The sequence below is a fragment of the Streptomyces sp. NPDC047982 genome (assembly GCF_043204165.1).
Lineage (GTDB): Bacteria > Actinomycetota > Actinomycetes > Streptomycetales > Streptomycetaceae > Streptomyces.
The window spans coordinates 56,348-146,108 of sequence record NZ_JBIDBS010000015.1; the positions used below are offsets into that span (position 1 = coordinate 56,348).

An 89,761-nucleotide genomic window follows, 5' to 3' on the forward strand; every position below is an offset into this window, starting at 1 on the left:
GGTCGTCGTCGCCCTCGGCATCAACGACGTGCAGAAGCACCCGCAGGAGACCGACCCGCGCCGCATCGCGGACGCGCTGCGGTCGCTGACGCTACGCGCCCACGCACGCGGACTGCGGGTCGTCGGGGCCACGCTGATGCCGTACGAGGGGTACCGCACATGGTCTCCCGCGCGGGACGCCGTACGGGAACGTGTCAACGAGCTGATCCGGGCGGGTGGGGTCTTCGACTCGGTCATCGACTTCGATGCGGTGACCCGCGACCCGCACCGCCCGGCCCGTCTGCTGCCCGCCTACGACTCCGGCGACCACCTCCACCTGAACGACGCGGGCTACCGGCGACTGGGCTCATCGGTGGACCTGGCGGCCCTGACAGACCTGACAGACCTGACAGATCCGACGGGCCTGACAGATCTGACGGGCCTGGCAGATCCCAAGGGAGGGGCAGATCCGACGGGAGGCGTCAGATCCGAAGGGGGCAGATCCGACGGGAGGCGCAGATCCGAAGGGAGGGGTGCTAGGTGCCGTGACCGGCAAGGTTTGCCCGGAAGGAGCGGCATCCGGTGCGTGCGATCGCAAGGCGGCCGAATGCCCTCGTAGCGGGCTACGTGGGCTTTCGGCCAACGCCGCGAGCGTGCGTGCCGGGCGGTGCGACGGGGCAAACGTTGCCTGATGCGGCACTAGAAGCCGTCCCGTCCCTCGTCCTTCTCCAGCCGTCCTCGCTCACGCCCCAGCTCCCGTGACCGCGCCCGCTCCGCCTCCTTGAGCCGCTGCCTCTCCGCCTTGCTCCGCTTGCGTTCCACACCGACGCCGCCCATCAGCGCGAACCCGGTGATCCGCACGCGGGGCGAGTCCGGCGACGGGACGCCTTCGTCCTTCGAGGTCTCCCCGAAGCCGCCCATGATGCCGATGCCTCTGACCTCGACGTTCAGCTCCGGCGGGACCGTGACATGGATACCTCCCATGATGGTGAAACAGCGGATCACCACTTCACGGTCCTCGAAGTTGGCCTCGCGCAGATCGATGTCACCGCCGCCCCACATCGCGAAGCCGGTGAACTTCCGGCCCACCGTCCAGTTCCCCCGGCGGCCGAACCCGCCCCAGAGCGCGAACCCGCCACTCGATGTGGCCGGTTTACCGATCCGGTCCGCCCAGCGCAGCTCCGAACCCGTCGCCACGGGGTCCTGACCCGCCGGGTGCGCATGGGCGCCGGACGCCGGAAGATCACGGACGAGCGGTTCCAACTCCCCATGCGTACGCGCCTTGTAAGCCGCGTCGAGCCGCTGCTCGAACTCCTCCATGTCCAGCCGACCCTCGGCCACCGCCTCGCGCAGGGTTTCGGCGATGCGCTCGCGTTCGGCATCGGAGGCACGCATGTCAGGAAGCTCACTCGTCATACCGCGCAGCCTATTGAACCCACACGATTCCGTCATTGATCCGCATGCGCCCGCACGCCGTCGGCCGACGCGTACATCTTCGCGATCACCGCCTCGATGTCGGGCTCCCGCACCGAGAGGTCGACCAGCGGATGGTCGGCGGCGATCCGGGCGACCAGCGGCGCGGCCGACTCCGAGGCCGGGAAGGACAGCCACTGACGCGGCCCCTCCACCTTCACCGTACGGACGAAGGGCGCGGACTCCAGCCGGATGGGCGGGAGTTCACGCTCCAGATCGACCACCAGCATCCGCTCGCTCCGCCCCATCTCATGCAGCCCGGCCAGCGCGCCGTCATACATCAGCCGACCGTGGTCGATCACCATCACGCGCTTGCAGAGCTGCTCGATGTCGGTCAGATCGTGCGTGGTGAGCAGCACCGTCGTTCCGCGTTCCGCGTTCAGGTCCCGCAGAAAGCCACGGACCTTGGCTTTGGAGACGACATCGAGGCCGATCGTCGGCTCGTCCAGGTACAGCACCTCGGGATCGTGCAGCAGAGCCGCCGCGATGTCGCCACGCATCCGCTGCCCCAATGACAACTGCCGTACGGGAACGTCCAACAGCTCGCCCAAATCGAGGAGTTCGACGCATCGGTCCAGGTTCTCGCGATAGCGCGCGTCGGGAATGCGGTACATCCGGTGCATCAGCCGGTACGAGTCACGCAGCGGCAGGTCCCACCACAGCGTGGTGCGCTGACCGAACACCACACCGATCCGGTGCGCCAGCCTCGTACGCTCGCGGGACGGGTCGATGCCCGCCACCCGCAGCCGGCCGCCGCTCGGGGTGAGGATTCCCGTCAGCATCTTGATCGTGGTCGACTTGCCGGCACCGTTCGGGCCGATGTACCCGACCATCTCGCCGCGCGGAACACGGAAACTGATCGAATCGACCGCCCGCACCTGACGGCGCTCACGCCGCAGGAAACCGGTCCTGCGACGCACGTCGAAGACCTTCTCGACGTTGTCGAGCACGATGAAGTCGGCCTCTCCCCCGCGCTCGGCACCAACCTCTCCACCGGCATCGCTGCTTTCCCTCGAACGGATGCCGGTCCCCGTCCCCGTCCCCGTCTCCGTCTCCGCTTCCGCCTCTGCGTCCATCTCCGATCCCCCTGCTTCCTGTCCGGTCCCTTGTCCGGTCACTGTTCTGTCCGGCCCCTTGTCCGGTCACTGCGCTGTCCGGCCCCTTGTCCGGTCACTGCGCTGTCCGGTCACGGTCCCGTCCGGTCCACAGGTCCTGTCCGGTCACAGTCCTGTGCCTGTCCTGGCCCTTGCGGCTGTGCCTGCGCCTGTACCTGCGTCCGCGTCCGCCCTGTACCGCTCCTGCCTCACATGTCTCGCCCCTCGCCCCTCGTCCTCGCCCTCGTGCGTCGGCCCGCCCCTCGCCCTTCGTTCCGCCCCGCCCTGCGTCTCGGTCAACTGCCCGTGCTGCGGTACGCGCGCAGGCCCTTGCACCAGGCCAGGCCCGCGCCCACCCAGCACAGCGCCGCCACCGCCGGAGGCAGGAACGCCACCCACTCCGGCAGCCCCAGCGGGTACTCCCTGCCCAGCACGTACAGCGCGGGAAGCCAGTTCACGAAAGCCAGCGGCACCACGAACGTCACCCCGCGCACCAGGTCCTTCGCGAAGATCGACGGCGGGTACTGGAGCAGTGTGTTCCCGCCGTACGTGAAGGAGTTCTGCACCTCGGAGGCGTCCTGCGCGACGAACTGGAACGCCGCCCCGGCCACTAACACCGCCGAGAAGATCGCCGCCCCGCTCAGCAGCATCAACGGGATCATCGCCGCCTTCAGCGGCGTCCACCCGATGTCCAGCACCACCAGCGCGTACCCGAGCACCAGCGCACCCTGTGTGATGCGCCCCAGCCTGCGCAGCGCGAACCGGTCCGCCGCGACCTGGGCCAGCACCGGCACCGGCCGCACCAGCAGTGTGTCCAGCGTGCCGTCACGCACCCGCCGCCCCAGCCGGCCCATCGAGCCCATCACGAGGTCGGCGAGACCGAACGCGGTGCCCGCGGCCCCGTACAGCAGGGCGATCTCCGGCAGCGAGTAACCGCCCAGCGCGTCGACGTGCGAGAACATCAGCATGATCGCGACGAAGTCGAAGGCCGTCACGGCGAAGTTCCCGAACGCCGTCATCGCGAACGAGGCCCGGTACGCCATGGTCGAGCGCAGCCACATCATCGCGATCAGCCCGTACGCCCGCACCCCCTCGACAAACCGCGACCGCTCGACGAACACCACCGCTGTCCGGTCCGCCTCGGCCCTTCCCACCGTCTCAGCCACCCTGGACCACCACCCTCCGCGTCGCCACCGACTGCACCAAACGCCCCACCAGCAGCAGCGCCAGCGCCCAGCCGCCCTGGAACGCGTACGCCTCCACCAGCCCCCACCCCGTGTGCTTGCCGAGGAGCACATCGGCCGGCACCTGGAGCAGCGACGACCACGGCAGCACCCGCGCCACCTCGCCCAGCGCCCCGGGGAACAGCGTCAGCGGCAGCAGCATCCCGGAGAAGAACAACCCGGCCAGGGACGTCATCTGCGATACCCCTGCCCCGTCCAGCAGCCAGAACGCGGAGAGCGCCACCAGATAGCGGATCGCGAAACTGACGACGACACCGAGCGCCACCGAGACGAGAAAGGCCACCCAGACCCCCGGCGCGGTCGGCAGGGCGAGTTCGAAGGCGAGCGAACCCAGCAGCATCGGCGCCACGCCGCGGCCCAGCAGGTGGAATGCCGCACGACCCAAGTCACTCGCCATCCACCACAGTTGGAGATCCGCGGGCCGGTAGAGGTCGACCGCCACGTCACCGGTCCGGATACGCTCGATCAGCTCGTCCTCGAAGCCGCCGCCCATCATGGCGCAGGTCATCAGCAATGCCTGCCCCAGCCACACGTAGGTGAGTGCCTGGGGCAGGTCGTAGCCGCCGAGCTGCGGACGCTCGTCCCACAGGGCCACAAAGGTGTAGGCCATGATGAAACCGAAGACGGTGTTGGTGAACACTCCCGCCGCCGTGGCGGTCCGATAAGTGGCGTAGCGCCGGAACCCGCCCGCCGCGACCACCGCGTACAACCGCACAGCATCGCTCCCGTCACCCGGGTGCCGAGCCACCGTCAGGCACCAAAGCGCATGACATTAGCCCCATGCGGGCGGTCACCGCGAGCGCTTTTCGGCGGTCGATCCGATGCGTATTGCCCAGAAAAGTGCACTATGGGGGAAGTGACCGCGGCCGAGGAGTCTGCATCGACATGAGCGACGAGCCACAGCAGCCGAGCGGGAGACACGAACCCGGCAACCGGCCCTCCGGGGCCCCGTCCGCCCGCACCGAGAGCAGCACCAGCATCTCGAGCACCACCGGCATCACCGAGACTGCTGAATCCGCGCACACCACTGACACCGCTGGCACCGCTGTCACTGCTGGCAGGAACGACACCACCGGCAACGCCGGCCCCGGACTGCACGACCCCGAACAGCACAACAGCGGACAGCACAACAGCGGAGAGCACAACGGCGGCACCGACGAGCCGAACGAGGACGGACGCCCCGAGCCGACTGGCCGACGCCGGCTCGTCGGCGCCCTGCGCACCGCCCTCGGCGCCCTGCTGCTCGCGGCCCTGCTCCTGATCGGCGGCCTCATCGCCGGGTACCAACTCGTCGACATCCCGGCCGCCAATGCCAACGCCACCGCGCAGTCCAACGTCTACCTCTACCGGGACGGCAGCGTCATCGCCCGCTCCGGCAAGGTCAACCGGGAGAACGTCAAGCTCTCCCAGGTCCCGGTCACCGTCCAGCGCGCCGTCCTCGCCGCGGAGGACCGCGACTTCTACTCCGAACGGGCCATCGACTTCAAGGCCATGACCCGCGCGGCCTGGAACACCCTCACCGGCAAGGGCACCCAGGGCGGATCGACCATCACCCAGCAGTACGTCAAGAACTACTACCTGGGCCAGGAACGGACCGTCCTCCGTAAGGCCAAGGAGCTCTTCATCGCGGTCAAACTCAACCGCGAACAGTCCAAGAGCGAAATCCTGGAGGGCTACCTCAACACCAGCTACTTCGGCCGCAACGCCTACGGCATCCAGGCCGCCGCCCTGGCCTACTACGGCAAGGACATCGGGCAGATCACCACCGCCCAGGGCGCCTACCTCGCCTCCCTGCTCAACGCCCCCAGCGCGTACGACGTCGTCGTCCACCCCGAGAACAGGGCCGCGGTCCTCGCACGCTGGAACTACGTCCTCGACGGCATGGCCAAGGAGAAGTGGATCAGCCCCGCCGAACGGGCCGCCATGAAGTTCCCCGCACCCGGCAAGGTCAAGCCGCCCACCGGGCTCTCCGGACAGCGCGGCTACATCGTCCAGGCCATCGACGACTACCTCACCGCCCACGGCGTCATCGACGAGAACACCCTGGCCTCCGGCGGCTACCGGATCACCACCACCCTGGAGAAGAAGAAGCAGAACGCCCTCGTCAAGGCCGTCGACGACAACGTCACCTCCCAGACCAGCACCCAGCGCGACATCGACCGCTACGTCCGCGTCGGCGGTGCGTCCATCGACCCCGCCACCGGCCGGGTCGTCGCCATGTACGGCGGCGTCGACTACACCAAGCAGTACGTGAACAACGCGACCCGCCGCGACTACCAGGTCGGCTCCACCTTCAAACCGTTCGTCTTCGCCTCCGCCGTCGCCAACGACTCCACCACCCGGGGCGGCCACCGCATCACCCCCGCCACCATCTACGACGGCACCACCGAACGCATGGTCCAGGGCCCCAACGGCCCCACCGGCTACGCCCCCGCCAACGAGGACGACCGCAGCTACGGCCGCATCACCGTGAGCTCCGCCACCGACCGGTCCGTCAACGCCGTCTACGCCCAGATGGCCCAGGACGTCGGCCCCGCAAAGGTCGGCCGGACCGCTGTCGCCCTCGGCATCCCCAAGAACACGCCCGACCTCACCGCCTCACCGTCCATCGCCCTCGGCGTCGCCACCGCCAGCGTCCTCGACATGACCGAGGCGTACGCCACCCTCGCCAACCACGGCGTGCACCATGCGCACCTCCTCGTCGACAAGGTCAGCAAGGACGGCGAGGACCTGACCCTGCCCGGCAGGAGCACCGGGCAGGCCGTGCCCCGCGAAGCCGCCGACACCACCACCTGGATGCTCCGGAGCGTCGTCGAGGACGGCACCGGCACCGCCGCCCAGTCCGCCGGCCGCCCAGCAGCGGGCAAGACCGGCACCGCCGAGGAGGACCGGGCCGCCTGGTTCGCCGGCTACACCCCCGACCTCGCCACTGTCATCGCGGTCATGGGCCAGGATCCCAAGACCGGTACGCAGAAGTCGCTTTACGGGGCACTCGGACTCTCCCGCATGAGCGGCGGCGGCCCGCCCGCCCAGATCTGGGGCCAGTACACCGGCGCGGCACTGCTCAACAGCACGGCCAAGAATTTCGACCTCCACCTCGAAAGCGGCTTCGACGAAGAAGACCTCGAGTACGCCGAGTGGGAGACCGATTCGTACGAGAACGAGAGGTACGGCACCAGAAGGCCGTACGACGACGAGAGGTACGGCACCAGAAGGCCGTACGACAACCTCTACGGCCCACCGGCGCACCGCGGCCCCACCCCGCCCGCCACACCGCAGAAGCCCGGAAGCAGCACACCACCCGCCAACGGCGGAACGGAGAAGGGCTCCGCAGCCGGCACCGGGGCCGGGCACGGGACCGGAAACGGGAGCGGCGCCGACAACGGTCCTGGCGGCAAGGGCGACGACGGCGGAAACCACGCCCCCCGCCCGGGCACCGGGGCCACGCCCGCGCCCCCGGCCCCGCACACCCCCCGGGCCACGCCCGCGCCAACGAACCCGCCACCACCCCATGGCACCACCGCAGCGCGTCAGTGACCGGAAGTCGCCTTCAGCCCCACGACGGCCACCAGCAGCAGACAGACGAAGAAGATCCGGGCGGCGGTCACCGGCTCGTCCAGCACCACCATGCCGAGCACCGCCGCCCCGGCCGCCCCGATGCCGACCCACACCCCGTACGCCGTACCGATCGGCAGCGTCTTCGCCGCATGGGACAGCAACACCATGCTCGCCACGATTCCGAATCCGGTGAACACACTCGGCCACAGCTTCGTGAAGCCCTCGGTGTACTTCATTCCGATCGACCAGGCCACTTCCAGAAGACCGGCGAGTATCAGCAAAACCCACGCCACGACGACACCTCCGACGGGACAGAACACGTGAACAACAGGGGGTGCGTCGTCTTTGCGAATCCCGGTACGGCGCGTCTCGTCGGGTAGGCCCACCGTAGCAAAGTACATACAAAGGGCCCGGTGACCTCGGTCACCGGGCCCACTCGACACTCGCCCCCGCGCGCGCCGCACCCCACGGACCAAGGACAGCACGGCTCAAGAACAGCACAGGCCAAGGACAGCACGGACCGCAGACCCTACGGCTCAGGGACCGTACGGATCACGAACAGCGCGGGCGCAACAACGCGGACCGGACAGCACGGGCCGGACACCACGGGCCCGACACCACGGGCTACAGGTCGCCCGCTACAGATACAGCCCGGTCGAATCCTCGGTTCCCTCGAACCGGTCCGCCGCCACCGCGTGCAGGTCCCGCTCACGCATCAGCACATACGCCACACCACGCACCTCGACCTCCGCACGGTCCTCGGGGTCGAACAGCACCCGGTCCCCCGGCTCCACCGTCCGCACGTTCTGGCCCACGGCGACCACCACGGCCCAGGCCAGCCGACGGCCGACCGCGGCCGTCGCCGGAATCAGGATCCCGCCGCCCGAACGCCGCTCTCCCTCCGGCGCATCGGACCGGACCAGCACACGGTCGTGCAACATGCGGATGGGCAGTTTGTCGTCGGTGTTCTTCTCACTCACGACCCGCAACCTACCTGTCCGACGCCGCACCGCACGCCTCCGGGGTGCACAGACCGCCGCATCAGTTCTTCCGGCGCTTCCTCGACGTCGCGATCAGCCCCACGACGCCGACCGCGAGCAGCGCCACCGGCACGACACGTTCCAGTCGCGGCGCCCCGTCCTCGGCCACGAACTGAGCCTTCACGTCCGAGACCGCCCGGTTCACCGCGACGTAAGCCCGACCCGCCGTCCGGTCCACCGCCTCGGCGGCCTTGGCCTTCGCGTCGTCCATGATCGTCTTCGGGTGCACCCGCACCCCGATCTCATCGAGCACCACCGCAAGCTGTTCACGCCTGCTGATGATGTCCGCCTCGATCTGCGCAGGGGTCCTGGCATCCGACACCGCGCCGCCTCCGTGGTCCTCGTCCGTCAATCTTCATCGACAGTCTGTCAGCTCGCCCGCCCACGCACCCGGCGGCACCCCTATTACGCTCGGTCCCGTACACCGCACGCGCCACCCGAGGAGAACCATGAGCGAGCGACTCCAGCCCGGCGACACCGCCCCCGCCTTCGCCCTCCCCGACGCCGACGGCAACGAGATCTCGCTCGCCGACCACAAGGGCCGCAAGGTCATCGTCTACTTCTACCCGGCCGCCCTGACCCCCGGCTGCACCAAGCAGGCATGCGACTTCACCGACAACCTGGAGCTGCTCGCCGACGCCGGGTACGACGTCATCGGCGTCTCCCCCGACAAGCCCGAAAAGCTCGCCAAGTTCCGCGAGAAGGAAAACCTCAAGGTCACCCTGGTCGGCGACCCCTCGAAGGAGACCCTCACGGCGTACGGCGCCTTCGGAGAGAAGAAGCTCTACGGAAAAACGGTGACGGGAGTCATCCGTTCCACGATCGTCGTGGACGAGGAGGGCAAGGTCGAACGGGCCCTCTACAACGTCAAGGCCACCGGCCACGTAGCCAAGATCATCAAGGACCTCGGCATCTGACCTTCACATCCGATCCCGGGACCGGACGCCGTGGAACCGATCCCGGGACCGGATCCACGGCGTCCGGCCCCGGCGACCGATGCCCCGCTGCCCGATGACCCCACCGCGACCGAATCCTTCTCGAAGCGGCACGGGCGCGCACAGTAGAGTGGGGCGCGCGGGTCCGTACCCCAGCTGGCCAAGAGGGCGCCGGTTTAGGTCCGGTGTGTCGTGGGTTCGAGTCCCACCGGGCCCACAGCCGAAAAGGGGCCGTCACCTTCCTTCCCATGGTGACGGCCCCTGTCGTCACCCCACCAGCTCCCGCACCACAGGCACCAGGTCCCGGAACGCCCTGCCGCGGTGGCTGATCGCGTTCTTCTCCGCCGGGGTCAGTTCCGCGCAGGTGCGGGTCTCGCCGTCGGGCTGGAGGATCGGGTCGTAGCCGAAGCCGTTGGTGCCGGACGGGGTGTGGCGCAGGGTGCCGGTGAGGCGGCCCTCGACCACGCGTTCCGTGCCGTCGGGGAGGGCCAGGGCCGCCGCGCAGGCGAAGTGGGCGCCGCGGTGGCGGGCGTCGATGTCGGAGAGCTGGGCCAGGAGCAGTTCCAGGTTGGCCCGGTCGTCGCCGTGGGTGCCGGCCCAGCGGGCGGAGAAGATACCGGGGGCGCCGCCCAGGACGTCGACGCAGAGGCCGGAGTCGTCGGCGATGGCCGGGTGGCCGGTGGCCTTCGCCAGGGCGTGGGCCTTCAGAAGGGCGTTCTCCGCGAAGGTGACGCCGGTCTCCTTGACGTCCGGGACGTGGGGATACGCGTCCGCGCCGACGAGTTCGTGGTCGAGACCGGCGTCGGCGAGGATCGCGTGGAGTTCGTTGATCTTCCCGGTGTTGCGGGTGGCAAGGATGAGACGGGTCATGTCCCCCAGTATCGGGGGTGGCGCGTGGAGGCCGTTCAGCGCGTCACGACCGGTCAGGGCGTGCAGATCTTGCCGATCTCCGTGGCGGCGTCGACGACGGGGCTGACGTCGGGGGCGGCATCGCCCTTCTTGAGGGCGTCGCGGACGTTGCCGACGGCGGTTTCGAGGTGGTCGACGGCCTTGCCGAGGTCGGCGTCGCCGGTCGTGTCGCCGAGCCGGCCCAGCTCCTTCTCGATCCGGTCGAGGGCTTCGGACGCCTGGGTGGGGTCGTTCGAGGCGTTGGAGGCGGCCTGTTGGAGGTTGTCGACGCTGGTGGCGATGGCATCGGCGGTGCGTACGCAGTCGAGCGCCTTGTCGACGGCGCCGCAGCCGGTCGCCGCGGCGAGAGTGAGGGCGAGGGTGGTCAGGGTCAGCGCGACGGTGGTGCGGCGGTGGCGAGCGGCCATGGTGCGATTCCTCCCCGGGTGCGGATACGCGGACGGGCGCACGGTTCGACCCGTGCGCCCGTGCTCGTAACGACGCGTTGTGGTGCGTGTGTGGTTGCTTCCTCACTCGCCCGACGTGCGGGCGAGGGCCTCGACCTGGAGGGCGGTGAGCTCGGTGCAGCCCGCGGTGGCGAGGTCGAGGAGGGTGCCCAGTTCCTTGCGGTCGAAGGGGGTGGCCTCGGCGGTGCCCTGGACCTCGACGAAGCGGCCGTCGCCGGTGCAGACGACGTTCATGTCGGTCTCGGCGCGGACGTCCTCCTCGTAGCAGAGGTCGAGGAGGGGGGTTCCGTCCACGATGCCGACACTGACGGCGGAGACGGTGCCGGTCAGGGGCTTGCGGCCGTGCTTGACGAGCTTCTTGCGCTGGGCCCAGGTGACGGCGTCGGCGAGGGCGACGTAGGCGCCGGTGATGGCGGCGGTGCGGGTGCCGCCGTCGGCCTGGAGGACGTCGCAGTCGAGGACGATGGTGTTCTCGCCCAGGGCTTTGAAATCGATGACGGCGCGCAGGGAGCGGCCGATGAGCCGGCTGATCTCGTGGGTGCGGCCGCCGATCCTGCCGCGTACGGACTCGCGGTCGCCGCGGGTGTTGGTGGAGCGGGGCAGCATGGAGTATTCGGCGGTGACCCAGCCTTCGCCGCTGCCCTTGCGCCAGCGGGGGACGCCCTCGGTGACGGAGGCGGTGCAGAAGACCTTGGTGTCGCCGAAGGAGATGAGTACGGAGCCTTCGGCGTGCTTGCTCCATCCGCGTTCGATGGTGACGGGACGGAGCTGTTCGGGGGTGCGGCCGTCGATACGAGACATGGTGTCGACCCTATCGGGTGTGGGGGTGGCGCCCGTTCGGGTGCGCTGCGGGGCCGGGTCGGGCGTGGTACGGGACCGGTCGGGCGCGCTCGTCCGGACGGGCCCGTCCGGGTGCGGCACAGGCACAGGCCCCGTCCGGCGAATCCCAGGGGGCGGGGCGGGGCCTGTGATGACGCCTGGCAGTCGGGCTCAGCCGACGGGCAGGACGCGGGCTCGGCGGGAGGTCTCGCGGGAGGTCCTGGTCACGGTTCTGCGAACAGTGGTGCGGGAGGTCCTGGTCACGGTTCTGCGAGCGGTCGCGCGGGAGGTCCTGCGTACGGTCCGGCCGGTCACATCATGTCTTCGATGTCGGCGGCGATGGGGTCGGCGTCGGTGCCGATGACGACCTGGATCGCGGTGCCCATCTTGACGACGCCATGGGCCCCGGCGGCCTTGAGCGCGGCCTCGTCGACCTTGCCGGGATCGTGGACCTCGGTGCGCAGGCGCGTGATGCAGCCCTCGATCTCGTCGATGTTGTCGATACCGCCGAGCCCGGCGACGATCTTCTCGGCCTTGCTGGCCATGGCGTTCTCCCTGCTTGTTCACGTGCGTGCGACGGCCCACCCTGGGTCCGTTTCGTCACCGTAACGCACGTTTGGCCCAGCTTCGCGGGCAAGTGACCCGTTCATCCTCAATGATGACGATCATCGGCGGCCTGTCCGCCGGGGGGGTTACGCACCGCGCCTCAAGCGGTCTGCACCAGGTGCACCGACGGGCGAACGCACCGTGTTCCGGGGAGGACACCGATGAGCTCCAGCAGTGCCGCGGCACCGCGGAAGACATGGTGGAACAGCTTTTTCCAGGGCCTCCAGAAGATGGGGCGCAGTCTCCAGCTGCCGATCGCCGTCCTGCCCGCGGCGGGCATTCTCAACCGGCTGGGCCAGCCGGACGTGTTCGGTGACGAGGGTCTGGGCTGGGGCGACGTGGCCAAGGTGTTCGCGGCCGCGGGCGGTGCGCTGCTCGATTCGGGGCTCGGTCTGCCGTTGTTGTTCTGTATCGGCGTGGCGATCGGCATGGCGAAGAAGTCAGACGGGTCGACGGCGCTCGCCGCGGTGGCCGGCTTCCTCGTCTACTACGCGGTGCTGCACGCCTTCCCGGTGGACTGCGCGCCGGGTTCGACGTTCACATCGGGCGGCACCTGGTCCGGTACCTGTGTCACGAAGGACGCCCGGGTCACGCCGGCCGAGTACCAGAATCCGGGGGTGTTCGGCGGGATTGTGATGGGACTGCTGTCCGCCTGGTTCTGGCAGCGCTATCACCGGGTCAAGCTGGTGGACTGGCTGGGCTTCTTCAACGGTCGCCGGCTCGTACCGATCATCATGGCGTTCGTCGGACTGCTCTTCGCGGCGCTGTGCGCCTGGCTCTGGCAGCCGGTCGGGGACGGTCTGACCAGCTTCTCCAAGTGGCTGGTGGATCTGGACTGGGCGGGCTCCGGCCTCTTCGGCATCGCCAACCGCGCACTGCTGGTCATCGGCCTCCATCAGTTCCTGAACACGTTCACCTGGTTCCAGTTCGGCGACTTCACCAAGCCCGACGGGACGGTGGTGCACGGTGACATCAACCGGTTCCTGGCCGGCGACCCGACGGCCGGGCAGTTCACCTCGGGCTTCTTCCCGATCATGATGTTCGCCCTTCCGGCGGCGGCGCTGGCGATCTACCACTGCGCCAAGCCGCATCGCCGCAAGGCGGTCGGCGGCATGATGCTCTCGGTCGGCCTGACGTCGTTCGTGACGGGCATCACCGAGCCGATCGAGTACTCGTTCCTCTTCGTCGCACCGCTGCTGTACGGGATCCACGCCGTGCTCACCGGTGTCTCGATGGCGGTGACCTGGGCGCTCGGGGTCAAGGACGGCTTCAGCTTCTCGGCGGGTCTGATCGACTACGTCATCAACTGGAGCCTGGCGACCAAACCGTGGCTGATCATTCCGATCGGCCTGGCGTTCGCCGCCGTCTACTACGCGATCTTCCGGTTCGCGATCACGCGGTTCAATCTCCAGACCCCGGGGCGGGAGCCCGAGGAGGTGGAGGAGGAGATCGAGAGGGACCTCACGAATTGACTTCCGCTCTCCGGCCTAAAGGCCGGGGATTCCTACCACGGTCGGCTGACCGTCTCGGTGGGTTCCTGTTTCACCGCGCTGCGCCGGGACGAGTCCCGGTCTTACCCGCGCTCCGCAGGCTGACACGGCCAGTCCGGCCGCCTTGGCGACGTTGACCGCCGCGTTGATGTCCCGGTCGAGGACGGCCCCGCAGGCCCCGCACTCCCACACGCGGATGTGGAGGGGCTTGGGGCCGTCCTTGACGCCGCACTGCGAGCACACCTGGGAGGTGGGCTCGAAGCGTCCGATGCGGTGGAAGGTGCGCCCGTACCGGGCGGCCTTGTACTCCAGGATCGCGACGAACGCCGACCATCCGGCGTCGTGGACGGACTTGGCCGTGCGTGTACGGGCGAGCCCCTTGACCGCCAGGTCTTCCACTGCAACCGCTTGGTTCTCACGGATGATCTCGGTGGAGAGCTGGTGGTGGAACTCCCGCCGTGCGTCGGCCACCCGTGCGTGAGCGCGGGCAACCCTGAGCCGGGCCTTCGCCCTGTTGTTGCTGCCCTTGGCCTTCCGGCTCAGGGCTTGCTGTGCACGCTTGAGTTTCTTCTCTGCCCGCCGCAGGAAGCGCGGGGAGTCGGTCTTCGTTCCGTCCGAGAGGATCGCGAAGTGCGACAGTCCCAGGTCGATGCCGACCTGACCGGTCGCCTCGGGCAGCGCCTCGTCCGGGCCGGTCTCGACCACGAACGAGCAGAAGTACCGACCGGCCGCGTCCTTGATCACAGTCACGGTCGACGGAGTGGAGGGCAGGGCGCGGGACCACTTCACCCTTACGTCGCCGATCTTCGGCAATGACAGATCCCCACCAGGGGTGATCTTCCAGCGGGCGTTGGCGGTGAACCGTACGGCCTGCCGGCTGTCCTTGCGGGACTTGAACCGGGGCGGCCCCATCTTCGGACGCTTTCCCTCAAGGCCGTCGAAGAAGTTCTTGCAGGCGGTGTCCAAGTCCCGAAGGGACTGCTGGAGAACTACGGCGGAGACCTCGCCGAGCCAGGCACGTTCCTCGGTCTTCTTCGCGGCCGTGACCTGCTTCGACAACTCGGCCGAGGTCACGAAGGGCAGCCCGGCGGCGCGGGCGGCCTCACGAGCCCGGAGGGCATCGTTGTAGACCACCCGCGAGCACCCGAACGCTCTGGACAGCGCGGAGCGCTGAGGACCGTTCGGGTACATCCGGAAGGAGTACCGAAGCTGCACGTCGATCACCGTAATACAGTTGGTTCATGGCTGACATGCAGAACATCCGCACAGGCAGGCACTGCACCTTCGCCCTCCATGCCCACTTGGTTTTCGTGACGAAGTACCGGCACGAGGTCTTCAACGACACCCACCTCAAGCGCATGGAGGAGATCATGCGCGCCGTCTGCACCGACTTCGAGTGCGAGCTGATCGAGTTCAACGGTGAGAACAACCATGTCCACCTGCTGGTGAACTTCCCCCCGAAGGTGGCCCTGTCCAAGCTGGTCAACAGCCTCAAGGGCGTCAGCTCCCGCAGGCTCCGCCAGGAGTACCCGGAACTGCTCCGGCACTACTGGCGAGCCCAGCGGCTGTGGTCCGGCTCATACTTCGCCGGGTCGGCGGGCGGGGCTCCGCTGTCGACAGTCCATCAGTACATCGAGCAGCAGAACCGTCCGCTGTGACCAGCGGGTCGGAGCAGGTCTGAGAATCGCTTCACCACCAGGCTGAAGCCCGGTGCACTGCGATGAGACCCGGTAGCACGTCGGACGGCGTTTGGGCCCGATCGGCGCAGACCTTCGGAAACTGCCGTCCGGTCCAGGCGGAGGCGGGACGAAGGAGCTTGGAGAGGAGGCAGGACGGCGGGGGCGAAGCAGGCGCGGCGCGGCAGGCCGCGGGGCGCGGTCCTCGGAGTACGTTTCAGATGGCGTAGACGGCGCCCGCCGCCGCCACTTCCGCCGGACCGTCGAAGACCGCGCGGGCGTCCGCCAGGTTGCGGTCGGCGTCGGTCCACGGCGGGATGTGCGTGAGGACAAGCCGTCCGACTCCGGCGCGGGCGGCGATCTCGCCCGCCTCGCGGCCGTTGAGGTGGAGGTTTGGGATGTCCTCCTTGCCATGGGCGAAGGATGCTTCGCAGAGGAAGAGGTCGGCTCCTTCGGCGAGTTCGTCCAGCGCTTCGCAGGTCCCCGTGTCGCCGGAGTAGGTGAGCGAACGGCCGCCGTGCTCGATCCGGATGGCGTAGGAGTCGACGGGGTGGCAGACCTTCTCGACGCGGACGGAGAAGGGGCCGATCGCGAACGAGCCCGGCTTCAGCGTGTGGAAGTCGAAGACCTCGCCCATCGCCCGCTCGGACGGGGTGTCGCCGTGGGCCGTGGTCAGCCGCTGCTCGGTGCCGTCGGGGCCGTACACCGGGAGCGGGGCGGCGCGGCCGCCGAATCGGTAGTAGCGGACGACGAAGTACGCGCACATGTCGATGCAGTGATCGACATGGAGATGGCTCAGGAAGACGGCGTCGAGGTCGTAGAGACCGATGTGGCGCTGCAGCTCTCCGAGGGCGCCGTTGCCCATGTCGAGGAGCAGCCTGAAGCCATCGGCCTCGACGAGGTAGCTCGAACACGGTGATACCGCGGACGGGAACGAGCCGGAGCAGCCGACGACGGTGAGCTTCATGGAGCGTGAACCTCCGGGACGCGGGGGCCGGGACGCGGGAAGGGGGAGGGTTCGTGCGATCTGTTGAGCGGTCCGTCGAGCGTAAGGTGCGAAACCGCCGGTCGCTCCTCCGCGGCCGTCCGTTGTGGGGGAACTCACCTGTGCTGTCACCGGTTCGACGGAAGGGCCGGGGGCGCCGGTACCGTCGGGGCATGAACATGTCCTGGTGGTGGATCGCGTTCGGCGTGGTCGTGCTGCTCGCGCTCGTGGTGGCCGTGGCCGACGGGCGTGGCCGGGGCGGGCGGCGGCCCGGTCGTTCCGATGGTGCGGCGCGGGCGCGCTCGGGCAGCCGTCCGGGCGGGCGGACACGTCCTGCGGCGGGGCCGGGGCGTGTGCCGGAGAAGGGGCGTGGGCCGCGGCCGGGTGAGATCTGGTGGGCCGAGGTGCCGTACGAGGACGGGCCCGGGGCGAAGGACCGGCCCTGTCTGGTGCTGCGGGTACGGGGTGGCTCGGCGCTCGTCGCGAAGATCACCAGCAAGAACCACGGGGGTCGGCCGGGCGTGGTCGCGCTGCCGGCCGGGGCGGTGGGGGACGCGCGGGGGCGGGCGAGTTTCCTGGAGACGGACGAGTTGCGGGAAGTCGCCGTGCGGGTGTTCCGACGGCGGGTGGGGGTCGTGGACCCGGAGGTGTGGGAGCGGGTCCGGAAGCTGGGGTGATGCTTCGCCCCGGCTTCACGAGACGGGCGAAGCGTTGGTAGGCGTACGGACGGAAGGTCGGCGGCGGGCCCCGACCGACGACGGGCTGCCACGACCGATGGCGGGCCCGTGCGGGACCGGGCCGACGACCGGTTCGTACGGGGACGGCCCGACAACCGGTCCCGTACGGGTCCGGTCCCTACGCCCAGAGCTGGCCGTGCAGTGTTTCGATGGCGGCCTCGGTCGTGGGGGCCGTGTAGACACCCGTGGACAGATACTTCCAGCCGCCGTCGGCGACGACGAAGACGATGTCGGCGCTCTCCCCCGCCTTGACCGCCTTCTGTCCGACTCCGATGGCAGCGTGGAGCGCGGCACCGGTGGAGACGCCCGCGAAGATGCCCTCCTGCTGGAGCAGTTCGCGGGTGCGGGTGACCGCGTCCGCCGAGCCGACGGAGAAGCGGGTGGTGAGGACCGAGGCGTCGTAGAGCTCGGGGACGAAGCCCTCGTCGAGGTTGCGGAGCCCGTAGACCAGGTCGTCGTAGCGCGGTTCGGCGGCGACGATACTGACGTCGGGCTTGTGCTCGCGCAGGTAGCGGCCGACGCCCATGAGGGTGCCGGTAGTGCCGAGACCGGCCACGAAATGGGTGACGGACGGGAGGTCGGCGAGGATCTCCGGGCCGGTGGTGGCGTAGTGGGCGCCCGCGTTGTCGGGGTTGCCGTACTGGTAGAGCATGACCCAGTCGGGGTGCTCGGCGGCCAGTTCCTTGGCGACGCGTACGGCGGTGTTGGAGCCGCCCGCCGCCGGGGAGGAGATGATCTCGGCGCCCCACATGGCGAGCAGGTCGCGCCGTTCCTGGGAGGTGTTCTCCGGCATGACGCACACGATGCGGTAGCCCTTGAGCTTGGCCGCCATGGCGAGCGAGATGCCGGTGTTGCCGCTGGTGGGCTCCAGGATGGTGCAGCCCGGGGTCAACCTGCCGTCCTTCTCCGCCTGTTCGACCATGTGGAGCGCCGGGCGGTCCTTGATCGAGCCAGTGGGGTTGCGGTCCTCCAGCTTGGCCCAGATCCGGACGTCCTCGGACGGTGACAGCCGCGGCAGGCGGACGAGCGGGGTGTTGCCCACCGCGGCGAGCGGGCTGTCGTACCGCATCAGCGCATTCCTGCCTGCCGCCCGACCACCGCTTCGACCGGGCGCGGCTTCGCCCCGGCGGCCCCTCCGGCGACGGCAGGGAGGATGGTGATGCTGTCGCCGTCGCTGAGTTCGGTGGAGATGCCGTCGAGGAAGCGGACGTCCTCGTCGTTGAGGTACACGTTCACGAAGCGGCGGAGCTCGTCGCCGTCGACGATGCGCTCACGGATGCCGTTGTGGCGGCTGTCGAGGTCCGTGAGGAGGTCGGCGAGGGTCGCTCCGTTGCCCTGGACGGCCTTGGCGCCGTCGGTGTAGGTGCGGAGGATGGTCGGGATGCGGACCTCGATGGCCATGGCGTGGGCTCCTGTCGGAAGCTCGGAAGCGGAGAACGGAGAAAGGGAGCGGAGAACGGAGAAAGGGGAGGAGCGGGGGTGTGGCGGTGGTGCGGGGGGGCGGCTCGGCCCGCGCGCGGGGGCATCGGGTCGTGACCGGGTCCTCGGGCGGAGAGCCCCCGGTTCAGGCCCTGCGGCCGTCGGGCCGGCGGTTCGTACAGATCGCGCTGGAGAGCCTGCACAGGTCGACGTGCAGCCGCGCGACGAGCAGCATGCCCGGCGTCTTGTCGCTCACGTCAGGGGGAACCATGCGGTCATCGTATCGATTCCCGGTCGACGAATAAGAGTGTGATCTCACCTGCTGGATGGATGGTGCTCGACAGATGGACGGGGCCGGGCGCGACCGGCCTCGTCCACCCCGCCGGGTGCCGGATCAGGCGGGTTCGTACGCCTCGACGACCTGGACGTCCTCCTCGGCGATCTCGCCGTCCACGATGCGGTAGGAGCGGAACTGGAAGGGGCCCGCGTCGTCGGTGTCGGCGGTGGAGACGAGGACGTAGTGGGCGCCGGGCTCGTTGGCGTACGTGATGTCGGTGCGCGAGGGGTACGCCTCGGTCGCGGTGTGGGAGTGGTAGATGATCACCGGCTCCTCGTCCCGGTCGTCCATCTCCCGGTAGAGCTTGAGGAGGTCGCCCGAGTCGAACTCGTAGAAGGTGGGCGAGCGGGCGGCGTTGAGCATGGGGATGAACCGCTCGGCGCGGCCGGTTCCGACGGGGCCCGCGACCACGCCGCACGCCTCGTCGGGATGGTCGGCGCGGGCGTGCGCGACGATCTGGTCGTAGAGCGCCTGGGTGATGGTCAGCATGGCGCCAGGATAGGCATGCCCGCCGCACCGTATCGAGAAGTGGTACGACGGGGCCCGCATCGTGGACATTGTGAACAGTGGCGGCCGGTCGGACCGGCGGGCGGGGCGCCCCGAGGCCGACTGCGACCGGTCCGAACCGGCAGCCGATGGGCGTCCCGCGTCCGGGCTGCGACCGGTCCGGAACGCCGTCGTCCCGTGGCCGTGCCCACTCGCCCGCGGTGACGCCGACTGATCCTCATCTGCGCCGGCATCGGGCGGGGACGCCCGGTGACACGGAGGCGGCCGTTCAGGTGACGAAGGGCACGGCAAGTAGGTGACGGGGACGTGCGGCGAGCGGCCGACAGGGCGCGGGGAGGGCGCCGTGCCCGTTACGGCGTCATCGTCTCCACGAGGGTCTCCTGGAGGGCGCCGAGCCAGAGGTAGGCCATGACCATCGGCTTGCGCGGATCGCTGTCGGGGAGCCGGTAGAGCGAATCGGCCCCGCCCTCGTCCTCGTCCGAGACCTCCAGGCGGGTGCCGATGGTGAGCCGGAGGTCGTTGAGAGCGCCGAGCCAGTTGCGGCACTCGTCGCCGGTGAGTGTGAGCACGGCGCCGCCGTCCCCGCCGACGGACAGGGCGTCGAGGGTGCGGACGACGGTGAGCGCGTCGTCCCGCTTGCGGGCGCGCAGGTCGTTCTCCGTGAAGCGGCGGAACTCGGCGGAGGCGGAGCGCAGTTCGCTGTCGTCGTCGCCGTACGCGTCGGGGAAGAGGCGGGCCAGGGCGGGGTCGTCGGGCCGTTCGCTGGGACCCTCGGCGAAGAGGGCGGCGAGCGGGTCCGCGCCCTCGGCGGGTTCGTCGCCGGGACCGACGAGTTCCAGCAGTTGGACGGCGAGGGAGCGCAGGATCGCGATCTCCACCTCGTCGAGTGCGACGGCCGCGCCGCCGTCGGGGGTGGCCTCGAAGTGGCCGGCCATGGGTTTACTCCGATGATGGTTCGGGCGGGGCGGGGCTCGGGCTTGCCGGATGGACGCTACGGGAGGGCAGGGGCCGCAAGGGACGCACCAGCCGCGGAAAGGACGCTGTCCCTGCGGAGGGCGCCGCCCGCGCGCAAGGCACCGGCTGCACGGGAGGCACCGCCCGCGCGTAAGGCGCTGTCCGCGGGGAGGGCACTATCCGCGGTCCTGGGTGAGGGTGGCCCACAGCCCGTATCCGTGCATGGCCTGGACATCGCGTTCCATCTCCTCGCGGCTGCCGCTGGAGACGACGGCACGGCCCTTGTGGTGGACGTCCAGCATCAGCTTGTGCGCCTTGTCCTTGGGGTACCCGAAGTACGCCTGGAAGACATAGGTCACATAGCTCATGAGATTGACCGGGTCGTTGTGGACCAGCGTCACCCAGGGGACATCGGGCTCGGGGACGACAACGCTCTCCTCGGCCGACTCGGGACGCTCGATCTCTGTAGGGGCGACGCTCACCTCTCCCATGCTGCCACCCGGGAGGGGACGGCGCACAAACGACCCCGACATCTCGTCACTCTGACGAAATAGGGGTAGCATCCGGCACATGAACTCTGCGGACCTTGGCCGACGGGTCGGCGTGCCGTCGACCGCGCTCTTCACCGACCAGTACGAGCTCACCATGGTGCAGGCCGCGCTGAAGGCCGGCACGGCGGACCGTCACTCGGTCTTCGAGGCGTACACCCGCCGGTTGCCGGAAGGGCGGCGTTACGGCGTCGTCGCGGGCATCGGGCGGGTGCTGGACGCGGTGGAGAACTTCCACTTCGACGACGAGATACTCACGTTCCTGCGCGAGCGGAACATCGTGGACGGGCCCACGCTCGCCTGGCTGGCCGACTACCGCTTCAGCGGTGACATCTGGGGCTACCAGGAGGGCGAGGTGTACTTCCCCGGCTCGCCGATCCTGCGGGTCGAGGGTTCGTTCGCCGAGTGCGTGCTGCTGGAGACGGTGATCCTGTCGATCCTCAACCACGACTCGGCGATCGCCGCGGCGGCGTCCCGGATGTCCGTGGCGGCGGGCGGGCGCGCGCTGATCGAGATGGGTGCGCGTCGCACCCACGAGCTGTCCGCGGTGGCGTCCGCGCGCGCCGCGTACGTCGGCGGCTTCGACACCACCTCCGACCTGGCGGCGGGCTTCCGCTACCACATCCCGACCGTCGGGACGAGCGCCCACGCCTTCACGCTGCTGCACGACACCGAGCGCGACGCGTTCCGGGCCCAGGTCGACTCGCTGGGCCGGGACACGACCCTGCTGGTCGACACGTACGACGTGGCCGAGGCGGTCCGCGCAGCGGTGGAGGTCGCGGGGACGGAGCTGGGCGCGGTGCGGATCGACTCCGGGGACCTGCTGCTGGTCGCACACCGGGTGCGGCAGCAGCTGGACGAGCTGGGGGCGACGGAGACGAAGATCGTGGTGACGTCGGACCTCGACGAGTACGCGATCGCCTCGCTGGCCGCGGCGCCGGTCGACGCATACGGGGTGGGCACGCAGTTGGTGACCGGCAGCGGGCACCCCACGTGCTCGATGGTGTACAAGCTGGTCGCCCGGGCGGACTCGGCCGACGCCGCGGAGCCACTGCGTCCGGTCGCCAAGAAGTCGCTCGGTTCGAAGTCGTCGACGGGCGGTCGCAAGTGGGCCGCGCGTCGGCTGGACGAGAGCGGGGTGGCCGAGGCGGAGGTGGTCGGCACCGGCCCCGTACCGGCGGATCTCGCCGACCGGCAGCTGCTGGTCGAGCTGGTCAGGGGCGGCGAGGTGGTCGCCCGCGAACCGCTGGACGCGGCGCGCGAGCGGCACATCGCGGCGCGGGCGGCACTGCCGATGTCCGCGGCGCAGCTGTCCCGGGGCGAGCCGGTGATCCCGACCGAGTTCGTGTGACGGAGCGGGCGCCGTCCGTGGCCGGGGGGCGGCGCCGCTCCGGCCACGGACGGCGCCCCTGCCACGCAGGCCGCACGGGTTGCCGCGCCCTCCCCCGGCCGCTCCCGAGTCCCGAAGGGCTCTCCCGTAATCCCTGGCGGGCGTGCGGCGTCCGGGATCACGGGACAGCCCTTAGGCTCGATTACGTACCCCTGTACCCCTGACCACGGGTCCGAATGCTCACCCCCTGACCGCCGGCCGCACCCGTTCCTGTCCCGCCCTCACCCCCACCGAAGGACACCCGCCATGCACCGCGCCCTGATCGTCGTGGACGTCCAGAACGACTTCTGCGAGGGCGGCAGCCTCGCCGTGACGGGAGGCGCCGACATCGCCGCCGCCATCACCGACCTCATAGGCGACGCCCAGCCGGGCTACCGCCATGTGGTGGCCACCCGCGACCACCACATCGACCCGGGCGACCACTTCGCCGAGCGGCCGGACTTCGAGCGCTCCTGGCCTCCGCACTGTGTCGCCGGTACGGAGGGGGTCGGCTTCCACCCGAACTTCGCGCCCGCGGTCGCCTCCGGGGCGATCGCCGCGGTGTTCGACAAGGGCGCCCACTCGGCGGCGTACAGCGGCTTCGAGGGCGTCGACGAGAACGGCACGGGGCTGGCCGACTGGCTGCGCGCCCACCACGTCACCGAGGTGGACGTGGTGGGCATCGCGACCGACCACTGCGTGCGGGCGACGGCGCTGGACGCGGTCAGGGAGGGCTTCACGACCCATGTGCTGCTCGACCTCACGGCCGGCGTGGCCGAGGAGACCACGCGCCAGGCGTTGGAGGAGCTCCGCAGGGCGGGCGTGAAGCTGTCCGGCGAGCCGGTCGTGTAGCGGGGCGGGGTGGGCAGTCGACCGACACGGCCCGACCCGCCCGCCTCGCGCTCACGGGCCGCCGGCCTCCGCCCGCCTCACACCGTCCGCGCATCACGGGCCGCAGGTCACAGGCCCTCGCCCCGAGCGTCGCCGACCGTGGGCCGCACGTCACAGGCCCCGCCCGCGCGACTTCAGGCCGGGCGGTGGACCGGCGTGGCGGGCACGGAGGGCAGGCACGGGCGACGCGCCGCCGCGGACGTCGGAGCCGTCGTGGCCGCGTGGTGGGCCGGCACGCCCGCCGTGGAGGACGCGGTGTCCGCGGCGGACGACGACGCGGGCCGCAGGAGAGCCCGGATGGGATGCCAGAGCTCCTGGGCCCGCTCCGGTCTCCCGCGCCAGAGCATCCCGTCCGGGTGGTGCAGCACGGCGGTGATCTCGTCGGGGGTGGGCGGCTCGGCGTTGCCGCGCAGGTAGACGGCGCGGAGCCCGAGGTTGCGCAGCCGGGTCAGCGCGCGGGCCCGGTTTCCCGCGTGCACCAGGACCCGGACCAGGCTGCCCGGCCCCGGTCCGTCCGTGGGCCTGGGCAGGGTGATCGCCACCACCACGCTGCCGTTCGGCAACTTGCTGAACCCTCCGCACGCCATGTTCCGCGCTCCCCCGTGAGACGTCGTGTCAATAAGGATGTGGTCAAGACGCACCTAAACACGATCGGCCGCCGCCCGCTAGAGGGCGACGGCCGATCAAGCTCTGACCTGCGGTGACGTGGAACTACTTCTGCGAGGGACCGACCTTGACGACCATCGTCGAGCCGTCTCGCGGCTGGCTGATGATCGAGATCCGGGTGTTGGTGTCAGTGACCTGGACGCTTCCGGTCTTGTTCTCGGCGTACCAGTAGGTTCCCTTGTGGTCGTCGAAGGCCGGGACGCCGAGCTGCGACCGGACCTTCACCGGCACGTCGGCGTTGTGCAGCGTGAAGGCGTCCGTCCGGTAGCGGCTGAAGGGCGCGTCGAAGGGCTGGATCTTGTTGCGGATGACCGTGCCGTCCGCCCACTTCAGCGGCTTGGCGTGCGCGTCGATCGGCAGGATCAGGCCCTTGCCCGGGTGGGTGGAGACGTTGTTGTCCTTCTGGGAGGTGTCCCACTGCCAGATGAGCAGACCGGTCTGGTACGGGTAGTGCTCGACCCAGTCCGGGCGGGTCTTGGAGAAGCCGAAGTTGTACGGGCCGACCTTGAGGGTCTGGTCGTAGCTGACGTACTGGCGGTTCTCCGCGATGTAGAACTGCGGGTAGTCCTTGGTGAAGGACTCGCCGACACGGGAGAAGCCCTTGAGGGTCCAGCCGTTGTCGTCGCCCTCGGCGTCGTCCTTGAAGAGCGCGGTGCCGTCGGCGTCGACCGAGAGGGTGTCGGCCGCGAAGCCGATGCCGCCCGCGCCGCCGTCGGTGGTGTAGCGGAAGCGGATGTCGATCTTCTTGCCCGCGTAGGCGTCCAGCGGGTAGGAGAGCTTCTGGTACGCGCCGGAGACACCGGTCAGGGCCGGCTTGTCACTGGCGTCGCGCGGGAGCGCCTTGCCGTCGGCCGTGCCGTCGAGCGCGGTCCAGCTGGTGCCGCCGTTGTCGGACACCTCGGCGTAGAGGAAGTCGTAGTCCTGCTCGATGTCCCACCAGCCCGCGAGGCCGAGGGAGGCCGTGGACTTGCCGGTCAGGTCGACCGAGCGGGACAGGGTGTTGTTCAGGTTGTCACCCATGCCGCTCCACCACTGCTTGGAGCCCTCCGCGGGCTTCGTGACAGCGGTGGTGACGGCCTTGTCCGGGAGCTTGACCAGGAGGGCCTGCTTGTCCTTGGTGTTGTACTCGGACACGCCCAGCTTGTGGGTGGAGTTCGTCGCGGCCTTGGCCTCGGCGTAGTTGAGCCAGCCGAGCTGGAGTTTGTCCCAGGCGGTCATGTCGCCGGGCAGGTCGCCGATCTCGTTCTTGCCGGTACCGAGCCAGGAACCCGCCGACATCAGGGACCAGAAACCGACCGAGTTCTCGGCGGTGTTGGTGGTGTCGTACAGGTCGGGCAGGCCCAGGTCGTGGCCGTACTCGTGGGCGAAGACGCCCAGGCCGCCGTTCTCGGGCTGCGCGGTGTAGTCGCCGACCCAGATGCCGGTGTCACCGATCTCGGCCCCGCCCGCCTTGTTGAAGGACGGGCCGGTCGCACCGGCGTTGGTGCCGTAGGCGTACCAGCGGTGCGCCCAGACGGCGTCCTTGCCCTGCGCGCCGCCGCCCGCGGACTCGTCCTCGCCGGCGTGGACGATCTGGAAGTGGTCGATGTAGCCGTCCGGCTCGTTGAAGTCGCCGTCGTTGTCGAAGTCGTAGCGGTCCCACTGGTCGTACTGGGCCAGCTCGGCCTTGATCTGGTCCGTGGTACGGCCCTTGGCCTTCTGGTCGGCGGACCAGGCGTTCACGCCGTCGCGGACCATGTCCCACACGTTGGCGCAGTTGGACGCGCCGCAGTAGTTGGAGCCGTAACGGGCCTCGTTGTACGGGACCTTGACCCAGTCGGAGACCTGGCCGTCGACGGAGTAGCGCCCGGAGGACGTCTTCTCGTAGTACGTCTTCAGCGAGTTCTTGCCGGCACCGGTGCCGAAGTAGAGGTCCTGGAAGTGCTGCTGGTTGTAATCGGCCTGCCAGGCCGTGCTGTTGTCCTTCTTGCGGTCCGGCTTGGCGATGGTGTTGTGCGCCGGGCCGGGCGTGCCGCCGTACTTCTTGACGGGGGGCTTGGGGCCCTCGCCGTCCGGGTCGTACATGGTCGTGTCGTCGACCTGGTCGCCGAACTCGACGAGGACCGTGAAGATCTTGTCGGTCTTCTCGCGGCCGAGCTCGACGTACTTCTTGTCGTCGAGCTTGACGACCTTGGAGCCGTCCCGCTTCGATATCTTCTTCTCGCCCGACAGGACCTGCTCCAGGGCGGCCTGACGCTGAGCGTCCTGCTGCTCGCTGAACGGCCCCTGGAGGTCGTGCGCGTTGCCCTTGCCCGTCCCCGGGTCGCGGCGGTCGACAACGGCGTTACGCGCCCCTGACGTCTTGTCATCGGCCTGGGCGGTGGCGAAGGCCGACGCGGTGGCGGCCGTGGCAGCCATGGCCACGACAATCGCTGCGCCGCGCAGCGCCCCTCTTTTCGTACTCACGTGATGCAGTCCTCCCCGACGTCCGCGACTACGGCCTGGAAGTCGGATGAGGGCCGCGCGCGGATACGCGTCACAAGTGACGACATTCGACCGGAGGCGCAAAGAAAAAGACAGATCTTGACTTGGATAAGCCAAGTGCACTATGCAGGAGTCGCTTTCCGTTATACGGACATTCACGCTGTCCGGAAACGGGGCGTCAGGTTTGACCGGCGGGGACCGGAATGACTCCGTGCGCCCCCCGTGCACCGGCGTCGTGCTTCGGGCCGCGCTTAGCACCGGCTCCTCTCGGGCATCCGTCGCCTTAGAGTCGCCAGGGGTTGTCCGACCGTGTCCGGGACCGCCCATCCGATGCCCCGAGGACGGATACCGCCATGCCGCGTATCACTGCCGTGCAGTTCTCCTACGGTTCGGTCACCGTGGTCTGCTCGACCCTCGCCATGCTGCTGCTCTCCCGTACGGAATCGGGGATCGGCATCGCGGTCATCGGGGCCGCGGCGCTCTCGCTCGGCCTGCTGGTGGCCGTGACGGCACCCCATCCGGCCCCGGCGAGGACGGGGAAGTCCGCGCGGTCCGGGGCCGCCGCCCGTACACGCCGGGACGAGGTCTCCGTCGCCGTCGAGACAGAGGGCCTCGCCCTCGACGAGGTCCGGTCCCCGTCCCCGTCGCCCCGCGAGAGCGGACGGCCCGTCAGCTCTGGTACGCAGACCGCGGAGGACCACCGGGACGAGCGCTCCCTGCGGCCCTGACGTGCGCCGCTCCGGTCACGGCAGCCGACGGCCGTGAGGGATACCGGTCGGGCTTGGCCAGGTCGACCGAGGTGAGGGCGAGCAGGGCGGAAGCGGGGAGGCGGGGAGGACGTGACCGCGTTCCCCGGTGCGGGCCCGGACGCGCTCCAATCGGGCCGGTCACGACCACCGCCACTCTCACGGTCGCTACGGCAGTGCCGGCCAGACCAGGGCCTGAGCGACGATGACGTTCTCACCGTCGAAGGTGACGGCGGGACCTTCGTGCAGTTCGTAGCCAAGCAAGCCGCTGCCTGCTGCGCGTCGTCGCCCGTGTGGAAAAGCTGGGCAAACCAGCGGGTAACACCTGCTCTTACACAGCAACCAGACCGAAGCCGACGCAGAAACCGATCAGAGGACCACCTTCAGCACACACCGGTGGATCGAGGCTAACTGGTCTGGACGACCACCGTCTTCGCCGCCTTGTCATGCAGGCCCTGCCGGTACGGCTTGTCCGTGAGCATGAACACGATGATGATCAGCCACCACAGGCACGCGCAGCACAGCAGTGCCGGCAACCACAGCACCACGGCCCGCAGGAACGACGTCCCGGTGTCCGGTACCCGGCCGTCGTTGAGCATCGCCACGCGCAGCTTCGTCATCCGCTTGCCGATGGTGCGGCCGTCCTTGTGCGTGAAGTACGTGTCGTAGGCGACGTAGGCCACCAGCCCGATCAACGACCAGATCATCTGGTGACTGTTGTAGGTCTGGCTGAAGAGGTCGCCGACGTCGCCGGTGTTGGTGTTGCCGTTGTTGGCCATCTCGACCAGCCCGCCCCACGGCAAGGAGATCAGGTACAGCGGGATCGAGATGATGAGGAAGTCGACCAGCCGGGCCAGGATCCGTTTGCCCGGTTCGCCGAGCGGCGGCATTCCGGCCAGCGGGTCCACGCCCCCGTACGGCCCTCCGCCGCCGTAGGGGCCGGGGCCGTACGGCGGCGGAGGGGGAGGCGGCGGCATGCTCTCGTAGGGCGATCCCGACGACGGACCGGGGCCGGGACCGGATGGCGGACCAGGCGGCGGTCCCTGGGGCTCCTGCGGCTCCTGGGGCTCCTGCGGGCCCTGGGACTGCCACGGTCCGGGCGGCCCCGACTCGGACGGCCCCGGTTCGGACGGCCCCGGTTCGGACGGCCGCGGCTCCTGCGGCTGCTTGCGGAACGGGTCGTCCTCGGGTGGCTGTCCGGACGTCGGCTGATCGTTACTCATGGGGGCAGTGCATCCCGGCCCGGAACCGTCCGCAACGGCTCAGGTGCGTTCGGGGGAACACCTCCGCCCCGGGCGACTCACCCGGTGGGCCGCCGCCCGGAGAGGTGGCCTCCGCCGGGCGGCGGCACGCGCTGCCCGGCCCACACTCCGCCCCTCGCGCCCCATGGGGCCCGTCTCAGCCCGCGACGAAGGTGTGTGCCGCCTTGTCGTGCCAGCACTGGCGCCACGGACGGTCGAACAGACACCACAGCACGTTGGCCACGCCGACTACCAGGACGCCCAGTACCCCGTACACCAGCCAGCGGCGCAACGCGGCGCCGAAGGAGGGGGATTCGTGGGACTCGATGTCCCGCACTTCCAGTCCGCAGAGCTTCTTGCCGAGCGTGCGGCCCCACTTCGCGGTCGGCAGCGCCTCCAGCAGGACGCCGAGGACGAGGAACGCTCCGAGCACCGCGCCGAACAGGCCGGCCGTGGTGGGGTCCACCAGCCAGACGGTGACCGTGCGGCCGGACATCTTCGCCGCGTCGATCTTCGCGTCGATGTGGTCCAGCGCCCGTGAGACGAGCGGGAACCCGATCGCGCCGACGAGAGCTCCCAGCACCACCGTGTCGATGAGCCGGGCGGCGAACCGCTTCCCGAGGACGGCGGGCCGGGCCGATGCCTGGGCCTGTGCCATCTGCTGGAAGGGGTCGTTGACCGGGGGCTTCCAGGGGGCGACGGGCTGGTCCAACTGCTGCCCGCCCGCCGCGCCGAGTTGCGGATGGGGATGCGGCTGCTGGGACTGGATCGGAAGGCCGGGCTGCTGGAGCTGTGCCTGGGGCTCGGGCTGCGCCTGGGACTGGGGCTGCTGAGGTTGCCGAAGGTGCTGAGTTTGGTGTTGCTGCGGTTGAGGCCGTGAGGCTTGGGGCTGTGAGGCTTGGGGCTGTGAGGCTTGGGGCTGTGGTGACTGAGGTTGCTGAGGTGCTGCCGAGGTCGGCTGGGCATTTCGGTGGGCCTGCTGGGCCCAGGAAGTGGCCGCGCCGCTAGGACCCGGGTTCGCGGGCGCGGCGGGGCTCGGGCCCGGTGCCGGGGCCACCGGGGTCGCGTTCGGGTTCGCGGGCGCGGCGGGGACGGACACCGGGCCCTGGGCCGGGATGGGACCGGGGGCCGCGCTGGGGCTCTGCGGCGCCGGGGCCGGCGCGCCGGTCCCGGGAGAGGGCGGGCGGATCGCCATCGTCCCGTTCTCGGGCGGCTGTCGGGGGGTCCGGGGGGCGGGCGGGAGGTTGCCCCGGTCCACGGCGCGGAGGGCGACGGTGTTCTCGGGTGCCTGATCGTCGCTGCCCCGCATGCCCGGCAGCGCACCGTCGGCCGACGGCTGCGAGGCGTGCTGTCGCGAATCGGCGGGAACGAGGTCGACGGGCGCGCGGTCGTCCAGGACCCGAGCGGCCGACGACCCGTCAGCAGGCGTGCGGTCGGCCGGAGCCGGGCCTGTGGGCGGACGGGACTCCTGGCCGGTCACCGGCCCCGATCCCACTCCGGGGCCCCTGGGACCCCCAAAAGCCTCGGAAACCCGGGCAACGGTCCGCGGCGTGGGCCCCGACGGCAGACCCGAATCGGCCTGGCCGCTCGGCTGCGAGGCAGCGCCCGGCCGCGGCGCGGCGCCCTCCTGGGGCGTGGCGCCCCAGGAGACCCGCCGGTCGTGTTCGCCGAAGCCGGCCTGACGGGAGGCATCGGCCTGCCAGGCGGTGGCCGGTTCCGGTCGGTTGCCCTCCTGTGGCTCCTCGTCGAGGAAGACCGGACCGGTCTCCTCCATCGGCGTCTCCGTCGACGCGGTGGCCGGAACGGACGGGTTCGAGGGGAGCGAGGGGGCGGACGAGGCGGACGGGACCGGTGAGTTCGGATGCTGCGCCCGGTACTGCCCACCGGCGGGTGCGGCAGGCATCGGCTCGTCCTGCTGCGGGGCCGGCCGACTCGTACCGGGCACCCACGAAGCACCGTTCCAGTACCGGACATATCCAGGAATGGAGGGATCGGGGTAGTAGCCCTCGCGGGGGCTTTCGTCACCGGGTGCCGGAGTGGGGGCGCTCATCACCGTGGTCCCGTATCTCTTCGAGGCCTCAAATCAACGGGTCCACATCTATCAGACACCCGCCCGCCCCCGGGCCGGTCCAGGGGTTTGGGCCGCTTTCCGGCCTCCTCGAAATTTTTTCCCGAAGTCGCGTAAGAGTTGGCGTGAAGTGTGCTCTCTCCAGTGCGGGCCGGTCATGGGACCGGTTCACGGACACCGAGAAGGAGCCCTCATGAACACCGTCGTGGAACGAGACCTGGAGCTCAAGCTGGTTCTGTCGCCCGAGCGCAGCATCCCCGTCCCCGCCCGGTTGACGTACCGCGCGAAGGACCCGTACGCCGTTCACATCGACTTCCACATCGGCTCCGAGTTCCCCGTCCACTGGACGTTCGCCCGTGACCTGTTGGTCGAGGGCGTCTTCCGGCCGTGCGGGCACGGGGACGTGCGGATCTGGCCGACCAAGGTCGAACGGCGCAGCGTCGTCTTCGTTGCGCTGTCCTCGCCCGACGGCAACGCCCTTCTGGAGATGCCGTCGGCCGCCGTGGCCGCCTGGATGGAGCGGACCCTGCGCATGGTTCCGCCCGGCACGGAGACCGAGCGCCTGGGCATCGACGAGGCGCTCGCCGAACTACTCGCCCCGCTGCCCGCCGACGACTTGTGGCTGACCGACCCCTGGCCGTCGGACGAGTCGCAGGACGGCGACGCATGACCGCGCGGGGCATCAGCACGCGAGGCGCCGGCCCCCGGGACACGATCGGACGAGACGTGAGCGGGCGAGACCTCAGCAAGAGCAGCGTGAGCGGAAGCAGCGTGAGCAAAAGCAGCGTGAGTACGCCTGGCACGAGCCGTCGTAACGCGGTCCGTCGTGGCGCGGACCGTCGTAACGCGGACCGTGGCGGCGAAAGCCGCCCCGGCACGACCTGTACGGGCGCGACCTCTCCCCACACGACCTGCCCCGACGCGGGCCGATGTCAGAACACCTTGCCCGGGTTGAGCAGCCCCAGCGGGTCGAACACCTGCTTGATCCCCCGGTGCAGCTCGACGCCCACCTCGCCGAGTTCCCGCGCCAGCCACTCCTTCTTCAGGACGCCGACGCCGTGCTCACCGGTGATCGTTCCGCCGAGCTCCAGGCCGAGTGCCATGATCTCGTCGAAGGACTCGCGCGCCCGCCGGGTCTCGCCGGCGTCGGTGTGGTCGAAGCAGACGACGGGATGGGTGTTGCCGTCCCCCGCGTGCGCGCAGACACCAATGATGAGGCCGTACTTCTCTGCGACGGCGGCCGTCCCTTCGAGCATCGCACCAAGCTTCGAACGGGGTACGCACACGTCGTCGATCATCGTGGCCGACGCGACGGCCTCCAGTGCCGTGAGCGACATCCGACGGGCGCGGAGCAGCAGTTCGGACTCTGCGGTGTCCTCGGCGGGGACCACCTCCGTGGCACCCGCGGCGGTGCACAGCTCGCCGACGGCGGCCAGGTCGGCCGACGGGTCCGGGGTGTCGAAGGCGGCGAGCAGGAGCGCCTCGGTGCTGTCGGGCAGGCCCATGGCGGCCATCCGGTTGACGGCGCGGATCGTCGTACGGTCCATCAGTTCGAGGAGTGACGGCGTGTGACCACGCTCCATGATCCGGCAGATCGCGTCGCAGGCGGTCGCCGCGCTCGGGAACTCGGCGGCCAGCACCAGTTGTCGCGGCGGTCGCGGCTTGAGCGCCAGCACCGCCTTGACGACGATGCCGAGGCTGCCCTCCGAGCCGACGAACAGCCGGGTGAGGTCGTAGCCCGCGACGCCCTTCGCGGTACGGCGGCCGGTGGTGAGCAGGCGCCCGTCCGCGAGGACGACCTCCAGGCCGAGTACGTACTCCGCCGTGACCCCGTACTTCACACAGCACAGACCGCCGGACGCGGTGCCGATGTTGCCTCCGATGGTGCACATCTCCCAACTGGAGGGATCCGGCGGGTAGAAGAGGCCGTGCTCGTCGACCGCCCGGGACAGTACCGCGTTGACGACGCCCGGTTCGACGACGGCGATCCGGTCGACCGGATCGATCTCCACAATCCGGTCCATCTTGACCAGGGACAGCACGATGCAGCCTTCGGAGGCGTTGGCCGCGCCCGACAGGCCGGTACGGGCTCCCTGCGGGACGACCGGAACGCGCAGCGCCGTGGCAGTGCGCATCACGTGCTGGACCTGCTCGACCGTACGCGGAAGCACGACGACGGCGGGTGTGCCCGCGTCGCAGAAGCTCGCCATGTCCCGGGCGTACGAGGCGGTGACGTCCGGATCCGTGAGCAGGGCCTCGGCGGGAAGTCCCGTCCGCAGGTGTTCGAGAAGTCCAGTCACGATCCAAGCCTGGCACCCGGACCCATTGGTGTGAACCCGTCTGCTGGACCCTCCGGACAGCGCAGCGTGATCATCTTACTGACGCAGAGTGATCGGCATGGACGTCTCGCCGCAGCAGTCTCCAAAGACTCAGCAGTCTCCAAAGCCCGAGAAGCCTCCAAAGCCTCAGTCGCGTCTGAAGCCCCGGCGCCTCTGGAAGTCACAGAAGGCCCAGAAGCCCCATGATTCGACCGCCTGGCCCCCTCCGGGGACGTCGGAGTCCCCGATACCCGCGAAGACGCCGCCACCCGACGAGGCCCTGCCGACCGACGAGGATCCGCCGACCGACGAGGATCTGCCGACCGTCACGCTGCGTCTGACGCTGCGGCGGACCGCCATGGGTGTGTGGGCGGGTGCAATGCTGGTGACGGCTGCGGTGGTGTTCGGGCCGGAGGACGGCGAGGAGTCCGTGCCGCCCGCGCCGGGGCCGGTCTCGCGCGCCCTGAGGGCCGCGGACCTGGGGTATCCGGCGTCGCTCCGCGATCTCGAGGCGCTGATCGAGGACCGGCGGGAGCGGGTGGAGAGGCACCCTTCCGACGCGCGGGCGTGGGCCGTGCTGGGCACCGCGTACGTGGAATGGGCGGGACGTTCCGCCGACGCGTCGTACTACGTCCGCGCCGAGCAGGCGCTGAAGCGCTCGCTGCGCGCCGGACCGGACGAGAAGGGAAGCACGACCGCCCAGGTGGGGATGGCGCGGCTCGCCGACGCCCGGCACGACTTCGGCGCGGCGAAGAAGTGGGGCGAGGAGGTACGGGCGCGGCATCCGGAGGAGTGGGCGGTGTACCCGGCGCTGGTCGAGGCGTACGACGGTCTCGGCGACGCCGCCTCCTCGCGCGCGGCGCTACGGCGGTTCGCGGCGCTGCGGCCCGGCGTCGAGGCGCTGCTGCTGACGGCGCGGGCGCACCGGAACATGGGCCGGGCCGAGGACGCGGTGGCGAGTGCCCGGGACGCGGCGGACCGGGCGCAGACTCCCGAGCAGAAGGTGGAGTGCCTGTATCTGCTGGGCGAACTGGCGTGGGGGCGGGGCGAGCCGCAGGAGGCGGTGGCGCAGTACGGCGCTGCGCTGCGCGTCGACCGCGATCACCGGCCGTCGCTCGCGGGCCGGGCGAGGGCGTGGGCGGCGCTCGGCCGGGCGGACGAGGCGCGGCGCGGCTACGAGGCCGCGCTGGCCGATCCGCCGAGGCCCGAATACCTGTTGGAGCTGGGCGAGTTGTACGAGTCGCTGGGCCGGCACGCGGAGGCGCGGGACCAGTACGAGCGGCTACGCACGACCCTTTCGCGGGACCAGGAACAGGGCGTGGACCACGCGCTGCTGCGTGGCCGTTTCGAGGCGGCGCACGGGGAGCCGACGGCGGCGGTGGCGCTGCTGACCGCCGAGTGGGCGCGATCCCACCGCAGTGCCGCGGTGGCGGACGCGCTCGGCTGGGCGCTGCATCTGTCGGGCGACTCAAAGGCTGCGCTGCCCTACGCGCAACGGGCGGTCGCCGCAGGGGCACAGGACGCCTCGTACGTGTCCCATCTCGGTGCGATCGAGCGGGCGTTGAAGGACTACGGAGCGGCGCGACGCCATTTGACGGAGTCCCTGCGTGCCAACCCGCACTTCTCGCCGCTGGAGGCCCCGGCCGCCCGCAGGGCCCTGGACGCCCTGGACGACCTGCCGACGGTCCTGCCGCGCGGCGTGCTCCCCGCTCCGGCACCGGCGGACGAGTCGGTCCCGCCCATGCCCGCGCGGCCGGCGCCGCGACCGGCCACCTCCGCGCCCGCACCCGCCGCCTCCGGGCCCGCCACCCCCAAGCCCCGGCGACAGGCATCCGCAGGGCCGCCGGTACCGCGTGCCACGGATGGCGGCTGACGGCCGACGACCGACGGCCGATCCGACGACTGGCGAGCCGCGCCCTGCGACTGGCGACCGGTGGCCCACGGCCTGGCGTCCAGCGACCAGCGCCGATGCGGAGGGCGGTCGCCGTATGCGAAGGGCGTCGCCGTACACGAGGGGTGGTTGCCGTACACGAAGGACGGTCGCCGTACACGACTCGCCGTACGCGAGGGGCGGGGCCCCGGATCGCCCGGTGGCCCCGCCCCTCGTCCGTACCGTCGGCTCGGACCGCGGCCCGTACGGCGGGCTCGATGCCCCGGCCCGTACCCCTCCGGATCAGCGCCCCGGCCCGTGCCCGTGCCCCCGTCGGCCGGCTGGCCGGCTCAGAGGTTGCCGCGCCTCTCCTGCTCGCGCTCGATCGCCTCGAACAGGGCCTTGAAGTTGCCCTTGCCGAAGCCCATCGAGCCGTGGCGCTCGATCATCTCGAAGAAGACGGTCGGGCGGTCCTGGACCGGCTTGGTGAAGATCTGGAGCAGGTAGCCGTCCTCGTCGCGGTCCACGAGGATCTTCAGCTCGCGCAGGGTCTCGACCGGCACCCGGGTCTCGCCCGCCCACTCGCCGAGGGTGTCGTAGTAGGTGTCGGGGGTGTCCAGGAACTCCACGCCCGCGGCCCGCATGGCGCGCACCGAGGCGACGATGTCGTTGGTGGCCAGCGCGATGTGCTGGACGCCCGCTCCGCCGTAGAACTCCAGGTACTCGTCGATCTGGGACTTCTTCTTGGCGATGGCCGGCTCGTTGATCGGGAACTTGACCTTGAGCGTGCCGTCGGCGACGACCTTGGACATGAGCGCGGAGTACTCGGTGGCGATGTCGTCGCCCACGAACTCCTTCATGTTGGTGAAGCCCATGACCTTGTTGTAAAAGGCGACCCACTCGTTCATCCGGCCCAGTTCCACGTTGCCGACGCAGTGGTCGATGGCCTGGAAGGTGCGCTTGGCGGGCGGCTCGACGATCGGGGAGGCAGCGACGTACCCGGGCAGGTAGGGACCGTCGTAACCGGACCGCTCGACAAGGGTGTGGCGGGTCTTGCCGTACGTCGCGATCGCGGCGAGCACGACCGTGCCGTGCTCGTCCTTGACCTCGTACGGCTCGTCGATGCCACGGGCTCCGTGCTCGACGGCGTACGCGTAGGCCGCGCGGGCGTCCGGGACCTCGATGGCCAGGTCGACGACGCCGTCGCCGTGCTCCGTCACGTGGTCGGCGAGGAAGCGACCGCGGTCGGTGGACGCCTTGATGACGGAGGTGAACACGAAGCGGGCGGAGCCGTTGGTCAGCACGTAACTGGCGGTCTCCCGCTCGCCGTTCTCCGGTCCGGAGTAGGCGACCAGCTTCATTCCGAAGGCCGTCGAGTAGTAGTGCGCGGCCTGCTTGGCGTTGCCGACGGCGAAGACGACCGCGTCCATTCCCTTGACCGGGAAGGGGTCGGCCTGCCGGGCGGTGTCGGGGGTGGTGTGCAGAGTCTCAGTCATGTCCGAAGGCTCTCTCCGCTCCGCAAGGTGCGCAACAGTTCGCGAAATCGCTGGGCAATCTGCACAGCACATGGGGACGATGGGCGGGCTATCTGTACATGATGACCACCACAGTGCCCTCCCGGAGGCGGACCATGGCGATCGATCATCTGGACGGCCGGCTCATCGTGCTTCTGGCCCGCGAGCCCCGTATCGGTGTGCTGGAGGCGTCGCGGCGACTGGGCGTGGCGCGCGGGACGGTGCAGGCGCGCCTGGACCGGCTTCAGTCGAATGGAGTCATCCGCGGTTTCGGTCCGACCGTCGATCCTGCGGCCCTCGGCTACCCCGTCACCGCGTTCGCGACGCTGGAGATCAAGCAGGGCCAAGGTGCCGATGTACGGGCCCACTTGGCCGGTGTGCCGGAGGTGCTGGAGCTGCACACCACCACCGGGCACGGGGACATGCTCTGCCGGCTCGTCGCGCGTTCCAACGCCGATCTCCAACGGGTGATCGACCGGGTTGTCGGTTTTGATGGCATCGTCCGGGCCTCCACGGCCATCGTCATGGAGAACCCGGTGCCCTTGCGCGTCATCCCGCTCGTCGAGCAGGCCGCGGGGGACGCCGACTGACGACCTAGTGCCGTGACCGGCAAGGTTTGCCCGGAAGGAGCGTCGTCCGGTGCGTGCGATCGCAAGGCGGCCGGAAGCCCTTGGATGGGGCCTGCCGTGCTCGAGCGAAGTCGAGAGCTCGGGGAAGGGGCTGCGTGGGCTTGTGGTCGACGCCGCGGGCCATGGGGGCCGAGACCGAGGAGTGGCGTGTGAGCTTCTGGGAATATCTGGGCAACCGGCACCAACAACTGCTCACGGACGCGTTCCAGCACGTCAGCGCCGTCTTCCAGTGCATGGTCATCGCCACCGTGCTCGGGGTCCTGATCGGCGTCGCCACGTATCGCAGCGGATGGGCGGGGGCGCTGGCCATCACGTCGACGGCGACGGTGCTCACCATCCCCTCCCTCGCCGCGATCGGTCTGCTCATCCCGCTGGTGGGGCTCGGGGTGGCGCCCACGGTGATCACGCTGACGCTGTACGGGCTGCTGCCCATCGTCCGCAACGCCGTCGTGGGGCTGCGCGGCGTCGATCCGGCGCTCGTCGACGCGGCGAAGGGCATCGGGATGTCACGGCCGGCCCGGCTGCTGCGGGTGGAGCTGCCACTGGCCTGGCCGCCGATCCTCACCGGCATCCGGGTGTCCACGCAGATGCTGATGGGCATCGCCGCCATCGCCGCGTACGCGTCCGGCCCCGGCCTGGGCAACGAGATCTTCCGCGGCATCGCCTCACTGGGCAGCGCCAACGCGATCAACCAGGTGCTCGCCGGAACGATCGGCATCGTCGTCCTCGCCCTGCTCTTCGACGCCGCGTACGTCCTGCTCGGGCGGCTCACCATTCCCGGGGGGATCCGTGCCTGAGACTCCCGGGGAATCCGTGACTGAGACTCCCGGAGGGATCCGTGTCTGAGACCGCCGACCCCCACCCCGCCGGTTCCGGTGGTACGGACCCCGCGGCAGCGGCCTTTGGCAGCGCGGCCGCCGACAGCGCCGACGCGCCGAGGGCAACGGGCTCGGCGGGGGCCGCCTCGGGTGCCACCATCCACCTCGACAACCTGACGAAGCGGTACCCGGGCCATCCGAGCCCGGCCGTGGACAGCGTCACGCTGGACATCAGGGCCGGCGAGACGGTGATCTTCGTCGGCCCGTCCGGCTGCGGCAAGTCCACCACCCTGAAGATGATCAACCGGCTGATCGAGCCGACGTCCGGGCGGATCCTGATCGGTGGCGAGGACGTCACCGACATCGACCCGGTACGGCTGCGCCGCAAGATCGGGTACGCGATCCAGTCGTCCGGGCTCTTCCCGCACATGACGGTCGCGGAGAACATCGCCCTCGTACCGAGGATGGCCGGCTGGCCGAAGGCGCGGGTGAAGGACCGGGTCGAGGAGATGCTCGACCTCGTCGGGCTCGACCCCAGGGAGTTCCACGGCCGCTATCCACGCGCACTCTCCGGCGGGCAGCAGCAACGGGTGGGCGTGGCACGGGCGTTGGCGGCCGACCCGCCGGTGCTGCTGATGGACGAACCGTTCGGCGCGGTCGACCCGATCACCCGGGGCCACCTCCAGGACGAGCTGATCCGGCTCCAGCACGAGCTGCACAAGACGATCGTCTTCGTCACCCACGATTTCGACGAGGCGATCAAGCTGGGCGACCGGATCGCCGTACTGCGGGAGCGGTCGCACATCGCGCAGTTCGACACCCCGGAGGCGATCCTCACCAATCCGACGGACGACTTCGTCTCCGGGTTCGTCGGTGCGGGGGCGGCGCTGAAGCGGCTCAACCTGACCCGCGTGCGCGATGTGGAGGTGGCCCGGTTCCCGACGGTGACGGTCGACGACCCGCTCCCGTCGATCTTCAACAGGCTGCGCACCGGCCCGCACAACGAGATCCTGATGCTGGACCGCCGGAACCGCCCGTACAAGTGGCTGCGGCGCGGCGACCTGATGCGGGCCCGCGGTTCGCTGGCGCGGGCCGGGCAGTTGGTGCACGACACGGTGACGCGCGACGCGACGCTGCACGACGCGCTGGAGGCGGTGCTGACCGACAGCGGCGGGCGGGTCGCGGTGACGGGGCGGCGCGGCGAGTTCATCGGGGTCGTGGACATGCACACCCTGATGAACTCCGTGCACGAACTGCTGGAGGCCGACCGGCTGGCCGCCATCGAGCACCAGCACGATCTGGAGGAGCTCCGCGCCCACCAGACCGAGCAGGAGTTGGAAGGCGGTGCCGGCGCATGAGTCCCGATTCCCCGTCGAACCCCGGACCGTCGCAAGAGAACCACGGACCGGCGCAGGCGAACCAGGGCCCGCCGCCCACGAACCCCGGACCGGCCCGGTCGAACCACGGACCCGCACGGAACCGGCGTGCCGGTCGCCCGGCGCGCTCCGCCCGCACGGCACGTTCCGAACGGCCCGGGCCCTCCTCCGACAAGGACCGCCCTCCCGGCGAGCACGACGTCGAGGGCCATGCCTTCCGCGACGAGGAGGAGGAGCCCCCTCCCCCGCCGTCGAGGCCGCGCCCCCGGATCACCTGGCGCAAGCTGGTGGTGCTGCCGGCCGCGCTGGTGGTGATCCTGGCCGTCACCTACCTGTGGATCACGCATGTCCACCTCGACTCGATCGCACGGAACTCGCTCACCGGCGGCAATGTGCGGCTGCGCTGGTGGCAGCACGTGAAGCTGACCGCCGTCTCGACGTTCTGGGTGCTGATCATCGCGATCCCGCTGGGCATCGCACTGACCCGGCGCGGACTGCGCAGGGGCGCGCCGCTGGTCACCGCCATCGCCAACATCGGGCAGGCGACCCCGGCGATCGGTCTGCTGGCGGTGCTGGTGATCTGGCTGGGCATCGGTCCGTCGACGGCGGTCATCGGCATGGTGATCTACGCGGTGCTGCCGGTGTTCTCCAACACGGTGGCCGGGCTCAGGGCGATCGACCCGAACCTCGTCGAGGCGTCGCGCGGCATCGGCATGTCGCCGATGGGGACGCTCACCAAGGTCGAACTCCCGCTCGCGGTACCGCTGATCCTGGCCGGGGTGCGGACGGCGCTGGTGCTCAACGTGGGTACGGCGACGCTGGCCACGTTCGTCGGCGGCGGCGGGCTGGGCGACCTGATCACCTCGGGCATCCAGACCCAGCGGATGCCGGTGCTGGTGCTGGGGTCGGTGCTGACGGTGGTGCTGGCGCTGCTGGTGGACTGGCTGGCCTCGCTGGTCGAGGTGGCGCTGACACCGCGCGGACTGGAGGTGGGGTGAAGATGGGGCCGCGCGGCAGGCGCCGGGTGCGCGAGGCGGCACAGGGTGTTCGCGAGGCACATCGGGTGCGCGAGGCACATCGGGTGCGCGAGGCACATCGGGTGCGCGAGGCACATCGGGTGCGCGAGGCACATCGGGTGCGCGAGGCACAGGGCGTTCGCGAGGCACGGGGCGTTCGCGAGGCACGGGGCGTTCGCGAGGCACACCGGGTGGAGAGGTCGCACCAGGTGCACGGCAGGATGCGTGGGGCGCTCGCGACCACGATGGCCCTGGTCTCCGTGCTTTCCGGGTGCGGGCTGAAGAGCGGGTCGCCGATGGCGGACGAGGTACGGCCGGGATCGGTCGGCCGGGACCGGCCGCTGGAGGGCGCCTCGCTCACCGTCACCTCGAAGAACTTCAGCGAGAACATCATCCTGGGCCAGATGATCGGCCTGGTCCTCAAGGCCGCCGGTGCGGAGGTGCTGGACCGGACGAACCTGCCCGGTTCGATCAGCGCGCGCGAGGCGATCGTCAAGGGCGATGCGGACACCATGTACGAGTACACGGGCACCGGCTGGATCACCTACCTCGGCCACGCGACACCGATCCCCGACCCGGAGAACCAGTGGCGGGCGGTGCGGGACGAGGACCGGAAGAACGGTGTGACGTGGCTGCCGCAGTCCACGCTCAACAACACCTACGCGCTCGCCGTCAGCGGGAAGAACAACGCCAAGTACCACCTGCGGACGCTCTCCGACGTCGCCGCGCTGGCGAAGCGGAACCCGTCGGCGGTGACGATCTGCGTGGAGAACGAGTTCGCCTCCCGCGACGACGGACTGCCGGGCATGCAGAAGGCGTACGGGATGTCCCTCCCGGCCGGCAACATCAAGAAGATGGACGCCGGGATCATCTACACCCAGGTCTCGAAGTCCCACTCCTGCCTGCTCGGCGAGGTGTACACCACCGACGGCCGGGTCAGGGCCATGAACCTGGACGTGCTCGTGGACGACAAGCGCTTCTTCCCCAACTACAACGCCGCGCCCGTCGTCCACACCGGGACATTCCGGAAGTACCCGCAGATCGCGGAGCTCCTCGACCCGCTCACGAGGAAGCTGACGACCGCGGTCGCCCAGGAACTCAACGCCAAGGTGGACGTGGACGGGCAGGACCCGCACCAGGTGGCGAAGGACTGGCTGATCCGCGAGGGATTCATCAAGAGCGACTGACGGAAGTTGCAAAGAATCCCTTGCAAAGAAATACTTGCAAAGACTTCTTTGCAAGCTTACGGTTGCATCATGCCCGCGAGAGAAGACGGCGGCGAGCACCCCGCCGAGGAACTGAACATCCATACGGTCGATGCCCGCACCCTGCGCGCGCTCGCCCACCCACTGCGCCTGCGCCTGCTGAACGCCCTTCGGGAGTTCGGCCCCGCCACCGCCTCCGGTCTGGCGGACCGGCTCGGCGAATCCAGCGGCGCCACCAGCTACCACCTGCGCCAACTGGCCTCGTACGGCTTCGTCGAGGACGACCCGGAGCGCGGCAAGGGCCGCGAACGCTGGTGGCGCGCCGTCCACGCGGGCACCGCGTTCAACACGGGCCGGTTCATGAACCACCCGGATCCCGACGTGCGCGGCGCCATCGGCGTCGTGCTCCACGAGATCGCCAACAACCACGCCCAGGAGCTGAACACCTGGCTCGGCACGATGCACGAGTGGCCCGAGGCGTGGCAACGGGCCTGGGAGGCCAGCGACTTCAAGCTCCGTCTGACCCCCGACCTCTCCGCCGAGCTGATCGCGAAGATGCACGAGCTCATCGAGAGCTATCGGGGCCGGGTTCCGGAGGGCACCGAGGGCGCGGTCACCGTCCGCAGCCATGTGCACCTCTTCCCCCGCTCCGCCGACTGACGCCCCCACTGGACGATGGCCGCCCGGCCTCGGGGACGCCGCACCACCGGCCGGCCACCGAACACCGGAAGCCGAGCAGCAAGCAGCAAGCAGCAAGCAGCAAGCAGCAAGCAGCAAGCAGCAAGCAGCAAGCAGCAAGCAGCAAGCAGCAAGCAGCAAGCACGAACGACCTCACCGACCGGAAGGACACGCCATGCACCCTGAGGCCCATCTGTTGCTGCACCACCAGCGGTCCGCCGAACTCCGTCAGCAGGCGACGGAGTTCCTCCTCACCCCGGCCGGCCCCCGTACCGGGCTGCGCACCCGAGTGGGCTGGTTCCTCGTCGAGTCCGGGCTGCGCATCCTGCCCCGCCACTCCGGAAACCCGGGCCGCGCCTCCGGCCTGCCCGGCACGGCATGAGTGGCCGGGCGCACCGAAGTCGCGTTCCACTCGCCGCCGTACTGTCCGCCAACTCCATATCCACGGCCGGGACTTCGCTCACCCTGATCGCGGTCCCCTGGTTCGTGCTGGAGACCACGGGCAGTGCGGGACGGGCCGGTGTCGTCGCCTTCTGCGCGACCCTGCCGATCGTCGTCTCCGCGCTGATCGGAGGACCCGTCATCGACCGCGTCGGGCGCCGCCGGGTCTCCGTCGCCTCCGACCTGGTCTGCGGCCTCGCCGTCGCGGCCGTACCGCTGCTCCACCGAACCGGCCTGCTCACGTTCTGGATGCTGTGTGCGCTGATGGCGGTCAACGGGCTGCTGCACACCCCGGGCAACACGGCACGCTACGTCCTCGTGCCCGACCTGGCCGAGCACGCGGGCACCACCCTCGCCCGTGCCGCCAGCCTCTTCGACGCCGTCTCGCGCGGCGCCCGGATGGTCGGGGCGGCGCTGGCCGGCCTACTGATCGCCCTGACCGGCGCGGAGACCGTACTGCTGCTGGACGCCGCCACGTTCCTGGCGTCCGCGCTGCTGGTCGCCCTCGGGGTACGAGGGGTGCGCGCGGCCGAGCCCCGCCCGACCGCGGCCCCTGTCTCGTTGCGGGCGTACCGCAGCGAACTACGCGAGGGCCTCGCCTACTTGACGGGCCATCGGCTCCTGCTCGCGATCGTGCTGACGGTCCTCTTCATGAACGGCACCGATCAGGGCTGGAACGCCGTCCTGCTGCCGGTGCACGCGTCCACGGAGCTGGGCGGCGCCCGGGACATCGGACTGCTCACCGCGTTGTTCGGCGCGGGCGGACTGACCGGGGCGCTGCTGTACGGGGCGTTCGGGCACCGCTTCTCACGGTGGGCCGTCTTCACGGTGTGCGTGGTGCTGTGCGGCGCGCCCCGGTACGCGGTCGCCGCACTGACCGGGACGACGGCGCCGCTCGCCGTGACCATGGTGTTGAGCGGCATCGCGGGCGGGGTGCTGAACCCGGTTCTGACGACCGTGATCTACGGGAGCGTGCCCGATGAACTGCGCAGCCGGGTCTCGGGGGTGCTCACGGCGGGCGGCGAACTCGCCATGCCGCTGGGCGGCCTCGCGGCGGGCCTGATGGTGGAGGGTGCCGGCGCACGGGGCGCGCTGCTCGCCATGGGCGGGGTGTATCTGCTGGCGACGCTGAGCCCGCTGGTGTTCCCGGTGTGGCGCACGATGGACGAGGCGGCGGACGCCGCCGGGCCCGGGACGGCACCGGAGCCGGAGCCGACGACGGCGCGGCAGGCCGTGAAGAAGTGACGGCCTCACCCACGAGGGACAGGGGGAGAAGGAGCGGTGTCCGGGTCCTTCGCATCCACGGCGGACGAGGCAGTGAGGGCGAATGGGGCCTGGCCTGCTCGTGCGAGGCCGAGAGCTCGGGGAACATCGCGACTGACGACAGCGCGGGAGGCGGAGGCTCCAGGCGCTGCGACGCGCTGCCCCTCGTGGGTGAGGCCAAGGAGGCAGAGGCGGCGACCGGGGTGAACGGCCGAGGTCAGCAGCTCGGGACCTTGTGCCCCCGCTCCAGCGCCCGGAGCGAGGACACCGCGTCGTTCAAGGTCGTGACCGGGATCAGCCGGAGGCCCTCGGGAAGTTCGGAGCGCGCCTCGGTGCACTCGGCCTTCGGGACGAGGAAGACGGTGGCACCGTCGCGGCGCGCCGCCTGGGTCTTCAGCGAGACCCCACCGACCGGCCCGACCTTGCCGTTCGGCTGGATCGTGCCCGTGCCCGCGATCGTGCGGCCGCCGGTGAGATCGCCTCCCGAGCCGTCGCCGTCGAGCTTGTCGACGATGCCGAGCGCGAAGAACAGACCCGCGCTGGGACCGCCCACATCGGCGAGGTGCAGCGTGACGTCGACCGAGCCCTTGGGCTTGCCCAAGTGGTTCAGGGCCGCGTCGACGGCGGAGTTCTGCGACTTCTTCATGTCTTCGAGGTTGTGCTTCTCGATCTCCTTCTCGGAGCCGCCGGTCGGGTAGACCGAGTCGCGGGGCAGGACCGCACGGTCCGTCCGGAACCAGCTGTCGATCACGTCGCCGACACCGACGTCTGCGGTGGGCGCGGTCGCGACGATCGTCGTCATCCGCAGCTCGCCGCTGGTGGTACGGGTGGGCGCGCCCTTGACGCTGATCACGGGGGTGCCGTGGTCGTCCCCGAGCACGTTCGCGGTCGTACCGGGCTGCGCCAGCGTGAACGGCAGCGGTGTGAACGCGGCCACGCCGAACAGGGCGAGGACGGGCACGGCGCACAGGGCGAGGGCACGGGGGCGCGAGAGACGAGTGAGGCGAGTGAGCACCCGCCCAATCTAACCGCCCGCACGCGGCGCGGGACGGCTCGGTGGCGTGGGCAGGTGCTCCCGGGTCCTCTCCCGCTCCTGCCTCGGCGCTATCTCAGCGCCTCCGCCACCTCCCGGGCCGCGTCCACCACCCGGGGTCCGACCCGTTCGGGTATGGCGTCCGAGAGCATGACCACGCCCACGCTGCCCTCGACGCCCGTCACCCCCACCAGCGCGGCAGCCGCCCCGCTCGCCCCTGCCTCCAGTTCGCCGTGGGTGAGGGTGAAGGCCGCCCCGCCCGTCGGCTTCTGGCGGGCGGCGAGGATCGCCCGGCCCGCGGCGCCCCGGTCCAGCGGGTGACGGAAGCCGGCCCGGTAGGCCACGTGGTAGTCGGTCCAGGTCGGTTCGACGACCGCCACCGCCAGCGCGTCGTTGCCGTCGACCAGCGTGAGGTGGGCGGTGGCCCCGATGTCCTCGGCCAGGGACCGCAGCGCGGGCAGCGCCGCCTCCCGGACGAGCGGATGCACCTGTCGGCCCAGGCGCAGCACGCCCAGGCCGACTCGGGCCCGGCCGCCGAGGTCGCGGCGCACCAGGGCGTGTTGTTCCAGGGTGGCAAGCAGACGGTAGACCACTGTTCGGTTGACGCCGAGTTTGTTGGACAACTCGGTGACGGTCAGGCCGTGGTCGGTGTCGGCGAGCAGCTTGAGGACTCTCAGTCCCCGGTCGAGCGTCTGGGAGGTCTCAGCGGTCACGACGCCCTCTCCTCTTGTGGTGAGCGGCGGCGGCTGGTTCCCACGGTTTGCGGCCACCGGTCCCGTCGGCGGCGCACGGAGAGGCCGCCTGCCTGGCCAGGACACCGGCTGCGCTCCGCGGCGGCGTTGCCACGGAGCGTTCATTTCGGGGGACAGTAGCGAGCCAGTCCGCTCAGCGGAAGACCTCGTCCAGAATCCGGGCGTCCGCCGGGAGCCGAACCGGGCACGGGAGCGTATGCGCCGGTCAGCGCGGCGGCGGCCGGAGCCGGGACGTCTACGCGCGTCCAGGTCGGCCGACGCCTCGGAACCCCTGCGTGCACGTGGAGCGAGCGGTCGTCAACTCACCGTGAACGACCGCTGTATAACTTTTCCGTTCACGAGGACTTCGCAGGCCCTGATCGCTCTGGTCGCCGGGTCTCGGACGGTGAAGTTGAGCGCGAAGCTGCCGTCGAGTCCGACGACCCGGGTGACGTAGGAGTCGGAGGTCTGCTTCCCGTCCGCGGTGCGCCCGGTCACCGAGACCGTGGCGACGGGTGCGAAGCCCCGGCCGGACACCTGGACCACCGTGCCGACGGGACCCTCGGGCGGGGAGAGCGCGAACTCCGGCCCGGACGGGACGGACCCGTCCTGGACGGTGAACGCCGCCGTCTCGGTCCGGGGATTGACGAGGACCTCCCGGACCCGGATCGCGACGGTGTCGGCGGCCTCGACGGTGAAGGTCTGCGAGAACGCCCCGTCCAGCCCGACCACCTTGGTCCGCACCGCGTCGGAGGTCTGCGACCCGTCGGCCCGCAGGCCGACGATGGACACGGTGGCGACGGGTGCGAACCCCTGTCCGAGGACGGTGACGGCGGTTCCCTTCGGGCCCGCGGACGGGGTGAGGACGACGAAGGTCGGGGCCACGGTCAGCGGGGTGAGGGCCTGCGCCCCGCCCGAGGTGATCTGGAGGGCGTACGTCGCGCGCGGGGTGGAACCGGCCACCGTCACCGTTCCGGTGAGCTTCCCCTCCCCGTCGATCCGCAGGGTCGAACCGCTGATCCGGGCGCTGTCGCAGGCGCTGCCGTCGGCGGCGCACAGTGCGGCGGAGGGTGTGGTGCCGGACGGCCAGTCGCCGCCCGACACGGAGATCGTCCCGCCCGGCTTGACCTTCGCCGCGCCCGCGGAGAGCGTCGCGGAGGCGTCGGTCACGGTGAACGGCGTGGTCAGTACGGTCGCCGGGTCGTTGCCCTCGTCGACCTGGATCGCGGCGATGCCCGGGTCGGAGACGGTGAAGTCGGCTTCGAACGTGCCGTCGGGTGTGCTCTTGGTGTAGACGGCGGTGTCGTCGAGCGTCGCCCCGTTCGCGTCCAGGCCGACGGTGTTGATCCACCGGTCCTGGTGGTAGTTGTCGCCGGTGACCCGGATGACGCTGCCGAGCGGCGCACCGCCGCGGGAGAGCGTGATGGCCCTGGGCCCGCCGGGCACGTACGCCTTGACGGTCAGGGGCGCGGTCGCCTCCTTCGTGCCGTCGCCGACCTTCACCAGGTACGAACCGTCGGGCACCGCGCCCGCGTCGGCGAGCACCGCGCTCCCGCTCAGCTCACCCAGAGCGCTGATGGCCAGCGTGCTGGAGACGAACTTGCCGGGGTCGCACCCGCCGCCGTCCGCCGCGCACAGCGACGGCACGGGGGTGGCGCCGGCAGTCCAGAGGCTGCCGGAGAGGGCGAACCCGGTGGACGGCCGGACGGCGGTGGCGGGCGCGGTCAGGGTGGCGGGAAGTCCTGCGGTGCCCTCGGCGTCCACGGTGCCGACGGACCCTCCGCCGCTGACGACCTCGCACGGGGTCTCGTACGTGGAGCCGAGCACCTTCGTGCGTGTCAGATTGCGTACGGGAGTGAAGGAGATCGGGCCCTTCGCGTCGGCGGGGATGAGGAAGTCCCCTTCGTACGGCGGTATCTCGATGGGTTTCCCGGCCGGGATGTCGAGGCTGACCTGTGGCCCGGTGACGGTAACCGTGCCGGTCGCACCGCCCGACATGGCGAGATCGATGCTGGGGGTGGTGGGCACGTCGTTCAGGCTGAGTCCGCTGGTGGCGGGGGACGGCCCCAGGGTGACCTTGGCGTGGACCCTGCCGCCGGGGTCGACGACGGCGGGCGAGAGGTCGACGCTCATCTGCTGCGGCCCGGTCGCCTCCCCCTGCCCGGCGGGCAGCGTGCAGTGGACGGTCGGTGTGACTGTGCCGGCATGGGCCTGGGGTGCGAGCGCGACGGTCCCGCCGGTCCAGACGAGGACGGTGCCCGCGGCAAGGGCGACGGCGCGGCGCAGCACCGTATCCGCGCCCTTCGGTCTTCTCGGTCTCTGTCGGACGGACATAAGACTCCTCCGTGATCGGGGCGTGGCTGGAGTTCTCTTCACACGTGGCCGGGGTGCTGTGCTCACGCGGCCGGGGTTCTGTGCTCACGCGGCCGGGGTGCTGTGCTCACGCGGCCGGGGTGCTGTGCTCACGCGGCCGGGGTGCTGTGCTCACGCGGCCGGGGTATCCGGCCATGCGGCAGGGGTCGTCCGCACGCGGCCGGTGTTCCCGGGCTCACGCGGCCGGTGTTCCCGGGCTCACGCGACCAGGGCTTCTCTCCGCAAAGGTCGGCATATGAAAGGGCGGCGCCCGCATGTGAAAGGGCGGCGCCCGATGTGAATGGGCGGGCGCCCGATGTGAATGGGCGGGCGCCCGCCCGCTCCCTCGCGATACGGAGCGGGCGGGTGCCTCCGGGGCCCTCCCCCCTGACGGGTCTCGGAGAAGAGGACGGATCTCAGAGAAGCGTGAGGGTCAGGGTGGCGCTGTAGTCCCCGGGCCGGGTGAATCCGGGCACCTTCAGCGTCAGATCGGCGTCGGCGTCGAACCGGCCGCCGGTGAACGGACGCGACCCGTCCGGGTCCATCCGGCAGAGGCTCGCCGCCCGGCTCCCGAGCGCGGCGGGCGACCCCGCCACCGGTGTCCCCACGCTGCCGTCCCGGGCCGCGCACTTCGGCGTCCACCGGACGGCGTCCGCCGGGATGGTGCCGCCGTCGGCGCTGGTGAAGCCGGTGAGGGTGGCGGTCAGGGACCAGCCGCTGTCGACACCTCGCGCGTCCTCCACCTCGACCCGGTTGAGCCGGGAGCGCTGCACGCCGCTGCCGGTGCCCAGGACCGTCGTACCGAAGTCCACGACGTCCCCGTCCTGGACCATGGACAGGGTTCCGGCCCGGACCGAGGTGGTCAGTCTCTGGTCGGCCCTGCCGCCCCCGCCGCCGTCCGTGGTGACGCTGAACGGGGCGGTCCGCACGGTCGCCGGGTCGTTGCCCTCGTCGGCCTGGACTGCGGTGATCGCGTCGGAGACCACGGTGAACTCGACGGCGAAGGTGCCGTCCGGGGCGCTCTTGACGTAGACCGCGCTGTCGTCGATCCCGGTGCCCGTCGCATCGAGGCCGACGACGTTGATCCAGCGGTCCGGGTTGTAGTTCCTGCCGCTGACCGTGATCACCGTGCCGACCGGTCCGCTGTCCCGCGAGAGCGAGATCTCCCGATTGCCGGCCGCGACGGCCTCGACGGTGAGGGAGGCGGTGGCCTCCTTCGTACCGTCGTTGACCTTCACCTCGTACCTGCCGTCCGGCACCGCCCCGGCCGGGGCGAGGGTGGCAGTACCGTGCAGCGTTCCGTAGGCGTCGATGGTGAGGTCGTTGCCGCTGAACTTCAGCGGATCGCAGCCGCCACCGCCCGCCGCGCAGAGCGACGGCACCGGCGTGCCACCCGGGGTCCATCCCGAACCACCCAGCGCCACAGGGGTGTTGGGGCGTACGGGGTCGGTGGGGGCGGTCAGGGTGGCGGGCTCGGCACCGGTGCCCTCCACCGTGACGGTGCCGACGGAACCGCCCCCGCCGACCACGTCGCACGGCGTCTCGAAGACGGAGCCGAGCACCTTGGTCTGCGTCAGCGTACGAACCGGGGCGAAGGAGACCGCGCCGGACGCGTTCGCCGGGACGAGGAAGTCGCCCTCGTAGGGCGGGAGTTCGATGGGTTTACCGGCCGGGACGTCCATCGTGAACTCGGCGCCCCGCACGGTGACCGTGCCGGTGGCCCCGCCGGACATCGCCAGGTCGAGACTGGGGATGGTGGGCACGTCCTCCAGGGCCAGTTGGCTGGTCGCGGGGGACGGGCCCAGAGTGACCTTCGCGTGCACCCTGCCGCCCGGCGCGACGACGGCGGGCGACAGTTCGACGGTCATCTCCTGCGGCCCGGTCGCCTCCCCCTGCCCGGCGGGCAGGACGCAGTGGACGGTCGGGGTGACGGTACCGGCATCCAGCCGTGCGGCTGCCGAGCCGTCGGACCCGGCGTTCCCGGCCCCGTCCCCGGCGGCGACCCCGACACCGCTCAGCAGCAGTACGAAACAGGCGGCGAGCAGCCCGGTCGCGCCGGGTCTTCGTCGTCGGATCACCAGACACCCCTCCATGGCCCGTTGATTGGGCACATTGAGGAGGGCGCATGCGGAGAAGTCAAGAGAGAAAGGAATGATCCTTGTTCGAAATGCCCGAAAGGCATTTCACGAGGATTTTTCCTGTACTGGTCGACATCTCTTGACATCTATGAAGATCATGGTTTCACTCACCCGACATGCCGGGCCCGGCAGGAACAAGCGAACAGACAGGCCGAGGGACAGGCGGATGCGCCCGGATGATCGCACCTCGCCATCCACCCGGAGCTTCCGTTCCGCCCCACGCATCCGCGAATGCGCGAACCGCGAATCCATCGATCCGCTCCTCGAGAATCCGTGATTCCGTGGTTCCACCACTCCGCGTGCCCACCATTCCGCATTTCACGGCTCCGTGATTCCGTTACTCCGCGGATCTCCGAGCCCAGTCGAGAGAGGTTCATCCCGCCATGTCGATCATTCCCGTACCGTCACCCACGTCGGGGGCGTCGAGCCGAAGAAGCGTCCGCGTCCCGCTGGTGCTGGCCGCGGCCTGTTCCGCGGCCGCCGCGCTGGCCCTGGCGCCGACGGCCCACGCCGTGACCCCGCTCACGGCGACGGCCACGTACGACTGCGGCGCCTGGGGCAGCGGCCTCGCCACCCTGACCGCCGCCGACTCGGGCACGTCCAAGACCATCAAGATCACGTCCACCTCGATCAAGATGCCGCCGGGCACCAGCGCCGACCCGAACAGCATCACGACGACGCTCAAGCTGACCAAGACCTCAGGCGGTACGAGCAGCCAGGTGCAGTTCTCGGGCAAGACCAACCCGGGCTTGAGCGGCGGCAACCCGATCACCCTGGGCCCGCTGAAGCTCACCTCCGGCACCCTGGCGGCGGGTGACACCACGAACTCCGCGGTGCTGCCCGGTCCACCGAGCGCCACCAACTGGTCCCTGCAGATCGTGACCTCATCCCCGACATCGGCCACGGTTCAGTGTGTGGCCACGGTCAACCAGTCCGCACCGTTCGTCTGGTAACCGTCCGCCCGGTGTCCATCCGTCCGGCAACCGCACCGATCCGCACGAACAACGCCGGCCCGGGGTGAGGACCACTGCCCCCGCCCCGGGCCGGCACGTCACGGGAGCCGCCTCACTCTTGCGTTTGATCCTTCAATTCATGGTCAACTCTCACGACCGTTACCAACCTCATTGATAAAGTGCCACACCACACATCGCCCACAGGGGCGACGTACGGGAATCATTGGGACTATGGGGGTAACCACCGGTGGCGTGGGACGAGTGGGAGCAGCTCAAATCCGACGCGGCAGAGAGGCGCTCGGCTCAGACGCAATTAAACCAGGTCGAACCAGGCGGCGGAGGGCCGAATCCCCAGGGCGATCTGAAGGTAAATCAGCAGGACCTGGCGGCGATCGGCAATACCGCATACCGAATGCGTGGAGATCTCGAGAAGGCCGGTAGCCACGCCCGCGCCGCTACCCAGAAGGCCGCCGGAAGCCTCAAGGCGGAGACCTTCGCGATAGGCGCAGCCCTCGATCACGTGGCCTCACGGTGGATCGACCAAGTCCGCTCCCTGCTGGACGCCTGCGCTCACATCTCGAACCATCTCGATTTCACCAAGGGCGCCCACGCCGGCGACGAGGTCTACATCAGCACGGTCATCAGCAAGATCGACACGCTCGACAAGGGCTTCGACGAGAGGCCGGGCCACTGATGGACCTCGACTCCCTGCGCTTCGCGAACTTCTCCGACCTGGACGCGGCCATCACCGACTGGGAACAAATGGTCGCAAAGCTCAAAACCCTCCAGGGTGACGCCAAGGACGACCTCAAAGCCAAGTCGGACAAAGCGAACTGGGCCGGTGAAAACGCCACCGTGACCCGCACTTTCGTGGACAAGACGGCCGGAGAATTCGCCGACGCCCACACCCAGGCCGAAACCATCACAAAGATCCTCACCGACACCCGTGGGGAGCTCGTCGGATACCGCACACAGCTCAACGACGCGATCCACCGCGGGGTGCAGAAGAACCTCACCGTCCAGGACACAGGCGAGGGATCCTTCACCGTCACCATGAACATCCACCCCGACCGGGCGGCGAAGGGCACCACGCTGCCTGAGCACACCCAGCAGGACGTCGAAGCGTTCCGGGACGAAATCCAGAACATTCTGAAGAAGGCCACGGAGAGCGACACATCGGCGGCGAAGGTACTCACCCTCATCGTCGACCAGGCCACATACGGCTTCTCCGGCGCCAGTTACTCGGACCGCGACTCCGCGGCCAAGGCGGTGGCGGAGGCGGAGAAGGCGGGGAAGATCCTCAAGAAGAACCCGCACGACGTCACGCTGACCGAGCTCAACACTCTCAACACCACCCTGGCCGCATACAAGAACGACCCACTCTTCGCCGAGCAGTTCGCCACTCAGGTGGAACCGAAGAAGGTTCTCGAGTTCTACGCCGGAGTCGCCGACCCGTACCAGGGCCTCGGGAGGGACCCGAAGTTCCTCGAACAGGCGAAGCAGCTCCAGAAGAATCTCGGCATCACACTGGGCACGGCCACGCTCTCCGACAGCGACAAGATGCAGGGCTGGGAAGAGAAGATGGTGAAGCTGGGCCCGGACCGGCTCGGCATCGACGACGCCAACGACCCGACGGGCTTCGGCGTCATGAGCAACCTCATGCGCTTCGGCGACTACGACGACCAGTTCCTCAACGACTACGGCGACAAACTCATCGCCTACGACAAGGAACGCAACGTCAAGGACATGAGTCCCTGGATCAACAACTGGAATCAGGGAGACCTCAACTTCTACGGCAAGAACGACCGCGGCCGGGACCCGATGACCGGCTTCCTGGAAGCCCTGGGCCACAACCCCGACGCCTCGACCCAGTTCTTCGCACAGCCTGACGGGGCGGGGGCGACGGTCGACAAGGAAGACGAGGTGAACGCTCACCTCAAGTACCTGACCAAGGACCGCATCTGGCTCCCGGACGCCACCTTCGAGGGCGACAACAAGGTCATCGCCGGCCATGACTCGCTCGGTCACGCTCTGGAAGCGGCCACCACCGGATACGCGTACGACGCCGACCCGATGTCCGGCAAGGACCCGATGGTCCCCGGCAGCAGAGACCACCGGACGGCTGCGACGGCAGGCGTCATGGAGCAGGTGGCGTTCCTGTACGGGAGCGAGGACGGCCCCAAAATGCTGCACGAGCAGTCACAACTGGCGGACAGCCTGGGGAAGATGGGCGCGGCGTACATCGACGACATCGACTACAGCCTGTCGGGAATCGGGGATCACGGGAAGGACAGCGAATCCTTCCCCGCCAAGTACCAAGGACGGGCGAACTTCGGCGAGCAGGGAGCCATCAACTTCCTCAGCGTGCTCGGGCAGGACGAGACCTCGCACGGTGTCGTCACGGCGGCGCAGCACCTCTACACGCTGAGTGCTCTGGACGCCAACCCGGCCACGAGTGAGGAGAACATCAACCGCGCCAAGGACGCGCTCACGACGGGCGCGGAGGCACGCGGCATCCTGGACCACTCACGCGTGCAGCAGGCGGAGACCACGTACAAGGACGACGCCGAGCAGGCCAATAAGTCTCTCGGCCGGTCCGGGGACTGGGTCAAACTGGGCGCCGGCGTGGTGGTGGGAGGCGGAATCGCGGCGATCCCGCTGCCCGGCTCCACCGCCGCGGCCCTGGTGGTCGCCCCCGTGGCGGCGGACAAGGTCGGCGACATGGTGAATACATTCATCGGCCACGAGGTCGACAAGAGCATCGACAAATCCGAGCAGGACGCCACGGAGAAGTCGCAGATGACCAGTGAGCAGTTCTACGGAAAGGGCGCCAACGATCTGGGCAAGGCCTATGACGCCTACATCGACAGCAACCCGAAATGGAACCAGAGTGGCGATCCTCAGAACTGGACGAGGGACATCGAGAGCAGCTACCTCAACACCGGTTCGGCTCAGGACGACTATCGCGGCCGGGCCCCGTACAAGGACTGACCGGACGACCGAACACGCACAAGGCGGAAAATCAGTGAGGAAAGCACTGCGCTGGGCCATGTCCGGAGCTCTGGTGCTGGCCGCGGCCACCGGGTGCAGCGACGGGAGCGACAAGGAGCCGGACGGACTCTCCGCGTCCCAGGTCTGCGACGGAACGCTGACTGCATCGGCAGCGACCACACTCGAACGGATCGGCGAAACTGACCGGTTCACTGAACTCACCGGCACCAATGACATAGGGGACCCAAACAAGTTTTCCGTGAAATTGGCCGCGAAGCGTCTCCATGAGGAACGGGGCCGGCGGAGCGAGTGCAGCCTGTACAAGGTCGGCAATGACAGCGGGTATCCGTTGATGACGATCGACTTCGAGCCGGTGGCGAAGCACCCGGACCCGGACAAGGCTGCTAAGAACATGGAAAGGGACGAGACCGTCTTCCCCCTCGGCCTGTTCGCATATACAGCAGCGGACAACGGCGCGTACCTGTATTTCTCTTGCCCCACTGAGGGGCCCGAGGGGAACACGCCGTATGTAAAGGCAGAAATGTACTCCTCGAAGGCGCAGATGAACGCCGACAGCACCGGCAAGGACCGGATGACGATCCTCAACGCCGTGTCCCGAAGCCTGGCTAAGGAACTGGGCTGCGCCGCCCAGGCGAAGCTGCCGGCGAAGGTACCCGACGCCCTGGCCACCGACTGACAGCCCGGCCCCCGGTGCACAGGCGGATCGCTCCGCCCCCGCACCGGGGGCCATAGGCGCCGGCTCACCTCAGACGTCCCCGTCCTGGACCATGGACAGGGTTCCGGCCCGGACCGAGGTGGTCAGTCTCTGGTCGGCGCTGCCGCCCCCGCCGCCGTCCGTGGTGACGGCGAACGGGGCGGTCCGCACGGTCGCCGGGTCGTTGCCCTCGTCGGCCTGGACGGCGGTGATCGCGTCGGAGACCACGGTGTACCTGACCAAGGACCGCATCTGGCTCCCGGACGCCACCTTCGAGGGCGACAACAAGGTCATCGCCGGCCATGACTCGCTCGGTCACGCTCTGGAAGCGGCCACCACCGGATACGCGTACGACGCCGACCCGATGTCCGACAAGGACCCGGCGGTCCCCGGCAGCAGAGACCACTGGACGGCTGCGACGGCAGGCGTCATGGAGCAGGTGGCGTTCCTGTACGGGAGCGAGGACGGCCCCAAAATGCTGCACGAGCAGTCACAACTGGCTGACAGCCTGGGGAAGATGGGCGCCGCGTACATCGACGACATCGACTACAGCCTGTCGGGTGTCGGAGACTCCGTGAAGGACGATGGGGCCTTCCCCGCCGGACATGTGAGAGGCAGGAAGTCATGAAGGCGACACTTCGCTGGGCCGCGTGCGCGGTTATCGTTGCCACCGGGGCCACTGCGTGCAGCGACGACGAGACCGGGACCGAACAGCCGGAGGTACTTTCCGCATCCCAGGTCTGCGACGGATCCCTGGGGCTCTCGGGCGCGGCCGCCCTGAAGCGCGTCAGCACGACAGACCGCTTCACGGAACTCGACGGCACCAATGAGATCGGGGATCCGAATGCGTTCTCCCTGCCGCTCGCCGCGAAGCGTCTGCATGACGATCTGAGTGACCGGAACCAGTGCCAGCCGTACAAGGCCGACAACGGCAGCGACTTCCCCGTGCTCCGCATCGACTTCGAGGCGAGGGCGAGCCACTCGGATCCGAAAAAGGTGGCCGCGGAAGGCGCGGACGACCTGGTCGTCTACCCGCTCGGGGAATTCGCGGTCACGCACGAGGACGGCGGCGCCACTCTGGTCTTCTCGTGCTCCACGAAGGGAGGAGGGGAAAGCACGCCCTATGTGAGGGCGAACCTCACGGTGACGAGGGGGCAGATCGCGCCCGACAGTAAGGAGAAGGACCAGATGACCATCCTCAACGGTGTGTCCCGCGCCCTGGCCGACGAACTGGGCTGCGCCGCCCAGGCGAAGCTGCCGGCGAAGGTACCCGACGCCCTGGCCACCGACTGACAGCCCGGCCCCGGTGCACAGGCGGATCGCTCCGCCCCCGCACCGGGGGCCATAGGTGCTGGCTCACCTCAGACGTCCCCGTCCTGGACCATGGAGAGGGTTCCGGCCCGGACCGAGGTCGTCAGTCTCTGGTCGGCGCTGCCGCCCCCGCCGCCGTCCGTGGTGACGGCGAACGGGGCGGTCCGCACGGTCGCCGGGTCGTTGCCCTCGTCGGCCTGGACGGCGGTGATCGCGTCGGAGACCTGGGTCAAACTGGGCGCCGGCGTGGTGGTGGGAGGCGGAATCGCGGCGATCCCGCTGCCCGGCTCCACCGCCGCGGCCCTGGTGGTCGCCCCCGTGGCGGCGGACAAGGTCGGTGACATGGTGAATACATTCATCGGCCACGAGGTCGACAAGAGCATCGACAAATCCGAGCAGGACGCCACGGAGAAGTCGCAGATGACCAGTCAGAAGTTCTACCAAAAGGGCGCCGAAGAACTCGGCGCGATCTACACCACCTACGGCGAAAAGAATCCCAAGTGGGAAAACAGCGAAGATTCAGAATGGGCAAGGGACATCGAGAGCAGCTACATCAACACCGGTTCGAATCAGAACGATTTTCGGGGGCGTGCCCCGTACAAGGACTGACTAGCGGCGCGGCAAAAGTCAGCTACGCACATATCGGAGCGCCCATGAAGGCAACAACGTGCTCGGCTGCATTCGTGACTCTCGTCATCATTGGGGTGACCGCATGCAGCAACGACCGCGGTGAGGACGGGAAGCCTGAGGTGCTCTCGGCCTCCCAGGTCTGCGACGGTACGCTGGACAAGGCGGCTGCGACCGCGCTAAAGAGACTCGGTGGCACAAACCGCTTCACCGAACTCCAGGGGACCAAACCGTCCGGGACACCGTATAAATTCTCGTTGGAACTTGCAGCGAAGACTGTTCACGAAATGCGGACCGAGAAGAACGCCTGCGTTATCTACAAAGCCGACGGCAAGAACGATTTCCCGCTTCTTGACATCAACTTCCAGGCACGGAAAGACCATCCCGACTTCGCCAAACAGGCTAAGGCGGGCGATTCGGGTGAAATGTTCTTCCCGCTCGGCCTGTTCGCGTCCGCGCAGGGCGAGAACGGCACCTCGCTCTACTTCGCATGCCCCACGGAGGGGCCCGACGGAAAGACACCCTATGTGAGGGCGGAAATGTATTCCGGACGGGGCCAGGTGAATCCCGACGGAAAGGGACGCATGACCGTGCTCAATGCCGTGTCCCGCGCCCTGGCCAAGGAACTCGGCTGCGCCGACCAGGCGAAGCTGCCGGCGAAGGTACCCGACGCCCTGGCCGCCATCGGCTGACAGCCCGGCCCCCGGTGCACAGGCGGATCGCTCCGCCCCCGCACCGGGGGCCATAGGCGTCGGCTCACCTCATCCGGGTGGCCCACTCCTGGACCTTCTTGATCCGCTGCTGGATCTGCCCGGCCGTGGCCTCCGCACTCGGCGGCCCACCGCACACCCGCCGCAGCTCGGTGTGGATCACCCCGTGCGGCTTGCCGCTCTGGTGCGTGTACGCCGACACCATCGTGTTGAGCTGCTTGCGCAGCCCCAGCAACTGCTTGTGCGTGACCACCGGCCGCGCCTCGGCCGGCTTCTCCAGCAGATCCGCCTCCGCGGCCGGCCTCTGTCGGCTGTGCGCGATCTGCCGGGACTGCCGCTTCTGGAGCAGCAACTGCACCTGGTCCGGTTCCAGCAGCCCCGGGATCCCCAGGTAGTCCTGCTCCTCCTCGCTGCCGGGGTGCGCCTGCATCCCGAACTCGGCACCGTCGTAGAGCACCCGGTCGAAGACCGCGTCCGATTCGAGGGCCTCGAAGGGCAGCTGGTCCTCGGTCTCCTCGTCCTCCGCCCGCTCGGCGTCGGCGAGGAGCTTGTCCTCCTCCGCGAACGGGTTCTCCTCGTCACTGCCCTTCTTGGGCTTGTCGAGGACGTGGTCGCGTTCGACCTCCATCTCGTTCGCGAAGTCGAGCAGCATCGGAATGGTCGGCAGGAAGACCGAGGCGGTCTCGCCGCGCCTGCGCGAACGCACGAAACGCCCGACGGCCTGGGCGAAGAAGAGCGGCGTGGAGATGGTGGTGGCGTACACGCCCACGGCCAGGCGCGGCACGTCGACGCCCTCCGACACCATGCGGACCGCGACCATCCAGCGCGAGCCGTCCGCGCTGAACTGGTCGATCTTCTTCGACGCGGCCTTCTCGTCGGACAGGACCACGGTGGGCGTCTCGCCCGTGACCTTCTTCAGGAGCTTGGCGTACTCGCGCGCCGAGTCCTGGTCGGTGGCGATGACCAGCCCGCCCGCGTCCGGGATGCCCTTGCGCACCTCGGTCAGCCGCTTGTCGGCGGCGGCCAGCACATTGGGGATCCAGTCGCCGGTGGGCGAGAGGGCGGTGCGCCACGCCTGCCCGATGGCGTCCTTGGTCATCGGCTCGCCCAGCCGGGCGGCGATCTCGTCACCGGCCTTGGTGCGCCAGCGCATGTTGCCGCTGTAACTGAGGAAGATCACCGGCCGGACGACCCCGTCGGCGAGCGCGTTGCCGTAGCCGTACGTGTAGTCGGCCGAGGAGCGCCGGATGCCGTCGTTGCCCTCCTCGTACTCGACGAAGGGGATCGGGTTGGTGTCGGACCGGAACGGCGTACCGGTGAGCGCGAGCCGCCGCGTCGCCGGGTCGAACGCCTCCAGGCATGCCTCGCCCCAGGACTTCGAGTCACCGGCGTGGTGGATCTCGTCGAGGATCACGAGGGTCTTGCGCTGCTCGCAGCGGTTGCGGTGCAGCATGGGGCGGACGCCGACACCCGCGTAGGTGACCGCGACCCCGTCGTACTCCTTGCTCAGCGGGCCCGCGCTGTAGTCCGGGTCGAGCTTGATGCCCACCCGGCCCGCTGCCTCGGCCCACTGCTTCTTCAGGTGCTCGGTCGGCGCGACGACGGTGACCTGCTGCACGACGTGGTGGTGCAGCAGCCATGACGCGAGGGTCAGCGCGAAGGTGGTCTTCCCCGCGCCGGGGGTGGCGACCGCGAGGAAGTCGCGCGGCTGTTCCTGGATGTACTTCTCCATGGCGCCCTGCTGCCAGGCTCGCAGCTTCCCGGCCGTGCCCCAGGGGGCGCGGCCGGGAAAGGCGGGTGAGAGGTGGTGGGAGGCGGTAGTAGTCACGGTCTCCGGTTCGGGTCTCTCGGGTACGTGGGTGCTGTCCGTACGGGCCGGGACGGACCCGCAGGCGATACGACAACCGGGCCACCCTACCGGTGGGCGGGGCCGGATCCCGTACGCACGAGCGGTGGTCCGGCCCGGTCGAGACTCTCTTCACAGACCGGTGCCACGCGGCGGCCTACGCGGCGAAACCCGGGAGCCGTTCCGCGATCCTGGGCATGTCGAGGACGCCCTGACACACGTCCAGTACGAACTTCTCTGCCTCGTCGACATCGAAGTCCGCGCTCAGCCGATGCCCGTTGAGGTGCAGAAAGACCCAGGTCGCGTACCAGGCGATGCGCTTGTTGCCATCGACGAGAGCGTGGTTTCGCGCCAGGGACTCCATGAGGGCCGCGGCCTTCTGCCAGACATCCGGATAGGCATCCTGACCGAACACGCTCGACTGCGGGCGCGCCAGTGCCGAGTCGAGCAGCCCGTAGTCACGCACCTCGGCTGCCCCGAGCCGCTCGGCGAGACCAAGCAGTTCGGGAAGCGTCAAGTACTTCATCAGGCGAGCCTCCGGTTGAGCTCCTCACTCACCTTCAGCACGTGGTCCGCCGCCTCGTTGAAAAGGCGTGCGTGTTCGTTTATGGCGGTGATCACCGCGTCATGGGCGAACGACTGCATGCTTCGCCCCTCCGCCTCCGCGCGCTCGCGCAGTGCGTTCAGCTCTTCCTCGGTGAACCGCAGATTGAGACCAGCCATGCACGGATGGTACCGCGTGGTACCACGCGACACTATGGCTTCGCCCGCACTCGCGCCGCCACCCACGCCCCCACCAGCGCCACCCCCGCCATCGGCAGGAAGACCGCCGCGAACGCCCCCGGGTGCGAGCCGGAGCCGCCCGCCTCCACCGCCTCGTGCACGGCCCCCACCGTCCCGCCGCCGAGCGACGCGAAGGCGGCCCCGCCCGCGGCGAGCAGCAGGACGTTCGACAACCCGTCGGAGATCTGGAGAGCGGCGGAGTTCGCGCCGGCCTCCTCAGGCGCCGACAGCTTCAGCAGCAGCACGCTCGTCGACGCGATCACCATGCCCATGCCGAAGCAGCCGAAGGCCCAGGCGACGGCCACGGTCCAGACCGGAACGGTGTCGATCAGCACCGACGGCGCGGCGGCGATCGCGGCGGCGACCAGCACCATGCCGCCCACCATCAGCCGCTCCCGGTACGGCTCCAGGCGCGGCCGGGACTGCACGTACGAACCGAGCGCCCAGGTCCCGCCCCCGGCCGCGAGCGAGAGCCCGGCCATCGTGGGACTCAGCCCGCGCTGGGTCACCAGCATCAGCGGTACGAACGACTCGGCGGCGATGAACGAACCGGCCGCCACCCCGCGCAGCAGCACCACCGACGGCAACCCGCGCGCCGCCCGGCCGGTCCCCGGCGGCAGCAGCCCGCGCACGGCGGGCACGAGCAGGGCGAAGCCCGCGGCGGCCGGCAGCAGCGCGAACCAGTTCCGCTGCTGCCCGGCGTACTGGAGCAGCCCGGCACCCAGCGAGATGCCGAGCGCGAGCAGGATGCGGCGCCGGTCGTACGGTTCGGCGCCCGCCGAGGGGTCGGGCGGCCCCGAGGCCCGGCGCCGGATCGCGGGCAGCGCGAGCGCCAGCGGGAAGACCACCAGTACGGGGATGCCGATGAAGACCCACCGCCACCCCAGGTGCTCCGTCACCGTGCCGGAGGCGAGCGGCCCGACGACGGACGGGATCACCCAGCTCGCCGCGAACGCCGCCATGATCGACGGCCGCAGCCGCTCCGGATAGGCCCGGCTGATCACCACGTACAACGCTACGATCACCAGCCCGCCGCCGAGCCCCTGCACGGCGCGCCCCGCGACGAACAGCCACATGGTCCCGGCGGTCCCGGACAGCAGCAGCCCCACCCCGAAGGCACTGATCCCGGCGGCGAGCGGCCCCAGCGGCCCCCGTCGGTCCGCCCACTGCCCGGACAGCACCATCGCGAACAGGCTGGTCGTGAAGTACGCGGAGAACGCGAACGCGTACAGCGGGATGCCGTTCAGCTCCCGCGCGGCCACCGGCATCGCGGTCCCCACGGCGGTCGCCTCGAAGGCGATCAGGAACACGACGGAGACGATGCCGACACTGAGCGCCCGGTACGACCGCCCGAGCACCCCGCCGGTCTCGTCGATCACTGCGGCGGGCAGGGGCGGTATGGGCGCGCCGTCGGCGGTGCCGGTCTCGGCGTCTCGGGGTTCCAGGGCACTCATGCGCCCAAGAGTAAGGGGCGTACCCCCTGGTGGGGCCTGTCGAGAGGCGGTCCCTCGCTCGGCCGTTGGTCGTAGGACCGGAACGCCGTTCCCCACACCACATGGCGGTCGTGTTGCGCCCGGTGGCGGTCGTATGGCATCCCGGCCCGCCCCCTTGAGCCGCCCCGTCCCGCCGCCCCTACGGTCGAACCACGACGAGAAACACACGGCCGTGTGCCCGAGTGGTTCAGGGGCTGGACTGCAACTCGAGTTACACCGGTTCGAATCCGGTCACGGCGTCCGAGCGGGGGAACCCGCGGACGCCCCGTCCGATGCGCGTGCGACCCCGATTTTGCGCGCGGGAAGGCATGCAAATGCATGCATTGGTGTGCACCATTTCCGATCAACCCGGCATGAATCCACTCGGCCCCGACGCATGAGCGGCTACGTACAAAACGCAAGGTCGCGCGCCCAACACATCGTCGGACCTGCCCGCCCCCTCGCTCTCAGCCGACGCCGATGGCGCTGCGGAACTCGTCCATCGTCATCGTCTGCCCGTCCGGCGGCATGGATATGGTCATCTTCGCCCCGAAGTCCGTGTACATGGTGCTGCTGACCCTCCCGTCCCGCGCCGCCTCCTGCTTCAGCAGATAGTCAGGGGATTCGGCACTGACGAAATAGACATCCTCCCCGAGACCCGCCGACACCTGGACGGCCAGCGCCTTCTTGCCGTCGACAGTCGCATCCTTGTCCGGAGCGAACTGCCCCTCCGAGGAGATGGCGAAGTAGAAGGAGCAGTCCTGGCCGGTGTCACTGCTGATGTACCTGTCAGCGAGGCGATCCGGAACGGTGATCTGCTGGCCCTTCTGTGCCAGCATCGCGGCGAAGAGGCGTGTGCTGGTGTAACTCGTACCGTCCTTGCAGTACATGCGTCCCCCCTCCGTCTCCGGCGTGCCACCGACCTCCATGCGATATCCCTGTTTCGGGTCCCAGAACGTCTTCTGGGTCGCACCCACGAAGGCGGTGGTCGTGCCCGTGGCAGTGAACGACGTCTCGCGCATGGTCTTGTTGACCGCGTCGATGCGCGCTGAAGCCGACGACTTCGAGCCGCCGGACGCGGAATCGGATCCCTTGCCGCAGCCCACCACGGCACTGGCGAGCATCACCACCGCGGCAAGGCTGCGGAGGACCGGCTTGACAGGCCGTGCGAGCACGAAATTTCCTTTCGGGGACGGCGGCGATGGGCTCGCACACCCTCTCACAGGGCGTCAGACCAGCGTCGGCCAGGCATCGGCACCAGGGGGCGCAGGCGCCGAGCACCCCATGCCTGACTGCCTGCGCCTCAAGCCCCGTGGCTCGAGGCTTGTGCAGGCCGACCGGGTACCGCAGGCTCAACCACCGCTACGAGCACCGCCCGAGCCATAGCCCGGACGCTGACGCAACGGTATTGGGCTCTCAGACACACCCCTGCTTCTTGACTGCGGCTGGCACGTATCCGTCGAGGAATTCCTTCAGCGCCTTGTGACGATCGGCGACGTTCTCGGGCACCGGATCGGTCTCGGCGAGTTCGACGAGTACGGCATACTTCCGCGCGGCCTGCTTCCCCGTGCACTGCGTCACCGAAAGCGCAAAGCGGTCCAGGACGCGCTCACCCCGGTAACGCGCCCCGTCCTTGCCCCCCGCGTCCTTGCCCAATCTGAGATACCAGTCCGCTTTCGCGAAGGGGTCGGCGTCGGCGTCCAGCACGTCCCCCAGCACGGACAGCGCGGGCCGCCCGTCGACGGTGAGCGCACAGCGGGGACTGCCGGCCACCGACCGGCCGCTCATGACGGCCGATGACAATGGCGAAGACTCGACTTCCGGCCCGCTCTCTCCCACAGCGTCCCCTCCCCCGTTTGGCAACAGCCGATCACTGCTCAGATGTTCACCTTAGTCAACCCCCATGACAGTGTGCACCTCCGGGTTGCATCTGCAACCCGGATCACGTCAACGGTGCGGGGATCAGGAGTTGGGGGACGCCACCGCCGACTGGGGCCTGACCGGGAGGCGGTTGACGGGGCGGCCGGTGGCGGCCCTCACCGCTGCGGCGACGGCGGCGGGAGAGGTCACGACGGGAACCGCGGAGGCCGGTTTGGCGCCGAACGGGGCGACCACGTCGCGTTCTTCGAGGATTTTGACGATGCGAATGTCGGGCACGTCCAGGGCGGTCGGGAGCGCGTAGCCGGTGAGGTCGGGGTGGCGGATCACACCGCGGGTGGTGCGGAGGTTCTCGGTGAGGGCCGCGCCGATGCCCTGGGTGACGCCCGCCTCGATGCGGGCGGCCAGTTGGGACGGGTTGAGGATCCGGCCGACGTCCTGGGCAACCGCCATCTCGACCACGCGTACGGAGCCGATTTCGACGTCGACGTCCACCACGGCGCGGATCGCGCAGAAGGCAAGGCCGACGAAGGCGTCGCCCTGGCCCGACTCGTCCAGGGGCTCGGTCGGGTGGGGGCGGCACTGGGCGGTGGCCCAGAGTTCCTTGCCGTCCATGGCCTCGGTGACCGTCGTCGACAGCACGCCGTCGTAGGACGTGATCTTGCCGTCGTTGATCTGCAGCAGTTCCGTGGACATGCCGAACTTGTGGGCCAGCGGCTGGAGAAGCTGCGTACGGACCATCTTGGCGGCGCGTTCCACCGCTCCGGCCGAGACCCAGGTGTGGCGGCCGTGCGTGGCGGGGCCGGCCGGGGGCTGGTCGGTGTCGACGGGCGCGACGTGGACCTCCTCGACACCCAGGGTCTCCTGGACCACCTGGCGGGCCAGGGTGGAGAAGCCCTGGCCCGTCTCGACTGCGGCGCAGATGACCGTGGCGACGCCGTCGTGCACCCTGACCGTGGCCGTGGAGACCTCGTCGGCGCCCTCCGCGCCGAGCATGTGGACCATGCCGAGCGCGTAGCCGACGCCCCGTCGCACCGCGCCGGGTTCGCCCGCGCCCTCCGGGCCGCCGGGGAGCAGCCAGTCGGCCTCCGGGGTGTCCTTGGGGAGAGCGGGGAGTGGGAAGTCCCGTACGGCTTCGAGGAGTTCGGTCACCGGGGCGGGGCAGGTCACCGTCTGGCCGGTGGGCAGGATGTCGCCGGTGGCCAGGGCGTTGCGCAGGCGCAGTTCGGCCGGGTCGATGCCGAGCTTGGCGGCCAGCTTGTCCATCTGGCCCTCATACGCCGCGCACACCTGCATCGCGCCCTCGCCCCGCACGTGTCCGGACGGCGGGTTGTTCGTGCGGACCGCCCAGCCCTCGATGAAGGCGTGCGGTACGACGTACGGGCCGCAGGCGAACGCGACCGCCGCGGCCAGCGATTCGGACGAGGCGTCGGCGTACGCGCCCGCGTCGAGCAGGATCTGCGCCTCGACCTTCACCAGCCGGCCCTCGGTGTCCGCGTGGTGGCGGTAGCGCAGAAGGGTGGGGTGGCGGTGGGCGTGGCCGAGGAAGGACTCCTCGCGGGTGGCGGCCAGTTTGACCGGGCAGCCGGTACGCAACGCGAGGAGGCCCAGGGGCAGTTGGAACCCGGGGTCCTCCCGGTCGCCGGTCGCGCCGGGCACGCCGGTGACGACGATCTTCACCCGGTCCGGTTCGAGGCCGAAGCAGGCGGCGGCGAGATCGCGGTCGGTGTGCGGGTCGGTGGAGGCGGTGTAGATCTCCACGCCGCCGTCGGGGCGGGGCACGGCCAGTCCGGCCTCGGCGCCGATCGGAGCCGGGTCCTGGCGGCCGATGCGGTACAGACCCTCGACGATGACGTCCCCGGTGGCCTCCGGGTCGCCGTAGCACAGCGGGATGTGGCGGATCAGGTTGCCGTCGGGGTGCAGCGGTTCGGCGGCGAACGCCTGCTCCGGGTCGGTGACCGGGTCGAGGACCTCGTACTCGACGGCGATGGCCGCGGCGGCGAGGCGGGCCGTGTCGGGGTGGTCGGCGGCGACCGCGGCGATCGGTTCGCCGTGGTGGCGCACCAAGTCGGAGGCGAAGACCGGACGGTCGACGACCTTGCGTCCGTACGTGCCCTCCCCCGGTACGTCCGCGTGGGTGACGACGGCCCGTACCCCCGGCATCCGTGCGGCGCCCGAGGTGTCGATGGACAGGATGCGGGCGTGCGGGTGTGGGGAGCGGAGGACGGCCGCCCACAGCAGGCCCTCGGCCCAGAGGTCGGCGGCGTACGGGAAGGTGCCCTCGGTCTTCGCGCGCGCGTCGGTGGGCATGAGGGAGACGCCGAGGCCGAGCGCGGCCGGCTCGGTGTCGGTCCCCTCGGCCTGCGGGGTGGCGATCCGTGTGCTGGTCGCGGTGGCCGCGGTGGCCGCGTCGTTGCTCACGCCATGCCTCCGTCCTGCGGGAGCGGCTGGGCACCGGCGGCGCCGGTGGCCGCCTGGTGCGGGATGTGGGGCTCGTCGGACTCCGGGGACGGGGAGTCCGGCGGAGCGGGGGCGGCGTGCGCTTCGCGGCCCGCGATGACCTCGCTCACGGCGTCGAGGACGCCGCGGTAGCCGGAGCAGCGGCAGAGATTGCCGCTGAGCGCCTGGCGCGTCTCCAGTTCGCTGGGGGCGTGGTTGCCCTCCAGCAGGTCGTGGATGGTCATCGCGATGCCCGGGATGCAGAAACCGCACTGGACCGCACCGCACTTGGCGAGGGCGCGCTGGACGTCGGACGGTTCGCCGTCCACGGCCAGGCCCTCGACCGTACGGACTTCGCTGCCGGCCGTGGTGGCCGCGGGGACCAGACAGGACGCGACCAGGCGCCCGTCCACCTGGACGTTGCAGGCGCCGCACTCGCCCTGCGAGCAGCCGTCCTTGGCGCCCGCGAGGCCGAGGCGCTCACGGAGTACGTAGAGCAGCGATTCGCCGATCCAGGCGTCGGTGACGGGACGGTCGGCGCCGTTCACGTGCAGGACGTAGGAGACGGCGGGGTGCTCGTCGGGGACGCCCAGGGGCTGCGGGTCGGCCTGTTCCGAGTCGGCCGGATCGGAGTCGACCTGCCCGGAGTCGGCGGGCTCCGAGCCGGTGGGCCCGGGGTCGGCCTGCTCGGAGTCGGCGGATCGGGTGGCCGTGGGCCGCGATTCGACAGAGTGCGATTCGGACGGCTGCGGGCCGGTCGGCTCCGGGTCGGCGGGCTGGGGGTTGGTGGGCCCGGCGTCGGCGGGGTGCGGGTGCGGCTCGGCGGAGTCCGCCCCGGTCGACGCGTTCGCCTCGGCGGGCCGGGGCTCCGCGGGCAGTACGTCCGGAGACGAAATCGCCGGCGGGGTGTCGTCCGGCGACGTGCTCGGTGACGTCGCGTCCGGTGATGTGGTGTCTGGTGACGTCGTGTCGGTGGGCGCGCTGGACACCGTGTCCGGCAGCGGAGGGGCGGCCTCCACTACGCGCCCGGCGACCGCACCGGCTTCGGTCACGACTTCGGTCACGACTTCGGTCACGGCGCTGTCGTCGGGGGCCGGGGGCTGCGCGAGGTGCGCTTCGGGGACGGGTACGTCCCCGGAAGCGGGACCGGGAACGGGGACGGGATCGGGGACGGGAACGGGAACGGGGACGGGATCGGGAACGGGGACGGGATCGGGATCGGGGACGGGGGCGTCCGCGGTGACAGGACCGGGGCCGGGGCCGTCCTCGGCGGGCGTCTCCGGGGCGGCCTCGGGGATCCGGGAGTGGTCCTCGTACGCCACGGGCGCTGCTTCGGGGTGTGCTTCGGTCGGCTCCGTCGCGGATGCGGCGACGCTTTCCGGTGTCCGTTCCGGTTCGACGACTGCGCCGGGCCCGGGGGCAGGCACGGGCTCGGGCGCGTGCACAGGCCCTGTGGCGGGCCTGCCGACGGGCTCGCGTTCGACCTGGGGCTCGGTCCGGGGTTCGGGCTGGTGCGGGGCGTGGGTCTCGGCCTCGGCCTCGGACACGGGCGCAGGTCCGGGCTCGGGCTCCGGCACCGGGTGCTGAGCCGCCCACGGCGCGGGCGCGCCGCCAGGCAGCGTGGCCGGCGGAGTCCGGTCCCCGTACCACTGGGAGGCGAGTGCCGAGGCGGCGAACTCGCCCGACTCCTCCGGAAGATCGCCCTCGGCGACCGGAATCGTCCACTGACCGGTGTGCCCGGAGCCGCCGTTATGACCGCTGTGGTCTGTGTGGCCTCTGTGGTCTGCGTGGCTGCCGAGGCCGGACTGAACACCGGGGCCGGGCTGACCGATCTGACCGGAGTGCTCGGCGTGGTGAGGCGTGTGGTCGGTGTAGCCAGTGTGGTTGGTTTGAGCGCTGTGGTCCGCGTGAGTTGCCGGGTCGCCGTGCCCCGCCGGGGCCGCTTGTGCACCCTGGCCGGCAGACTCGCCGTACCCGTCGTATCCGTCGTATCCGGTGTAACCGTCATAGCCGGACAGGTCCGTGTGACCAGTGCGATCGACGTGACCGGTGTACTCACTGGGCTCGACGTTGCCACCGTGCGCGGCATGCCCACCGTGCTCGGCGGACTCGGCGTCAGCGGCCTCGTGGAAGTTCCACTGGCCCGTCGCGGCCGGGGTCTCCTCGTACTGCGTCTGCTGCGGGTATCCGTATCCGTACGACGCCTGCTGCTGGTTCGGGTCCGGCCAGTGCACCGCGTCCGGCGCCGTCGGCGGGGCGGGCTGCTGCGCACCCGCGGCCGGGGCCTGCTCCTGGCGGCTCTGCGGCTGCGCGACCCAGTTCTGCGTGGTCGCGGGGTCGAACCCGGCCGCAGGGGTCAACGGCACGATCATCGGCGGTACGTAGCCGTGGCCGGGCGCGGCCAGCGGGATGTTCGCCAGGTCCTCCGGCGACAGGTGGACGAAGGCGGTCGCATCGGTGTCGAACTCGCCGCCCTGCGGCGTCGGCTGCCAGCCCCCGTGCTGCGACGGCGGCCGGGGCTGCTCCCCCTGCCCGTACTGCTCGTACTGCTCGTGCTGCTTGTTGCGTTCCTCGTTGCTCACGACAGTGCCCTCCCCAGCGCGCGCCGGGCCAGTGCGGCGACGGTACGCCGCAGATGCAGTACGGCGGGGGGCAGCGGTGGTGCTTCTCCCCCCTCGACGGGCGGTGCCTGGTCGGGGACGCAGGCGGCGGCGACGTACTCGCCGAAGGCGGCCAGCGCCTCGGGCGCCAGGCCCCGTGCACCGTCCCAGTCGATCAGTGAGGCGATCCAGTGCTCGGCCTCCAGCGGGCGCAGCGGCATCGGCGCGATGGCGCCGACGGCGCAACGGACCCCGCGCCGGGCCGGGTCGAGGACTATCGCGACGGAAGCGGTGGCACGGCCGGGGCCCGTGCGGCCGGTGGCCTTCAGGAAGACCTGGGGGGCGTGCAGCAGCGGTACGCGGACGAAGCCGATCAGCTCGGCCGGTTCGAGCGTGTCGCGGCCGGCCAGCAGGTGCGAGACCGGGATCTCCCGGCGGACGCCGTTCGGGCCCGCGATGACGAGGTCGGCCTCCAGGGCGGCGAGGACCGGGAGGGAGTCGCCGGTGGGCGCGGCGGAGGCGATGTTGCCGCCGAGCGTTCCGGCGTTGCGGATCTGGGGCGGGCCCGCGGCGCGCGCGGCGGCGGCCAGGGCGGGGATGAGGGCGGCGAAGTCCGGCCGTCCCATGCGCGCGTGGGTGAGCCCCGCACCGAGCAGGGCGTGGCCGTCCTGGTAGTGCCAGCCGCGCAACTCGCTGATGCGGCCGAGGCCGACCAGCCCCGAGGGACGCAACAGCCCCTGGTTGACGGCCGACATCAGGTCTGTTCCGCCTGCCACAGGAACGGCGGCGGGCATGGCGCCGAGTGCCGCCACGGCCTCGTCGAGCGAGGCCGGCAGCGTCACGGACTGCGTCGCCTGCGGTGCGTGCGTGGTCAACCCAGCTGCCCCTTCCCGGTGTCCCGGCTGTCCGGCTTGTATCGCCGTACGGTACGTGCTCGAAGCCTGGACGTGGCAACTCTGGCACATCTTCCGACCGGTCCGACGCGAGGGTCCACGAAGGGCGTATCCGTCCATGAGCAGGGGGAATGATCCTGATTCGCTCCGCTTCGGCATGGCGGAGGAATTGCCACTGTTCGGCGAATCCCGTACGGGCCGCCCCATGTGCCGCCCCTGCCCTACGAGTCGTCCCGTATCCCCGTCCTTCCCGTACGAGTCGTCCCGCCCTCGGGGGCCGGGTGTTGCCCGCGCACGGTACGGGGTGCGCGCCGGGCGGAACACTCCGCGGGCGGGCGCACGACGTGGAACGCTTCCGGCTGCCGCGCTTCTTCGGACCGGGCGTGACGGCCCGAGGCAGGGCGAAGGACCGGGCCGGGAGGGGCCGAAGAGGCAGCGGACCGGACTCGGGGCCGACGCCTTGCGCGCTCCCCGTTACCCCGCGGCCGGGATCACACGTTCGGGGCCGGTCCCTCCAAGGCGCGTCCGAGCACGCCCGGACGGTGGCCGGTAGTCGACACCCAGCGCGTCGAGTCGGGCACAGTGCGCGGCCATGCGCCGCTCGAAGGCGGCGAAGTCCCGGTCGGCGGAGGCGGGCAGGCGACCTCGGCGAACGCGGCGAGGCGCGGGAAGACCTGGCAGTCGACACGGGCCCGGCTCTGCATAACCTCGGTCCAGACGTTGGCCTGGGCGCAGACGTTGGCCTGGGTGCCGAGGACGTGGCGGGCCGCCTCCTCGGAGAGGCCCGGGGGGGCGGGTTCGAAGCGGTGGACGTCCTCCAGGGTGCGGACGAATCCGACGGGTATCGGCTCGTCGGGGCCGCCGTCCTGACGGTGCTCCAGGTAGACGAGCTGTTCCGGACACATCACGACGTCGTGGCCGGCCTCGACGGAGGTGCCCCCTCCTCCGTAGCCGCGCCAGGACGAGACGACGGCGCCCGCCGGGAGACCCCCTTCGAGGATCTCGTCCCATCCGATGAGACGGCGTCCGCGCGCGGCGAGCCAGGGATCGAAGTGCCCAGTCGGTAGCCCTCGGGCTCCAGGGCGGGGTCGAGTCCCGGCCGGATCGTGCACGGGGTCGCATACGAAGAAGGCCGGCACGGAAACGGTCATCACCCATACGCAACGCGCGTTTCGCCTTGCACAACTGGCAGGAGAGCAGGTGCGCCCCTCCGGTGCCGACATGTGGTCTCAACCACTCCGTGCCCCAGGGACGCAGCCCGTGCAACACAACACACGCAGACCACGCCATGCTCATGGGATCGAGCAATGCGCGCACATCACCTGATGAACGCGGACCGTGCGACAGGTGAGCGTCGGCAGCGCGACGCGGGGCCCGCTTCCCCGCGTCTCAACGCAACGCAAAGGGCCCCCGGGACACGCGCCGACGCGCGCCCCGGGGACCCGAAGCTCTGGCGCCCGAACGTTTCCGGACGGTCCAGATGAATATTCGAACGGCCCCGGAGAATTCCGAACTACTCCGAACGATGCGTAAACCGCTCGAACCGTACATGGACCGCTCGAACCGTACGCGGACTGCTCAAACCGTACGCGGACCACTTACCGTCTGCGGACTACTTCTTGTCCTTGCCGCCCTTGTCCTTGCCGCCACCGGCGCCCATGGACTCGTAGATCTCCTTGCACAGGGGGCAGACCGGGTACTTCTTGGGGTCGCGCCCCGGTACCCAGACCTTGCCGCACAGTGCGACCACGGGGGTGCCCTCCAGGGCACTCGCCATGATCTTGTCCTTCTGGACGTAATGGGCGAAGCGCTCGTGGTCGCCGTCGCCGTTCGACACCTGCGGCGTCGGCTCTACGAGGGTGCCCGTACCTGCCCCGCGCTCGGGCTCAAGAGTGCTCATAGAGGCCAAGGGTACTGAAAGCCCGGGACTTCAGTTCAGCGAAGGGTCGTCGGGATACGTGGCGATCATGGCCAATTCGCTGCGCTGGCGGCGCAGGACCGCTCGCCAGAGGTGCTCCGGGCGCGGTGAGGAGACGTCTCCGGGCTCGGACTCGACGACGTACCAGGCGCCGCCGGTCAGTTCCTTCTCCAGCTGCCCCGGGCCCCAGCCGGCGTATCCGGCAAAGATCCGTAGCGAGCCGAGGGCGGCGGCCAGCAGCTCCGGCGGCGCCTCCAGGTCGACCAGGCCGATCGCCCCGTACACCCGGCGCCAGCCGAGCGGTCCCTCGTCGCCGGGGATGACGGCCACGCCGAGCGCGGAGTCGAGCGAGACCGGGCCGCCCTGGAAGACGACGCCCGGTTCGCCGGTCAGTCCGGCCCAGGACGTGAGGATGTCGCCGACGCCCACCGGGGTCGGCCGGTTCAGGACCACGCCGAGCGAGCCCTCCTCGTCGTGGTCGAGGAGCAGCACCACGGCACGGTCGAAATTCGGATCCGCGAGCGCGGGTGTGGCCACGAGCAGTCGCCCTGTGAGCGAGGACACCTCGGTCATGGCAGAAATGATCCCGCATCTCGGCCCTCCGCGGGGCCCGCCGGGCCCTCCGGTCGCTGACACGGCTCCCGCACGCAGCTCAGGCGCACGGATGCACGAGGAGCGCGCGGGCGGGCGGGCACGGCGGGTCGAACGGCGAGCGCGACGGAGCGGACCGGAAAGCTTAGCGGACGGTAACCCTCCGCAAGAGTGGAGAAACAGAGCGTGTTGTGGCGAGTTCATGACGTCCGCGCAGCCCGGGTTCCCTGCGGGAAGGGGGACGATGGGCCATTACCCTTTCGTTTGGCCCCTGCCCGACCACTCCGGAACGCGAGATCCATGACCGGCACAGACGATGTCCTGCTTGTCCACGGCGGAACCCCGCTGGAGGGCGAGATCCGCGTCAGAGGCGCCAAGAACCTGGTGCCGAAGGCGATGGTCGCCGCGCTGCTCGGCAGCGGGCCCAGCAGACTGCGCAACGTGCCCGACATCCGCGACGTGCGGGTGGTGCGGGGGCTGTTGCAACTGCACGGTGTGACGGTGCGCCCGGGTGACGAGCCGGGGGAGCTGGTCCTGGACCCGACCCATGTGGAGAGCGCCAACGTCGCCGACATCGACGCCCACGCGGGTTCCTCGCGCATCCCGATCCTCTTCTGCGGCCCCCTCCTGCACCGGCTCGGCCACGCGTTCATCCCCGGGCTCGGCGGGTGCGACATCGGCGGCCGGCCGATCGACTTCCACTTCGACGTGCTGCGGCGGTTCGGCGCGACCATCGAGAAGCGCGCGGACGGCCAGTACCTGGAGGCCCCGCAGCGGCTGCGCGGCACAAAGATCCGGCTGCCGTACCCGTCGGTGGGCTCCACCGAGCAGGTGCTGCTGACGGCGGTGCTCGCCGAGGGCGTCACCGAACTGTCCAACGCGGCGGTCGAGCCGGAGATCGAGGACCTCATCTGCGTGCTGCAGAAGATGGGCGCGATCATCTCGATGGACACCGACCGGACGATCCGGATCACCGGTGTCGACCGTCTGGACGGTTACACGCACCGCGCGATCCCGGACCGCCTGGAGGCGGCCTCCTGGGCGTCCGCGGCGCTGGCCACCGAGGGCAACATCTACGTGCGGGGCGCACAGCAGCGCTCGATGATGACGTTCCTGAACACCTTCCGCAAGGTGGGTGGCGCGTTCGAGATCGACGACGAGGGCATCCGCTTCTGGCACCCCGGCGGCGCGCTGAACGCCATCGCCCTGGAGACGGACGTGCACCCCGGCTTCCAGACCGACTGGCAGCAGCCGCTGGTCGTGGCCCTGACGCAGGCGTCGGGCCTGTCCATCGTCCACGAGACGGTGTACGAGTCGCGGCTCGGCTTCACCTCCGCGCTCAACCAGATGGGCGCGCACATCCAGCTCTACCGCGAGTGCCTGGGCGGCTCGGACTGCCGCTTCGGCCAGCGCAACTTCCTGCACTCGGCGGTCGTGTCCGGGCCCACGAAGCTGCAGGGCTCGGATCTGGTCATCCCCGACCTGCGCGGAGGCTTCTCGTACCTGATCGCGGCACTCGCGGCCCAGGGCACCTCGCGGGTGCACGGCATCGACCTGATCAACCGCGGCTACGAGAACTTCATGGAGAAGCTGGAGAAGCTGGGCGCGAACGTGGAGTTGCCGGGCGGGGCACTGGTCTGAGTCACAGCGGTCCGGTCCGGGCCACGGCAGTCCGGCCATGCGGTCCGGCCATGGCCCCGGGCACGTCCCGGGGCGGTGTCGGGACGGGTCCGGGGCCGGTGGCGAGCCGGTGCCGGGCCAGGTCCGTGTGCGGCCGACGGCTGCTGAGGGGGTTCGGGGCGCTGCCCCGGGCCCCTGAGGCGTTCAGGGACCCCGTCCGGCTTTCACGGACCCCCGTCCGGCCTCACGGACCCCCGTCCGGCCTCACTGCCCCCCCGTCCGGCCTTCACGGACCTCTTTTTTCGGACGGCGTCCGGCGTCCGGCGTTTCATGGCCCGCCGCAGGATCCGTCCGGTCGTCCATGGCCGGTGCGGGGCCTCCTGAGGGTTCTTCGTGGCCGGCGGGGCCTCGTCGGCGTTCATGGAGCCGGTCAGCGGCCCCGTTCACGTACGCCGTTCACGGGCCCCGGTCGGGCGTCCGGCATAGAGGGTGGGAGCCTTCCGATGCCCGGTGGGATCGCGCGGTGGGAGCAGTTCGGCGTCCCGCCGAAGGTATGCCGGGTTGCCGCGTCTCGCGGCCCCGGCTGGAGCCTCTCGGCCCGGCCCAGGCGGTGTGCGTACCGCCCCGGACGAGCCATGGAAGGGCCCGGACAGACGAAGGAGAGGCCGCAAGGGCCCTCTCGGGCCGGTAACACGGAAGGGCGGTCACCCTTGGCCGGGTGCCCGCCCTTCGTCGCGTCATGGGGGCTTACTTGCCCTTGGCGGCTTCCTTGAGCTTGGAGCCCGCGGAGACCTTCACGCTGTAACCGGCCGGGATGTTGATCGGGTCGCCGGTCTGCGGGTTACGAGCGGTGCGAGCGGCACGGTGGGTGCGCTCGAAGGTCAGAAAGCCGGGGATGGTGACCTTCTCGTCGCCCTTGGCGACGACCTCACCGACGGTCTCGGCGAGCGCGGCCAGCACGGCGTCGGCGTCCTTGCGGGTCACCTCGGCACGGTCGGCCAGGGCGGCCACCAGCTCACTGCGGTTCATGTTGTTACTCCCGTGTTCTTCTTGCCTGTGAGGCGTGAGATCGAAGCCGATGCTGCCAGGGCCCTCGGACAGTCCCCGGACCCGGGTCTTTCGTCAGACCCTCGCGCCCGATTACGCATCCTGCCCCCACCTGCGGCGGGAAAGCCAATCCGGCACCCTCCGGAGTCACACGAAAAGCACCACTTCCTCGCCGTGGTGACGTTCCGTCGATGCCGCGGAAGCAGTCCGCAGCGGGTGCGGGGCTGTGCGGGACGCGCCGCCCGCCCACCCTAAAGGGGCGTTTGTGGCGCCGCGACCCGCGACGCGCCGTAGGCCGGTCCGACCTGGGTCACATCGACGTGGGGCCCGTCACAGCGCCTCCGGCGGCCTTCGCCGCGTCCCGGACGGCGCCGGCGACCGCGCCCGCGACCTTGTCGTTGAAGACCGACGGGATGATGTAGTTCGCGTTCACCTCGTCCTCGGCGACGACGTCGGCGAGTGCGCGGGCCGCCGCGAGCATCATGTCCGTGTTGACTGCGCGGGACTGGGCGTCGAGCAGGCCGCGGAAGACGCCCGGGAAGACCAGCACGTTGTTGATCTGGTTCGGGAAGTCGGAACGACCGGTGGCGACAACTGCGGCCGTCTGACGGGCGATTGCCGGGTCCACCTCGGGGTCCGGGTTCGCGAGCGCGAACACGACCGCACCGTCGGCCATGGCCGCGATGTCGGAGCCGTCCAGGACGTTCGGGGCGGAGACGCCGATGAAGACGTCGGCGCCGACGACGGCCTCCTTGAGGGTGCCGGTGACGGACTCGGGGTTGGTGTTGTCCGCGATCCAGCGCAGCGGGGAGTCGGCGGCGGCGGAGACCAGGTCCTCGCGGCCCTCGTGCACCACGCCGTGGATGTCGGCGACGACGGCATGCTTGACGCCCGCGGCGATGAGGAGCTTGAGGATGGCCGTGCCGGCCGCTCCGGCGCCGGACATGACGACCCGGACGTCCCCGATTCCCTTGTCCACCACGCGAAGCGCGTTGGTCAGCGCGGCCAGCACCACGATGGCGGTGCCGTGCTGGTCGTCGTGGAACACCGGGATGTCCAGGGCCTCGCGCAGGCGTGCCTCGATCTCGAAGCAGCGGGGTGCGGAGATGTCCTCCAGGTTGATGCCCGCGAAGCCGGGCGCGATCGCCTTGACGATCTCGACGATGGCGTCGGTGTCCTGGGTGTCCAGGCAGATCGGCCAGGCGTCGATGCCGGCGAACCGCTTGAAGAGGGCCGCCTTTCCCTCCATCACGGGCAGCGCGGCCTTCGGCCCGATGTTGCCGAGGCCCAGCACCGCGGAGCCGTCCGTCACAACTGCGACGGAATTGCGCTTGATGGTGAGGCGGCGCGCGTCCTCGGGGTTCTCGGCGATCGCCATGCAGACACGGGCCACGCCCGGGGTGTAGATCATCGAGAGGTCGTCGCGGTTGCGGATGGGGTGCTTGGACGCCATCTCGATCTTGCCGCCGAGGTGCATCAGGAACGTACGGTCGGAGACCTTGCCCAGGACGACGCCCTCGATGCCGCGCAGATTCTCGACGATCTCGTCGGCGTGCGCGGTGGAGGTGGCGGCGATGGTGACGTCGATCCGCAGCTTCTCGTGGCCGGACGCGGTCACGTCGAGGCCGGTGACCGAACCGCCGGAGGACTCGACGGCCGTGGTGAGCTGGGAGACGGAAGTGCCGCTCGCGGGCACCTCCAGCCTGACCGTCATCGAGTACGAGACGCTGGGCGCCGTTGCCATGGCCGAGTCCTTCGCTTTCCTTAGCTTCATTGCCGCGCGGCCGGGGCGCTCGCCTCGGACGTGCTTTCCGATCGTCGCACCTACCGACCAGTAGCCGGTAATGACTGCCACATCTCGAAAACCGGTTTCCACCCTACGAGATGTCATGGGCTCGACGGACAGGTGCGGGACGTCCGACGCATTCGGCCGGTGCGTCCGATGCGCCCGGCCGGTACGCACGGGACGAACCGGATCGAGCGCGTGCCGCCCTCGTGAACCAGAACAGACCCGCGCCACCAGGAGGTGACGCGGGTCTGTCATCTGCTTGAACGGCACCGACCCGCCATGCTCGCCTCGCGGCAAGTGGTCGCTCGAAGCGACGAAGGTTGGGCCCGGGGGCTTGGATCGAGCCGGTGCCGCACACCAGGCTAACAAACACCCGAGAAAAGCGATTCCCGGAACCCTGTCCGAATTCCGGTCCGGATTCGAAAGCTGGGCCGGACCCGGACCGGACCCGGTCCAGGGCCTTCCGTCGCCTCGTCCGGTCGAGCACCCGGCCCGGGACACCGCTGGTCCCGCACCCGGCCGGGGCGGACCGCCACCGGCACCGTGACCAGGGCCGGGCACGCCGTCGGTCCCGGTCACGCCGTCAGTCCGCACGCGCCGTCAGTCCCGCAGCAGGTCCGGGATCCCGTCCTCGTCGGGCAGGTCCCGCTCGCCCGAGACCACCGTGAGCTGCTGCGTGGCGCGCGTCAGCGCCACGTACAGCACGCGCAGGCCGGCCGGGGACTCGTCGGCGATCTCCGCGGGCGAGACGACCACCGTGGCGTCGTACTCCAGGCCCTTCGCCTCCAGGCTGCCCAGCGCCACCACCCGCTCACCGAGGCCGGCGAGCCAGTCGCGGGCCTGCGCCCGGCGGTTCATCGCGACGACCACGCCGACCGTTCCGTCGACCTCGGCCAGCAGCCGACGCGCCTCCTCACGCACCGAGGCGGCCAGGTCGCCGTCCCGTACGGCCGTGAAGCGCGGCTTCACGCCGGTGGAGCGGACCGCGGTCGGTGACTCGGTCCCGGGCATCGCCAGCGCGAGGACCTTGGCCGCCAGTTCGGCGATCTCCGCCGGGTTCCGGTAGTTGACCGTGAGGGTGAAGTGACGGCGCGGGCGGGTGCCGAGCGCCTCGTCGCGCGCCTGCGCGGCCTCGTCCGGGTCGGACCAGGAGGACTGGGCCGGGTCTCCGACGATCGTCCAGGTGGCGTGCCGGCCGCGGCGACCGACCATGCGCCACTGCATGGGTGTCAGGTCCTGCGCCTCGTCGACGATGACGTGGGCGTACTCCGTGCGCTCCGCGGCCAGCCGCTCGGCCCGCTCGCGCTGGGTCTCCTCGCGCTGCGGCATCAGCTCCTCCAGGCCGGTGAGCTGGTCCAGCGGGTCGAGTTCGCGCTTCTTCCTCGGCCGGTGCGGGGTGCCGAGCAGCGTCTGGAGCTCGTCGAGCATCGCCACGTCGTGCACGGAGAGCGGGCCGTTGCCGTCCTGGTCGAGCCGCTTCAGGGAACGGGCCAGGCGGCGTGCCTCGCCCTGGTTGAGGACCCGCCGCGACCAGCGGCCGAGCCGCTTCTCGTCGGCCATGGCGGCGAGCACCCCGCGCGGGGTGAGCTCGGGCCACCAGGCGTCCAGGAACGCGATGAAGGGGGTCTCCGTGGAGATGTCCTCGTCGAAGGAGGAACGCAGTTCTGCGGCGAGTTCGGGGTCGGTGTAGCGGCCACGGCCGGACGACTTGTTCCACAGGGCGTCCAGAAGCATCCGGCGGGCGCGGGGGCGCAGAAGGTTGACCGGAGCGGTGCCGCCGAGCACCGACTGCCGGATGCGGCGCAGTTCGGCGGCGTCCAGCTCGATACGAGCGCCGAACGCGACGACCCGCAGCCGGGTCGGAGTGGCCGGGGGCACAACGGCCGGGGCGATCGGCCCGACCGCATCGGCAGCACCAGTCGTCGTGCCGGTCGTCTCGGTCCGGCCGGTCACGTCGGTCACGTCGGTCGCGTCGCCGAAGGAGAGCTGGCCGCCGTCGCGGCACTTCGCCCCGCCCGGGTCACCGGGCCGTTCCAGCGCGCCGCGCGCGGCCTTGCGCAGCACCTGGAGCATCCGGGAGGAGCCCTTGATCCGGGCGACGGCGGGTTCGTCGTAGACGGTCGCGCCGTCGGGGCCCGCCGCCTCGTCGGAGAGCGAGCCGACCGCGCGGATCGCGACCTGCCCCTCCTCGCCCAGCGAGGGCAGCACGCCTTCGGTGTAGGCGACGAGGAGCGGGGTCGGCGAGACGACGAGGATGCCGCCCGCGTAGCGCCGACGGTCCTGGTAGAGGAGGTACGCGGCGCGGTGCAGGGCGACGGCGGTCTTGCCGGTGCCGGGGCCGCCGGACACCTCGGTGACGGAGGCGGCGGGGGCCCGGATCACGAGGTCCTGCTCGGCCTGGATGGAGGAGACGATGTCCCGCATGGTGTGGCTGCGCGCCTGGCCGAGCGCCGCCATCAGGGCGCCGTCACCGATGACGGGCAGCCGCTGTCCGCCGAGGTACGCGGACAGTTCGGGACGCATCAGGTCGTCCTCGACGCCGAGGACCCGCCGGCCCTTGGAACGGATGACCCGGCGGCGCACCACCCGGCCCGGGTCCTTGGGTGTCGACCGGTAGAAGGGCGCGGCGGCCGGGGCACGCCAGTCGATGACCAGGGGCGCGTATTCGGAATCGAGGACTCCGATCCGGCCGATGTGCAGCGTCTCCGCGATGTCGGCGGACTTGTCCTCGCGCACGGCGTCGTCGGCCGGCTCGACCGAGGTGTACGCGCCGTCGGGGCCCCGTTCGCCGTCCTTGCCGAGCAGCAGATCGATGCGTCCGAAGAGGAAGTCCTCGAACTCGCTGTTCAGCCGGTTGAGGTGGATCCCGGCCCGGAACACCTGGGCGTCGCGCTCGGCGAGTGCTCCGGGGGTGCCGACCTGGCCCCGCTTGGCGGCGTCGTCCATGAGGAACTCCGCCTCGTGGATCTTCTCCTCGAGGCGACGGTAGACACGGTCGAGATGTTCTTGCTCGACACCGATCTCCCGGTCCCGCAATGAATCGACAGCGGCATCCTGCGCGGCCACCGAGGCCCCCTTCTGACGTGCATCGGGCAGCCGTCAACCATATGCGAAGGGGGGCCGCCGCGCATCTGCCATGCCGGAGAAGGGCGTGACGGGCTCCCTTCCTCTTTCGTCCCACCCCCTCGTCCCACCGCGCCGCCGCCTCGCCCTCGGCGCCTTTGCGCCGTGCGTCCGCTCCGCCTCGGCGGGGCGGACACCTCCGCTGTCCGTTTTCCGCCGTCATGCCGGATCGGCGTCCGTGGCCACCGTGACAGCCGTGACCGCCGCAGTCGCTGCGGTCGCCGCCCGGCGCCGGTGACGGGCCAGTCGTTCCCGGTTCCCACACGCCTCGCTGGAGCACCAGCGGCGCCGGTACCCGCGCGAGGTGTCCAGATAGAGCCGTCGGCAGTTGTCGGCCTCGCAGCGACGCAGCCCGGCCCGCGCCACCGGGTCGGTCAGGAGGTCCACGGCGTCGCGGGCCACGGCGGCCAGCAGCGCCCCGCACTCGGGGTCGCCGCTCAGCGTCCGTATCAGCGTGCCGCCCCTGCCCCGCACGGCCCGGAAGCCCGGCGGGGGCGCCGCGGCGAGCGCGTTGACCCGCTCCAGGGCGTCGAGGGCTTCCTCGGACCCGCGGCCTTCGCCGAGTTCGGCCGTCAGCAGCCGGTCGACGCCGGTCCTCAACTGCCGGAAGCGCACCACCCAGTTGTCGTCCACGGCACCGAGGTGGGTGCCGCTCGGTACGAGTCCGGTGGCGAGCAGCCAGTCGGCGAGCCGCTCGGGACCGTCGAGCAGTTCGCACGTCCCGGAGGTGCCGGTCCCCGTCGCCACCAGGTCCAGGCAGGGACGGCCGAAGCCGAACCGCCAGTCGTACCCGCTCCTACTGTTGCCATGCACATGTCACCGCCTCGGGGTCTTTGCCGGAGGTCTCCCCCAGAGTGCCCCTCGGCCGACCGGCCCGGAACCCCTGAAGCCGTTGGGGGGCCGGCGCGGCCAGGCCCGTTACGGTCTCCGGGTGACCGACGAACGCCGCACCACGGCTCTCGGGGCCGGCGCGCTCCCACGCCGTCCCGCCCCCCGAGGTCGGCGCTCAGCCGGTCGGCGGGTCGTCGTGCAGGATCCGCTGGAACAGCCGGTGGTCGCGCCATTCGCCGTCGATGTGCAGAAAGCGCGGAGCCACCCCGTACTCCTCGAAGCCGCACTTGGCGAGCACCCGCTGGGACGCCACGTTGTACAGAAGCGTCCCGGCCGAGACCCGGTGCAGCCGCAGGTCGTCCCTGGCCATTTCGCAGATGCGGCGCACGGCGGCCGTGGCCAGCCCCCGTCCCGCGTACTCGACGTCGACCCAGTAGCCGAGCGTGCCGCTGCGGAACGGTCCGAGCACGATGCCGTTGAGGTTGAACGCGCCCACCGCGCGGTCCTGTTCGTCCGCGAGCACCCACGACATCGACCGCCCCGCGTCCTGCTCCGCGAGCGTCTGGGACAGCCGCTCCCGCTGCCCGCGCTCGGTGTAGAAGACCTCGGGCCGCAGGGGCTCCCAGGGCCGCAAATACGCGCGGCTGCGGGTCAGCGCCTCGGCGAGGGACGCGGCGTCGGCCATGGTGACGGGGCGGAGTCGTACCTCCGCGTCGAGCTGATACGAGTCGCTGATCACCCCTTCAGGTTGCCCCCGTGCCGCCGAGCGGCCCCCGGCCCGCACGGGCCTCACCGCGCCCGCCTCCTCACTCCTCCTCACTCCTCCTCACTCGCCTCGTGCCGCGCTCTCGCCAGGTCCACCAGCCGGTCGAACGTGCGGTTCAGCTCCGCCCGCCGGGCCTCCTTGTACCCCTCCGTGGGCTCCAGATCGTCGATGGTCCGCTCCCACACCTCCATGAACGTCCTCTTCCACGCCTCGGCCACAGCCGGCTCCGGCACCACCGCACCGACATACCCCTGATCCGCGATCAGGCACAGCAGATCGATGTCGCACGGCACGACCACTCCCCCGTAGTCGTCGGGTTCCAGACCCACCGGATCGCCCGCCATCGCCTCCTGGATCTCCGAGACGAGGCGCCCGGTGATCTCCGCCAGATGGTCCGCCGCCGTGTCGCTCTGGAAATTCCCGCTGCCCCAGGTGCCCATGGTTCTCCCCTTCACCGGTCGTCGCGCACGTGTGCCGCACTGTCTCCAGGTTCTACCGCACGGCACTGACAACAGCGGCCGGACCAGGTGCCCTTGCGCACCGTCACTCCCCTGTCCCGGCTGCCCTGTCCCGCCTGCCGCCGTCCCGACCGCCTCCCTCCGCCACACGTCAGCACCAGCGCGGCGCCACCTGCGCCGGCGTCGGTCCGCCTCCCTCAGCCGCACGTCAACATCAGCGCGGCATCGGCCTCCGGCAGCCAGCTCCCGTCCGGCCGCACCAACCAGCCCTCCTCGGCCCCCAGCCGGGCCGCGGCCTCGCGCAGGGCGTCGAGGCCCGGATGGCGCAGGCCCCTGGGCCACACCATCAACAGCGGGGAGACCGGTACGGGCCGGACCAGCGGACGCACCACGGTGCCCGGCATCGGAGGGAAGCCGACGACGCACAGCACCGGGTGCCGCGACTTCGCCATGACCCGCTGGAACTCGGCCACGCCGACCGCGAGCGGAGCCGGAGGCGCCAGTTCGATGCCCCACTCCGCGAAGAGCAGCCGGGCGAGGTCCGTCCACTCCCTCGTACGCGGATTTCCGTCGCCCGCGTAGACGGTCTCGCCCGCCAGGTCGCCCAGGGCGACGGCCTCCCGCCCGGCGAGCGGGTGATCGGCGGGCAGCAGAACGGCCATCGGCTCGTACCGCACCGACTGGACGCCGAGCCGCGCCCGCACCGCAGGGTCGAGTCCGGCGGCGCGGCCGAAGGACACGTCGAGCCGCCCGGCGAGGATCTCCGTCGCGGCCCAGGTGAGTCCGCTCTCGAAACGCGCCATCAGCTCGCACGCCGGGGCCAGTTCGCGTGCGCGGGCGAGTACGCGGGCGGCCGTCATGCCGTCGGTGTTGAGGTCGACGAAGAGCGGCCGGTCCGCGGCGTCCCCGAAGGCGGCGGCGAGGTCGGCGTGCGCCTCCAGCACCCGCCGGGCATACGGAAGGAGCCGTTCCCCGTGGGCGGTGAGGACGACCTGCCGGGTGGTGCGTACGAAGAGTTCCGTGCCCAGTTCGCGTTCCAGTCGGCGGATGTCCCGACTCAGCGCCTGCTGGGCGATGTAGAGGCGGGCGGCGGCACGTGTGAAGTGCAGGTCCTCGGCCACGGCGACGAAGGCGCGGAGCAGCCGGGGGGCGATGTCGGCGCGGTGCGGCACCGAAGCGTCCGGATCGGTGCAGGAGACCACGCCGAAAATTTACAACGCAGATGCGTTAATCGGTACCAAGAAGGTGTTGGACCCCAGGGGCCCTACGCCCCGAGGGTTGCCCCATGCCGTACGAGAGAAATCCGCCCGCCAACCCCGCCTTCGCCCTCTCCGGGGACTTTCTGGTCATCGCCCACCGCACCGGTGCCCCCGCCCGCCCGACACCCGTCAACCCGTACTTCCGGCTCCTCGCCACCCCTGGCGCCCGCGCGTTCACGGTGGGCAACCTCGTCGCCCGGCTCCCCATGGGCATGTTCAGCGTCAGCGCGGTGATCATGATCGCCGGATCGCGCGGCTCGTATGCCCTGGCCGGTGCCGTCACCGCGGCCGGCCTCGCCGCGACGGCGGTGGTCGCACCCTGGACGGCCCGGCTCGTCGACCGGTACGGGCAGGCCAGGGTGGCCGTGCCCGCCACCGCGATCGCCGTGCTCGGATCGCTGGCTCTGCTGCTCTGTGTCCACTACGACGCCCCGGACTGGACGCTCTTCGCCTGCTACGCCGCGACCGCCACCACCCCCAACACCGGCGGGATGTCCCGGGCCCGCTGGGCCCATCTGCACCGGGGCGACCCGACCACCCTGCACACCGCGAACTCCTTCGAACAGGCGGCGGACGAACTCTGCTTCATGCTCGGCCCGGCCCTCGCCGCCCTGCTGTGCGGGGTGCTCTTCCCGGAGGCCGGGACGCTTGTCGGGGCGATCCTGCTGATGACCGGCGTACTGATCTTCGCCGCCCAGCGCGCCACGGAACCACCGGTGGCGCCCCGTACCCACGCGTGTTCCCCGCTCCGCGCCTCCGGCATGCCCGCCCTGCTCGCCGCCTTCCTCGCCACCGGAGCGGTCTTCGGTGCGATGGAGGTCGTCACGATCGCCCACGCCGGCGGCGCGATCCTGGCCCTCCAGGCGGCCGGCTCGTGCGTGGCGGGGCTGTGGTACGGATCGCTGCGCCCGGCCCCGGACATCAGACGGCGGCTGCTGGGCTGCCTGGCGGGGATGACGGCGCTGATGTCGCTGCCGCTGCTGGCCGTCTCCTCGACCGATTCGCTGCTCGCCCTCGCGGGCGCGCTGCTGCTGGCCGGCGCGGCAACGGCCCCGACGATGGTCACCGGCATGACACTGGTCCAACGCCTCACCCCCGAGGCCCAGTTGAACGAGGGCATGACCCTGGCCGTGACCGCGCTGCTGGGCGGAATCGCCGCAGGTTCGGCGACCGGCGGCTGGATGGTGGAACACGCGGGACAGGTGACGGGCTACGCCGTGCCGGTGTGCGCGGCAGGGCTGGCACTCGTCGTCGCGGCGGCCGGGGTCCGCGTCCCAGGAACCGGCGTACCGGCACGGCGCCTGGAATGACCGGACCGGGACGCACGCGGGCACCAGAGCGCACGGTCCTGAACGCGCGGCCCCGGCGCGCACAAGCCGGGCCGCGTGAGCACAGGGACGTCCGGACGGACACCCGGACGCACGAACGAGGACCCCGCTGCCATTGGGCAACGGGGTCCTCGTTCACATGGGAATTGTGGAGATGGCGGGAATCGAACCCGCGTCCAACGGTGCGGAATCAGGGCTTCTCCGTGTGCAGTTCGCTGCGCTTTTCTCGGCCCCGGAGATCACGCGAACAAGTCTCCGACGGGCTCAGTCACTGTTTGATTTCCTTCCAGGCCCCGTGACCGGGTCTAGAAGTTTAGATCCCTCGATGATGCCAGGATCCGGGTCGGGATCAACCCCGGGCTGACACTTCGCACGTCGCTACTTAGGCAGCGAGGGCGAAGGAATCGCGCTTGGTGTTGGCGATTATTGGTTGCGACATATGGTTTACGAGATCATTGCCGCTTCCTCGACACGCTTCCCCTGCTTCGACAGCCGCTGTCGAAACCGATCATCCCCATGTTGTGTTTTCAATGCGTGCACCCGCTGTGAGGTGCGATGCCATCGTACGTGACCAACGCGCGACGATGCCAGCCTATTCCCGCAGCCCCGGCCGTACGCCCTCCGCCGTACCCTTCCGCCGGACCGCCTCGGCTCAGCGGGTGGTGCCGCGCTGGCGCCGTCGCGCCGCCGCGATCGCGCGGTTGGTCTCCCGCAGGTCCTGCTTCTCGCGCAGGGTCTGCCGCTTGTCGTACTCCTTCTTGCCCTTGGCGAGCGCGATCTCGACCTTGACCCGGCTGTCCTTGAAGTACAGCGCGAGCGGCACGATGGTGTGGCCCGTCTCGCTCGACTTCGACTCCAGCTTGTCGATCTCGGCCCGGTGCATCAGCAGCTTCCGCTTCCGCTTGGCCGAGTGGTTGGTCCAGGTGCCCTGCACGTACTCCGGGACATGGACGTTGTGCAGCCACGCCTCGCCCCCGTCGATCTGGACGAAGCCGTCCACCAGGGAGGCCCGCCCCAGTCGCAGCGACTTGACCTCGGTGCCCATGAGCACGAGACCGCACTCGTAGGTGTCGAGGATGTGGTAATCGTGCCGCGCCTTCTTGTTCTGCGCGATGAGCTTGCGCCCCGTGTCTTTTTCCTTAGCCATAGTGCGGCCATTTTCGCACTACGACCCGCCTCCGAGGCCACTCAATACCGTCTCGGCCCGCTGCTCGGCGCCGGAGTCGACCACGAGGTCCGGGGTGATGCCGCGGCCGTCGACGCCGCGCCCCGCCGGGGTGCGGTAGTGGCCGACGGTCAGCTCGGCGACCGCGCCGCCCGGGAGCCTGCTGGGCATCTGGACCGAGCCCTTGCCGAAGGTGCGCGACCCGACCGTGACGGCGCGGCCCCGGTCCTGGAGCGCGCCGGTGAGGAGCTCGGCGGCGCTCATCGTGCCGCCGTCGACGAGGACGACGAGGGGGCGGTCGGTGTCGCCGCCCGGCTCCGCGTAGAGGGCCCGTTGTTCCCCGCGCACGTCGTACGTGGCGACCAGGCCGCCGTCCAGGAAGGCGGAGGCGGCGGTGACGGCCTCCGTGACCAGGCCGCCGGAGTTGCCCCGCAGATCGAGCAGCACCCCGACACCGGCCGGGGCCTCGCGGACCGCATCCCGCACCTCGGTACCCGATCCCCTGGTGAACGAGTCGACGTCGATCAGCACCGCCGCAGAAGGCGCGGAGCGTGCGGAACGCTCCGGTCCGATCCGCCGGACGGTGACGGCCTCGGTGCTGAGCCTGGCCCGGTGCAGGGTCTTCGTACGGAGGACCGAGCCGCGCTGGACGCCCAGGACGACCGTGCTGCCCGCCGCCGCCTCCGTACGGTCCCCGCGCAGCAGGGCGACGGCCTCCGCGACGGGGCGCCGGTCCATCCGCCGGCCGTCGATGGTGCGGAGCAGGTCGCCCGGCTCGATACCGGCCAGGTCGGCGGGGCCGCCGGGCTGCACCCGGGCCACCTCGACCAGCCCGTCGGCCGCGCGCTTCGCGGCGATCCCTACACCGGTGTACGAGCCGTCGAGCGCCTGCTCGAACTCCTCGTACTGCCGCTCGTCGTACACCGCGCCCCAGCGGTCCCCGCTGCGGCTGACGACCCTCTCGGCCGCTTCCGTACCGGACTTGCCGTCGGCCACGGCGCGGGCGGCGGCCGAGGCGACCTCGTCGCCGTCGACGGTGGAGGCGGCGGAGGCCGCGGAGGTGACGGGGGCGGCGGAACGGGCCGTCGGCCGCGGGGACTTCGCCTTGTCGCGCGGCAGCGAGCCGGTGGCGGCCGCGGTGGCCAGCGCGCACGCGAAGACCAATGTCAGGGCGGCCCCGCGGCGCACGCCGCGGGGCCCGAAACACCGTGCGGGACCCGACATGGCGTCGAGTCTAGGACAACACCCCACAGGGCCACGGACGGTTGGCCGTCCCCCGCGGGGGATCTCGTCACACCTTCAGGTACTTGCGAAGCGCGAGAAGAGCGGCAACGGCGGGCATCAGCAGCCCGATCGCCAGCACCAGGGGCAGCTTGGTGAGGACCGCGTCCCAGCCGATGAAGTCGATCAGGGTCAGCTTGCTCTGGAGCGCGAGGCCGCCGTCGATCAGGAAGTAGCGCCCGGCCAGCAGCATCACGCAGGCGAGCACTCCACCGATGAGACCGGCGAACGCGGCCTCCATGATGAACGGCATCTGGATGTAGAAGCCGGAGGCGCCCACCAGCCGCATGATGCCGGTCTCCCGCCGTCGGCTGAACGCGGACACCCGGACGGTGTTCACGATCAGCATCAGCGCGATCACCAGCATCAGCACCATCACGAAGACGGCCGCCACGTTCATGCCGTTCATCAGCCCGAAGAGGTTGTCCAGGATCGACCTCTGGTCCTGGACGGACTGCACCCCGTCACGACCGGCGAACGCGGTGGCGACGACCTTGTACTTCTTCGGGTCGTGCAGCTTGACCCGGAACGACTCCTGCATCTGGTCCGGCGTGATGTTGCTCGCCATGGGCGAGTCGCCGAACTGCTCCTGGTAGTGCTTGTACGCCTCGTCGGCCGACTCGTACGTGACCGTCTGGACGGCGTCCATCTTCTTGAGATCGGCCTCGATCTCCTTCTTCTGCTGAGCGGTGACGGCCCCCTTGGCGCACTTGGGCGTCGAGGTCACATCGCTCTTGCTGCAGAGGAAGATCGAGACGTTGACCTTGTCGTACCAGTAGTCCTTCATCGTGCTGACCTGCTCGCGCATCAGCAGCGCGCCGCCGAACAGAGCGAGCGAGAGGGCGACGGAGACGACGACGGCGAAGGTCATCGTGAGATTGCGACGGAGGCCGACGCCGATCTCCGACAGGACGAACTGGGCGCGCATGGCGTCCTTTCAATGCTCGATGCTCAGTGCTGGTAGCCGTAGACGCCGCGGGCCTGGTCACGTACGAGACGGCCCTTCTCCAGCTCGATGACGCGCTTGCGCATCTGGTCGACGATGTTCTGGTCGTGGGTCGCCATGATCACGGTGGTACCGGTCCGGTTGATCCGGTCCAGCAGCTTCATGATGCCGACGGAGGTCTGCGGGTCGAGGTTACCGGTGGGTTCGTCCGCGATCAGCAGCATGGGGCGGTTCACGAACGCCCGCGCGATCGCCACGCGCTGCTGCTCACCACCGGAGAGCTGGCCGGGCATCCGGTCCTCCTTGCCGCCGAGGCCGACCAGATCGAGGACCTGGGGCACGGCCTTGCGGATCTCGCCGCGCGGCTTGCCGATGACCTCCTGCGCGAACGCCACGTTCTGCGCGACGCTCTTGTTGGGGAGAAGACGGAAGTCCTGGAACACCGTGCCCAACTGGCGGCGCATGTGCGGCACCTTCCAGTTGGACAGGCGGGCGAGGTCCTTGCCCAGGACGTGGACCGAGCCCGTGCTGGCGCGTTCCTCGCGGAGGATGAGCTTCATGAAGGTGGACTTGCCGGAGCCGGAGGAGCCCACCAGGAAGACGAACTCGCCCTTCTCGATATCGAGCGACACATCCCGGAGAGCGGGACGGCTCTGCTTCGGGTAGGTCTTGGAGACGTTGTCGAATCGGATCACGGATGCACCACGGTCGGCCGGGAGTAGGTGTGCGTGACCTTACGCGAACCCGGCTGACGCGTGCAGGCGCACGTCCTTCGATGGGCGATTTATGGCGGAACGGAAGCCGCCGCGAGCGGGGGTGCAAGCGCTGCGGAACGGGTGATCTCCGACGGGCCGCGCCGAAATCCGCGCGAGCTGGCACAGTGGGAGGGGGAACGGTTGCGTTTCCCTGAGCGTTGTGCGGAGAGAAGGCATATGCGGCTCCGCCGCGCGGGAGGAGGAAAGCGCATGACCTATGACCGACTGGTGTGCGCGAACTGCGCGGCGCCCGTGAGCGAGGGCCGCTGCCCCGTGTGCCGGGCGAGCCGGGAGCGGCTGCAGCAGGAGCAGGGTGTTCTCGCGGGACTGAGCCCGGTCACGCTGGTGGCCCTGCTGGTCGTGATGCTGGGCGCGCTGGCGCTGCTGGCGCACCAGACCGTGTAGCGCCGGTCCGCGCAACCGCTGGAGCGGGTGCGTACGGGGCGGGTACGGACGGCGGGGCTTGGCACGTGTGTACGCGGAGGGGGGGGGGGGGGGGGGGGGGGGGGGGGGGGGCCCGGCCCGGCCGCGGCGGGGGGGGCGGGGGGGGGGTGGGGGGGGGGGTGGGGGGGGGGGGGGGGGTGGGGTGGGGGTGGGGGGGGGGGTGGGTCGGGGGGGGTTCGGGCGGGGGGGGGTGGGCCGGGGTGTGGGGGGGGGGGCGGGGGGGGGGGGCGCCCCCCGGGGCCCCTCCGCGCTTACGCGCGGTTACACGGCGCGGCCGCCCTTAGGCGACGGTACGACCGTTCACCAGGCGCGGCAGGATCCGGAAGCCGATGCCCCCGGCGATCATCGTCGCGGCGCCGACCAGCAGGAACGTGGTCTCGGCGGCACCGGTCTCGGCGAGCTCGTCCTTGCCCTTGCTCTGTGCCACCGGCTGGTTGCCGACGGAGTTCGGGGTCGTGTTGTCGGCGCACTTCGCGCCGTCGAGGTCGACGGTGCAGGTGCCGGTATCCCCGGTCGAGGAACCGGTGTCGCCGCCGCCGGAGGAGGCGTTGCCCGTGGTACCGGACGAGCCGCTCCCGGACGTGCCGGAGGAACCGTTGCCGTTGCCGCCCGACTGCTGGCCACCGTTGCCGTTGCCGCCCGACTGCTGGCCACCGTTGCCGTTGCCGCCCGACTGCTGGCCGCCGTTGCCGTTGCCGCCCGACTGCTGGCCACCGTTGCCGTTGCCGCCCGACTGCTGGCCACCGTTGCCGTTGCCGCCGGACTGCTGGCCGCCGTTGCCGTTGCCGCCGGACTGCTGGCCACCGGCCTGCTGGCCACCGGCCTGGTCGCCACCACCGGCCGCGTCACCACCACCCGCGGCGTCACCGCCACCGGCCGCGTCACCACCACCCGCGGCGTCACCGCCACCGGCCGCGTCGCCGCCACCCGCAGCATCGCCACCGCCGACATCGGCACCACCGGCCGCGTCACCACCGCCGACATCGGCACCACCCGCGGCGTCACCGCCACCGCCGACATCGGCGCCACCGGCCGCGTCACCGCCCTCGGTGCCGCCTTCCAGTCCCAGACCTGCGTCGAGCTCGGCGTTGGCGGACAGGCCGGGCACATTCACATCGACCATTCCGGTGGCCGACGCCGCACCGGCAGCGGTGAGCGAGGCACCTGCGGCGATCACCGCACCGGCGGCGATCCGCGCGACGCGTACGCGCGTCTTCTTGGTCATCTGTTGCTACCCCCAGTAGCTGTTCTCGTCAGTGGAGCAGCCATATGTGGGCCTCGGCTCCGCGGGGTTCGCTCCGAACGGCGCCACATCGAGTCGTAGCCATGCCGCCCGCCCCCGTTCACACCCGTCCCGGACATACGCATGCTGCTCTAGCACCCTGTCCACAGTTAAGAATTACGTCAAGGCCGTTCCAGGCAATGCGCACCGGTTTGCTCGCAGTTGACCGGCATTCAGCATCACGACTGTGACGTACTCGCCACACCGTCCGCGCGCCCCGCGGCCCCAACTCCCTTCCGCAGCGTCCGCGTGCCCGCCCTGTGACAAACGGCGGTGGGGGGGCCCCCGGGGGGGGGGGCCCCCCCCCCCGGGCCCGGGGGGGGGCGGGGGCCGCGGGGGGGGGGGCGCGGGCCCCCGG

83 protein-coding genes, 2 tRNA genes, 1 other RNA gene, 3 pseudogenes and 1 riboswitch (1 of these 90 only partly in view) are annotated in these 89,761 nt (G+C 70.4%); of the genes and pseudogenes, 32 read left to right on the forward strand and 57 right to left on the reverse strand.

Annotated features, from left to right (window positions below; all coding sequences use genetic code 11):
- On the forward strand, positions 1–598 hold the 3' portion of the coding sequence (locus ACGF2V_RS19535) for an SGNH/GDSL hydrolase family protein (protein WP_362707384.1). 947 nt of this gene lie to the left of the window's left edge; the window shows 598 of its 1,545 coding nt (coding positions 948–1,545); its start codon lies off the left edge, out of view; it ends in the stop codon at positions 596–598.
- 80 nt (positions 599–678) lie between these two features.
- On the opposite strand, the gene ACGF2V_RS19540 is transcribed toward ACGF2V_RS19535, so the two are convergent.
- The 4 genes from ACGF2V_RS19540 to ACGF2V_RS19555 form a co-directional block, all read right to left on the reverse strand.
- A complete protein-coding gene (locus ACGF2V_RS19540) occupies positions 679–1,374 on the reverse strand; it encodes a DUF1707 domain-containing protein (protein ID WP_362707463.1) in 696 nt (231 codons plus the stop codon).
- Positions 1,375–1,427: 53 nt separating this feature from the next.
- Entirely contained in the window at positions 1,428–2,528 is a 1,101-nt protein-coding gene (locus ACGF2V_RS19545) for an ATP-binding cassette domain-containing protein (protein WP_362620687.1), read from the reverse strand.
- Positions 2,529–2,842: 314 nt separating this feature from the next.
- Positions 2,843–3,712 (reverse strand): ABC transporter permease, encoded by an 870-nt coding sequence (locus ACGF2V_RS19550; RefSeq protein ID WP_362620689.1) that lies wholly within the window; start codon positions 3,710–3,712, stop codon positions 2,843–2,845.
- Positions 3,705–4,505 carry an ABC-2 family transporter protein gene (locus ACGF2V_RS19555; protein WP_362620691.1) on the reverse strand — a complete coding sequence of 267 codons (801 nt, stop codon included), beginning with the start codon at positions 4,503–4,505 and terminating at the stop codon, positions 3,705–3,707. The genes ACGF2V_RS19550 and ACGF2V_RS19555 overlap by 8 nt, the downstream gene beginning before the upstream one ends.
- A gap of 170 nt (positions 4,506–4,675) precedes the next feature.
- On the opposite strand from ACGF2V_RS19555, the gene ACGF2V_RS19560 reads away from it, so the two are divergent.
- The gene (locus tag ACGF2V_RS19560; RefSeq protein WP_362707382.1) at positions 4,676–7,327 is read left to right on the forward strand and encodes a transglycosylase domain-containing protein; all 2,652 of its coding nucleotides are present in this window, start codon (positions 4,676–4,678) and stop codon (positions 7,325–7,327) included.
- On the opposite strand, the gene ACGF2V_RS19565 is transcribed toward ACGF2V_RS19560, so the two are convergent.
- From ACGF2V_RS19565 to ACGF2V_RS19575, 3 genes are all read right to left on the reverse strand, one after another.
- Positions 7,321–7,641: a multidrug efflux SMR transporter gene (locus ACGF2V_RS19565; RefSeq protein WP_362620694.1), complete on the reverse strand. Its 321-nt coding sequence runs from the start codon at positions 7,639–7,641 to the stop codon at positions 7,321–7,323. The two genes, ACGF2V_RS19560 and ACGF2V_RS19565, sit on opposite strands and share 7 nt — an antisense overlap.
- A gap of 40 nt (positions 7,642–7,681) precedes the next feature.
- Positions 7,682–7,745: riboswitch (guanidine-III (ykkC-III) riboswitch) on the reverse strand.
- Positions 7,746–7,986: 241 nt separating this feature from the next.
- On the reverse strand, positions 7,987–8,289 hold the full coding sequence (locus ACGF2V_RS19570) for a co-chaperone GroES (RefSeq protein WP_362620859.1): 303 nt from the start codon (positions 8,287–8,289) through the stop codon (positions 7,987–7,989).
- A 100-nt stretch (positions 8,290–8,389) separates the two neighbouring features.
- Positions 8,390–8,710 (reverse strand): DUF3618 domain-containing protein, encoded by a 321-nt coding sequence (locus ACGF2V_RS19575; protein ID WP_362620696.1) that lies wholly within the window; start codon positions 8,708–8,710, stop codon positions 8,390–8,392.
- Positions 8,711–8,837: 127 nt separating this feature from the next.
- On the opposite strand from ACGF2V_RS19575, the gene bcp reads away from it, so the two are divergent.
- On the forward strand, positions 8,838–9,305 hold the full coding sequence (bcp, locus tag ACGF2V_RS19580) for a thioredoxin-dependent thiol peroxidase (RefSeq protein WP_362620698.1): 468 nt from the start codon (positions 8,838–8,840) through the stop codon (positions 9,303–9,305).
- 159 nt (positions 9,306–9,464) lie between these two features.
- Positions 9,465–9,540 (forward strand) — tRNA-Leu (locus ACGF2V_RS19585).
- A gap of 50 nt (positions 9,541–9,590) precedes the next feature.
- Here ACGF2V_RS19585 and rdgB read toward each other — a convergent pair.
- From rdgB to ACGF2V_RS19605, 4 genes are all read right to left on the reverse strand, one after another.
- Positions 9,591–10,193, reverse strand: a complete 603-nt coding sequence (rdgB, locus tag ACGF2V_RS19590; RefSeq protein WP_362620700.1) for an RdgB/HAM1 family non-canonical purine NTP pyrophosphatase — start codon at positions 10,191–10,193, stop codon at positions 9,591–9,593.
- A 53-nt stretch (positions 10,194–10,246) separates the two neighbouring features.
- A complete protein-coding gene (locus tag ACGF2V_RS19595) occupies positions 10,247–10,639 on the reverse strand; it encodes a hypothetical protein (RefSeq protein ID WP_362620701.1) in 393 nt (130 codons plus the stop codon).
- Positions 10,640–10,741: 102 nt separating this feature from the next.
- Positions 10,742–11,479 carry a ribonuclease PH gene (gene rph / locus ACGF2V_RS19600; protein ID WP_362620703.1) on the reverse strand — a complete coding sequence of 246 codons (738 nt, stop codon included), beginning with the start codon at positions 11,477–11,479 and terminating at the stop codon, positions 10,742–10,744.
- A 329-nt stretch (positions 11,480–11,808) separates the two neighbouring features.
- A complete protein-coding gene (locus tag ACGF2V_RS19605) occupies positions 11,809–12,042 on the reverse strand; it encodes a PTS glucose/sucrose transporter subunit IIB (RefSeq protein ID WP_362620705.1) in 234 nt (77 codons plus the stop codon).
- Positions 12,043–12,264: 222 nt separating this feature from the next.
- Here ACGF2V_RS19605 and ACGF2V_RS19610 point away from each other — a divergent pair, with 222 nt between their 5' ends.
- Positions 12,265–13,575 (forward strand): PTS transporter subunit EIIC, encoded by a 1,311-nt coding sequence (locus ACGF2V_RS19610; RefSeq protein WP_362620707.1) that lies wholly within the window; start codon positions 12,265–12,267, stop codon positions 13,573–13,575.
- Positions 13,576–13,590: 15 nt separating this feature from the next.
- Here ACGF2V_RS19610 and ACGF2V_RS19615 read toward each other — a convergent pair whose 3' ends face one another.
- A complete protein-coding gene (locus ACGF2V_RS19615; RefSeq protein WP_362707379.1) occupies positions 13,591–14,808 on the reverse strand; it encodes an RNA-guided endonuclease TnpB family protein in 1,218 nt (405 codons plus the stop codon).
- Between the two features lie 26 nt (positions 14,809–14,834).
- On the opposite strand from ACGF2V_RS19615, the gene tnpA reads away from it, so the two are divergent.
- Complete coding sequence (gene tnpA, locus ACGF2V_RS19620) at positions 14,835–15,251, forward strand: IS200/IS605 family transposase (RefSeq protein WP_362620711.1); 417 nt, start codon at positions 14,835–14,837, stop codon at positions 15,249–15,251.
- Positions 15,252–15,486: 235 nt separating this feature from the next.
- Here the strand turns inward: tnpA and ACGF2V_RS19625 are convergent, their stop codons facing one another.
- A complete protein-coding gene (locus ACGF2V_RS19625) occupies positions 15,487–16,236 on the reverse strand; it encodes an MBL fold metallo-hydrolase (protein WP_362620712.1) in 750 nt (249 codons plus the stop codon).
- 191 nt (positions 16,237–16,427) lie between these two features.
- Between ACGF2V_RS19625 and ACGF2V_RS19630 the strand changes: the two genes are divergently transcribed.
- Positions 16,428–16,931, forward strand: a complete 504-nt coding sequence (locus tag ACGF2V_RS19630; protein WP_362707376.1) for a type II toxin-antitoxin system PemK/MazF family toxin — start codon at positions 16,428–16,430, stop codon at positions 16,929–16,931.
- Positions 16,932–17,109: 178 nt separating this feature from the next.
- Here ACGF2V_RS19630 and ACGF2V_RS19635 read toward each other — a convergent pair whose 3' ends face one another.
- The 6 genes from ACGF2V_RS19635 to clpS all read right to left on the reverse strand — a co-directional run bounded on the left by ACGF2V_RS19635 (position 17,110) and on the right by clpS (position 20,699).
- A complete protein-coding gene (locus tag ACGF2V_RS19635) occupies positions 17,110–18,060 on the reverse strand; it encodes a cysteine synthase (protein WP_362707373.1) in 951 nt (316 codons plus the stop codon).
- Complete coding sequence (locus ACGF2V_RS19640; RefSeq protein ID WP_362620716.1) at positions 18,060–18,392, reverse strand: MoaD/ThiS family protein; 333 nt, start codon at positions 18,390–18,392, stop codon at positions 18,060–18,062. Before ACGF2V_RS19640 ends, ACGF2V_RS19635 begins: the two co-directional genes overlap by 1 nt.
- Before the next feature lie 163 nt (positions 18,393–18,555).
- Positions 18,556–18,681, reverse strand: coding sequence for a putative leader peptide (locus ACGF2V_RS19645; RefSeq protein WP_362707371.1), 126 nt, complete (start codon positions 18,679–18,681; stop codon positions 18,556–18,558).
- Between the two features lie 123 nt (positions 18,682–18,804).
- A complete protein-coding gene (locus ACGF2V_RS19650; RefSeq protein ID WP_362620720.1) occupies positions 18,805–19,236 on the reverse strand; it encodes a M67 family metallopeptidase in 432 nt (143 codons plus the stop codon).
- Positions 19,237–19,604: 368 nt separating this feature from the next.
- Positions 19,605–20,189: a DUF2017 domain-containing protein gene (locus ACGF2V_RS19655; RefSeq protein WP_362620722.1), complete on the reverse strand. Its 585-nt coding sequence runs from the start codon at positions 20,187–20,189 to the stop codon at positions 19,605–19,607.
- A gap of 195 nt (positions 20,190–20,384) precedes the next feature.
- Entirely contained in the window at positions 20,385–20,699 is a 315-nt protein-coding gene (clpS, locus tag ACGF2V_RS19660; RefSeq protein WP_073783381.1) for an ATP-dependent Clp protease adapter ClpS, read from the reverse strand.
- A 79-nt stretch (positions 20,700–20,778) separates the two neighbouring features.
- Here clpS and ACGF2V_RS19665 point away from each other — a divergent pair, with 79 nt between their 5' ends.
- Both ACGF2V_RS19665 and ACGF2V_RS19670 read left to right on the forward strand, forming a co-directional pair.
- Complete coding sequence (locus ACGF2V_RS19665) at positions 20,779–22,107, forward strand: nicotinate phosphoribosyltransferase (protein WP_362620723.1); 1,329 nt, start codon at positions 20,779–20,781, stop codon at positions 22,105–22,107.
- A gap of 285 nt (positions 22,108–22,392) precedes the next feature.
- Entirely contained in the window at positions 22,393–22,977 is a 585-nt protein-coding gene (locus ACGF2V_RS19670; protein WP_362620725.1) for a nicotinamidase, read from the forward strand.
- A gap of 305 nt (positions 22,978–23,282) precedes the next feature.
- Here ACGF2V_RS19670 and ACGF2V_RS19675 read toward each other — a convergent pair.
- Both ACGF2V_RS19675 and ACGF2V_RS19680 read right to left on the reverse strand, forming a co-directional pair.
- A pseudogene (locus ACGF2V_RS19675) lies at positions 23,283–23,603 on the reverse strand (hypothetical protein); the annotation flags it as partial.
- Positions 23,604–23,727: 124 nt separating this feature from the next.
- Positions 23,728–26,079: an immune inhibitor A domain-containing protein gene (locus ACGF2V_RS19680; RefSeq protein ID WP_392912793.1), complete on the reverse strand. Its 2,352-nt coding sequence runs from the start codon at positions 26,077–26,079 to the stop codon at positions 23,728–23,730.
- A 419-nt stretch (positions 26,080–26,498) separates the two neighbouring features.
- Between ACGF2V_RS19680 and ACGF2V_RS19685 the strand changes: the two genes are divergently transcribed.
- Positions 26,499–26,873 (forward strand): hypothetical protein, encoded by a 375-nt coding sequence (locus tag ACGF2V_RS19685; RefSeq protein WP_362707364.1) that lies wholly within the window; start codon positions 26,499–26,501, stop codon positions 26,871–26,873.
- 186 nt (positions 26,874–27,059) lie between these two features.
- Here ACGF2V_RS19685 and ACGF2V_RS19690 read toward each other — a convergent pair.
- From ACGF2V_RS19690 to ACGF2V_RS19700, 3 genes and pseudogenes are all read right to left on the reverse strand, one after another.
- A pseudogene (locus tag ACGF2V_RS19690) lies at positions 27,060–27,155 on the reverse strand (DUF1737 domain-containing protein); the annotation flags it as partial.
- A gap of 143 nt (positions 27,156–27,298) precedes the next feature.
- Positions 27,299–28,114, reverse strand: coding sequence for an RDD family protein (locus tag ACGF2V_RS19695; RefSeq protein WP_362707361.1), 816 nt, complete (start codon positions 28,112–28,114; stop codon positions 27,299–27,301).
- 175 nt (positions 28,115–28,289) lie between these two features.
- On the reverse strand, positions 28,290–30,182 hold the full coding sequence (locus ACGF2V_RS19700; RefSeq protein WP_392912769.1) for an RDD family protein: 1,893 nt from the start codon (positions 30,180–30,182) through the stop codon (positions 28,290–28,292).
- A gap of 211 nt (positions 30,183–30,393) precedes the next feature.
- On the opposite strand from ACGF2V_RS19700, the gene ACGF2V_RS19705 reads away from it, so the two are divergent.
- Positions 30,394–30,870 carry an SsgA family sporulation/cell division regulator gene (locus tag ACGF2V_RS19705; RefSeq protein WP_362707359.1) on the forward strand — a complete coding sequence of 159 codons (477 nt, stop codon included), beginning with the start codon at positions 30,394–30,396 and terminating at the stop codon, positions 30,868–30,870.
- A gap of 262 nt (positions 30,871–31,132) precedes the next feature.
- Here the strand turns inward: ACGF2V_RS19705 and ACGF2V_RS19710 are convergent, their stop codons facing one another.
- Positions 31,133–32,500, reverse strand: coding sequence for an FAD-linked oxidase C-terminal domain-containing protein (locus ACGF2V_RS19710; protein WP_362707356.1), 1,368 nt, complete (start codon positions 32,498–32,500; stop codon positions 31,133–31,135).
- A gap of 97 nt (positions 32,501–32,597) precedes the next feature.
- On the opposite strand from ACGF2V_RS19710, the gene ACGF2V_RS19715 reads away from it, so the two are divergent.
- On the forward strand, positions 32,598–34,391 hold the full coding sequence (locus tag ACGF2V_RS19715; RefSeq protein WP_362707353.1) for a tetratricopeptide repeat protein: 1,794 nt from the start codon (positions 32,598–32,600) through the stop codon (positions 34,389–34,391).
- 347 nt (positions 34,392–34,738) lie between these two features.
- On the opposite strand, the gene hppD is transcribed toward ACGF2V_RS19715, so the two are convergent.
- The gene (hppD, locus tag ACGF2V_RS19720; protein WP_362707350.1) at positions 34,739–35,884 is read right to left on the reverse strand and encodes a 4-hydroxyphenylpyruvate dioxygenase; all 1,146 of its coding nucleotides are present in this window, start codon (positions 35,882–35,884) and stop codon (positions 34,739–34,741) included.
- 134 nt (positions 35,885–36,018) lie between these two features.
- Here hppD and ACGF2V_RS19725 point away from each other — a divergent pair, with 134 nt between their 5' ends.
- From ACGF2V_RS19725 to ACGF2V_RS19760, 8 genes are all read left to right on the forward strand, one after another.
- Positions 36,019–36,492: an Lrp/AsnC family transcriptional regulator gene (locus tag ACGF2V_RS19725; RefSeq protein WP_073783402.1), complete on the forward strand. Its 474-nt coding sequence runs from the start codon at positions 36,019–36,021 to the stop codon at positions 36,490–36,492.
- A 188-nt stretch (positions 36,493–36,680) separates the two neighbouring features.
- Entirely contained in the window at positions 36,681–37,328 is a 648-nt protein-coding gene (locus tag ACGF2V_RS19730; protein WP_362620738.1) for an ABC transporter permease, read from the forward strand.
- 179 nt (positions 37,329–37,507) lie between these two features.
- Complete coding sequence (locus tag ACGF2V_RS19735) at positions 37,508–38,707, forward strand: betaine/proline/choline family ABC transporter ATP-binding protein (protein ID WP_362620863.1); 1,200 nt, start codon at positions 37,508–37,510, stop codon at positions 38,705–38,707.
- On the forward strand, positions 38,704–39,723 hold the full coding sequence (locus ACGF2V_RS19740) for an ABC transporter permease (protein WP_362707347.1): 1,020 nt from the start codon (positions 38,704–38,706) through the stop codon (positions 39,721–39,723). Before ACGF2V_RS19735 ends, ACGF2V_RS19740 begins: the two co-directional genes overlap by 4 nt.
- A 239-nt stretch (positions 39,724–39,962) precedes the next feature.
- The gene (locus ACGF2V_RS19745; protein WP_362707345.1) at positions 39,963–40,928 is read left to right on the forward strand and encodes a glycine betaine ABC transporter substrate-binding protein; all 966 of its coding nucleotides are present in this window, start codon (positions 39,963–39,965) and stop codon (positions 40,926–40,928) included.
- A gap of 69 nt (positions 40,929–40,997) precedes the next feature.
- A complete protein-coding gene (locus tag ACGF2V_RS19750) occupies positions 40,998–41,606 on the forward strand; it encodes a winged helix-turn-helix domain-containing protein (protein ID WP_362620741.1) in 609 nt (202 codons plus the stop codon).
- A 193-nt stretch (positions 41,607–41,799) separates the two neighbouring features.
- Positions 41,800–42,006, forward strand: a complete 207-nt coding sequence (locus tag ACGF2V_RS19755; RefSeq protein WP_362707343.1) for a hypothetical protein — start codon at positions 41,800–41,802, stop codon at positions 42,004–42,006.
- Complete coding sequence (locus ACGF2V_RS19760; protein WP_362707341.1) at positions 42,003–43,310, forward strand: MFS transporter; 1,308 nt, start codon at positions 42,003–42,005, stop codon at positions 43,308–43,310. Before ACGF2V_RS19755 ends, ACGF2V_RS19760 begins: the two co-directional genes overlap by 4 nt.
- Before the next feature lie 235 nt (positions 43,311–43,545).
- Here ACGF2V_RS19760 and ACGF2V_RS19765 read toward each other — a convergent pair whose 3' ends face one another.
- From ACGF2V_RS19765 to ACGF2V_RS19780, 4 genes are all read right to left on the reverse strand, one after another.
- Positions 43,546–44,343: a S16 family serine protease gene (locus tag ACGF2V_RS19765; protein WP_362620746.1), complete on the reverse strand. Its 798-nt coding sequence runs from the start codon at positions 44,341–44,343 to the stop codon at positions 43,546–43,548.
- An 89-nt stretch (positions 44,344–44,432) separates the two neighbouring features.
- Positions 44,433–45,074 carry a helix-turn-helix domain-containing protein gene (locus tag ACGF2V_RS19770; protein ID WP_362620747.1) on the reverse strand — a complete coding sequence of 214 codons (642 nt, stop codon included), beginning with the start codon at positions 45,072–45,074 and terminating at the stop codon, positions 44,433–44,435.
- 336 nt (positions 45,075–45,410) lie between these two features.
- The gene (locus tag ACGF2V_RS19775; RefSeq protein ID WP_362707338.1) at positions 45,411–47,426 is read right to left on the reverse strand and encodes a hypothetical protein; all 2,016 of its coding nucleotides are present in this window, start codon (positions 47,424–47,426) and stop codon (positions 45,411–45,413) included.
- A gap of 434 nt (positions 47,427–47,860) precedes the next feature.
- Positions 47,861–49,522 carry a hypothetical protein gene (locus ACGF2V_RS19780; protein ID WP_362707335.1) on the reverse strand — a complete coding sequence of 554 codons (1,662 nt, stop codon included), beginning with the start codon at positions 49,520–49,522 and terminating at the stop codon, positions 47,861–47,863.
- A 443-nt stretch (positions 49,523–49,965) separates the two neighbouring features.
- Here ACGF2V_RS19780 and ACGF2V_RS19785 point away from each other — a divergent pair, with 443 nt between their 5' ends.
- The 4 genes from ACGF2V_RS19785 (at position 49,966) to ACGF2V_RS19800 (ending at position 54,223) form a co-directional block, all read left to right on the forward strand.
- A complete protein-coding gene (locus ACGF2V_RS19785; protein ID WP_362707333.1) occupies positions 49,966–50,535 on the forward strand; it encodes a hypothetical protein in 570 nt (189 codons plus the stop codon).
- A gap of 247 nt (positions 50,536–50,782) precedes the next feature.
- A complete protein-coding gene (locus ACGF2V_RS19790; protein WP_362707331.1) occupies positions 50,783–51,229 on the forward strand; it encodes a hypothetical protein in 447 nt (148 codons plus the stop codon).
- Positions 51,229–53,526, forward strand: coding sequence for a hypothetical protein (locus tag ACGF2V_RS19795; RefSeq protein WP_362707329.1), 2,298 nt, complete (start codon positions 51,229–51,231; stop codon positions 53,524–53,526). Before ACGF2V_RS19790 ends, ACGF2V_RS19795 begins: the two co-directional genes overlap by 1 nt.
- A 34-nt stretch (positions 53,527–53,560) precedes the next feature.
- Positions 53,561–54,223, forward strand: a complete 663-nt coding sequence (locus tag ACGF2V_RS19800) for a hypothetical protein (RefSeq protein WP_362707326.1) — start codon at positions 53,561–53,563, stop codon at positions 54,221–54,223.
- A gap of 69 nt (positions 54,224–54,292) precedes the next feature.
- Here ACGF2V_RS19800 and ACGF2V_RS19805 read toward each other — a convergent pair whose 3' ends face one another.
- Positions 54,293–54,484 carry a hypothetical protein gene (locus tag ACGF2V_RS19805; RefSeq protein WP_362707324.1) on the reverse strand — a complete coding sequence of 64 codons (192 nt, stop codon included), beginning with the start codon at positions 54,482–54,484 and terminating at the stop codon, positions 54,293–54,295.
- On the opposite strand from ACGF2V_RS19805, the gene ACGF2V_RS19810 reads away from it, so the two are divergent.
- A complete protein-coding gene (locus tag ACGF2V_RS19810; protein ID WP_362707321.1) occupies positions 54,471–54,869 on the forward strand; it encodes a hypothetical protein in 399 nt (132 codons plus the stop codon). The two genes, ACGF2V_RS19805 and ACGF2V_RS19810, sit on opposite strands and share 14 nt — an antisense overlap.
- The gene (locus ACGF2V_RS19815) at positions 54,866–55,534 is read left to right on the forward strand and encodes a hypothetical protein (RefSeq protein WP_362620757.1); all 669 of its coding nucleotides are present in this window, start codon (positions 54,866–54,868) and stop codon (positions 55,532–55,534) included. The genes ACGF2V_RS19810 and ACGF2V_RS19815 overlap by 4 nt, the downstream gene beginning before the upstream one ends.
- Positions 55,535–55,602: 68 nt before the next feature.
- On the opposite strand, the gene ACGF2V_RS19820 is transcribed toward ACGF2V_RS19815, so the two are convergent.
- A complete protein-coding gene (locus tag ACGF2V_RS19820; RefSeq protein ID WP_362707319.1) occupies positions 55,603–55,785 on the reverse strand; it encodes a hypothetical protein in 183 nt (60 codons plus the stop codon).
- On the opposite strand from ACGF2V_RS19820, the gene ACGF2V_RS19825 reads away from it, so the two are divergent.
- Together ACGF2V_RS19825 and ACGF2V_RS19830 are read left to right on the forward strand one after the other, a co-directional pair.
- Positions 55,760–56,161, forward strand: coding sequence for a hypothetical protein (locus tag ACGF2V_RS19825; RefSeq protein ID WP_362707316.1), 402 nt, complete (start codon positions 55,760–55,762; stop codon positions 56,159–56,161). The two genes, ACGF2V_RS19820 and ACGF2V_RS19825, sit on opposite strands and share 26 nt — an antisense overlap.
- A 74-nt stretch (positions 56,162–56,235) precedes the next feature.
- Entirely contained in the window at positions 56,236–56,871 is a 636-nt protein-coding gene (locus ACGF2V_RS19830) for a hypothetical protein (protein WP_362707314.1), read from the forward strand.
- Positions 56,872–56,935: 64 nt separating this feature from the next.
- Here the strand turns inward: ACGF2V_RS19830 and ACGF2V_RS19835 are convergent, their stop codons facing one another.
- From ACGF2V_RS19835 to ACGF2V_RS19850, 4 genes are all read right to left on the reverse strand, one after another.
- Positions 56,936–58,717 (reverse strand): DEAD/DEAH box helicase, encoded by a 1,782-nt coding sequence (locus tag ACGF2V_RS19835; protein ID WP_362620759.1) that lies wholly within the window; start codon positions 58,715–58,717, stop codon positions 56,936–56,938.
- A 175-nt stretch (positions 58,718–58,892) separates the two neighbouring features.
- The gene (locus tag ACGF2V_RS19840) at positions 58,893–59,261 is read right to left on the reverse strand and encodes a type II toxin-antitoxin system death-on-curing family toxin (RefSeq protein ID WP_362620761.1); all 369 of its coding nucleotides are present in this window, start codon (positions 59,259–59,261) and stop codon (positions 58,893–58,895) included.
- On the reverse strand, positions 59,261–59,458 hold the full coding sequence (locus tag ACGF2V_RS19845; RefSeq protein ID WP_362620763.1) for an Arc family DNA-binding protein: 198 nt from the start codon (positions 59,456–59,458) through the stop codon (positions 59,261–59,263). Before ACGF2V_RS19845 ends, ACGF2V_RS19840 begins: the two co-directional genes overlap by 1 nt.
- 32 nt (positions 59,459–59,490) lie before the next feature.
- A complete protein-coding gene (locus ACGF2V_RS19850; protein ID WP_362707311.1) occupies positions 59,491–60,972 on the reverse strand; it encodes an MFS transporter in 1,482 nt (493 codons plus the stop codon).
- 207 nt (positions 60,973–61,179) lie between these two features.
- On the opposite strand from ACGF2V_RS19850, the gene ACGF2V_RS19855 reads away from it, so the two are divergent.
- Positions 61,180–61,251: transfer RNA gene (locus ACGF2V_RS19855), tRNA-Cys, on the forward strand.
- A gap of 206 nt (positions 61,252–61,457) precedes the next feature.
- Here the strand turns inward: ACGF2V_RS19855 and ACGF2V_RS19860 are convergent.
- The 8 genes and pseudogenes from ACGF2V_RS19860 to ACGF2V_RS19895 form a co-directional block, all read right to left on the reverse strand.
- Positions 61,458–62,165 carry a hypothetical protein gene (locus tag ACGF2V_RS19860; protein ID WP_362707308.1) on the reverse strand — a complete coding sequence of 236 codons (708 nt, stop codon included), beginning with the start codon at positions 62,163–62,165 and terminating at the stop codon, positions 61,458–61,460.
- Positions 62,166–62,406: 241 nt separating this feature from the next.
- The gene (locus ACGF2V_RS19865; RefSeq protein ID WP_362707306.1) at positions 62,407–62,829 is read right to left on the reverse strand and encodes a hypothetical protein; all 423 of its coding nucleotides are present in this window, start codon (positions 62,827–62,829) and stop codon (positions 62,407–62,409) included.
- A gap of 123 nt (positions 62,830–62,952) precedes the next feature.
- Positions 62,953–65,289, reverse strand: coding sequence for a molybdopterin cofactor-binding domain-containing protein (locus tag ACGF2V_RS19870; RefSeq protein WP_362707303.1), 2,337 nt, complete (start codon positions 65,287–65,289; stop codon positions 62,953–62,955).
- On the reverse strand, positions 65,286–67,889 hold the full coding sequence (locus tag ACGF2V_RS19875; protein ID WP_362707301.1) for a 2Fe-2S iron-sulfur cluster-binding protein: 2,604 nt from the start codon (positions 67,887–67,889) through the stop codon (positions 65,286–65,288). The genes ACGF2V_RS19870 and ACGF2V_RS19875 overlap by 4 nt, the downstream gene beginning before the upstream one ends.
- The gene (locus tag ACGF2V_RS19880) at positions 67,886–68,782 is read right to left on the reverse strand and encodes an FAD binding domain-containing protein (protein ID WP_362707298.1); all 897 of its coding nucleotides are present in this window, start codon (positions 68,780–68,782) and stop codon (positions 67,886–67,888) included. Before ACGF2V_RS19880 ends, ACGF2V_RS19875 begins: the two co-directional genes overlap by 4 nt.
- Positions 68,783–69,291: 509 nt before the next feature.
- A pseudogene (locus ACGF2V_RS19885) lies at positions 69,292–69,855 on the reverse strand (family 20 glycosylhydrolase); the annotation flags it as partial.
- A gap of 557 nt (positions 69,856–70,412) precedes the next feature.
- Entirely contained in the window at positions 70,413–70,700 is a 288-nt protein-coding gene (locus ACGF2V_RS19890; protein WP_362620777.1) for a DUF3039 domain-containing protein, read from the reverse strand.
- Between the two features lie 30 nt (positions 70,701–70,730).
- Positions 70,731–71,291, reverse strand: coding sequence for a YqgE/AlgH family protein (locus ACGF2V_RS19895; RefSeq protein ID WP_360112854.1), 561 nt, complete (start codon positions 71,289–71,291; stop codon positions 70,731–70,733).
- A 318-nt stretch (positions 71,292–71,609) separates the two neighbouring features.
- Between ACGF2V_RS19895 and murA the strand changes: the two genes are divergently transcribed.
- Positions 71,610–72,950: a UDP-N-acetylglucosamine 1-carboxyvinyltransferase gene (gene murA, locus ACGF2V_RS19900; protein ID WP_362620780.1), complete on the forward strand. Its 1,341-nt coding sequence runs from the start codon at positions 71,610–71,612 to the stop codon at positions 72,948–72,950.
- Positions 72,951–73,676: 726 nt separating this feature from the next.
- Here the strand turns inward: murA and ACGF2V_RS19905 are convergent.
- The 7 genes from ACGF2V_RS19905 to ACGF2V_RS19935 all read right to left on the reverse strand — a co-directional run bounded on the left by ACGF2V_RS19905 (position 73,677) and on the right by ACGF2V_RS19935 (position 82,145).
- Positions 73,677–73,958, reverse strand: a complete 282-nt coding sequence (locus ACGF2V_RS19905) for an HU family DNA-binding protein (RefSeq protein ID WP_017237029.1) — start codon at positions 73,956–73,958, stop codon at positions 73,677–73,679.
- Between the two features lie 328 nt (positions 73,959–74,286).
- Positions 74,287–75,720, reverse strand: coding sequence for an NAD-dependent malic enzyme (locus tag ACGF2V_RS19910; RefSeq protein WP_362620782.1), 1,434 nt, complete (start codon positions 75,718–75,720; stop codon positions 74,287–74,289).
- A gap of 645 nt (positions 75,721–76,365) precedes the next feature.
- Entirely contained in the window at positions 76,366–78,831 is a 2,466-nt protein-coding gene (locus tag ACGF2V_RS19915) for a UvrD-helicase domain-containing protein (protein ID WP_362707295.1), read from the reverse strand.
- A 216-nt stretch (positions 78,832–79,047) separates the two neighbouring features.
- Complete coding sequence (locus ACGF2V_RS19920; protein ID WP_362707293.1) at positions 79,048–79,701, reverse strand: CGNR zinc finger domain-containing protein; 654 nt, start codon at positions 79,699–79,701, stop codon at positions 79,048–79,050.
- Positions 79,702–79,894: 193 nt separating this feature from the next.
- Positions 79,895–80,455 (reverse strand): GNAT family protein, encoded by a 561-nt coding sequence (locus tag ACGF2V_RS19925; RefSeq protein ID WP_362620865.1) that lies wholly within the window; start codon positions 80,453–80,455, stop codon positions 79,895–79,897.
- Positions 80,456–80,535: 80 nt separating this feature from the next.
- The gene (locus ACGF2V_RS19930; protein WP_362707287.1) at positions 80,536–80,925 is read right to left on the reverse strand and encodes a DUF4259 domain-containing protein; all 390 of its coding nucleotides are present in this window, start codon (positions 80,923–80,925) and stop codon (positions 80,536–80,538) included.
- A gap of 215 nt (positions 80,926–81,140) precedes the next feature.
- Positions 81,141–82,145, reverse strand: a complete 1,005-nt coding sequence (locus ACGF2V_RS19935) for a LysR family transcriptional regulator (RefSeq protein WP_389046419.1) — start codon at positions 82,143–82,145, stop codon at positions 81,141–81,143.
- 83 nt (positions 82,146–82,228) lie between these two features.
- Here ACGF2V_RS19935 and ACGF2V_RS19940 point away from each other — a divergent pair, with 83 nt between their 5' ends.
- A complete protein-coding gene (locus ACGF2V_RS19940) occupies positions 82,229–83,512 on the forward strand; it encodes an MFS transporter (protein WP_362620789.1) in 1,284 nt (427 codons plus the stop codon).
- Between the two features lie 164 nt (positions 83,513–83,676).
- Here ACGF2V_RS19940 and ssrA read toward each other — a convergent pair.
- From ssrA to ftsE, 5 genes are all read right to left on the reverse strand, one after another.
- Positions 83,677–84,046: a transfer-messenger RNA gene (gene ssrA / locus ACGF2V_RS19945) on the reverse strand.
- Positions 84,047–84,182: 136 nt separating this feature from the next.
- Complete coding sequence (gene smpB / locus ACGF2V_RS19950) at positions 84,183–84,677, reverse strand: SsrA-binding protein SmpB (protein ID WP_362620791.1); 495 nt, start codon at positions 84,675–84,677, stop codon at positions 84,183–84,185.
- 18 nt (positions 84,678–84,695) lie between these two features.
- Positions 84,696–85,919, reverse strand: coding sequence for a S41 family peptidase (locus tag ACGF2V_RS19955; protein WP_362620792.1), 1,224 nt, complete (start codon positions 85,917–85,919; stop codon positions 84,696–84,698).
- Positions 85,920–85,986: 67 nt separating this feature from the next.
- Positions 85,987–86,904: a permease-like cell division protein FtsX gene (ftsX, locus tag ACGF2V_RS19960; RefSeq protein WP_362620794.1), complete on the reverse strand. Its 918-nt coding sequence runs from the start codon at positions 86,902–86,904 to the stop codon at positions 85,987–85,989.
- A 23-nt stretch (positions 86,905–86,927) separates the two neighbouring features.
- Positions 86,928–87,617, reverse strand: coding sequence for a cell division ATP-binding protein FtsE (gene ftsE, locus ACGF2V_RS19965; RefSeq protein WP_362620796.1), 690 nt, complete (start codon positions 87,615–87,617; stop codon positions 86,928–86,930).
- Positions 87,618–87,887: 270 nt separating this feature from the next.
- Between ftsE and ACGF2V_RS19970 the strand changes: the two genes are divergently transcribed.
- A complete protein-coding gene (locus tag ACGF2V_RS19970; protein WP_351516633.1) occupies positions 87,888–88,082 on the forward strand; it encodes a hypothetical protein in 195 nt (64 codons plus the stop codon).
- Between the two features lie 319 nt (positions 88,083–88,401).
- Here ACGF2V_RS19970 and ACGF2V_RS19975 read toward each other — a convergent pair whose 3' ends face one another.
- Positions 88,402–89,346 (reverse strand): LPXTG cell wall anchor domain-containing protein, encoded by a 945-nt coding sequence (locus ACGF2V_RS19975; RefSeq protein ID WP_362707283.1) that lies wholly within the window; start codon positions 89,344–89,346, stop codon positions 88,402–88,404.
- Positions 89,347–89,761: the final 415 nt, after the last annotated feature.

Coding starts and splice junctions, on each gene's coding strand:
- ACGF2V_RS19655 (WP_362620722.1), bottom strand. CDS start 20,189: ATGGCCGGCCACTTCGAGGCCACCCCCGACGGCGGCGCGGCCGTCGCA.
- ACGF2V_RS19650 (WP_362620720.1), bottom strand. CDS start 19,236: ATGCTGACCATCACCCAGGCGCTCTACGACCAGATCGTCGCGCACGCC.
- ACGF2V_RS19715 (WP_362707353.1), top strand. CDS start 32,598: ATGGACGTCTCGCCGCAGCAGTCTCCAAAGACTCAGCAGTCTCCAAAG.
- ACGF2V_RS19940 (WP_362620789.1), top strand. CDS start 82,229: ATGCCGTACGAGAGAAATCCGCCCGCCAACCCCGCCTTCGCCCTCTCC.
- ACGF2V_RS19755 (WP_362707343.1), top strand. CDS start 41,800: ATGCACCCTGAGGCCCATCTGTTGCTGCACCACCAGCGGTCCGCCGAA.
- ACGF2V_RS19695 (WP_362707361.1), bottom strand. CDS start 28,114: ATGAGTAACGATCAGCCGACGTCCGGACAGCCACCCGAGGACGACCCG.
- ACGF2V_RS19645 (WP_362707371.1), bottom strand. CDS start 18,681: ATGGTTCCCCCTGACGTGAGCGACAAGACGCCGGGCATGCTGCTCGTC.
- ACGF2V_RS19845 (WP_362620763.1), bottom strand. CDS start 59,458: ATGGCTGGTCTCAATCTGCGGTTCACCGAGGAAGAGCTGAACGCACTG.
- ACGF2V_RS19610 (WP_362620707.1), top strand. CDS start 12,265: ATGAGCTCCAGCAGTGCCGCGGCACCGCGGAAGACATGGTGGAACAGC.
- ACGF2V_RS19760 (WP_362707341.1), top strand. CDS start 42,003: ATGAGTGGCCGGGCGCACCGAAGTCGCGTTCCACTCGCCGCCGTACTG.
- ACGF2V_RS19890 (WP_362620777.1), bottom strand. CDS start 70,700: ATGAGCACTCTTGAGCCCGAGCGCGGGGCAGGTACGGGCACCCTCGTA.
- ACGF2V_RS19705 (WP_362707359.1), top strand. CDS start 30,394: ATGAACACCGTCGTGGAACGAGACCTGGAGCTCAAGCTGGTTCTGTCG.
- ACGF2V_RS19850 (WP_362707311.1), bottom strand. CDS start 60,972: ATGAGTGCCCTGGAACCCCGAGACGCCGAGACCGGCACCGCCGACGGC.
- ACGF2V_RS19670 (WP_362620725.1), top strand. CDS start 22,393: ATGCACCGCGCCCTGATCGTCGTGGACGTCCAGAACGACTTCTGCGAG.
- ACGF2V_RS19545 (WP_362620687.1), bottom strand. CDS start 2,528: ATGGACGCAGAGGCGGAAGCGGAGACGGAGACGGGGACGGGGACGGGG.
- ACGF2V_RS19625 (WP_362620712.1), bottom strand. CDS start 16,236: ATGAAGCTCACCGTCGTCGGCTGCTCCGGCTCGTTCCCGTCCGCGGTA.
- ACGF2V_RS19630 (WP_362707376.1), top strand. CDS start 16,428: ATGAACATGTCCTGGTGGTGGATCGCGTTCGGCGTGGTCGTGCTGCTC.
- ACGF2V_RS19840 (WP_362620761.1), bottom strand. CDS start 59,261: ATGAAGTACTTGACGCTTCCCGAACTGCTTGGTCTCGCCGAGCGGCTC.
- ACGF2V_RS19540 (WP_362707463.1), bottom strand. CDS start 1,374: ATGCGTGCCTCCGATGCCGAACGCGAGCGCATCGCCGAAACCCTGCGC.
- ACGF2V_RS19665 (WP_362620723.1), top strand. CDS start 20,779: ATGAACTCTGCGGACCTTGGCCGACGGGTCGGCGTGCCGTCGACCGCG.
- ACGF2V_RS19605 (WP_362620705.1), bottom strand. CDS start 12,042: ATGGCCAGCAAGGCCGAGAAGATCGTCGCCGGGCTCGGCGGTATCGAC.
- bcp (WP_362620698.1), top strand. CDS start 8,838: ATGAGCGAGCGACTCCAGCCCGGCGACACCGCCCCCGCCTTCGCCCTC.
- murA (WP_362620780.1), top strand. CDS start 71,610: ATGACCGGCACAGACGATGTCCTGCTTGTCCACGGCGGAACCCCGCTG.
- rph (WP_362620703.1), bottom strand. CDS start 11,479: ATGTCTCGTATCGACGGCCGCACCCCCGAACAGCTCCGTCCCGTCACC.
- ACGF2V_RS19905 (WP_017237029.1), bottom strand. CDS start 73,958: ATGAACCGCAGTGAGCTGGTGGCCGCCCTGGCCGACCGTGCCGAGGTG.
- ACGF2V_RS19635 (WP_362707373.1), bottom strand. CDS start 18,060: ATGCGGTACGACAGCCCGCTCGCCGCGGTGGGCAACACCCCGCTCGTC.
- ACGF2V_RS19955 (WP_362620792.1), bottom strand. CDS start 85,919: ATGTCGGGTCCCGCACGGTGTTTCGGGCCCCGCGGCGTGCGCCGCGGG.
- ACGF2V_RS19795 (WP_362707329.1), top strand. CDS start 51,229: ATGGACCTCGACTCCCTGCGCTTCGCGAACTTCTCCGACCTGGACGCG.
- ACGF2V_RS19740 (WP_362707347.1), top strand. CDS start 38,704: ATGAGTCCCGATTCCCCGTCGAACCCCGGACCGTCGCAAGAGAACCAC.
- ACGF2V_RS19775 (WP_362707338.1), bottom strand. CDS start 47,426: ATGTCCGTCCGACAGAGACCGAGAAGACCGAAGGGCGCGGATACGGTG.
- ACGF2V_RS19895 (WP_360112854.1), bottom strand. CDS start 71,291: ATGACCGAGGTGTCCTCGCTCACAGGGCGACTGCTCGTGGCCACACCC.
- ACGF2V_RS19560 (WP_362707382.1), top strand. CDS start 4,676: ATGAGCGACGAGCCACAGCAGCCGAGCGGGAGACACGAACCCGGCAAC.
- hppD (WP_362707350.1), bottom strand. CDS start 35,884: ATGACTGAGACTCTGCACACCACCCCCGACACCGCCCGGCAGGCCGAC.
- ACGF2V_RS19685 (WP_362707364.1), top strand. CDS start 26,499: ATGCCGCGTATCACTGCCGTGCAGTTCTCCTACGGTTCGGTCACCGTG.
- ACGF2V_RS19815 (WP_362620757.1), top strand. CDS start 54,866: ATGAAGGCGACACTTCGCTGGGCCGCGTGCGCGGTTATCGTTGCCACC.
- ACGF2V_RS19680 (WP_392912793.1), bottom strand. CDS start 26,079: ATGGCTGCCACGGCCGCCACCGCGTCGGCCTTCGCCACCGCCCAGGCC.
- ACGF2V_RS19970 (WP_351516633.1), top strand. CDS start 87,888: ATGACCTATGACCGACTGGTGTGCGCGAACTGCGCGGCGCCCGTGAGC.
- ACGF2V_RS19975 (WP_362707283.1), bottom strand. CDS start 89,346: ATGACCAAGAAGACGCGCGTACGCGTCGCGCGGATCGCCGCCGGTGCG.
- smpB (WP_362620791.1), bottom strand. CDS start 84,677: ATGGCTAAGGAAAAAGACACGGGGCGCAAGCTCATCGCGCAGAACAAG.
- ACGF2V_RS19725 (WP_073783402.1), top strand. CDS start 36,019: ATGGCGATCGATCATCTGGACGGCCGGCTCATCGTGCTTCTGGCCCGC.
- rdgB (WP_362620700.1), bottom strand. CDS start 10,193: ATGACCCGTCTCATCCTTGCCACCCGCAACACCGGGAAGATCAACGAA.
- ACGF2V_RS19785 (WP_362707333.1), top strand. CDS start 49,966: ATGTCGATCATTCCCGTACCGTCACCCACGTCGGGGGCGTCGAGCCGA.
- ACGF2V_RS19570 (WP_362620859.1), bottom strand. CDS start 8,289: ATGTTGCACGACCGTGTGCTGGTCCGGTCCGATGCGCCGGAGGGAGAG.
- tnpA (WP_362620711.1), top strand. CDS start 14,835: ATGGCTGACATGCAGAACATCCGCACAGGCAGGCACTGCACCTTCGCC.
- ftsX (WP_362620794.1), bottom strand. CDS start 86,904: ATGCGCGCCCAGTTCGTCCTGTCGGAGATCGGCGTCGGCCTCCGTCGC.
- ACGF2V_RS19750 (WP_362620741.1), top strand. CDS start 40,998: ATGCCCGCGAGAGAAGACGGCGGCGAGCACCCCGCCGAGGAACTGAAC.
- ACGF2V_RS19640 (WP_362620716.1), bottom strand. CDS start 18,392: ATGGCCATCGAGGTCCGCATCCCGACCATCCTCCGCACCTACACCGAC.
- ACGF2V_RS19745 (WP_362707345.1), top strand. CDS start 39,963: ATGCGTGGGGCGCTCGCGACCACGATGGCCCTGGTCTCCGTGCTTTCC.
- ACGF2V_RS19910 (WP_362620782.1), bottom strand. CDS start 75,720: ATGGCAACGGCGCCCAGCGTCTCGTACTCGATGACGGTCAGGCTGGAG.
- ACGF2V_RS19595 (WP_362620701.1), bottom strand. CDS start 10,639: ATGGCCGCTCGCCACCGCCGCACCACCGTCGCGCTGACCCTGACCACC.
- clpS (WP_073783381.1), bottom strand. CDS start 20,699: ATGGGAGAGGTGAGCGTCGCCCCTACAGAGATCGAGCGTCCCGAGTCG.
- ACGF2V_RS19930 (WP_362707287.1), bottom strand. CDS start 80,925: ATGGGCACCTGGGGCAGCGGGAATTTCCAGAGCGACACGGCGGCGGAC.
- ACGF2V_RS19700 (WP_392912769.1), bottom strand. CDS start 30,182: ATGAGCGCCCCCACTCCGGCACCCGGTGACGAAAGCCCCCGCGAGGGC.